We start from the raw sequence: 88,230 nt of genomic DNA on the forward strand, positions 1-88,230 counted from the left end.
CATCCCACAGACCCATGCGATGGTTCTGCGCCCCGCCCATCCGCGTCGCATATTTCTCTAGCACCCGCAGGCCCGGTATCGTCTTGCGGGTATCGAGCAATATACAGCCAGTCCCCTCGATCCGCCGGACATAATCATTGGTCATGGTCGATATGCCGGTCAGATGCTGCACCGTGTTAAGCGCGCTGCGCTCCGCGGTCAGCATCGCCCGGCCCTTGCCCCTGATCCGCATGATATCGGTGCCAGCCACGACCGCCTGGCCTTCGGCGACGAGAATTTCAATCTCAACATCCGGGTCGAGATAGCGGAAAAACGCTTCCGCAATCGGCAGTCCGGCAATCACCGCATCAACGCGGCTGTCCATCACGCCGGAGAACATAGCATCGGCGGGAATAACCGCCTCGGAGGTCACATCCTTCCCCCCATCACCAAGCGGCCCGCCGAGATCTTCGGCGAGGGTGGATTGCACAAAAGCAGTAAGGTCGAAGCGGTCTAGGGTAAAGGTCAAGTCACTCACCCCTCATGCGCCAGATCAGTCGGCCCCAGGTCCCCCTGCCCGACCGTCGCGCTGGCCATTTCCATCATCTTGTCGATCGACTTGCGGGCCTGCAAGCGCAACTCCTCGTCCATCTCGATGCGCGGCTCCAGATCACGCAGAGCGACGTAAAGCTTCTCCATCGTGTTGAGGGCCATATAGGGGCAGATATTGCAATTGCAGTTGCCGTCCGCGCCAGGGGCCCCGATGAAATTCTTTTCCGGCACCGCCTTTTCCATCTGGTGGATGATATGCGGTTCGGTGGCGATGATGATCGTGTCGCCTTCAAATGCCTTGGCATATTTCAGGATCGCGCTGGTCGAGCCGACCATGTCCGCGTGATCGAGAATATAGGCGGGGCATTCAGGATGGGCGGCGACCGGTGCACCGGGATGCTGCGTCTGCAGCTTGAGCAACTCGGTCTCGCTGAACGCTTCGTGGACGATGCAGACGCCGGGCCAGAGCAGCATGTCGCGACCGGTTTTCTTGGCGATATAGCCGCCAAGATGCTTGTCCGGGCCAAAGATGATCTTCTGGTCGAGCGGGATCTGCGAGAGAATATGTTCGGCTGACGAACTGGTGACGATGATGTCGCTCAGCGCCTTCACCTCGGCCGAGCAGTTGATGTAGGTCAGCGCGATATGATCGGGATGTTCGTCGCGGAACGCCTTGAACTTGTCAGGCGGACAACTGTCTTCGAGGCTGCAGCCGGCATCCATATCTGGCAGCACGACGATCTTCTCCGGCGACAGAATCTTAGCCGTTTCGGCCATGAATTTCACACCGCAGAAGGCGATGACATCGGCATCGGTTTCCGCCGCCATTTTCGAAAGTTCGAGACTGTCGCCGACAAAATCGGCAATATCCTGAATTTCCGGCTTCTGGTAATAATGGGCAAGGATGATCGCATTGCGTTCCTTGCGCAGCTTGTTGATTTCCTCAACAATATCCACTCCGGCCAAGCTGCCACCAATTCCATCACGTGCGTCCATTATTCATTCCTATTTCCTGTTCCGTTCATGTTGAGCTTGTCAAAATTTGCTCTTGCCGCCCTTGTCAGGCTAGGGCGAACGGAGTTTCTGATTCCCGGGTAGTTTAGGACAAGTCGTCGTCCAAAGGAAATCAATTGCTGATACGGAATTTGACAATTCGGTCGGTCACTTTCTGCTCCGCATCCATGCCGCCCAAAATATAATAGTCCTGACCCGCCTTCGCGAGGCCCCGATGATCCATGCCCGGTTCCGCCAGCCGCCCCAGCTCGATCCATTTGTCGGATCTCAGATCATAAGCGAAAAAACCACCCGACGGCTTGGCCGGAACCCCGTCATAGCCAATGCCGTCATAATTATAGGGATTGTCACCGCCGCCCGCAAAAATGATCCGCTGGCTGGTCTCATCGCCAATCGACGCCATCCGGTATTTCGCTGAACCGGCATGGGCATCGACCCCGCGCCAGGTAATCTGCGTCGGATTTTCGGGATCAATATCGCCGCGCCAGGTCAGCTTTGCCGCAACAAATTTGCGTTTTCCATCGGCGAATATCGACGCAACGCCATCGGTAAGGATGATACTATCGCCCGCAATTCCACCGCTATGACCGAAGACAGGCGTCCCGGGAAAGGCAGTTGCTTCGGTCCACGCGCCGGTCTGGGTGTCAAACATCTGCACAGTGCTGACATTGCCTTCGTCATGCCAGCCGGAGATCAGATAGATGAAGCGATCCTGATATGGCACCGCCAGCATATCATCGACCGGTGTCGGCATATCGGCCTTTTGCTCATAGCGTCCGGTTGCGGGATCGAAGGCGAATACTTCCGGCGTGGAAATCTCATCGCCATTTGCGGCGACGCTATAGCCACCGAAAATATATATCTTGCCCGCCACATTCACCGCCGCGCTGGCCAAACGGCCTTCCGAAACCGGAACCGGGCTGATGGCCTTGCATGATTGCGTGGCAATCACGCAGGCATAAGCTGCGTTACTGGTATCTTTCCAGCTCTTGCCCGCCTTCAGACCATTGAAACTGTACAGGGTCGGACCATCAGGACCATCGGCCACAGCCACCGCATTATTGGAGATCGGCTCAGGAAGGGCAAAAGCCGCAATCTGGGATACCGGTTCCTTTTGCGCGCGCTGTTCACAGCCTGCCAAAGCCATTCCGGTCATCAGCATGACCAATATACTAGTTTTATTCAGCTTCATTCTGTCTCTCCCCGCTTCTTCTGCTGCTCTGCCAACACCTCCCTGATCGGCCGAGAATAGTCCCAACGCTCCTTATAACGGCTGCGTTCATACGGGAAAAAAGCATCAATTTTCGCCTCCACACCAGCGGCCTGCAGCGGAACTGCAAAATTGTGGCGCACGGCCCGGCGCGCTGATTCCCGTGCCAGCCGTATCTGCACCGGATTTTGGGCCTGCTTCGCCAGTTCCTCGACACCCTTTTTACGATTGACCTGATCCAGAACATTTTCCGCATCGGTCAGGGCCATCAATATGCCGCCATCATCATAGGTCTGAATCTGCTCGATATGCACCTCCGGTCGGGCGATTTCGATCGCTGGCATCTCGACATAGAGCGTATCATCACGGGCATCCCAGCGGACATCCTCCGCATCGAGCTTGGCAAGATCGAGCTCATAGCGCACCGTGCCGGGCATGATCAGGGTCTTGCGCGCCGACAGACCGAGTTTGTTCAGCGTGGTGGTGACCGTGGCATTATAGCTCGCCGAGAAGACCGTCAGTCGGTTCTGTTCCTGCAAATTGGTCAAGCTGGCATTGGCAATCGATACCGGGTCCGGGCTGATGCTGTTTTCAACCCGCGCAAAAAGCAGCCACGCAAGTGCAACAAGCAGAAGCAATATTATGCCGCTGGCGGCAAATGGAACCCACAGACGCCGGGAAGACGGGCTGCTCATCCCGCCAAGGTCCAGACTTCACCGGATTGCTTGACAATCCCCCGATTCTGGAGATCGATCAGATGGGCGCGCACTGATTGTCCGGCGGCCCCTTTGAGCCGTGGATCCAGCCCCTTGTACATCTCTTGGACCAGATCGGGGATCGCCGCCTCACCCTGTTCGAGGTTTTTCAATATCTGCCGTTCACGTTGTTTGCGGTGCCCCATCATGCCCCGGACCAGCTGGCGCGGGTTGATCACTTTCTTGCCATGAGCGGGATAGTAGACCTTGTCCTCCGTGCGCTCGTAGAGTTTTTGAAGGCTTGCCATATAGTCCGCCATATCGCCGTCGGGCGGAACAATCACACTGGTCGACCAGGCCATGACATGATCGCCGGTAAACAGGGCCCCTGATTCCCGAACCGCCAGACATAGATGATTGGACGTGTGTCCGGGCGTCGCCACCGCTTCGATGGTCCAGCCATCACCGTATATGGTCTCGCCATCGCCGAGCACCTGGTCTGGCTGATATTCCTTGTCAAAGCTCTCGTCAGCGCGCGGTCCGTCATCTTCGAGGACCAGCGGCGCACAGCCAATGATCGGTGCGCCGGTGCGCGCGGACAGCGGTGCAGCGGCAGGGCTGTGATCACGATGGGTATGGGTGCACATGATCGCGCTGATTTTGGCATCGCCCACCGCTGCTATAATCGCATCGATATGGCCATCAATCGCAGGTCCCGGATCGATGATCGCCCGGTCCGACCTATTGCCAACAATATAGGTTTGCGTCCCGGTATAGGTATAAGGGCTGGGATTGCCCGCCAACACGCGGGCGACAAGTGGTTCCATCTGTTCGCACAGACCGGTGGGAAAATTCGAGGGGTCAAGGTCCATCAGACTGATGTGGCATATCCCACCCATAAAACAACCATGAAAAAAGGGCAGTCCGCCTAACGAACCGCCCTCATGCCCCGTTACAAACGGTTTCCCCGGCTTATGTCATGGAGAGCTGGGCCTGCACTTTGGCGATACTGTGATCGATCTCCTTGATTTTCCTGGCGCGATCCACCTTGCTATCCTTACATTTTACGGTGTTAGCCCGTTCTTTTTCCAGCCCTTTCAATGCTGCATCGAGTATCGCCACCTTGTCGACCTTGACCTCGAAACCGCCGCAGCCGGCGACCACAGCCCAGGCTTGTTCAGCAAGGCCGTTTGCACCGCTCATGGCGATTTGCTTGTTCATCGCGATGCAGTCCGGGCCCTTGGTCTTGCTACCTCGAGCGCTGGATATAGCGCGGCCAGAGTTGGATGTGGCGTTTAAAGTGGCACTGGATATGGATTTTTGAACGGTATAGAATATCGAGGATATACGCGCGACCGGGGCGACTGCTTCGCGTTGCGCCTGCCTCGCTTCGCGCTGAGCCTCTCTGGCCTCCATCAATGCCTCACGCTTGGCTTCATCCGCTTCCTGCTGTGCTTCGCGCTGGGCCTGCCTCGCCTCGCGCTGGGCCTCTCTTGCCTCCATTAGTGCCTCACGCTTGGCTTCACGGACTTCTTGCAGTGCTTCGCGAACCGCTTCATCCGCTTCCCGCTGCGCTTCCTGTTGGGCAAGGACAAATTCCCGTTCAATCTCGCGCATGGTCGATCCCAAATGTTCCTGCTCCAACGCGCTTTCACGCAGCGCCTTGTCCGCGGCGAGACGCGATTTTTCGGCTTCGGCAACCATTTGACGCACTTCTTTGTCGCTCAGTTTCTTGTTCGTCCGCAGGATTATCGTCCGGCCATTATGCTTGATCTTGTGCACATGATCTTTCGACAGATCAGTATCTTTGCGTCCGTTCAGCATGGTGATATTGATTATATTGTCATCGTCAGCAGTGGCGGCTGGAGCCAATGGTGCGATCGGCGCAACGGGTGACAGCGGCGCCGTAACTGCAGAAGGAGCCACCGGCACGAGCGGCTCTTGCGGTGTCGGGACGTCGGTGGCGTCAACCGCCTCTGCATAGGTCACGGTCGCAGTGAGCGGCAAGCTGGTTACCGTGCCGACAGCAACCAGAGCGGCGCCCAATCGACGACGGAGAGCCGATTTTTCCGATTGCCCCAACATTTTCAGACGGCCCTTGATCTTGTCTTTCTGATTCAACGGACTGGCAAGACCGAGCCGGTGACCCGATGCCGATTTTGCGATGGTCCGCCCATAAACCGCGCGAACGTCGCGACCGCTTTTGGCAAGGACCCGAGCATCACAGGCCGTTTCCTGGTCCTGTCGGAACGCGATCCAGGCAAACCAGGCGACCGGATTGAACCAGTGGAGAGACAGGATCATCAGCCCGACGAAATTGGCCGCCAAATCACCCGATTCGTGATGGGCAATTTCATGTTCGAGCGCCAATTCCCGCTCACGCGGCGCATAGTCACGGAAGAAATTGGTCGGCACGGCGATATATTTTTCAAGCAATCCGAAAGCCAACGGACCCCCGACCGCCGCTGTTTCGAGAATTTTGATATTGCCATGACGACCGATTAACTGGCCATCGGCAACAATATCTTCCCGGAACTGCAAATAGGAGGCAAGCTTGCTGATAAACAACAGACCGGCTCCACCAAGCCACAAAATGATTGAGATCATCGTCCAGTCGAGCGCGGCTAGTTCGCCCCATACGGTTGATTGGGCTGGCACTGCAGCGACGAAGTCCGAACCCGCGGTCAGCGGCATCACTGTCGTTGCGGGAGCAGTTTCAGCGGGTGCTTCGAGCGTCAACGTCGGCATGAACAGGCGCGCCAAAGGCAAAATCCACAGCAGATAGGCAATGTGCGCACCAAAAAAATGACTGACCGGTTTGCGGACCATCAATACCAGCAGCATCAACAGCGTCATCGATAGCATGGTATCCCAAACCCATTGATTCCATTCGCCGCTCATTTTTTCAACTCCCTCAAAAGTTCCTCAATTTCGCGGATGTCATCGGCACTCAGTTCATCGGCCTCGGCCAGATGGGCTACCAATGGCGTGACTTTCCCCCCGAAAAGCCGATCCACAAAATTCCGTGACACGCCGGTGAGATAATCATCCCGTTCCACCAGCGGAGAATATAGAAAACGACGACCATCGCGCTCGGTGCCGACGACCGCTTTCGCGGCCAGCCGGGATAACAGGGTCTTGACCGTCTGAAGCGACCAGTCTTTATGTTGAACGACCTGATCTGCCACTTCTGTAGCGGTCATTGGAGCGCGTTTCCAAAGGACTTCCATCACGGCATGTTCAGCATCGCTAATGCGTTCAGTCATGATGATTCGGCCTCCCTCAAACTTCATCAGTGACTACACATGTAGTTTCATTACTCGGAAATGTAAACAACCGAATGGACCAGCGATGTCGTTGGTGGATGGAGAGCAGCCGTTTGTCGAAAAGCCGTCCCTTGTCGGATTATCTTACAAATCTACAAATATTAACGGAGCAAGAACCATCTAACCCATTAATATATATAGTTTTTATAAAGCTGGCACGAGGGATGCAATATATCGGGTGTACATGACTTTTACCCCCAGACCTCCTTTCAGGAGGCACGAATGAGGGGGACGGCGTACTGGTCTCCGCTGTCCCCTCTCATTACAAAGTTTCTACAAACGTTACCCAAAATAAAAACGGCTCGGTCCTCCTAGACCGGCCGTTTTTTATTTCGATCCCTATGGATTTGACGAAAAGGCTGTCAGCTTTGGGCTGGTGCGACCTTTTTCTCGGCCATCAGTTCGCCGAGCTCGCCGGCCTCGTACATTTCCATCATGATATCACTGCCGCCGACAAATTCGCCTTTGACATATAGCTGTGGAATGGTCGGCCAGTCGGAATATTCCTTGATGCCCTGGCGGACTTCCATATCCTGCAACACGTCAAACGATTCAAAAGCGACGCCAAGATGTTCGAGAATCGCAATAGCGCGGCTTGAAAATCCGCATTGCGGGAACAGCGGTGTGCCCTTCATGAAAAGCACCACGTCATTGTTTTTGACCACGGATTCGATTTTCGCGTTTACATCGCTCATAAATATTCTCCTATTCGGGAACCATCGTGGTGAGTTGCAGCGCATGCAATTCACCGCCCATTTTTCCCTTCAGCGCAGCATAGACCGCCTGATGTTGCTTCACCCGGTTCATTCCGGCGAAGGAAGCAGAGGTCACCTTCGCGGCATAATGATCACCATCACCGGCGAGATCGGTAATTTCTACCGACGCATCCGGAAAGGCTTCCAAAATCATCGCCTCGATATCTGCGCTGGCCATGGGCATCGCGCTTAGCTGGCCTCTTCGATAAACTGGCGGCGTGCTTCCACCATTTTGTCCGACAGAGCCGTGCGAATGGCCGAATCGTCAATTTCGACGCCCGCCGAGGTCAAATCACCCAGAAGCTTGCGAATGACATCTTCATCGCCCGCTTCCTCAAAATCAGCCGCAACGACCTCTTTTGCATAGGCATCTGTTTCTTCCGAAGTCAGTCCCATTTTCTCGGCGGCCCATTGACCGAGCAGGCGATTGCGCCGCGCGGTAACCCTGAACTGCATTTCTTCATCGCGGGCAAATTTCGCTTCAAACGCATTTTCGCGATCTTTAAAATCTGTCATGATTTTCCCTTGGTCTGTGTTGATATAAAAATAGGCATCGCCGATGCGTCCTGCAAGTGCGACGAGGCAATCAGTCGTCGACTTTAACAACCAATTTCCCGATAGCGCCACGATCTGCCATTTTCTGAATGGCCTGACCGGCATCTTCAAAGGCAAAGACCCCTGAAACGCGAGGCTGGATAAGCCCCTGTTTCCACAGCTTGAACAGCCGGTCGATATGCGCCCGGTTGCCCTTCGGATCGCGGGCTGCATAGGCGCCCCAGAACACGCCGCAGACATCGCAGGATTTGAGCAGGGTCAGGTTGAGCGGCAATTTCGCAATGCCGGCCGGGAATCCGACCACCAGAAAGCGGCCTTCCCAGGCGATCGAGCGCACTGCCGGTTCGCTATAATCACCGCCAACGGCGTCATAGATGATGTCCGCACCGCTCGGGCCGACCGCTGCCTTGAATTGCGCGGCCAGTGCCTTGGACTGATCCTTGTCAAACGGAGCGCGTTCGTAAATCACGGTTTCGTCAGCACCCGCTTCTTTCGCAAAGGCGGCTTTTTCTTCGGAGGAAACCGCCGCAACCACACGCGCGCCAAAGGCCTTGCCCAGCTCGACGGCGGCGATACCGACGCCGCCAGAGGCACCAAGCACCAGCAAAGTGTCCCCTTCCTTGATATGGCCGCGATCAACCAACGCATGGATCGACGTGCCATAGGTCAGGATCAAGGCCGAGGCATCGTCGAAACTGACGCTGTCGGGAATCTTGAACACGCTATTCTGGTCCACAGCCACTTTCTCGACCAGACCGCCATGGCCGGTTGTAGAGGCGACACGATCGCCAGCTTTCAGCCCTTCGACGCCTTCGCCCACTGCCGAAATGACGCCGGACACTTCTCCGCCCGGCGCAAATGGCCGTGGCGGCTTGAATTGATACATATCCTGAATGATCAGCACATCGGGATAGTTGATCGAACAGGCTTTGACATCGATGACGACCTGCCCCTTGCCAGCAACCGGATCGGCGACGTCCAGCATCTCCAGCGTGTCGGGTCCGCCCACTTTGGTTGACATCAAAGCTTTCATTCTATTTTCTCCCTGGAATATCGATCGGATCCTATGCCACCGCCGGTATGAGCCAGGGCTGGGAAGAATCACTTCTTTTCTCGTGCCGCTCTATGGCATCGGACTTTGCCAATGTCAGGTCAATTTCGTCCAGCCCCTCGACCAGACACCGATGCCGGAAGGGATCCATCTCAAATGTGAAGCGGTCCTGGAACGGGGTGGTAATGCTCATGCTTTCCATATCGATGGTGATCGGGTCGGTCTTGGCGACCTCCATCAACCGGTCCACAGCAGCCTGCGGCACGGCAATGGCAAGCAATCCGTTTTTAAAAGCATTGCCCGAGAAAATATCGGAAAAGCTTGGTGCGATAACCGCAGTAATCCCCAAATCGGCTAGCGCCCAGGCCGCATGCTCGCGGCTCGATCCACAGCCGAAATTGTCACCGGCTATCAATATATTGGCACCGGCATATTCCGGATCGTCGAAAATATTGCCCTCCTGCGCGCGGATCGCTTCGAAAGCCCCCTCACCCAGCCCGTCGCGCGAGACAGTTTTCAACCATTTTGCCGGGATGATGACATCAGTATCGACATTTTTCTGACCGAAGGGAATAGCACGGCCTTCTACACGGTTAACGGGTTTCATCTCTATTCTTCTTCACTATTGTCGACATGATCATCGCTGTCATCGTCATCATAATCTGGTTCATTTTCATATTTCGGCAGCGGTTGACCCTTGGCCCGCTTGAAATCATCATGCTTTTTCATCTGATGGCGTCCGGCATATAATAATGCAGCTGCAACCGCAGCCGACCCTATGGCCGCACCGACTTTTGCGCCGGTCGACCATTTCCCGGAATCAGCAGCGCCGGACGCCTTTTTCTTGGCGAATGGTTCTGCAGACGGTTTGTCATTCTTGCTATCGTCGCTCATATCAACCTCTCATCTCGTCAGTTCGCGCACATCGGTGAGCTTACCTGTTACTGCCGCAGCCGCGGCCATGGCGGGGGACATCAGGTGCGTTCTAGCACCCGGGCCCTGCCGTCCCACAAAATTGCGATTGGAAGTGGATGCACAGCGTTCGCCTGCCGGCACCTTGTCCGGGTTCATACCGAGACAGGCTGAACAGCCCGGCTCACGCCATTCAAAACCGGCCTGGGTAAATATCCGATCCAGCCCTTCGGCTTCGGCTTGCGCCTTGACCAGCCCCGAACCCGGCACGACTATCGCCCATTTGACGTTATCGGCCTTTTTGCGACCTTCCAATATCGCGGCAGCGGCCCGCAGATCCTCGATCCTGCTGTTGGTGCAACTGCCGATGAAGATGTTTTCCACTGCCACATCATGCAATGCCTGACCGGCTTCCAGTCCCATATAATCCAGCGACTTGCGCGCAGCATCCTGTTTGGACGGGTCGGCAAAGCTTTCCGGTGCCGGCACCACGCCGTTGACCGGGACAACATCCTCCGGACTAGTACCCCAGGTCACGGTCGGCGACACATCGGCGGCATTTATCGTCACGCTCTTGTCAAATTTCGCACCTTCGTCGGTCGGCAGCGTCTTCCAATAAGCGACTGCCGCGTCCCAGTCCGCTCCCTTGGGAGCCATTGGCCGGCCTTTGAGATAGGCAAAGGTCTTGTCATCCGGCGCGATCAGGCCCGCACGTGCACCAGCCTCGATCGACATGTTGGAAACCGTCAGTCGTCCTTCAATAGACATCTCCTCGAACACCTTGCCGCGATATTCGATGACATGGCCGGTGCCGCCAGCCGTGCCTAGCACGCCGACGATATGGAGGATCAGATCTTTCGGGCTGATCCCCGGACCAAGATCGCCCTCGACCCGGATTTCCATCGATTTCGATTGCGTCAGCTGCAACGTCTGAGTCGCCAGCACATGCTCGACTTCGCTGGTGCCGATACCAAAGGCCAGAGCGCCCAAGGCACCGTGCGCCGCCGTATGGCTGTCACCACAGACCATGGTCGTGCCCGGCAAGGTGAAGCCCTGTTCCGGCCCGATCACATGGACAATGCCCTGATTGATGTCGCTGGCGCCAATATATTTGATTCCGAAGGCGGGCGCATTTGCTTCCAATGCTTCCAATTGCGCTGCACTTTGGGGATCGGCGATCGGAATCTTGTTCCCCGCAGCATCCAGTCGCGGCGTGGTCGGCAAATTATGATCGGGGACCGCCAGCGTCAGATCCGGTCGGCGTACCTTGCGTCCAGCCTTTCGAAGGCCTTCGAAAGCCTGCGGGCTGGTCACTTCGTGGACCAGATGCCGGTCGATATAGATGAGGGCCGTGCCGTCATCGCGCTGGTCGACAACATGGGCGTCCCAGATTTTTTTATACAGGGTCTTTGGCTGGTTCATGGTTACTTTCAATATTGTGTCTGACATGCGTCAGATGGGATTCAAAAGCGATGTAGCGACTAACCTCAAGAGATTCCAGCCTTCGCGGGACCCGCTTATGAGAATAATTGCTTCAAAAGCCGTCTGGAAAGGATTATCTTCGCACTATGAGCATTTTCGCGATCCTGGCCACTATCATTGCTTCTGTCGTCGCAATGGAATGTATCGCCTGGGGTGCGCATAAATATATCATGCACGGCTTTGGCTGGGGCTGGCACCGTGATCACCATGAACCGCATGACAAGCGCCTGGAGAAAAACGATTTATTTGGCATTTTCGGCGCGTTGATGAGCATTTCGATGTTCGCCGTCGGCAGCCCGATGATCATGGGCGCAAGCGCCTGGGAGCCGGGCACATGGATCGGTCTCGGCATATTATTCTATGGCATCATCTACACTTTGGTCCACGATGGGCTGGTTCATCAGCGTTACTTCAAATATGTGCCCAAGCGCGGTTATGCCAAAAGGCTGGTGCAGGCGCACAAGCTGCACCATGCGACCGTCGGCAAGCAAGGCGGGGTCAGCTTCGGCTTTGTCTTTGCCCGCGATCCGGCGAAGCTGAAGGCGGAGTTGAAGGTGCAGCGGGAGGCTGGCGTTGCGGTTGTGCGGGACGCGGCGGGTTAAATCCGGCCACCCCTCATCGATGCCCATATCGTCAGACCAATACCGGCAAAGATGATCATGCCGCCAATCAGCAGCCGGGTGGTCAATATTTCATCGAGCAATATCACACCTCCCATCGCGGCAATCGCCGGCACCGAAAGTTGCGAGACGGCAGCGCTGGTAATCGATATCCGCGCCAGTATCTTGTACCAAAGCACATAACCCAGCGCAGAGGTTATCCCGCCTGAAATCGCGGCAAGAGCAAAGCCTCGCCAAGTCAGCATGGACATATCCACCAACGGCAGCAGCAGCAACGCCAACAGACTGGCCCCCACGAAATAGCGAGCCGTGGCCAGCGACGGGTCGCTCCCAAGCTTGCCGGACCAGGTATAGAATCCCCAGGCCACGCCAGCACTGGCCATCAGGATGGCGCTTGCCAGCGGCGGAGCCGAAGCGCCCGGTGCCATCAGATAGATCAGGCCAGCCAGAGCAATTATGACCCCGACCAATTGTCCCCGGGTCGGAACGACACCCCTGAACAGTCCGATAAGCTGCATGGTAATCTGTCCCGCCGGGAACAGGATCAGCGCTCCGATACCTGCGTCGAGCCGGACATAGGCCCAGGAGAAAGCCACCGCATAGACAAAGAGCGAAAGAGCGCCTGCCACGTCGCGCCTGCCCGGAAAAATTTGCATGCGCTTCTGCGCCGCGAACAGGACGCACAACATCCCCGCGCCGGCGACAAGCCGGACGATGGTATAACCAGCCCAGTCGATTTGCGCTCCGGCCAATGCTGCGCGCACCAGAATAGAATTTCCGGCAAAAGCAAGCAATATGCTGACAAGCAGGAAAGCGGTCGTCAGCGACCCGTCAGATTTTCTCACAAATCAGCCGGGCCGCGGCAACAGCACCGGCCCGCCCAGCTCCACCGTCTTCTGATAGCCCGGCCGTATCACCAGCGCCTCGAAATAGCGGGTGCAATTCGGACGGCTGTCGAGCTGTCCCATCGCGGCCCGGCCTTCGAGCATATAATGCAGGTTGATATCGGCGCCGGTGAATTTGTTCGCGACGAGAAAATCCTTGCCCTCCAGTTCAATTTCCAGATGGTCGAGCAACTTGTCCACTTCAGATTGCAGAAAACCATTCCATATTTCCGGCAATCCTCCCAGCATTGGCGCGATGCCGGTGATGATGAAGCTCATCCCCATCGTGCCTTCGGCAAAATGCAGCCATTCGAGATATTTGGCGCGTTCGGGATGATCGGGGGCCACGCCGAGCGCGCCGTCGCTGTGCCGTTCGATCAGATATTCGATAATCGCCCCGGATTCGACCATCGTGTGGCCATCGACCTCCACCGTCGGCGCCTTGGCCAGCCGATGTGCCTTGGCCAGTTCGGGCGGCGACCGCCGCGTCCTCGGATCGCGGTGATAGGTCACCATCTCATAGTCAATCCCGCCCTCTTCACAGAGCCAGATGATGCGGGACGAACGGGAATAGTCGAGATGGTGCAAGGTGATCATTTGGCAACTCTCCTTTTCAATCACTTATACCGTTCGGCCCGCGCTTGTCGAAGGACATTTTTGGGAGAAGTTGTGTTTCAACAGACGCGGCAGGTTTGGAACGCCGAGTTGAGGATCATGAATTACGATGATGCTCGAACTGGGCCGCGGCCGCAGCATCGGAGCCGGGCGATCAACCAGCATTTCGGATTGTCCCCCGGCATTCGCCGGGGCAGTGGTTCCCGCTCAACCTGATCTCAATGCCCGACGACACCCAGACTTTCGAACGGCTTGTCATTCTCGCTATATTTTTCGACGAGCGTCGCGCTCGCCTGGTTGAGACCGATCAGTTCAACCGTCTTGCCTTCGCCCTTCAGCCGCTCGACAATCTTGTCGAGCATGCCGGTCGCGCTGATGTCCCAGAAATGCGCGTCGTGGACATCGATGATCACGCTGTCGATACCCTCTTCGTTAAACTCCATCGCCTCGTAAAGCATGTCGACCGAGCCGAAGAATATCTGGCCGCCGAAGACATAGCGATGGGTTGTGACCTCGATGAAATCCTGAATCGTGACCAGCTGGCGGACCTTCCAGGCGAAGAATATGCCGGAGAGCAGCACCCCGGTCAGCACGCCTATCGACAAATCGTGGGTCGCAACAACCATGATCACAGTCGCGATCATCACGACGTTGGAAGGCCATGGGTGGTGCGTAATCTCGGTAAAGCTTTTCCAGCGGAAAGTGCTGATCGAGACAAAGATCATCACCGCAACCAGCGCCGGCATCGGGATCTGCGCGACCCATTGCCCAAGCCCGACGATCAATACCAGCAACATCACACCCGCAACAAAGGTCGACACCCGCCGCCGGCCGCCGGATTTGATATTGATCACCGATTGCCCGATCATCGCGCAGCCGCCCATGCCGCCGATCCAGCCGGTGACAAAATTGGCAATACCCTGGCCATAGGTTTCGCGTTTCTTATCGCTCCGCGTCTCGGTCAGGTCATCGACAATCGAAGCGGTGAGCAGCGATTCGAGCAAACCGACAGCCGCCATCGCCAGCGAATAGGGAGCGATGATCTGCAAGGTTTCCCATGTGATCGGAATTTCGGGTATATGGAGCCACGGGAGACTATCGGGCAGTTCGCCCATATCGCCCACGGTGAACACGTCAGCCCGAAAATACATGCTGATACCGGCCAGTACGATGATCGCCGCCAGCGGCGAAGGGACCAATGTGGTAATGCGCGGCAGGCCGTAGATAATCGCCAGACCGCCTGCGATCATCGCATAGGTCTGCCAGGTAAAGGCTTCACCGGTCATCTGCGGCACCTGCGCCATGAAGATCAGGATCGCCAATGCGTTGACGAAGCCGGTGATCACCGAGCGCGATACGAAACGCATCAGCAGGTCGAGCCGCAATAGCGCCGCTATCGCCTGGAATATGCCCATGAGGATTGTAGCAGCAAACAGATATTCGACGCCATGGTCGTGCACCAGCGGTACCACGAGCACCGCCACCGCAGCGGTGGCCGCGCTGATCATGCCCGGACGCCCGCCGACCATCGAGATGATCACGGCAATCGAGAAGCTGGCATAGAGTCCCACCCGCGGATCGACACCTGCGATAATCGAGAAGCCGATGGCTTCCGGAATCAGGGCCAGTGCAACCACCAGTCCGGCCAGAAATTCGGTCTTGGGGTTCGACAGCCAGTCGCGCCGAAAATCACTGTGAATCGCCATGAGCAGCCTCCATCAAAGATACGAATGCTGCGCCGCAACATCGAAAAGACGTGCCTTTGGAGGAAGGCCGGGATTCAGTCAAGTTTAGCGGCTGTTGCTCCGCACTCGATGCGGGCCCTGGAGGCTGGCATCAAGTGCAGAGCTCGGACGCAGGACCGACCGCACCCGTTCCCTGCCGAAGGGCAGGGTCCAGAATGATCCTGGCCGATCGTCTGGACTCCGGCCTGCGCGGGAGCACATCAATGCGGCGCCGGGCCACTAGCTGACCCGGAAATCCGCGGTTACGGTTGCTACCGCTGCGACCTCCTGTTCGTGCGCGATTTCACGCTGCGGCTCGGCCAGCGCCTGGCGCTCCCAGTCCTGCATCGCCGGATGGGAGAGGATATGCTCTACCCAGGCGCTACCCGCTTCCCCAATATCAAGTTCAAAACTACGCACCCGAAAGGCGACCGGCGCATAAAAGGCGTCAACAATCGTGAACCGTTCTCCCGCTAGCCAAGGCCCGCCGAAATCATCCAGTCCCTGCGCGAACAGTTCACCGATCCGGTCCAAATTGCGTTGCAGGCCCGGTTCGGTCTCCCGCAATTTGGCGCGCACGCCGACATTCATCGGACAGATATTGCGCAGCGCCGCAAATCCGCCGTGCATTTCGGCAGATGCACAACGCGCCCATGTCCTCGCGCTTTCATCCTCCGGCCAGCAGCCCGCGTGGCGTTCGGCGAGATATTCCATGATTGCCAGTGAATCCCAGATGGTCCGGCCATCATCTTTCAAACAAGGCACCTGACCATTGGGAGCAAATTCCCGGAAGCGGTCAAAATTATCCTCCTCAAAATAGATGATCTGGTCGGTGAACGGGATGTCGAGCGTCTTCATCAACATCCACGGGCGCAGCGACCAGCTGGAATAGTTGCGATTGGCAGTGATCAGGGTGTAAGTCATATTTCTGTCTTCTTTAGCTGGCAACGCACGGCTTCATTCGAACTGGACCATGAAAACACCGAATAACAGGAAAATTGATCGATGACATTATCCCGCAGAGACTTTATCCGGTCCGCCCAGGCCGTCGGCTTATTCTATGCGTCCGTGTCGATTGCAGGATGCGCTCGCGCCCACAGCGCCAACATCGGCCTCACCCTGGTCCCCGATCCGGCAAAACGCCTCGATCTTCCCGAAGGCTTTTCCTACACACTGGTCAGCGAGGCCGGCGGGATGATGTCCGACGGATTCTTCCGTCCCGGCCGCCCCGACGGCATGGCCTGCTTCGCTCATCCCGATAGCGCCGACAAATGCATATTGATGCGCAATCACGAAAACTGGAACAGCGTTCCCACCGGCAGCCCGTTCGGCAAGGGCAATGAACTGCTCGACAAGGTATCGGACAGCCAGCTTTACGACCGCAAGAAAGACGGCTCGCCCTTTTTCGGTGGCGTGACCAAATTGGTCTATGATCTGAAGAACAAGCGGATGGAGAAGGATTTTCTGGTGCTGACCGGCACGGCAGCCAATTGCGCCGGGGGACCGACCCCGTGGGGCAGCTGGCTCAGCTGCGAGGAGGAAATGCTTACGCCTGAAGAAGGCCCGGGCAAATATCACGGCTTCGTCTTCGAAACCCCGTCCAGCGCGACCGGCCTGATTGACGCGATCCCGCTGAAGGCCATGGGCCGGTTCGCACATGAAGCCGCTTCGGTCGATCCGAAAACCGGCATTGTCTATATGACCGAAGATGCGCGCGACGGGCTGTTCTACCGCTTCATTCCCAATGTGCGCGGCGAGTTGCAGGAAGGCGGGCGCCTGCAGGCGCTGGCGCTGACCAACCGGAAATCCGCCGTCACATCCAACTGGCCCGAGGACTGGGGTGGCAACGCAGAAAAACCCTTTGCCGTCGGCCAGGATTATGTCGTCGAGTGGATCGATCTGGATGATGTCGAGGCGCCGGACGGCGACCTGGCGCAGCGTGGCCATGCTGCAGGAGCCGCCCAATTCATGCGCGGAGAAGGTCTGGACTATGCGCTGCGCACCGATGGCACGACCGGCGACTTCTATTTCACCTGCACCGAAGGCGGCGCGCAACGCGTCGGCCAGATCTGGCGCTACACGCCCGATCAGGACCCGGCTAGCGGACCAGAATCCGGCGGCACGTTGCAGCTATTCTTCGAATCCACCAGCGCCGATTCCCTCGACATGTGCGACAATCTGGTGGTCGCGCCGTGGAACGACATCATCCTCTGCGAAGACGGACGCGGCGACCAATATCTCCGCGGCCTGACACCCGACGGCAAAATCTACGACATCGCCCGCAACGCGCACAAGGACCAAAGCGAATTCTGCGGCGCCTGCTTCTCGCCCGACGGCACCACGATGTTCGTCAATGTGCAGGAGCCGGGCTATACTTATGCGATCAACGGCCCCTGGGAGACGTTGCGGGGCTAATGGTCGACAATGGCGGAAATCAGGCTTCTAGCGGATCAATTTGCGTTGCAACGTTTCGGTGCGCTTCTGGATCGTTTGATTGCCGTCGGCATCGGTCGTCGTCAAATGACTGACACGAACGCGTTTGGGATGACTGCCTTCTGCGGCGGGGAAATAGGTCTCGGTGATTGTTCCCGCTAGATCAGCTTGACACCGCATATTAGTTGCATCAGCCAATGTTACCTTTTCACCAGTAATCTGGCCAACCACAACGTCGCTCTCGGCTTGTTGCCGACAGATAAAATCTGGGTCAATAGGAAGACGCGCCGTCAAGACCGCCTCGCCTGCCTCCGACGTCGCAGTTTCCAAAATTGCTGAACCAGATGCGCCTTCAACCATGAACTCCGCACCCTCAAAATATTTTGAAGATTCGAGACTATGAGCTTCAAAACTCCTGATAGCGGAGTAGGGGTCGCAATCTATGAGAAATGCATTCCAAGTGAAAATCCATTGACCGCACACTTCTCGTGTCCAATCAGCCTTCTTCAGCCACGCTTCCAATCTCTCTTCTAGTTCTGGTTCGTTCAGCAGGCGAAGCGGGCCATTTATCGGCTTGAATATGCGAGCTGGAAATTTCCATTCCCGGGCTCGAGCCTCATCGGTCGGAAGATCAATTTCTAACTCAATCCCTTCCGGTGTAGAAGCGATGACGCGCTCAATCATGGTTTGATGACCTGATGAACTACTGGTTTGTTGCCCCTCGCTGTTCATACCGCTGGTTTTATATGATAGCCGGAGTTCATAAACATCACCGACCTGCCGTTCAGATGCGTTTAGCGGCAACAAAGGCGACAAACCAAGCAGCAAAAATGCACCAAGCCATCTGAACATTATCCAGCCCCGATCAATTCACGCCCAATAAGCATCCGGCGAATTTCATTGGTACCCGCGCCGATATCGAGCAGCTTGCTGTCCCGCCAGTAGCGCTCGACCGGCCAGTCCGTGGTGTAGCCCGCACCGCCAAGCGCCTGCACCGATTCCTCGGCAACCCGCACGCTATTCTCGCTCGCCAGCATCACCGCGCCGGCCGCATCGAAGCGCGTAGTCTGTCCGGCGTCGCAGGATTTGTTGACATTATAGACATAGCTGCGGGCGCTGTTCAGCCGGACATACATGTCGGCGATCTTGCCCTGCATCAATTGAAAGCTGCCGATCGGCTTGCCGAACTGCTTGCGTTCGCGGACATAGGGGATGACCGTGTCGAGACAGGCCTGCATCAGCCCGAGCGGAATGGCGGCCAGCACGGCGCGTTCATAATCGAGACCGGACATCAAAACACCGACGCCGCCGTTGAGCGGGCCCATGACATTTTCCTCCGGCACTTCGCAATCGTCGAACACCAGTTCGGCGGTCGGGCTGCCTTTCATGCCGACTTTCTCGATCTTCTGGCCGATGGAAAAACCTTTCATGCCCTTTTCGATCAGGAAAGCGGTGATCCCGCCCGAGCCCGCATCGGGGCGGGTCTTGGCATAGACAACCAAAGTATCGGCGCAGGTGCTGTTGGTGATCCAGAATTTCGTGCCGTTGAGGACATAGCCGCCCTGCACCGCTTCGGCCTTGAGTTTCATCGAAACCACGTCGCTGCCCGCTCCGGCCTCCGACATTGCCAGCGCCCCGACATGTTCGCCCGAGATCAGCTTCGGCAGATATTTGGCTTTCTGTTCAGGCGAAGCCCAGCGGCGGATCTGGTTGACGCACAGGTTGCTGTGCGCGCCATAGCTGAGGCCGAGAGCCGCGCTGCCACGACTGACTTCCTCGACCGCGATCGCATGTTCGAGATAGCCGAGCCCGAGCCCGCCATCTGCCTCGTCAACCGTAATCCCGTGCAGGCCGAGATCACCCATCTGCTCCCACAGCTCGCGCGGGAACCAGTCTTCGCGGTCCATTTTCTGGGCCAGAGGCATGATCTTCTCTTCGGCAAAGCGGCGCGTGGTATCGCGGATCTGGTCCGCCATTTCGCCAAGCTGGAAATCAAATTGTGGCGTCGCAATCATGTTGAGTCCTTTGCATATTTGATGTTCGTTTAGCAGATAATATCGGGGTTTCCAGCGCGGCGTGCCCCTGCGAAGGCAGGGGTCCATCTCCGACCAGTGCGTCTAGCCGAAAATCCACGAGATGGATTCCCGCCTTCGCGGGAAAGCAGCTTCTGAGTCATTGCGCAGCGGTTTTTCCAATGCCATAGCGCGGCCATGCTCTATAACCTTGCAAAGCCCTTCATATTCGCGCTCGAAGCCGAACGCGCCCACGGCCTGACCATCGCCGGCCTGAAGACGGTCCCGATGGGCCCCGCGCCCAAATGCGATCCCGTTCTGGCGACCCGTGTCGCCGGTCTCGACTTCGTCAATCCAATCGGCATGGCTCCCGGCTTTGACAAGAATGGCGAAGTGCCCGACGCGCTGATCCGCATGGGCTTCGGCTTTGCCGAGGTCGGCACGCTGACGCCGCTGCCACAGGCGGGCAATCCGAAGCCGCGTATCTTCCGGCTGGTCGAGGACAAGGCGGTGATCAACCGGCTCGGCTTCAACAATCGCGGCCAGCAGGAGGCCCTGCCCCGGCTCAAGAAGATGCGCGGGCGGATGGGCAATGGCGTGCTCGGGATCAATATCGGCGCCAACAAGGACAGCACGGACCGGATTGCCGACTATGTCATTGGCGCAAAGAATATGGCACCGCTGGCGGACTATCTGACGGTCAATATCAGCTCGCCCAACACGCCGGGCTTGCGCGCGTTACAGGACAAAGGCGCGCTGGCGGAATTGCTCGCCGCCGTCATGGACGCGATGGGCAAATCGAAAACGCCGGTATTCCTGAAGGTCGCGCCCGATCTCGAACCCGCCGATATCGACGACATCGTCGACGTCGCGATGAAGCAGAAGATCACGGCGCTGATCATTTCCAACACCACCATCACCCGGCCCGGCCTGAAGTCCGCCAATCAATCCGAAACCGGTGGCCTCTCCGGCGCGCCGCTGAAAGACCTCGCGCTGCAACGCCTCAAGGATTTTCGCAAGGCCAGCGGCGGGAAAATCCCGCTGATCGGGGTTGGCGGCATTGCCACCGCAGACGACGCCTATGAACGCATCCGCGCGGGCGCGTCGCTGGTCCAGCTCTACACCGCGATGATCTATGAAGGCCCGACCATTGCCGCGGCGATGAGTTGCCAGTTGGCCAAACTGGTTAAACGGGACGGTTTCACCAATATCGCAGAGGCTGTCGGCACGACATAACGCCGATCATTACGCTATTCGCCGGTCCCCACCAGCACAACGCCCTCGCGCCGCGGATCAAATCCACCATCGACTTCGCCGTTGCGGATCAGCACGGCATGCACGCCGCTATCTTCGCCCTGGCCCGGCTTGAGATCGATCCCCCGCGCCGCAAGTCCCTGCAGAACTACCGGGTCGAACTTGTCCAATTCGCCACCGATATTTGCCCCGCGCGCAACCAGATTGGGCAGAGCCAGCGCCTCCTGCATCGACAGGTCCCAGTCGATCGCGCCGACCAGCGACTTTGCCACATAGGCCAGAATGCTGTTCCCGCCGGCTGATCCGATAGCGCCGGCGAACTTGCCGTCACCATCGAGCAATATCGTTGGCGTCATCGACGATCGGGGCCGCTTGCCCGGCGCCACCGCATTCGCCGCAGGGCGTCCTTCGGCATCGACCGGACTGAACGAAAAATCGGTGAGCTGGTTATTGAGAAAGAAGCCGTCGACCATGCGGCCGCTGCCGAAGATCGATTCCACCGTCGTGGTGATGGACACGACATTCCCTTGCGCATCGCGAACGATGAAGTGCGATGTTCCCGCTGGCTCCAATGTCTGATCAGCCGCCGCCTGCACCGCTCCGCGCGGGACTCCCGCCTTGGGTGGGGAAGCCGCTGCGGTCTCGCCGATCAGCGCTACGCGAGAGGCGACATAGGCCGGTTCCAGCATGCCCTTGACCGGGACCGATGCAAAAGCCGGATCACCGACATATTGGTCGCGGTCCGCGTACATCAGCCGGCTGGCTTCGGCGAACAGGAACCAGGCCTGCGGATCATCCGGGCCTCGCGTGGCAATATCGGTATTTTCCAGCATCGACAGCAATTGCAGCAAGCCAACGCCGCTCGATGGCGGTGGCGGCACGCAAACAAGATAGACGCGATAGGGATTGCACAAAGCCACCCGCTTGACCGGCTTGTAGGCGGCCAGATCGGCAATCGTCATCCGTCCGCCCAGCGGCGCCGAACGGGTCTTGTCGACAATCTTCGCCGCCGTCGAACCGCTGTAGAGCGCTTCGGGTCCGTTCTTCGCCAGACGCCGGAGAAAATCGGCATATTCCGGGTTTTGCAGCCGGTCGCCCGTGGTCTTCCGCTTGCCGTCGGCCCCGCCGAAATAGGCAGCAGCATCCGGCGTATCGAGTTGCGGAAAGGAAATACCCAGAAAACGGCCGAGCCGCGGGCTGATGACAAAGCCCTCCTCCGCCGTACGTTCCGCGGCCGCAAACAGGCTGTTCCAGTCAAGCGCGCCATGTTCCCGATGCACCATCGCCAGCATCGCCACGGCCCCGGGCACGCCGGTCGCGCGACCGCTGGTGACCGCATCGCGATAGCCTAGCGGCTTGCCGTCCGGCCCCAGAAACATGGTCGGGCTGGCCTGTGCCGGCGCGGTCTCCCGACCGTCATAAATGGTCAGCTTGCCCGTCGCGCCGTCCAGATAGGTCAGGAACGCGCCGCCACCGAGCCCGGAGCTTTGCGGTTCCACCAGCGACAGCATCGCCTGCACGGCGATCGCCGCATCTATGGCGCTGCCGCCACGTTTCAGAACATCCTGACCCGCCCGGGCCGCCAGCGGATTGGCGGCAATGACGAAAGGCTCTTCTTGCGATGTCGCGGAAGCGGCCGGCGTCGAAACGGAAGCGGGTTCAGATTGCCCGGTCTGGGCACAGGAAGCGGTGAGCAACGCTGCCGCAGCAACGATAAGACGGGATATTTTCATATAGTGCAAAGCTATAGACCAGGTCCAACGGCCCTGTCCATTGGCAGTGATGACTGCTACCACCCACCGGTAGGCCGGCAACAGATTTCACCTAAAGAATTGCCCAGCGGTTTCAACCGCGCTAGTTCATGCAAAATGATCCAAGCCCGGAACCAAGCCGGAGCGTGAGAGAGGAATTGTTGCGTGGGCCAGAAAAAGCCGAAAAACCGTTATCTGGAAATCGACCAATATCAGAATCTGGTATCGATGTTCTTCGACCGCGCCAGTCAGGGCGGCGACAAGCCGTTTCTGAGCGCCAAGATCGATGGCGAATGGCAGGCCACCAGCTGGACCGAAGCCGCCCGGCAGGTTGCGGCGCTGGCGAAATCGCTGAAGCGGATCGGACTGAAAAAGGGCGACCGGGTGATGCTGGTCTCCGAGAACCGACCGGAATGGTGTATCGCCGATCTCGGCATCATGGCGGCTGGCTGCATCACCGTTCCGACCTACACCACCAACACCGCGGCCGATCACCAGCATATTCTCGACAACAGCGGCGCCCATGCGGTGATCGTCTCCGACATCAAGCTGGCGAAAAACCTGCTGCCCTCGGTAATCAGCTCCGCCGACGCCAATATCATCATCGGCATCAACGACCTGCGTATTGGCCAGTCCGGCGATTTCGACCTCTACAGCTGGGACAAGCTGACCCAGGGCAGCGACGCGGATGTCGCCGAAGTGACCGAGCAGGTCGCCAGCATCACCCGCGAGGAGACCGCCTGCATCATCTACACCAGCGGCACCGGCGGCAAGCCGCGCGGCGTGATGCAGCATCATGGTGCGATCCTGCACAACACCAAGGGACCGGCAGAGGTTATCGAAACCGACTTTGGTTGGGACGAGGAAGTCTTCCTCTCCTTCCTGCCGCTCAGCCACGCCTATGAACATAGCGCCGGCCAGTTTTTCCCGATCGGTCTCGGCGCGCAGATTTTCTATTCCGAGGGCCTCGAGAAGCTCGCCTCCAATATCGAGGAAGTGCGCCCGACGATCATGGTCGTCGTCCCGCGCCTGTTCGAAGTGCTGCGCGCGCGGCTGATCAAGACGGTCGAGAAACAGGGCAAGATGCCCAATTATCTGCTCGGCAAGGCGCTCGCCATCGGCAATCGCGAAGCCGAGGGCAAGGGCCGCAAGCGCGACAAGCTGATGGACCTGTTCCTCGACAAGACCCTGCGCCCGAAAGTGCAGCAACGCTTCGGCGGCCGGATCAAGGCGATGGTCTCCGGCGGCGCCCCGCTCAACCCGGAAATCGGCACCTTCTTCCAGTCGCTCGGACTCACTCTGCTGCAAGGCTATGGCCAGACCGAATCCGGCCCGATCATCGCCTGCAACCGCCCGCGCACCGGCCTGAAAATGGACACGGTCGGCCCTCCGATGATCGATACCGAGGTGAAAATTGCCGAGGATGGCGAAATTCTCGTCCGCGGCGATCTGGTCATGCACGGCTATTGGCGCAACCAGGAAGAGACCGACAAGGTGCTCAAGGACGGCTGGCTCCACACCGGCGATATCGGCCATATCGACGAAGCCGGACGGGTCGCGATCACCGACCGCAAGAAGGACCTGATCGTCAACGACAAGGGCGACAATATCGCCCCGCAAAAGGTCGAGGGCATGCTCACCATCCAGCCGGAAATCCTGCAGGCGATGATCAGCGGCGACAAGAAACCCTATATGGTCGGCCTGATCGTCCCGGACCCCGAATGGGCGCTCGAATGGTCACGCGAGCAGGGCATGGCCTATGATTTCATCAAGCTGCAGGCCAACCCGGCGTTCAAGTCTGCGGTGCGCGAAGCGGTAGACCGGGTGAACAAGGACCTCTCCGTCATCGAAAAAGTCCGCCGCTTCGAATTTGCCGACGAGCCGTTCGCGATCGAGAATGAGGAACTCACCCCGAGCATGAAGATCCGGCGGCATGTGATCCGGGAGCGCTATCAGGAGCGGATGGACGGGTTGTATAAGAAGTAGTGGGGTGTGTGGAAGAATGGCGCAAAGTTTTGGTGGATTGAATGAGTTCTCACCGCAACTCTTAAAACGCCCTATTTATGAATCCCAAAACATTCCCGCGTTGCAGAAAATAGCCTTGACTGCGACGCCCTCGTTGACGCAGTTAGGGGTGGGACAGCGAGAGCAACGTTCCTTAATTCCTTAGTCCTTGTGGAAGGGACCAAGGCGGTCCACCCGTTCGGCTCGTTGTCTCGCCCCCGCTAATCCCATGACAGGATATCACCACGGTTCCCACTCGAACTATGAGTCGTGATTCGATTCTGCGCAATAGCTTGAACACAAAAAACTTGAACTAACGACCGTTTGTCCACAGCTATTTACTCAGTTTGGTCGCCGATGCCGATTTAGACTCTGCTGACGCACGATTATTCGAGCGAATTACGGTGACAGGATTAACAACGCTCTTATCCCCTCTCCTTCAACGGAGAGGGTTGTGCAGACTTGGCAGCTTGCTGCCTAGTCGGAGCTGGGTGAGGGTTTACCGAACCCGAGTTGCACAGCAACCCACCAGCGGAACACCGTCATCCAACTGCGCCTAATCCTTCGGATAAGGCTTCGTATCCTTCTCCCTCACGGGAGAAGGGGCGCAAACGCTTTGCGGCTTTGCGGCTTCGTGTGATTCCAATGGGCGTATGATCCCGGCAAGCAGCGCAAGACGGGAACTTTTCCCGCTCGTGACGGTTAAACAGGACATCCCCAACACCCGCGCGCCCTGAACAGGATTTTCGACCATCTCCTTCCGGATCATCTTTCTTATCATCCTTCTGGCGCTGGCTCTGCGCGGCTACGAGTGGATCCGGCACGATTACCGGATGCCGTGGACGCCGCTGTCGCTGGCCGCGCCGATCGGGCCGTTTACCACCCGGAAAATCGACGCGCTTGCCGACGATACGCCCTTTTGCCATGCGCTGCTCGAGGAGGCAGCCATCAGCTATTCACCCCTACCGCCGGTCGAGGCCGGTCCGCAATGCGGTTATGACAATGGCGTCACGCTCACCCGGGACCAGCCGCAGGCCATCGCCTACAGCCCCGCCGCCAAGACCAGCTGTCCGATGGCGGTCAGCCTGGTGCTGTGGGAAAATCAGATCGTCAAAGCCGCCGCTTCCCGCCATCTCGGCAGCACGGTCGAGGAGATCATCACCTATGGCAGCTACAGCTGCCGGCGGATCGGCGGCGGGCAGACGGGCAATTATAGCGAACATGCCACGGCCAATGCGATCGACATCGCCGCCTTCCGCCTCGCCGACGGGCGCACGGTCTCGGTTGCCGGCCACTGGAACGCGGATGACGAGCGGTCGCGATTTCTCCAGGAGGTGCGCGATGGAGCCTGCAAAATTTTCGGGACGACCCTGTCGCCGGATTATAACAAGGCCCACGCTGACCATCTGCATTTCGACCAGGCCCGGCGCGGTGGCTATCAATATTGTCGTTAGCGCCTATCGACGGGAGGCGTGGTTCGACAGGCTCACCACTAACGGATGATCATCAGCCGCTGTCAAGTTTGCGGCGAAATGCAGCAATGACCGGACCCGCACAAAATAACAAAGGTCGAGGAAAAACCGCTTCGCGTCTTCGCGCGGGTCCGTTGCGCCCGCCCGAATTCATCCCGCCGGACGGCTAGTGAAAAATCACTCGGCATCTTTCGTATAGGGCACGAATTCGCCAAAAGCGCAGCTGCCCACGGTCATGCCGCTGGCATTGTCGACCAACTGGATAATATCACCCCGGCACAATGCCGCGGTCGAACGACGATAGACCAGAATATTGCGATCCGCGTTGCGGCAACCGCCATAGGGTTTGTTGACGTAAATCGTCTTTGCATTGCGGCTCGATGAGAAGAGCAATAAGTCGTCGCTGATCACCGTCATATTGCGCTGGTCATTGCTGCTGATGCAGCTTTTCGGCTCACCCGCAGTCCGTCCTTCAAGACGCTTGTCGAGCATCGCCTGCTGTTTTTCGGTCAGGGTGATTTTCTCTTCGCTCATCGCGGGTGCAGCGAGCAGTATCGCTGCCGGAATTGTCAAAAGCAGTTTTCTCATCGCCAGTCTCCTGTTTCCAGCCCCCGCCTGCCCGCCATATAGCATGAAACGGACTGAACCGGGGATGAAAGATTGCGGCCGGGGTCAGAAATTATCCTTTGCCGTCCGCCGTGCGGCCAGTTCTTCCACCGTCGCGGCTCGCATGAACGGGTTGGTGGCGCGCTCCAGCTTGATGGTTGTCGGGACCGTTGGCTCCCCGCGCGCGCGCAAGGTGAGAACCTCGGCCATCCGTTCCTTCAGGGCAAAATTGTCTGGCTCGGCAACCAGCGCATATTCGCCGTTGCTCTGGGTATATTCGTGGGCGCAATAGACTTTGGTATTGTCCGGCAATGATTCGAGCTTGCGCATATTATCGTACATTTGCTCGGCGGTGCCCTCAAACAGCCGCCCGCAACCCATGGCAAACAACGTATCACCGACGAAAGCCACGTTCTCGGACGGAATGTAAAAGGCGATATGACCCGCGGTATGCGCCGGGACATCGATGACTTCGGCGATGACTTCACCGAGCTTCACCGTGTCGCCTTCCTTGACCAGCCGGTCGAGCGTCGGGATCCGTTCCTGTTCCGCCGCCGGACCGGTGATCAGGCAGCCGGTCGCATCCTTGATTGCGGCATTGCCGCCGGTGTGATCCGGGTGCCAGTGGGTGTTCCATATCTGGGTGATCTTCCAGCCGCGTCTGTCGGCCTCGGCCAGTACCGGCTCCGCTACCGCCGGATCGACGACCATCGTCTCTCCGGATTCAGCTTCGTGAACCAGCCAGATATAATTGTCGGACAATACGGGAATTCGGATGATTTCAAGCATGGCGGTCAAATTACCCTGCAAATCCTATGCTGTCGATGGTTAACCTCAAAATAACGATTTCCCCTTATCTTTGCAGGCTTCTGCTGCAGAGCTTATTCAGGGGGGCGTTCATTGCGCTTGATCGTCGCATTTCTGTTCTACATTTGCCTCTGCGCGCCGGCGCTTGCAGACGTGCCGATGGCAGACAGGCTATGCACAATGTCGAGCGCGAAAAATGTCTCCTTGCCGGCGCTGTTAAAGACCAACCCCTCCTTCGATTGTTCCGAGAGCAAAGAAGTCACCAGAGGTCCCCGTGCGTGGGTGAGAATGCCGTTCCAGGCCGAAACCATCGCACCCGGTGCAGTGGAAGTTCGGGGTCAGAATAACGGCCTGACCACGATGCAGGTCCACGCCGTTCTCGACGACGGCACGATCTTGTCATCATCTTTTTCAGAGCAGCAGGTGATCGAAAGCTGGCAACCCAAGGGCCGATACGGGCTTACCGTCCCGGGGACGGAACATCCTGAAATCCGAAGCCGGATAGAGCAGGTCTATGTCACGATCGACAATCCGCCAGCGCTCAACTCGGTAATGTCCACAGAATTGGCATCCAAGAAAAAATGGGATGACCTGAAACTTCCGATCTCGGTCATGTTTGCGATTCTGTGCGGTATGGCGATCATGCCGCTCCTCTATAATTTATTCTTCTATGGCGCGCTGCGCTATAGTTTCATGCTGTGGCACAGCATGATGATTGCTGCGACGGTCGCCTATACTTTCAGTTCTTCGGGTCTGATCTTTATCGCCTTTCCCGAAACCAGCCTGATCACCAAAATGCTGCTCAATCACTGGACTCTGGCGATCGGTTTTGCCGCCAGCGGATTTTTCCTTGTCCGCTTTGTCGAACAGGGAAAGATTGCACCGTGGCTCCAGACAGTCATCCTGGCGTCCGCCATGCTGCCGGTTTTTGTCACGGCATTCGTTATGCAGTTTGACGGGGGCTACAATGACCACGCCCGTGCCTATTATCACGCGTCATTCCTGCCCGCCTTCTTTTTGGTATTATATGTCATGGTCCATGCGCTCCGTCGGGGCAGCAAGGCAATCTGGTTTCAGGTTGCAGGCTGGACACCAATCATTCTTTTCGGGCTGGACCGGGTCGCACGCGGCATGGATCTCTATGTCGGCTGGACGGTGCTCGACTATGGCCTCTATTTCGCGCTGGTGATGGAAACCATCATACTCGCCCTCGGTGTGGCCCACCGTATTCTCCGCTTGCGACAACAGAATGAAAGCATATTGCGGAAGCAGGTCGAACTGACCCTGCTCGCCGACACGGATGGGTTGACGATGATGAACAACCGTCGGTCGTTTGAACGAGAATTTGCCCGCAACCTGCACGATCATCGCTACAGCCACCTCGCGATCATCGATATTGATTTCTTCAAACAGGTCAATGACCGCTACGGCCACGAAATCGGTGACGAAGTGTTGCGGGTTGTCGGCAGAGAGCTGGAAGCGACCCGCCATTTCGCTGCACGCATTGGCGGTGAAGAATTCACCTTGCTGCTGAAAGTCGATAGCCGGGACAATCGAAAGAAATTTCCTGCGAACACGCTAACCGAAATTTGTGAAACCCTGATCCGCGCCGTTCATGATCGGGTCCCGGAAATTCAGGAACCGGTGACATTTTCCGTCGGCGTTGCTGCGATCGCCAGACGCGCGTCTTTGCGCAGCGTGATGGCAACCGCTGACCGGCGCCTCTACGATGCCAAAAATAATGGCCGCAATCAGGTCGTGTGGATCGATATATCCGAGGCGAGTCCGTCAAAGCCAACAGGGACGGCCTCAATCTAGCGACCGCCAGCTGCTTACCATTCGCCGATATTTTCCATGCTTGCCCAAGGTTCCTGAGCCGGCAGACTCTCCCCCTTTTGCAACAGCTCGACCGAGATATTATCCGGCGAGCGCACGAAAGCCATATGACCATCGCGCGGCGGACGGTTGATCGTCACCCCGGCATCCATCAGCGTCTGGCAAAGGGCGTAAATATCATCGACGGCATAGGCGAGATGGCCGAAATTGCGACCGCCGTCATATTGCTCGGGCGCGCTTCCATCTTCGGAGGGCCAGTTATAGGTCAGTTCAACCTCGGCAATGTCCTTCTGCCCCGGCGCGGCCAGAAAAATCAGCGTAAAACGACCTTGTTCGCTGTCATAGCGCCGAACTTCCTCAAGACCCAGTAGCTCGAAAAAGGCAACGGTGGCCTCGGGATCACTCACCCTGAGCATGGTGTGCAGATATTTTATAGTCACAGAAAACTCCATTGATCGCTATTCAGAAACGGTTCATCGCAGATATCGCAAGGCCGAACCGGGTCATCTGGCACAGCCTAAGCGGCTTTTGAAGTGAGGGAAAGAGTGATGAGCGAGAAATTTATCGAGAGCAAAAACAAGGTCTGGCTGGCGAGCGCCGGCCTGTTGACAGTCGGCCTGATTATCGGCGGCTATTTGCTGGGAGACGGCCTGTTGCGCGCCAAAATGGCGGATCGCAGCGTCACCGTACGCGGCTTGGCCGAGCGTGAAGTGACCGCCGATTTGGCAACATGGACAATCGCCTACAGCGCCCAGTCGACCGACCTGCAAAGCGCCCAGATTGATATTGATCGCGACACCGATGCAATCACCGCCTTCTTCAAGGAGCTCGGTTTCAAGGCGGACGCGCTCAAACCGACCGGCGCCAACGTCAACCAATATAGTAACAACGGTATCCCCCAATATACCATCCGCCAGCGTCTCAGCCTGCGCACCAACGATATAGAGAAGGCCCAGGCCGCCGTCGCCCGGCAATTTGATCTGGTCCGGCGCGGAGTCGTGCTCGAGGACGGTTCGGGGATGAGCTATACCTTTACCAAGCTCGACGAGATCAAGCCCGAGATGGTCGCGGAAGCCACCAAGGACGCCCGCAAGTCCGCCGAACAATTTGCCGAAGATAGCGGCACTGACGTCGGCGGGATCAAATCTGCCACCCAGGGCTATTTCAGCATTGACAGCCGCGACGGCGACGCAGGCGGCTACGGCGTGACCGACACACCCTATAAAAAGGTCCGGGTGGTCACGACGGTCAACTTTTATCTCGACTAGAAGCGCGAGGCGGCTCGATCCCTCGCTGGATCGGGTCTGCCTTTCGTCCAAGCCTTAGCCCAAACAGGGTCAATAATCGTGCGACGCTGTGAAGATTATTGCTCTGCGCCCGTCAGCAGCTGCGCAAGATAACGGGCCGCGGCCTTTGCGGAACTGCTGTCCGGATCAAATTTGACCGCCTGCTCCCAATTGCTTCTGGCGTTCGCCAAGTCACCCGCTTCATAGGCGATATTGCCCGCTTCGAGCGCGATTGCCGGGTCGGTCGTGACCAGTTTTGCGGCTACCGCGATATCAGACTTGGCTTGGACGAGATCGCCCATCCGCCGCGCCAGCGTCGCCGACAGCAGCCAGCCGAGCGGATCTTGCGGGACAAGCTGGTGCACCATGACAAATTGCTGCTTCGCCTGATCATATTGATCCAGTGCGACAAATGCGCGCCCCATATCCAGATGCACTTCGCCTTTCAGCAGCCCATCAAGATCTTCTTGCTCCAACGCTGTATCAAAATATTTCAAAGCCCGTTGATAATCGCCGCTGGCCAGTGCCGCGTTGCCAGCCTGTGACCAGAAATTGCCCGCGCGATCATCGCCTGCTGCTTGCGCTTTCTCTGCTGCCTGGACAAATTCGACAATCGCCTTCGGCCAATCTTCCTGTTCGGCATAAGCAAAACCAAGGCAATTGCGAGCCAGATAGCCGCCGCCTTCGATCTGCCATTTATTCGCAGCCAGCAAACCATTGGCAGGATCGCTCTCTGCCTGATCGAGGCATTGATCAAAGCGGATATCGCTGGGAGTTCTCGCTTTTTTCACCGGAGGCGAATTGACCGGCCCCTCGCGCTTGATCTCTGATGGACGGAGCACGGGGTCGATCGGCGAACCATATGGCGTGGCCGATTGCATCAAAAAGGGAAGGAGTAGCGACGAAATCATGGATGATATGTCCGTTATTGGCTTCGGTTAAGGAGACCGGCACTCACCCCAGTCGTGACAATATGTCGATCAGCAAGGCAATATCCTGATCCCGGGACAGTCGGTGGTCGCCGTCCTTTACCAGATGGACCTGCACATTATCTGAACGGATCTTCTTGGCGATCTCGAGACTATAGGCCCAGGGCACGTCATCGTCTTTTTGCCCGTGAAGCAGACGTACCGCACCGTCGAATGCGATCTCCTTGTGGAGCAGACGGGCGCTATCACCCGACTGCCAGAATGTCCGGGTCGTAACATAGGGCTCGTCGGAATATTCGCTTTCTTCCTCCAGCTTGCCCTCGCGCAGGATTGTCATTTTCTGCTCCTGCGTGAAGCCCCAGTCGGTAAAATCAGGCGCAGCCGCGATACCGACCAGATTCTTGACCCGCATCGGCCGCGACAATGCGACCAGCAACATCAGCCAGCCGCCCATCGACGAACCGATCAGGGTGATGGAACCCGAGGTCACCTTGTCGATCAAAAACAGCACATCGTCGCGCCAGTCAATCAGGCTCTGGTCCTCGAATTCCCCGCCGCTGGCTCCGCAACCTGAATAGTCGAGGCGCAACATCGCCCTGCCCTGCTGCTTTGCCCAGGCATCAACGGCCAGCGCCTTGCCGCCTTCCATGTCCGACATATAGCCCGGCAGGAAAACCAGGGTTGTCCCCTGCACACCCGGCTGGGCTGGGGTATAGCAATAAGCGAGCGTTGCCCCGCCGGGACGGTCGAGATTCAAGATGTCGTCTTCCATATAGTCACCCAATAAGTGCCCCCGCGAAGGCGGGGGTCCATCTCCTGTCCTATAGTTCAAAAACGATCGATGAGAAGGTACGTTGACGCACCTTCAGCAGCGCAACAACATCTGTCTTTGGAATATGCTTCAGAAGATGGACACCTGCCTGCGCAGGTGCACAGCAAATCGCGCCGACGATCAGCTGGCCGCAAAATAGACAATAGCCAGACAGAGAAAGGCAATGACCAGCATGCCGATATTGGATATCAACGGTCGCTTGACCCGGGGTAGGAGCGGCACGAGTTCTTCGGGGAGACCACCCTTGAACCCCAGTTTCCATTTCTTTCGGCTCTTGATGCCGTCCTCGAGGCCGAAAACATGGGAATCGCCTTCCTTGCCGCGATAGACCAGATCTCCGAAAAAATAGGCTTCGCTGCGCCAGAGCTGTTCGTAAAGCACGAATGTCTTGCCGACAGTCTCCATCCGCACCCGGCGTTTCAGGGCGCTGTCACCATCGACGAGCCAGATGTTTGCAAAATCAGACATTTACCGAGCTTAAAACAACATAAGCGCCAGCGCACCACAATTTTTCGATTGATCATTCGCGCTGGAATATCTCCTCGATGGCCATGTCGAAAAGCTCGGCAATGCGGAACGCGAGCGGTAGCGAAGGATCATATTTTCCAGTCTCGATGGCATTGACACTCTGCCGGGAAACCTTGAGCCGCTCGGCAAGATCCGCCTGCGACCAGTCGCGCTCGGCGCGAAGCACTTTGAGGCGGTTCTTCACGAATTGAGCCCGCGAAGACGATTGAAAAAATAGCCTAGACCCCACGCAGTTATTAATATCGCCACGAGATTGCCCGCGCTCATCGTGCCCAGTTGCCCTTCAAAAACAAGCCAGATCATATTGGCAAAGATGGCGGTGATGATCGCGACAATGGCTCCGTTTGCCATCATCTGGAAAAAATAGTCCTCGATTTTGCGACGATCCAGCGCGGCTGCATGTGTCGCGACATAAGAGAGCGCCAGAACGAGGAGCACCGCGCCGATGATCTTGGTCAGCGAAGTGACGGTCCCCAAGCGAGCTTCATGCGGGTCGAAGATGGAAACCGCCAAGAGACCCATGCCCACGAGCAGAATGAAACCAAACATCCAGTCGGGCTTGAGCAAGCGGCAAAAGCGTTGCCAGACGCCCGGAGAGGGGTTGCCGGTCATCATATCACGCCCAGGAACAGGATAGCGAGCGCCGCCCACATGGCGATATTTTCATTGGGTGTCATGGCTCTCCCCGAACAGCGTTTCAATTTCATGATCATTCTCCATCAAGTGACATAGACATTATGTCATGTTTGCTTGACCTAAATGCCCGATTCAATGCCAGACGTCAAGTAAACATGACATTTTGAGTATGAGACTTTCCACCTGATCCTGAGTCTTCCCTGATTTGGTTGACTTGAAACCCCAAAAGTCTAAGTCAAATCCTGTCCTTTGATGACTGGTTTTCCAGCCTTCCTTGGTCCCCAACTTTGACAAATTTTGAGATGATCCGAACCCATGACCAAGATGATTAAAATCACCCTTCCCGACGGCAGTGCGCGCGAAGTGGCCATGGGCACTACCCCCGCACAGATCGCCGCTGACATCGGGCCGGGTCTGGCCAAGGCCGCGCTTGCCGCAAAGATTGACGGCGAGTTGCGCGATATCATGCGGCCGCTGGAGGAAGACACCGAACTGGCTTTGGTCACTTCCCGCGATGAGGAAGACGCGCTGGAACTGGCGCGCCACGACTATGCCCATGTGCTGGCAGAGGCGGTGCAGAAACTGTTCCCCGGCACGCAGATCACCTTTGGCCCGTCGACCGACGACGGCTTCTATTACGACTTCGCGCCCGCTGGCGACCCGTTCACCGACGAGGATCTGCCGAAGATCGAAGAGGAAATGAAGCGGATCATCGCCGCCGACAAACCGCTGCGCCGGGAAGTCTGGGAACGCGACGACCTGATCGCGCGCTGGCAGAAAGACGGCGAGGCTTTCAAAGCGGAATGGGCGGCAGAGTTGCCTGAAGGCGACGAAATCACGGTATACTGGTCGGGTGACGACTGGATGGACATGTGCCGCGGGCCGCATCTGGCCTCGACCGGCAAGCTTGATCCCAAGGCGTTCAAGCTGATGCGCGTATCGGGCGCCTATTGGCGCGGCGACCAGCGCAATCCGCAGCTTTCGCGTATCTACGGCACCGGCTGGCTCAACAAGAAGCAGCTCAACGCCCATCTCGTGCGGCTCGAGGAAGCGGCCAAGCGCGATCATCGCAAGCTCGGGCAGGAAATGGACCTTTACCATATCCAGTCGGAAGCACAGGGCAGCATTTTCTGGCACCCCAAAGGCTATGTGATCTGGCAGGCGCTCGAACAATATATGCGCCGTCGCCAGATCGAGGCCGGCTATGAGGAGGTCAAGACACCGCAATTGATGGATGTGCGCCAGTGGGAGCAATCCGGCCATTGGGGCAAATATTCGGAAAATATGTTTGCGGTTCCCGATGAGGTTCCCGATGCCGAGGGCGACGGACCGGTGGTCACGGGCACCGCCGACATGATGGCGATCAAACCGATGAACTGTCCTGCCCATGTGCTGGTCTTTCGTCAGGGCATCAAGAGCTATCGCGACCTGCCGATTCGCATGGCCGAATTCGGCTGCTGCCATCGCAATGAACCGCATGGCGCGCTGCACGGATTGATGCGGGTACGTCAATTTACCCAGGATGATGCCCATATTTTCTGCACGCAGGAGCAACTGGTCGAGGAAGTCGGCCTGTTCTGCGACATGCTCGATCGGGTCTACACCGATCTCGGCTTCGACAATTATGCGATCAAGCTGGCGCTGCGGCCCGAAAAACGGATCGGCAGCGACGAAATGTGGGACTGGTCGGAACAGTCGTTGCGCGATGCGGTTGCGGCTACCGGACGGGATACCGAGAAATATGGATGGGAGGAATTGCCCGGCGAAGGCGCTTTCTACGCACCCAAGCTCGAATTCCACCTTACCGACGCGATCGGCCGGACCTGGCAGGTCGGCACGATCCAGACCGATACGGTGCTGCCCGAACGGCTCGATGCGACCTATGTCGGCGAGGATGGCGAGCGCCACCAGCCGATCATGCTCCACCGCGCGATTCTCGGGTCTTTCGAACGGTTTATCGGAATATTGATTGAACATTATGCCGGCAAGCTGCCGCTATGGCTCGCCCCCACCCAGGCGGTTGTTGCAACCATCGTGACCGATGCCAATCCCTATGCCGAGCAAGTGGTTGAAAAGCTGAAAGCCGCCGGCATCCGGGTAGAGGCCGATCTGCGCAACGAGAAGATCAACTATAAGGTGCGCGAGCATTCGGTCGGAAAAGTGCCCAATATTCTGGTAGTTGGCATGCGCGAGGCAGAAGAAGGCAAGGTTGCGCTGCGCCGACTCGGCCAGAAGGAACAGGAATTTCTGACCCTCGATGAGGTCGTGCCCATGTTGCAGAACGAAGCGCTGCCTCCGGACTTGAAATCTGCGGCAGAATGACCATATTGCGACCAAAGCTGTGGCATTCTCACCACTGTCGTGATGGCTAATATATTTTTCGTCATCAAGAAGGCTTTATTCATGTAAACTTTGCGGCTAATGAGCCAGCATAGACAACCACTCAGGAGTATTTAACATAGCTGCACCACCTCGCCGCCCAACGCCACCCGTCAAAGGTGGCCCGCGATTCAACGATCTTATCAAATCCGACACTGTAAGGGTCATCGACGACAAGGGCGAGAACCTTGGCGTGATGAACACCAGAGAAGCGATAGAACGTGCAGCAGAAGTTGGACTCGATCTGGTCGAGGTTTCTCCCAACGCACAGCCACCGGTTGCTAAATATCTTGATGTCGGCAAATTCAAATATGAGGCCCAGAAAAAGGCCAATGCCGCGCGCAAGACGCAGAAGGTACAGGACGTCAAGGAAATCAAGATGCGTCCGAATATCGACGATCATGATTATAACGTCAAAATGCGGAACGTGAACAAATTCATCGACAATGGAGACAAGGTCAAAGTGACCCTGCGCTTTCGTGGTCGCGAAATGTCACATCAGCAACTCGGCATGCAATTGCTCGTCCGGGTCCAGGAAGACATGAAGGAAACGGCCAAGGTAGAGGCCTATCCCAAGCTGGAAGGCCGTCAGATGCTGATGGTACTCAGCCCCAAATAAGCCATTCAGACCCTCGGCGACGAGGGTCTTTTTTTGATTATAGCCCTCAGGCAGCCTATCCGCGCGCCATTCAATCTGGCTGGCCGCGTACAATCCATAACATTCCAACACCTACGACCAAAGCCGCAAAGGCAATCACAATTTCAAAGTCGTGGTTTACCATTGTCTCCCTCCTGCTTTTTTGGTCCCCGGCGCATGAATAACAATTGAAAACTAACTAACTGTTAAACCGGATGCGTCCTTCAGGCGGAGGGTTTTGCGCGATATTGCTGCGGGAAATGGCGCTTCAGATTGGCGACCTTGGGCTTGTCCCAGCGCACGATATAGCCTTGCCGTGGATGTTTTTGCATGAAGTCCTGATGATAGGCCTCGGCCGGGTAAAAGGTCTTATAAGTCTCTATCCTGGTTACGATCGGTCGCTTCCAATAGCGTCCCTTCTTGAGCTGCGCGATATAGGCGCGGGCTGCTTTGGCTTGCCTGGCATTCGTCGGCACCAGCGCGCTGCGATATTGTTTGCCGCGGTCAGGCCCCTGCGCGTTGAGCATCGTCGGATCCGCAACCACCGAAAAATATATCTGCATCAGCTGTCCATAGCTGATCTGGCTGGGATCATAGACGACTCGCACCGCTTCGGCATGATCGGTCAGGCCCGCGCTCACCAGCTTGTAAGATGCGCTGGCTTTGGTGCCGCCGTGATAGCCGGACGAAGCGCTGATTACGCCTTTGGTATGTTCGAAAACGCCCTCGACGCCCCAGAAGCAACCGCCGGCAAAAATGGCGACGGACCGTGTTCCTGTCTCTCCAGCCGCGACGCGGGGCATCGGGATGATCGTGGCTTTCTCCGCCGCATGGACTTCGCCGACAAAGGACTGCGATGAAGCCTGATCAGCGGGCAACGCCGTTTGCACACCGATCCAGACGACGCCGAAACAGGCTATGCTGACGCCAAACATGATTGTTCTGGAGAGGAACGGTCCCATCGAACTTAGCTGAGCAACTGCGATGCAGCGCTGACGGTGGACGACAGATTCTGGCCAAAGTCGGAACGCTGCTCTGCGGGTTGCATGAAAAACAGCATCATCGCACCAGCAAGAAAACCGCCGCCGAGGCTGTAGGTCAAATCGGATTTGAATATTTTCATCATGGTCTTTTCCTTGGGGCCATCATCAGTTCGAAACGTCCCGCCTGTAGGTTACAGCTGTTAATATAGAATTCCTTTCGCTGCTGTGAACCCGGTCACAAGGTCATATTCAGTATATCGGCGGGAAGATTTTCTATTCGGAGGGGGTGTTTTTTGTTTTAACCTCAAACGCCGGGCGGGCGCATCCGCGCCCTTGGCTATCCTCGCTTATGCTGCGGGCGCGCTTGCCTCGGCTGCGCCTCGGTTTGGCGTCCCCACTGTTGGCTGGTTTCTAACCGAGGCGAAGCCGGGGCAAGACCGACCGGCCGCCGCGCCTGTGGCGCGAAAGCCAAGCGGACGGATGTGCCCGCCCGGCGCTTGAGTTTTAAATCAACGCCGCACAGGCCCGCTGGATTCGTTCGCACGCTTCGGTCAGCAGTTCTTCCGATGTCGCATAGCTGATCCGGAACGCCGGCGAGAGACCGAAGGCCGCACCGTGTACCGCCGCAACCTGTGCTTCTTCCAGAAAATAGGCGATCAGATCTTCATCCGTGTTGATGACTGCACCCTTGGGCGTGGTCTTGCCCATCAACTCGCTAGCATCGGGATAGACGTAAAAGGCACCTTCCGGAGTCGGACATTGCAGTCCGGGCGTATCGTTGATCATCGATACCACCAGATCGCGGCGTTTCTCGAAAGCGGCGTTACGCTCGACGAGGAAATCCTGCGGCCCGTTCAGCGCGGCTACCGCTGCCGCCTGTGAAATCGAACTGGGGTTGGAGGTCGACTGCGACTGCAATTTGGCCATGGCCTTGATCAACCATTCCGGACCACCGGCATAGCCGATCCGCCAGCCGGTCATCGCATAAGCCTTGGACACGCCGTTGACCGTCAACGTGCGATCATAGAGAGCGGGACAGACCTGCGCGATCGTGGCGAACGGGAAATCGGCATACCAGATATGCTCGTACATATCGTCGGTCATCACCATCACATTTTCATGCGGTTCTATCACGGCACCCAGTGCCTTCAGCTCTTCCCCGCTATAGGCGGCACCACTCGGGTTGGAAGGCGAGTTGAGGATCAACCATTTGGTTTTCGGCGTGATTGCCGCTTCGAGCTGTTCCGGCGTGATCTTGTAATTCTGATCGGCACCAGCCGCGATAAACACCGGCGTACCGCCGGCAAAGTTGACGATATCGGGATAGCTAACCCAATAAGGTGCGGGGATGATCACTTCATCGCCCTCGTCCAGCGTCGCCACCAGCGCATTGAACAGCGTGTGTTTACCGCCGCTGTTTACGGTGATCTGCCGGGGCGTATAGGTCAGGTCATTGTCACGCGCGAACTTGTCGACAATCGCCTGTTTCAGAGCCGCAGTACCGTCGACCACCGTATAATTGGTCTCGCCACCACGGATCGCCTGGATCGCCGCTTCCTTGACAAAGTCGGGCGTATCGAAATCGGGTTCACCGGCGGACAGGCCAATCACATCGACGCCCTGCGCCTTCAGTTCGGTGACCTTCGCGGACATTGCCAGCGTGGCAGAGGGTTGAATGCGTCCAAGTGCTTTTGAAATGCGGGTCATGGGAGGTCCTGTTGCAAGGAAATAAGACGACTGCCTAATATCATTGGTGTTGCACTGCAACAGGGAGAATGGGTCAGCTGCGCTTTTTCACAAACTCGGCTCGCAGTACGAGACCTTTTATACCCTCGTGTTTGCAATCAATCTCCTGATCGTCCCCTGTCAGGCGAATCGACTTGATCAATGTCCCGCGTTTCAGCGTCTGGCCCGCGCCCTTGACCTTGAGATCCTTGATCAGTGTCACCGCGTCGCCGTCGGCCAGAATATTGCCCACTGCATCAACAACTTCGGGGCCAGCCGCCTTCTCCGCGGCTTCTTCCGGGCTCAGCCATTCGCCGGTTTCTTCATCATAGACATAATCGCCTGAACCATCACTCATCACAAGGACTCCAATGCTTGCTGCATGTCAGCGATAATATCGTCGATATGTTCGATCCCGACCGATAACCGAACGACATCCGGCCCCGCGCCGGCGGCAATCAATTCGTCACCTGACAACTGGCTGTGGGTGGTCGAGGCGGGATGGATGATCAGTGAGCGGGTGTCACCGATATTGGCAAGATGGCTGAACATCTTGACTGCCGAAACCAGCTTGATGCCCGCTTCATAGCCACCCTTCAGGCCAAAGGTGAACACCGCGCCGCCCTTGCCGCCGAGATATTTCTGCGCCAGCGGATAATATTCGCTATCAGGCATACCGGCATAAGAGACCCAGCTGACTTCGTCGCGGCCTTGCAGCCACTCAGCCATTTTCAGAGCATTTTCACAATGGCGTTCCATCCGCAGCGCCAGCGTTTCCATCCCGGTCAGGATATAGAAGGCGTTCTGCGGAGCCAGAGCCGGTCCCAGATCGCGCAGCGACAGGGCGCGCGCCGCCAGAATGAAGGCCATCTCACCAAAGGCGTCGGTAAAGACCTTGCCATGATAGGACGGATTGGGCTGGTTGAGGAACGCGTATTTCGGGCTCTTGGTCCAGTCGAACTTGCCGCTGTCGACGATCAGGCCGGCGACGCTGTTGCCGTGGCCGCCAAGGAATTTGGTGCCGCTCTCGACCACGATATCCGCGCCATGTTCGATCGGGCGGCAGAGCATCGGCGAGGCCATCGTATTGTCGACCACCAGCGGGATGCCGGCTTCATGGGCGATATCGGCAATCGCGGCGATATCCTGCACCACGCCGCCCGGGTTGGCGAGACTCTCGATAAATACGCAGCGCGTGTCGTCGGTGATTGCGCCTTTGACCTCGTCCATATTGTCGGCGTCGACAAAGGTGACGTTCCAGCCGAATTTCTTGACCGAATGGGCGAGCTGGTTGAGCGAGCCGCCGTAGAGTTTCTTCGCCGCAACAATATGCGCGCCGGGGTCCATCAGCACATGGAAGACGATGATCTGCGCCGCATGGCCCGAAGCCACCGCCAGCGCACCGATACCGCCTTCCATCGCCGCGATCTTGCCCTCCAGCGCGCCGTTGGTCGGGTTCATGATACGGGTGTAGATATTACCGAAAGCATCGAGATTGAAAAGATCGGCCGCGTGATCGACATCGTCAAAAACATAAGAGGCGGTCTGGTAGATCGGGGTGATCCGCGCGTTCGTCGTCGGGTCCGGTTCGGTGCCGGCGTGGACAGCCAATGTTTCCAGGCGGGGGGTTGCGGGATGATCCGTCATGATGCGTCCTTGTTCAAAGAAATAAGCAATGTGCCTAATATCAATCCGCCCTCACCGCAACCAGGCTTGTGATGAGGTGACGCGCGCTGACCGGAGGATTTGCCACAACCGCGTTTTGATGGCCCCCGTCCCCCACCAACCATGCGTCATCCCGGCGAAGGCCGGGATCCCAACCAATTTTCGCTCTGCGAAAGCAAGCCGGGTTGGGCCCCAGCCTGCGCTGGGGCGACGGTGTCTTTCAGCTGAGGCGGGGGCAACCATGCTGATAGCGCATTTCACCGCCGCACCGAATCTCCCAGAATTTTCCTGAGGATTTTGCAACTTTCTTCGTCCCGCGCGTTGATTGGATGAAACCGAGAAAGGAACAGACCATGAGCAACAAGGATATGAACCATAGCATCGACCGCGACGAAATCCGGGGAGAATTCTGGGAATCGATTGCCGACAGCCCGTTCGTGATGATCGCCCTCGACAGCGATCACAAGCACAGCATCCCGATGCGCGCTCAGCTCGATGAGGACGCCAACAGCGCGATCTGGTTCTTCACTTCCCGCGACAACCGGCTGTCCAAGGGCGGCCCAGCGATGATGCAATTTGTCTCAAAAGGGCATGATCTCTTCGCCTGTGTCTCGGGTAACCTGACCGAGGAAACCGACGCCGCGATCATCGACAAGCACTGGAGCAAGCCGGTCGAAGCTTGGTACGATCAGGGCCGACAGGACCCGAGCCTGCTGATGCTGCGGCTTGACCTGGATGACGCCGAAATCTGGGAAGCCGACCCCGGTGTCGTCGGCATGTTCAAGATGATGACCGGGATGACGATGGACGGTGACGAAATGGGAGACCATGCCCGGCTGCCGCTATAGGCGCGAAGACCGCAATCTGAACCCATTCATAGGGGCCGCAAAATAATCGACTGTAGCGAGCGCCACCATGACAGGTCCGGCGCAATCCCGCTCCGCTCCAGCTTTCCGCGGCCCCGGTTTTTCTCATCATGCTGCTGCAACAAATTCAAAGCCAGAGCGTTTCCTTGGCATGACGGATATTCTCGCCGGACCAGACACAATTTCGTGGACCGAGGCGCTGTGGCGGCTCGGTACCGCGACCTTGCTCCCTTTCCTGATCGGGCTGGAGCGATTCATCCGCAGGAAGCCGATTGATTTCCGGCCCTTCGTGATCATCTCCGTCGCCGCCTGCGCGTTGGCAATCGGCGCAATGGAATTGCTCGAATCCACCCGCGATCCGCAAAGCGATATTGATCCCAGCCGTGTGTTCGAGGGGGTGATCACCGGTATCGGCTTTCTCGGTGCCGGCGCGATGTTCCGGGAGGGCAGCTTTGTCCAGGGCGCAGGCTCTGCCGCCGCGATCTGGGCGGCGGGCGCGATCGGCCTGATCTGCGGCTTCGGGGAAATCTGGCTGGCGGCAATCATCACCGCCGTCATCCTCACCGTACTGATCACCAGCGCGCCTTTCACCTCGCACTGGGACCCGGGAGAAGACGAAGACCATCCATCGTCCTGACACGAACCGTCAGGACATTAACCACCAGCAAAGGAGAATACCATGCCAGCGAAATCCAAAGCCCAGCAACGCGCCGCCGGAGCGGCCCTGTCCGCCAAGCGCGGCGAGACCAAGGTCGGCGACCTTCAGGGCGCATCCAAAGACATTTATGACAGTATGAGCGAAGAGGAGCTGGAAGATTATGCCGGCACCGATCACGATGGGCTGCCCGACAAAGTCGAAGGCGACGACTAGACGCGCCGCCAACGGCTCAGACCAAGGCAAACGCGAAAAAGCCGGGCGAAATCCCTTTCGCCCGGCTTTTTCTTGGTGCCGTTATGGCCGTCTGGTCCTTACCAGTAAGGGTTTACCGTCCAGTAGCTGTAGACGCTGGACTGATAGTCGCGATCATAGACCCGGTCCGGTTCGTCGCTGCCGAAACGCGGCGCGTCCATCAACTGCTCCTTGGTCACATCGATCCGATAACCACCGAGTTCGGTGTCATAATCGAGCTTCGACCACGGAATGCTGTGCTTCTCGTCGCCGATGCCGAGAAAGCCACCAGCGGAGATCACCACGTCGGTCACATTGCCGCCGCGCTTGTCGATCAACAATTTGTCAACCGATCCGATCTTTTCCTGGTCCACGCCATAGACCGCGGTGCCGTCCACGCGGTCGCTGCCAATCACACTGTGGTTCTTTTCATCCTGTAGCATCATCTCTATTCACTCCTCTAGGTTTCAGGGATAGCCGCGTGGCGGCCCCGTTCAGGGGGAGGGCCGGTGCCATGTGGCTACAGGGAATCAACGGGCGCGCGCGCAGATCGTTCCGGACTTTTTCGGATATTTTTGATGGTTGGGGCGAGGTGGTGGGAAGGGCGTCAAGGCACAGCGGCTGCTTGCCTAATTCGCTTGGCCTACCCAGACTGTCATCCCAGCGTAGGCTGGGATCTAATCCGATCTTGCTTTCGCACACCGCTAGTTGGTCTGGCCCCCAGCCTACGCTGGGGCGACAATATGGGTATCCGCGAAAGGCACCTCAACGCGCCCCGGCAATCAGCCCGACGAACCTGTTCTCGCCCACCCGTAGCCCGGTGATATCCGCGCTCCGGCTCTCGATCATCGCCAGCCGCTCTTCGGTCGCCATATCGATCAGCTCGAGCACCGCCGGATGGACATAGCTCTTGCGGCAGATCGCCGGCGTGTTGCGCAGGGTCGCGGCGGCGGCTTCGCAGGCCTGTTTGATCGTCGGACTCTCATCGGAAGCGATCGCGTCCAGCGCGGCAACACTGCCGTGCCAGGTGCGGAACATCTTGGCGCTGAGGCTGTCCATGCCGGATGCCTCCTTCAGCCAGTCGTTGACATCGCCGCTGTCGAGCGGATGGACCGCGCCGTCGCTGCCGACATATTGGAACAATCTTTTGCCGGGCAGATCATCGATCTGCTCCAGTATTTTCTGCAGCCGCGTATCGCGCAGGCTGCAGCTCACCTTCTTCCCGCCCTTGGCGCGATAGCGCAGGCGCACTATATCATCGTCATAGCGGACATTGCCGCCGTCCAGCGTCGTCGCCCCCTTGCTCACCCGCGAGCTGCCGCCGACCCGGATCGCGGTCCGGTCGATCAGCCGCACCAGCGCCGCAATCGCCACATCCTTGCTCGGCACATCACCGTCTTGCCCGGGCGTGAGCAGCGCGTTCACCTTGCGCCTTATACGCGGCAGCGTCGTGGCAAATTCCGCCAGCTGGTCGAATTTCTGCCGGTCGCGATAGACGCGCCACTGGTCATGATAGCGATATTGCTTGCGCGTCGCGGCATCATAGCCGGTCGCCTGAATATGGCCATTGGCCTTCGGGCAAATCCACACATCGGTATAGGCGGGCGGAATGCCCAGGCTCTTGATCCGCGCCAGTTGGGCGCGGCATGTCAGATGGCTCTTGTCCGGCAAAAAATATTGAAACCCCCGCCCCCGCCGCACCCGCGATATGCCCGGCTCTTCGTCGCTGCTGTAGACCAGGCTGGGAATGCGGGGGGAGGAATCGTGGATCATGAGCGAAAAACTCTGGCCGCGATATTCGGTTCCCGCAGCAGGAGCGAATGTTCAGCGCCCCGCCGTCCCGCTCAAAAAACCCAGTTCAGCACGATCAGATATACCGCCGACAGGACAATCCACGTCCCGTCCAGCGTCTTCAGCCTTTTCGCGCCCAGCCACAGGGCGATCGGGCGGGCGAGAAAGGCGCCGAGCACCGCTCCCGGTCCGGCCAGCAGCACGATCTCCCACGCCACCGTGTCCATCTCGATATGCCAGACGATGCTGACCAGCACGCTGATCGAGGAAATGACGCAGGCGGTGCCGGTGCACAGCAGCACCGGATAGTGGCGGATGAACAGATAAAGCGCGACCAGCTCCCCCACGCCGACCGAGAAGAGCGCGGTCAGCGCGCCGCCGGGGATCGCGATCAGCATCAGGATCAGCAGGTCGACCTTTTCCAGCCGCGCCCGCTCCGCCCTTTTGTGGTTGATCGTCCAGGTGGTGATGATCAGCGCGAGGCCGAGAAAGATCGAGAAAATCTTGTAGCCGAGCAGGATCATCTGCCCGTCGACCATGGTCAGCCGCTGCATCGCCAGCATGGCGGGCAGCGCAAAGGCGAGCACCGCCCCGATCACCAGGGCAAAATCGCGCGGCCGGACCCGGACATAGCCCGCGCCAGCCACGCCCGCCGTGTCCGCCGCCGCATCCGGCTGGTGCAGCAGACGGTCGGTCCAGCGCAGCCCGCCGATGGTCATGCCGAAACACTGGATCGCCATCGACGCGGCGGTGACCCGCAGCGGATCGAGCGCCATGACCCCGTGCTCGCGCAGCCCGTTGAACACCGGCACAAACACCACCCCGCCCCCGGTCCCCGACGTATTGGCAATCACCGCCGCCAGCCCCCCGATGCCGGGGAGGAACCAGAGCTGGCCCAGCAGAGCGGGATCATAAGAGGCAAACAGCAGGATGCCGGCATAAAGCGCGAGGAGGACGGCAGCGCCCCAGATTACGAGGCGGCCTTGCGGTGGTGCTGTGAAATTAGGGCGGGGAGTGTTCATGCGGCGGCGTTGGCGAAAGGCGGGGGGCGATGCAAGGGGTAATCGGGTGGGTGGGTGTTATTCTGATGACACTGCATGAATCAAATTGCATCACGCCTTGGATTAAAGTGCACTTTCACCAAAATGCTGCTTCATCCCGAAAGCGGACTTTAGCGCTAATGGTTCAAAATCTGCTCTGCTTGCGCTCTTCGACCTCGCAAAACGTTTGTCTTATGCTTTCTGTTGCCACCTGGCTTTGAAAATTCAGACTTCGACTGTGCGAGCTTTTTGTGCTGTCTGTTTGGTAATTTCAGCCCGTCTGGGCTCACTATGACCCCCGTCACGTCAGTCGACTTGTCGATAGTCCACCGGGTTTTTTTGGCTTTGATGGACAGACCATGCTTGTGAATTTGTTGCTGAATCCTCCAAATCGTCTTTCGTGACACGATTTTTCCTGAGACTGTTAGGTCATCAATGTAGAGCGTGAACACATTTCCCGCCTCATTTGCGACGTTATGGATTGAATCCCACATCTCTGAATAAGCCCAATATGAAAGGATCGGGCTAGATGATGATCCTTGTGGCAGCGAACCCTTATCGCAGCAAAGCCGGGCAAGTAGGACTGAGACATCTAATGAACACTGCATTTTGTGATAAAAAAACGCGAGAACTTTGTCCTCCCGGCAAGAGGGATAAAAACTCTCAATGTCCATCAAACAGAAGGCTCTAGAGCCTAGATGCGCAGCTGCATTCGTAACATAGGTTTTCTTAGGAACCGGAGCATGCACATAGTCAGGTGTTTTAATACAAGCCAAAAGATAAGCGATGCGGCTTTGTGCTTTATCAAGGCCTTCATGAGGACGACACAGCGGCCTCATCGATCCATCGGGCTTTTTTTCTTCCCAATACTCGTAGTGGGAGATGGACTTATCTGCCATTCCTCTGAGAGCCGCTACCGAAGTAAAAAGTAGTTTTGCAAGCGTCTTTTTGCTCTTCAACTTGTAAAGTGGGCTATCTTGAAGCCGATAGAACTTCTTCGCTTTCCTACGCCAAGGTTTTTTTGCTTTTGTCACGTTAAAGCTCTGCCTCACTATTAATATCTAAAACAGTCAGGAGAGCTATAATTTTCCTAGCAATAGTTCCCTTTGCCTTCTCCAATCTACTGGACATGTTCTCTTTGTCTTGAAGGGCTTCAGCAAAAAACATGAGGGAACTAACAGGAATATCGAAAATGTCAGCATAACGATTGAGAAGATCTAAGGAAGGTGTTCTATTTCCACTCTCAAGTTCCGAAATATACGAGCGAGAAACGCAAAGCTTTTTCGCAAGCGTTGACTGATTCAACCCTTGATATCGCCGCAGTAATTTCAGTGCTTGTCCGAACATTTTTTCCTCGTGTGTAGTTGAGAACGGCGTCTTACAGAAGCGGCCGGCCACACCATCCGAAGATGATTTCTATGACCTTCCACAACCGCGGCATCCATATCAGGATGCCCCGAAGCACCATTCCCAGAAATTTTGACCACTTAGGCTTTTTCTCTGGTGGTGGATGCTCCTTCAGACGCCGCTCCGGCAGGTTGGTAATTTGCTCCGAATTTTTCATCGAAACCTCCTTCTAAAAGACGCCATCGGCGGGATTGCCAAAGGCGCGTCTTCTCTTTCAAAAGGAAACGGATGCCGGTAATTTCACTCGCATACACAGGACCACAATGGTCTTCGTTGTGGTCCTGGCTCGCCCCGCTTTTCGTCATCATATCCGAAGATGAGCTTGAGCGGGTCAAAGGTTAGAAGCTTTCATGCTTCCTCGGGTGAGACGTTTTAACTCTCCTCCAAATTGTAAAGACTTATTCGCGTCACTCACCATGAGTGCCAACCGATAACGAATATAGAATCGATTCGTCAGAGAGTCAACATAATGTCACTTATAGTGAACATTATGGTAGCCTATCGAGATGCCTGAGCATCATTAACTGAGCATCATTAACAGTGTAAGCACCCTAATCCCCAGCTTCACCTCTCACCAACCCCCGCCCACTATTCCCCACCAGAAACCCGCCAGCCAAATCCTCCGCCCTCAAGCCCGCCTCGACCGCCTGCCCGCTCTCCGACAGCTCCTGTTAATTGTCCCTATGTCAAAATCAGGCAATGTTAACGCCCGGCTTGCTGCTGGATCTGGAGATTCCGGGACGTCAGAATACCATCAACTGCCGCGGAAACAGGAACGGAAATTACAGATGATGACAGAAAACTTTAACGACGCCGAACGACGGCAAGTCCCCGGCACCCGAAATCTGCACCGGCTGATTCTCGCGATGGTGGCTGGAGTGTCCCTGACGGGAAATGCGGGGGAAAATTCAACGCAAACAGACCGTGCGCATGTTGAACACAGGGCGTATGCCAGTGCCCAAATGCAACCGGGTCAAATTTCAGAGGCAGAACGTCGCGCTTTGTTGAGACTCAAAAGAGCGCTCCGGGAGCAAGATGACAGAACCCTGTCAGAGCGTTGCGTGGATCAGGAAGTTGCACGCATTGATCGGCCACCCAGCGATCTCGAATGGCGGACGATCGATCTCAAATGCCGCGAGGTCGGTGGACCTTCGGTTGTACCGGATTAACAGTGACAGCGCACTAATTCGCCGTTTCCGCTGACACCAACCCCCGAACACTATTCCCAACAAAAAACCCGCCCGCCAGATCCTCCGCGCGCAGGTCCGCCTCGACCGCCTGCCCGCTCTCGATCAATTCCGCCCGCAGCACGCCCGGCAACACGCCCCTCGCCAAAGGCGGCGTCAGCAACACCCGGTCGCGCTCGACAAAGATATTACAGATCGCGCCTTCGGTGACGAAACCATCGCCATCGACAAACACCGGATGCACGCCCTCGCCCAACCCCTCAACCTGATAGACCCGCCGGTCGCTGGTCTTGTGGTGGAGGCGGAAATCCGCCTTGTCGGCCTGCATCGGCACCAGCTGGCATTGTACGGGCCCGTCTTGCGGGGCGGGCATCGGCTTTAGCTCGATCGCCAGCGCGCCGGACTGGCCGAGGTGCAGCCGGACCATCGCCGGGGCTTCCTGATGAAAGGTGATCGCCTGGATCGCGTTGCGCGCGGCGTGGCGGTCGAATTCGAATTGCAGGGTGCTGGCGCTGGTCTTCATCCGCTCGAGATGCGCTTCCAGCCGGGCGATGCCGCTGGCGGGATCAAAGGCCATGGTCTCGATCAGATCGACCTTATGGCCGCCTTCCGCATTGGCATCCACTTTCGCAAATCTCCCCTTGGCGAGGCATTCCCGCCATTCGTCTTCCCCGTCCGAGTCCGCCACTATGCCAGAGCCGAGGCCGATGGAAAGCGTTTCTTTGCCCTCTTGCAGGAAGAAGGTGCGGATCGCGACATTGAAGGCGGCGTCGGAGCGGCCCTTTTCGTCGGGCGCGTCGATCCGGCCGATCGAGCCGCAATAGATGCCGCGCGGGGCGTGGTCGGCGGGGGAGCCTCCGGGCGCGCTTTCCAGCTCGTCGATAATCTCCATCGCGCGGATTTTCGGGGCGCCGGTGATCGAGCCGCAGGGGAAAATCTGCCGGATCACGTCGACCGCGTCGAGCCCGTCCTGCAGCTGCGCGGTGACGGTCGAGGTCATCTGGTGGATGGTCGGATAGCTTTCTATATGGAAGAGCTGTGGCACCTTGACGCTGCCGCGCTCTGCGACCCGCGACAGGTCGTTGCGCAGCAGGTCGACGATCATCAGATTTTCCGCGCGCTGCTTGGGATCGCTTTGCAGATGGTCCTGCACGGCCGCGTCGGCTTGCGGATCGGCAACCCGCGCGGCGGTGCCCTTCATCGGCTTGGCGGTGATCCGGCCGTCCTTCAGCGCGAAGAACAGTTCCGGCGAGAAGGAGAGCATCCAGTTGCTCCCGTCAAAGACCACGCCGCCATAGCCGGCCTGCGCGCGGCTGCGAATTGCGGCATAAAGCGCCAGCGGATGTCCGGAAAAGTCCATTTCCGCGCGAAAAGTGAGATTGGCCTGATAGATATCGCCACCATTGATATAATTTTGTACCTTTTCGAACGCGGTGTCATAAGCGGCGCGCGATATCGAAGGCTTCAGCCGTCCGAGCCACGCCCCGTTGCGGTCGGGCAAGGCTTTGGCGACGGCGTCCGGATTTAACTCCTTGTAATCCTTAAATATTCCAAACCATGCCAGCGGGGCGGGCAGATCCGCCCGCATTTTGCCCCGCAACCGCGCCTCCAGCCCCAGTCCCACCTCATAGGACAGATAGCCCGCAACATGCTGCCCCGCCAATCGCGCCCGCGACAGGGACTCAAAACATGCTTCCAATTCTTCCAATGTGGCAGCCCGGATGATCTCCACCGGATCGCGGTAAAGCCGCGCTGGCGCTGCATCACAGGCCCGCACATCGTCGAGCAAAACAAAGGGAGATTTTCCACCGAACATCGCCCACCTCTAATTGCTTTTGTACCTATTCGTCCATAAGATTGGCGAAAGAAAACAGGAGTGTTCTGGATGCGGTTGGCACGGGATTGGCAGATTATTGTAGCATCGTTGTTGATTGGCGGCCCCGCGCTGGCGGCGGCAGAGGATGTGGCACCGCAGCCGACCGCTCTGATGTCCGACCAGATCCCCGCCATTCCGCGGGCGATCGTCGACCAGACCGGCCCCTATATGGAATATCGCACCGCCAGCTTTGTCGACTGGGACCCGAAGAGCCGGGCGATGCTGATTTCCACCCGCTTCGCCGAAACCCGCCAGCTGCACCGCGTTGCCGCCCCGATGGCGCAGCGCGAGCAGCTGACCTTCGCCAGCGAACCCGTCAGCAGCGCCCGCTATGCGCCCGACGGCTCGGCGCTCTTGTTCCAGAAAGACAGCGGCGGCAACGAGATCCACCAGATTTACGCGCTGCAAAACGGCCAGCCGAAACTGCTCACCGACGGCGAGAGCCGCAACAGCCTTGGTCCCTGGTCGAGTAGCGGCAAGCTGGTTGCCTTTGGCTCGAACAAACGCACCGGCCTCTACAATGATATTTATCTGATGAATCCGGCCAATCCCGAAGGCGCCCGCATGCTGATCGCCTCCACGGGTGGTGGCTGGTTTCCTATCGATTTCTCTCCCGATGACAAGCAGTTGCTGGTGTTCAACTATGTCTCGGTCACCGACAATCAACTCTATCTGATCGACATCGCACAGGGCAGCCTGCGCAAATTGACCAACAGCAACGTGCCGGTTTCGTACGAAGGCCTGCAATTCGCCCCGGACGGCCGCCTCTGGGCCGCTTCGGATGACGGCAGCGATGTCAAACGGCTCGGTATCGTCAATCTCGAAACCTCGCTGTTTGAACCGTTGGTCGACGAAAAGATCTGGGATATTACCAGCTTTGATATCAGCCCTGATGGCCGCTGGATCGCCTTTGAAGTCAATCAGGCGGGGCGTTCGCTGCTCAAATTCTACGATACGCAAAACGGAGATATCCGGGTCGCCGATGCCTTGCCGGCCGGGGTGATCAGTGGTGTCAAATTCGCGCCCTGGGGCGAGCTCGGCCTGACCCTGAACAGCAACCGCACCGGCATCGATGCCTATAGCGTCAATCCGGAGACGCTGGCGGTCACCCGCTGGACCAGAAGCGAGACCGGCGGGCTGGATGCTGCCGATAATGTCGCACCGGAACTGGTCGAGATCGAAAGTTTTGACGGCGAGAAAATGTCCGGCTTTCTCTATCGCCCCGATCCCGCGCGGCACAAGGGCAAACGCCCTCTGATCATCAACATCCACGGCGGGCCGGAGGGTCAGGCCACAGCCCGCTTTCTCGGACGGGATAATTATCTGATCAACGAACTGGGTATCGCGATATTCTATCCCAATGTCCGCGGATCGACGGGCTTTGGCAAAAGATTTGTATCGCTCGACAATGGCCCTTGGCGGCGGGAGGATAGCGTGCTCGATATCGGCGCGTTCCTCGACCATTTGCGCAAGGACCGGCATATCGACCGCAAGCGCATCGCTGTGACCGGCGGCAGCTATGGCGGTTACATGACGCTGGCCGCAATGCTGCATTATGGCAAGAGACTGAAAGCCGGGCTGGAAATTGTTGGCATCTCCAATTTCGTCACCTTTCTGGAAAACACCCAGGCCTATCGCCGTGATCTGCGGCGGGTGGAATATGGCGACGAGCGCATTCCCGAACAGCGCGCGAAACTCGAGGAAATCAGCCCCCTGCTCCGCGCCAGCGAAATCGATATTCCGCTGATGGTGGTGACGGGCGCCAATGATCCGCGCGTCCCGGCCAGCGAAGCCGACCAGATCGTCGCCGCGGTGCGCGCCAATGGCGGTCCAGCTTGGCATTTGCTGGCCGAGAATGAAGGCCATGGTTTCCGCAAGAAGGCCAATGCCGATTATCAATTCTGGGCGAGCCTGATGTTCTGGCAGAAGTACTTGCTGGAGGAGAAATAGGGAGGTTGGTGCGCACCGATCGTCCCACCGATCATGATATCGAAACCGGTCTTGAAAATCCTGTTGCTCTACGCCGCTCTGCTGGCTGCCGCCGCCTTTGCGCTGGAGTGGTTGCAATATCAATATTTCAGCAAGGCCTATTCGGTCGAAATCTATGTCGTACTGATCGCTCTCGCCTTTGCCTCGCTCGGCGTCTGGGTGGGGCATAAGCTGACGGCGCGAAAGCCGGACGGGCCGTTTGAGCGGAACAGCGCCGCGCTAAAATCGCTGGGCATATCCGGGCGGGAACTGGAAGTTCTCGAAGCATTGGCGGATGGTCAATCCAACAAGGAGATCGCGCGGTCGCTCGATATTTCTCCCAATACTGTCAAAACCCATATCGCGAAACTCTACGCAAAACTGCAGGTCAACGGCCGTGTCCAGGCGATCGAGGAAGCGCGGCCCCTGCATCTGATCCCCTGATATATCGGGGTGATATCGCCCAAATCACCCATCAGGGTGATTTCCAATAGCGCGCGCAGGTGCCATAACCGCCCCATAAGCGGAGGAAAGATTATGCAGAAAATCGCCTTAACCTACGGAGTGCTGTCCGGGACTATCACCATTGTCACGTTGATCCTGGGTCTGGTTGTCAGCGATGGCGGTAGTTTCCTGTCGTCAGAACTATTCGGCTATCTGACGATGCTGGTCGCGCTGTCGATGATATTCATCGGCATCAAGCGCTATCGCGATCAGGAACTGGGCGGGGTGATCCGCTTTCTGCCCGCCTTTGCCATGGGACTCGCCATCGCGGTGATCGCCGGGCTCATATACACGGTCGTCTGGGAGCTATATTCGATGAGCAACGGTTACGCCTTTATCGACAGCTATGTGAACAGCGCGATCGAGGCCAAAAAGGGAGCGGGTCTGACCGGGGAAAAACTGGCGCAGGAAATTGCGACCCTGGAAGAAATGCGATCCGATTACGGGAAAATCTATATCCGTATGCCGATGACTTTCATGGAGATATTTCCGGTAGGCCTGATCATCGCCATCCTGTCCGCAGCGGTTCTGCAAAACCCGAAAATCCTGCCGATCCGGCAATAGCGTAGCAATTGGGAGAATGAAAATGAGACTCGGAGCCTTTTCGATCAGCCTGTCAGTCAAGGACATCGCCGCTTCCAGAGCCTTTTACGAGAAACTTGGTTTTGCCAAATTTGGTGGCGACGAAGACCAGAAATGGCTGATCCTGAAAAATCGAGAAACAATGATCGGCCTGTTCGAGGGGATGTTTCCCGAGAACATGCTGACCTTCAACCCGGGATGGGATCAGGATGGACAAAATCTCGACGATTTCGACGATATCCGCGATATTCAGAAGTCATTGCTGACAGCGGGTGTGCAGCTCGACAGCAAGGCTGATGACGGGGAAGGTCCCGCCAGCATCATGCTCACCGATCCCGACGGCAATCCGATCCTGATCGACCAGCACCGCTAAGCCTATTTCCGTAAGTTGGGGTGATTGCCGATGCTCGCCCGGATCGCATCCAGCGCCGGTTTCCGCATCGCCGATTTCTGATAGGCATAGGCATGGCCCGGCAGTTTGGCGAGTTGCCCCGCAATCGCGGTCGCCTGACCGATTACCTTGTCCGGTTCGACCAGCATATCAAGATACCCGGCCTCGATCGCGCCCTTGGGTTCATAGATGAAAGCCTGAATCATCGCGCGGGTCTGGTGCAGCGGGCTGAGTCTGTCCCGCGCCAGTTCGACCGCAAATACCGGCAGCGTCATACCGGTAATCGATTCATTCGCACCCAGTTTAAAATCGCCGGCCGCGCCAATCCGCGTGTCGCAAGCCATCAGCAGAAACACGCCCATGGCAATGGCGTGGCCGTTGCAAGCTCCGACAACAGGCATTGGCCCGCCGTAGAGTCGGAGCACCAGCTCGGATGCCCGGTCGAGCAGTCGGACGGAATCTTCACGGGTAAAGCCCCCCATCATGCCAAGATCGAATCCGCCGGAAAAACGGCCCTCCCTACCGGTAAGGACGATCGCCTTGGCGTCCGCCTCGGCCTTGTCCAGTGCTTCGTTGAGCGCGATCATCAGATCGAAATTGACGGCATTGGCCTTGCCATCGTCCATCGTGATCAAGGCAACGTCATTCTGGATATCGACGGAAATGCTCATGATCTGTCCTTTTCAACGCGTCTTTTAATTGTTCAGTTAAGCCTATTGGCAGAATCTTTCACGTCAACGGAAAAATCAGCAGTGAAAGCCGTGGAAACCGTTGAGAAACCCGTCTAGTCAGACAATCCGTAACGGCACAGCGCTTAGCTAAACTGCCCTATTATTTTTGTCAGACGCGCCACATCCTCCCGATCATGATAGAGCGCGAAACCAATCCGCAGAACATCGCCGCGGACATCGGTAACAACATTCTGCGCAGCCAGCCTGTCATGGAGAGCGGATGCCGTTTCCCCGCGAAAGGCAAGAAAGCGCGCATGCTGCTGATCGCCAAGCGGATTGAGCAATTCAAAATCTGCCAGAGGATCATCCTCCAGAAACTGACCCTGCAGAGCCGCAACGTGTTCCGAAATCACAGCCGTCGTCAGCCCTTCCCTATCCAGCATATTCTGCACAGCATTAAATCGGTAAAGCCCGGAAGGAGCGAACGTACTGCCCAGAAACCGCCGCCCGTCCGGCGCATAGCCGATATCTCCGGGCGCCAGGGCGAGATCGTCAAATGCAGCATACCAGCCGGTGACAACCGGTCGCTTTGCAAAACCCGGCGGCGCGTGGAGGAAGCATGCCCCTTCCCCCGCCATCGCATATTTATAACCACCCGCGAGGTAAAATACCCGATCGGCGATTTGCGACAGATCGGTCTCTATAGCCTTGAAGCCATGATAGCCGTCAATCACCACCCAGGGCCCTTCGGGCCGGGCCAGCGCAGCCAGCTCGTCCAGCCGGGAAATGATGGTGCCGGAATTGAACAGGACATGGCTGGCAAATATCAGATCGAATGCACCGGTCCGGGCAGTCTCTAGCAAGCTATCCGGCGATGCCGTTTGCAGAACGACCTCCCCCGCCTCCACCCAGCGGGTCATTTGCCGGCGAAAGCTGTGAAACTCGCCATTGGTCGCCAGAACCCTGACCGGTCGCGCCGAAATGGCGGATAACAGACGCACGATAAAATCATGGGTGTTCGGGGCAAAGCAAAGCGTCGCGGGATCGGACAGGTTGAGCTCATGCGCGACATGTTGCTGCGCTTCGGACCAGACCGCCCCCATTATTCTGTCCCATTTGTGGTCGGCCAGCACCGCCGCATCCTGCCAAGCCGCCATATGGCCTTCATAACTGGCATCAGGCCAGAGATGATGGCTGTGCGCTGCGAAATGCAGGCGCTCCGGGTTCGCTGCAAGAGAGCGGGAAAACAGATGTTTCCAGCTCATAACTGGGTACGCAGCGACCATAGTTCCGGAAAGGCCCGCTTGCCCACCGTGCTCTGCAGGTAGGAAACGCCAGCAGTTCCGCCGGTTCCCATTTTTCCGCCGATGATCCGCTCGACCGTCAGCACATGCTTGTGACGCCACGTCGCCATCGCATCATCCAGATCGACCAGTTTCTCCGCCAGTTGATAGAGTTCCCAATATTTCTCGGGATTGCGGTAGACTTGCAGAAAGGCCGCCTCGACCTGTTCCGATGGCTGATGGGAAACGGCAAAATCACGGTCAAGCAGGTCCGGTGCAATATCGAAACCGGCCCGAGCCAGCGCCGCTATCGCATCATCCCATATGCTCGGCTGATCCAGTGCGGTCTGCATCGCCGCCTGTGCTTCCGGACGATCTGCCTGATATTTCAGAAAGCCCTTATCCTTGAGCCCAAGCATATGTTCCACGGTCCGGAACTGGTCGGACTGGAAGCCGGAACTGGGCCCAAGCACGTGACGGAACCGCGTATAATCGCTCGGCGTCATCGTCGACAGCACATCCCAACTGAGTGTCATCACCGCCTGTATGCGGCTGATCCTCGCCAGCGCTTTATAAGCGGGCACCAGCGCGTCGTTTCTGATCTGCTGCTTGGCAAAGCGCATCTCGCGAATAATCTGCTTGAGCCAGAGTTCTTTGGTCTGGTGAATGATGATGAACAACATCTCATCATCCAGATCCGATCGGGGGTGCTGGGCATCAAGCAATGTGTCGAGCGCCAGATAGCGCGCATAAGTCATCGGGGGTTTATCGGTCATGCGCAATGGTAACGCCGCGGCGTCCGATTGGGAAGAGAGCCGATGTCAATGTCCGACGAAATCTAGGGCAATTGTCCCATGCCGCCCGAAGGCCAGGATATCTCCATATTCAGATAACCGCTGACGGGGATCCGATCTCTGGAGCCGAGCCAGAATTGAGCTAACTATTTAAGAAATTAAAAAAATTATAATTTTAGCCTTCATTCTGACGAATCCATCGAAGATATCATCAAATCAAAAAAGTAAGTCGGTTCGATTCCTAGAAGTCGAAATCCAAGCTGTAAATCGCGATTCGCGAATCGATCTCCAGGATCTTCGAAGCTAGGCTGCCTTGCCTATCATACAGCAGGCATAGTGATCGATCGATGGCTGCCGCTTGCCGACCTTTTCTCTTTTAATCAGTAGGTCGCTGGTTCGAACCCAGCAGGGCTCACCATTATTTCAATGTGTTACGGCCTTCCTCCGTTCTAAAAATCGAATTAGAACGGTTTTTAGAACGGTGAATTTCAATCCATTAATCAGCTTGGTAGAGAAATATTGATCAATATGACTCATGAGGCCGCAATCTGCTTGGGTTCCGTGCATGCATTTCGACCACGCCACCGCCTCCAACTCATCAGCTTTGACTTCTGACGCGACAAATAAGCCACCTGAAGGACAGCTTATGGGCCGTTTGCGGACAGTCTGCTATAAATATTTTAAGCAGAGAAAGCGGACTCTTTAATCGGGGCAATCGACATAACCTCTCACAGCCCAACAGCGGAGATTCCGGTGTCTGAAAAACAGAGCGCCATTTATTGGCCGGGCAAGTCGATAAGCAACTTATCCAGCGTCGCCGGATAATCGCGAATGCGGATGCCTGTTGCATTATATATCGCATTGGTGACCGCAGCGGCGGCACCGCATATACCCAGTTCGCCAATCCCCTTGGCCTGAATAGGGCTGGCCGATTCGTCTCGTTCTTCAAGCAGGACAACCTCGATTTGCGGGACGTCCAGATTGACCGGGATGTGATATTCCGCCAGATCGTGGTTGACGATATGTCCGTCTCGATCATCGAAAACCAGCTCTTCGGTCAGAGCGCTGCCGATCCCCCAGATCATGCCGCCATAGCATTGCGAAGTCGCGGTCTTCTCGTTCAAAATCCGCCCTGCACCGAACACCCCGAGCATCCGCTTCACTCGTGTTTCACCGGTCACGGCATTGACTGCGACTTCGGCAAAATAGGAACCATAAGTGGCCTGCTGCATCTCTTCCAGCGTCTGGCCCGGTTCGATATGGCCGATTGCAGAGATTTTTTGTCCGTCCAAAATGTCCGGATAGGATCGCAAAGCATCTCCGGTGCCGGCCGCGCCATTTTCAAGCGTCAGTTCAGCCTCGTCGCTGCCCAGCTTTTCAGCCAGTTTTTTGCGGATTTCTTCGCAAGCCAGAAACACAGCCGAACCCGCAGAAGACGCTCCCCACGATCCGCCCGAGCCCGGCCCGGCGGGAAAATCGGTATCACCCAGTTTTGTGTCGACCTTGTTTGCCGGCAAACCCAGCATGTCCCCGGCAATTTGCGTCAATATCGCATAGGTTCCGGTGCCGATGTCGGTCATGTCGGTTTCGACCACGGCGGTGCCGTCGGCACGCAATATCACCCTGGCTTTCGCTTCCGAGAGGATGTTGACCCTCGCTGCGCCGGCCATCCCGTGACCTATCAGCCAGTCGCCCTCGCGCAAAGCGCCCGGCTTCCTGTTCCGCTTATGCCATTCAAACAATTTCGCGCCTTCGTCGAGTGCCTCGATGAACCGACGGGACGAATAAGGAATGTCCTGCTCCGGATGGCGGTCAGGGACATTGCGCCGTCTCAGCTCAACCGGATCAATGCCCGCTGCTTCCGCAAGCTCATCCATCGCATTTTCCAATACCTGCATGCCGACCGCCTCGCCGGGCGCCCGTACCGAGCCACCACAGGTGCGGTTGATCCGGGCGACTTCGATGCCGAGCTTCCGGTTCGTGCCGCCATACATGAAATGGGTGGCCTGGGTCACCGGCTCGTAAAATTCCTCCTCCGGCAGGTTTGACACCAGACACTCGTGACCAAGACCTGTCAGAACTCCGTCTTCATTACAGGCCAGCCGGACATGCTGACGGGTTTCCGACCTGCGCATCGTGGTTTCGAAAACCTGCGGCCGCGACAAGGTGACGCAGACCGGTTGGCCGATTTCCGTTGCAGCGAGCGCGGCGGCAACGGCTTCTGGCGAAATCCCCAGTTTGGAACCAAAGCCGCCGCCAACGAAGGGCGACAACATACGGATATTCTCCGGCACGATGTGCAGCGCATCGGCCAGTTCGTTGATATTGAAATTGAGCATCTGATAGCTGCCGCGGAGGGTCAGCTTGTCGCCTTCCCAACTCGCGATGGCGCAATGCGGCTCCATCGCAGCACTGTTATGGCCCGGCGTGCGATAGACCTGATCCACGGTGAAGGCGGCATCCGCCATGGCCTTGTCGAGATTGCCCTGATCAAGCTGGTCATCTTCCGGTTTGTCTTTGGGGGTGTCGTCGGCCTCCGGGTCGAATGGAGCATTGCCCATCGCCTCATAGCTGATCTTCAAAATATGGGCGGCATGGCGAGCCTGCTCGAATGTATCGGCCACAACCAGCGCGATCGGTTGACCGAAATAGTCGACTTGTTTGGATCCTTGCGGCGGCGCTTCGTTGGCCCCCCCCTGCGCTGGTCGTCTCAGCAAACGGTCATCCGTAATGACTGCGCGCACACCATTTTTGCCGATTATTTCGGCGCTCGCGACCTCGGTCACCCGGCCCTTGGCAATCGTCGCGCGGACCAGCACACCGTGGATCATGTCCGCCAAGTCCCATTCGTGCGCATAGGTCGCTTGCCCGGAAACCTTGAGCGGCCCGTCCGGGCGATCCATCGGCGACCCGACCAGACCCTGAACCATATCGTCGAGCCGGTTCCGCGTGTCGGCCTTGTCCATTTTGTGATGTGCGGTCATGCGGCTGCTCCTGTTACGGTGGCTTCTTGCAAGACGGAGATCAGTAAGCGCCGGGTCAATGGAATTTTAAAATCGTTGCTGCCATGCCCCTCGGCCTCGGCGAGCAATTGATCGGCAGCCCTGCCGAATAATTCTACGGACGGCTTTTCACCGATCAAAAGTTCTTCCACGGCTTCATCACGCCATGGCTTGTGCGCCAGTCCGCCGAATGCCAACGCGACAGAATCAATGGCCTCGCCTTGCATCTTCACCACTGCAGCGACTGAGCAAAGCGCAAAGGCATAGGATGCCCGGTCGCGGACTTTCCGGTAAATCTGCTTTCCCTCAGGTGGGCCCGGCAGGACCACGGCGGTGATCAAATCGCCCGCCTCAAGGATATTATCTCTCTCAGGATTGTCGCCGGGCAAGCGGTGAAAATCCTGAACCGAGACCTGCCTGATCTCGCCGTCAACATTTTCGATCTCCACTTGCGCATCCAGCGCCGTCATCGCAACCGCCATATCTCCGGGATAGGTGGCGATACAGGCCTCGCTCGTGCCGAGGATCGCGTGAATGCGGTTAAAGCCTGCCAGTGCCTGACAGCCAGAACCCGGTTCGCGCTTGTTGCACGGCATGGCGGTATCGTAAAAATAATAGCAGCGGGTCCGCTGGCACAAATTACCACCGGTGGTCGCCTTATTGCGCAGCTGCCCGCTCGCCCCCGCCAGTATCGCACGCGTCAGAACTGGATAATCGCGCCGGACACGCTGATCGGCGGCGCAATCGCTGTTTGTTACCAGCGCGCCGATACGCAAACCGCCGTCGTCGGTCTCGGTGATTTCGGAAAGGTCGAGCCGGTTGATATCGACCAGCTTGGCGGGCGTCATCACCTCGAGCTTCATCAGATCGAGTAAATTGGTTCCGCCAGCTATGAAGGTCGCATCGTTCGCCACTTCCGCTGTAGCATTGGCACGGTCGGTAGCTCTTGAATATGCGAACGGCTTCATGACTTTTCTCCGGCAACCTGACGGATCGCATTAACGATATTGGGATAGGCAGCGCAGCGACATAAATTCCCGCTCATCCGCTCTGAAATTTCTTCATTGCTTAGCGCCTTTGGACCCTCGAGATCGCCGGAGACAAAACTCGGCCATCCCGCTTTGGCTTCCTCGAGCATAGCCGTGGCCGAACAAATCTGGCCGGGCGTACAATATCCGCATTGGAAGCCGTCGTGAGCAACAAAGGCCGATTGCAGTCCTGACAAATTGCCCGGTTCGCCAAGTCCTTCAATGGTCGTGATTTCGTCACCGTCATGCATACAGACTAACGTTAGGCAGCTGTTTATCCGGCGCCCCTCCACGATCACAGTACACGCACCGCACTGCCCATGATCACAGCCCTTCTTCGTTCCGGACAGTCCCAGATGATTGCGCAGTGCATCGAGCAAAGTGACTCTGCTGTCGGCCTTCAGCTTGCGGCTTTTTCCGTTTACGATCAATTCTGTGTTTTCCATTTTGACGGTCTCCTTCGGATATATGCGATATCAGAGCGCCCGATCAGGTGGCGGAGCCCATCGTGGATGCTTGGCGAGCTATCCAGAGTCGCAGTGTGCGTCATCATTTTACGCACTATCGCCGCGATGGTTCCGCAGGTTTGAAATTGCATCGCAACAAATGTTTTATGATGTCCGTCCCCCCCTGATCGGAGCGTAAAAGAGAAGGTCATATAGCTGAGAAAAAATTTTCGAAGGGCGGCACTCAAAATCGCGCGCGCTCATATCGGTTGGAAAAAATTCTATCCGACACCGTAATTTTTTTGGGAACGGAAATCCACAAGCGTGGTTGCTTCCTTGCACCGCGATGATCCGCGACCATTCTGAGGAGTGATTAAATGACGAAACGCAAATCCCCATCAAAATCGAAACGGCAATCTGGTTCAAGCAGCCCGGCGCTGGATAATATGCTCCATGAAATCCAGCCCGGCAGTGGTCGTGTCGACCACGCAGAAGAACAGAGGGATGCTGGCGGTGAAACCCATCAGCAGATCAAGCCGGATGCCGATCACAGTGATGGCACGGCCCATCTGACCGACAATTTCGGGCATCGCATTTCCGACAACCAGAATAGTTTCAAAGCCGGCGCGCGAGGCCCCAGCCTTCTTGAGGATTTCGTGCTTCGCGAGAAAATATTCCATTTTGACCATGAACGCATCCCCGAACGTATCGTGCATGCGCGCGGCTCCGGAGCGCATGGTGTATTTGAGGTGACAGAAGCAATCCCCGAGCTGACCAAGGCTGAACTATTCCAGAAGAAAGGCAATACTTGCCCGCTGTTCGTGCGCTTTTCGACCGTTGCTGGCTCCAAGGGGTCAAAAGACACGCCGCGAGACGTTCGGGGCTTTGCAGTGAAATTCTACACCGAAGCCGGAAATTGGGATCTGGTCGGCAACAACATGGCGCCATTCTTCATTCAGGATGCGATCAAGTTTCCCGATCTTATCCACTCGGTGAAACCTGAAGCCGACCGGGGATATCCGCAAGCCGCCTCTGCCCATGATACATTCTGGGATTTTATCAGCCTGATGCCGGAAAGCATGCACATGATAATGTGGGCCATGTCCGACCGTGCACTGCCAAGAAGCTTGCGGATGATGGAGGGCTTCGGCGTTCACACCTTCCGTTTTGTCAACGCAGAGGGAAAGGGAACATTCGTCAAGTTCCACTGGAAACCAAAGCTTGGCATGCAATCCACGACGTGGGACGAGGCCGTCAAGATTTCCGGCGCCGACCCCGATTATCACCGCCGTGATCTGCACGACGCAATCGATGCGGGCGATTTCCCGGAATGGGAACTGGGTATCCAGACGTTTGACGAGCAATGGGCGGCCAAGCAGCCCTATGATGTGCTCGACGCCACCAAGCTGATACCGGAAGAAGAAATTCCCGTTCGCGTCATCGGCAAGATGACCCTGAACCGGAATCCTGACAATTTCTTTGCCGAAACCGAACAGGCAGCCTTTCTGCCGACAAATGTCGTTCCGGGAATTGACTTCTCGAATGATCCGCTGCTGCAAGGCCGTTTGTTCAGCTATCTCGATACGCAAAAGTCGCGTCTTGGCACAACCAACTTCCACCAGATTCCGATCAATGCACCAAAATGCCCGATGCACAATTTCCAGCGTGACGGGCTGATGCAGACGATGGTCCCCACAGGCCGCGCCAATTACGAACCGAATAGTCTGTTCGAAGCAGGCGAGGACGGCGGGCCTCGTGAATGCCCGGAAACCGGCTTCAGCTCGTTCAGAGAGAATGCGGAACGGAATGACCCGACCGAGAAAGTACGTGCCCGCGGAGAGCTGTTCGCCGACCATTTCAGTCAGGCGCGCATGTTCTATCTCTCCCAGACCGAAAACGAACAGGCGCATATCGCTTCCGCCATCGTCTTTGAACTGTCGAAAGTGACTCTGCCCCATATTCGGGAGCGGGTGATCGCCCAACTGAGGAATATTGATGTGGACCTCGCCAAACGGATCGCCGACGGGTTGGCAATTGATCTGCCAAAAGCGGCCAAACCAGCACGCAAACCGGTAGACCTCGACCTGTCAGACGCCCTCTCCATCCAGAAGAACGCCAAGAATATCCTCCAAGGTCGCCAGGTTGGTATCCTGTTCGCCGAGGGTTCGGACAAGAAGACCATCGACGGGCTGAAAAAGAAGATCGAGGCCCAGGGCGGCACAGCAATGTTGATCGCGCCAAAGATCGGTGGGATCAAGGTTGACGGCGGCACGCTTGAAGCGGACGGCCAGCTGGCCGGAACGCCGTCGGTGCTGCTCGATGCCGTTGCTCTTGTTCTGAGCAAGGACGCGGCCGAAAATCTGACCACGGACAGCGCTGCGGTCGACTTTGTTTGCGACGCATGGGCGCATCTGAAGGCCATTGGACATGATGAAGGCGCCAAGCGGCTCCTCGACCATTGCCATGTCCCTGCAGATGCTGACGGCGTCACGGATACAGGCGCTTCCTTCGTCGACAATGCCGCATTGCGTTTCTTCGATCGTGAGCCGGATGTTCGCGACCTCGCGTAACCGGTGAGGGCAGACTGATCATGCTAGCCGGATGACCGGCTCGCGGCCGTCGCCAACTGCGGTTGACGTCCGCTAGCGTGTCACCGGCTGGTGTTTGACAGAATGCTTTTTCTAACGTCCGGCGCAGCACTGTCCGCGAGACAGTGTTGCGCCGGACGGTGCTTCATGTTGCTGAAAGGATGAAAGCCTTGCGGAGGATCGGAATTGTGGGCAGCGGCCCGATGGCGATTTATTTACTGAAGTATCTAGCGGCCAGTGATGAGGCGCTTGCCATTTCCATTTTCGAAGCCTCGTCCTGTGCGGGAATGGGCATGCCCTATGATCCTTCCCTGAATGCCGATTACATGCTTTGCAATGCGTTCAGCCGGGAAATTCCTGCCCCCGTGCGGCCATTGATAGACTGGCTCAAGGACCGGCCAAAGCGCGAACTTGGCGAATGGGAATTGTCGGCGCATGACTTGACTGCCCGCGCATTCTACCCGCGCGTGCTGATCGGCGAGTATCTCCATTCGCAATTTGAGGATTTGTGCGAAAATGCGCGCGATGCTGGTCACGTAATAGACGTGCTTACGGAATGCCTCGTGGTCGATATCGAGGCCGCAAATGGCGGGAAGGCTAATGTTCAATATCAATCCGGCCAGTCGGTCAAAAGTTTGCAGTTTGACGCAGTCGTAATCGCTTCGGGTCACAGCTGGTCTGACGTTCCCCAAATCGACGAAGTAAATCTGGTTTCACCCTGGCCCTACACAAATATCACTAGGCTGGAGCAGAATGACATAGGCGTGCTCGGTTCGTCGCTGTCGGCGATCGACATAGTAATCGCGCTTGGTCATGCGCGTGGCCAATTCGAAGAAAGCGGTAGCCGGATCAGCTGGGTACCGAATGATAGGGAAAACAGGGTGCGGATCACTATGGTGTCGAAAATGGGAATTATGCCGGAGGGCGATTTCTATTATCCCTTTCCCTATGAGCCGCTCGTCTGCCTGACAAAGGAGGCCATGGAGGCAGAGATTGCCCGAGGAGTTGACGGTGTGCTAAACCGCGTCTTCGCGCTTTTGTGCGACGAACTGGATGCGGCCGACCCCGACTATCTGGGCCGCTTGCCCGAGACAGCGAGGACGGTGGAAGGGTTCGCGCCTGCCTATTTCTCCCGTCGACGCGAAGTTGGTGGATTGCGATCGGTAAAACGCGATCTGGCTGGATCACGGGAGACCATGCGCCGAAAGGAGACAATTGCGCATCGCTATGCCCTGCTGCGCGGTCACGAGGCGTTTGACCATATATTGCGAGAGCTGACAGAAACAGATTATCAGCGCTTTCTCGATCACCTTATGCCGATGTTTGCCGATTGCTACGCTGCCGTGCCACATCTGTCTCTTGCTCGCATCACCGCGCTTTATGATGCCGGGGTGCTTGAGCTCGTGGCAACAGTAGAGGGAGCGGAGTTTTCTCAAATGGGCAATGGCAGCATCGCGGTGGAGACTGAAGACGGGACTGCAACCTTTGATGTCATCGTGGACGCACGAGGGCAAGCGCCAGCAAATTTGGCGGATCTGCCATTTCCGTCACTGGTCAAAGACTTACGAGACCCCCAAGAACCGGTGCTGCTGCCATTTGCGCTGGACTTAATAGTGAACTGTGCAAGCCGGATTTACTGTTTGGCACTGCCGCAACTTTTGGAGCGCTACCCATTCTCGCAGGGATTGGTCGAATGCTCGCGCCTCGCACACCATGTAGCGGATGATATACTGAGTCGATCGCACGGTCGTTGATTCAAAAATAAAGTAATATCTTATCGGGATCACCTCAGCAGTATGCGCGAGCATCTGCATAAGAAATCCCAACAAGTTACTGCTCCATCGGGCTCGAGATCTGCGGCAATTCTGATCATGTTAATGACAGCGAGAGGGCGCATTTCAGACCGGCGGCAATTGGGCCGGTAGCTGACCGTCCGCTTCTAGCTTCGCATGGGGCGAAGCCGACGTTTTTTGCTACGGAAGTCCAACTGAACAGCGGTGACAACCTCGTTTTGCGGGGCAACCAGATAAATATTGCCTGCCTCCGACGGACCATCAATTGGCTACGCTACGATTCTGCACGACGACCCAGTCTAAGGAAGACTCGTACTTTTTGATTAGGCAATATTGGCTCGAGTGTTGTAGAACAAACGTGTGTGGGGTGACACGAAGAAGGGGGAAAAACAATGCGGGGCTTGATCATAATATGCGGGGCAGTCGGTTTGGGCGGTTGCGCGACCGTACCTGCCGTCCAGTACAACACGATCGCGTCGCCTGCCGATATGAGAGGCATGGCCGATTCCTTTTACCTGCGCCGCACCACGCTGGAAATTTCAGCCACCGAGACGGCCAAGAAGGACGCCGCGGGCGAGAACGTCGTGGTCACCAATGTCGCGGTCAAGGCGGTTCCCGCCGAATACCGCAATACCCGCTATGCGATCGGCGGCAAGCGGACCCTGCGTTCCGACACGCGGATCAACCTCACCAAGATCGACAATACCGATCTGATAAGTGCGATCGGGACGGAAACGACGGACACGACGGTAAACACCATCAACCAAGCTGGTGGCGTGATCGCCAAGCTGATTTCGCTGGCAACCCTGTTCGCAGCAGCACCAGAGACACCTTGTCTATCCGAGAAATCCGGAAAGCTGCGCTTTGATCTTGATCCTTCGCAAGGCTCACAAAACTTCGACGGTCAGACCCAGGGGTGCATCCGGGTCGATTACGGGCCTCTTCCGCAAGACGCCATTCCGGTCTCGCAGCTGCCTCTGCGAACCGACACGCGATTCTACTATTTCGCGGCGTGTCGCGAGGCCGCGGTCCGGATCGCGCAGACCGGCACGCGAATGATCGAAGAAAAGGTCAAGGTAAGCGATCCCACGCATCTGCAGTACGCGCGATTGCCGAACAAGGGAACGATCACCCATCATTCGAGCTGCGGTATCTCCGTGGTGACCGAAAAATCGCCGACCACCAATCCGGCCGATATTGTCGGTGCTCTTGAAGCTCAGGGCAAAGCGATCAGCGATGCCATCGAGGCTGCGAAAAAGGATGACGACGATTGAGCTTGCGGGGTCGGTGCGCGCGTGGCTCGCAGAAGGCTCGCTATTTGCTGGGTGCGGTACTGGCCCTCGGATCAGTCTCTTGTACCACCGGCCCCGCCGGGGATTCGATGGAAACGGTGTTCGGGATGGCTCCCGCCGGGCCCGATGGGACGGCCAGCGCTCCGGCCATCCTCGGTCAGCAAACAAGATCGCTGACGATCCGGGATATCGTGCGCGCTTCGTTCGAGATCGCCAAGGATGACCTCCAGCCCTGCCTCAATGCGGATCGCAGGGCCCGGCTCGCGTCGTTGCAGCCAATCAAGATCATCGACGCCAAAAAACTTCATGTGTTAAGCGTCTATGAGCCGCAAAGCCGCACGATCACCATCAGCGAGCTGACCTGGCGGAATTTCGCGTTCGCAGCGATGAGCGAGAAGCTGGCGGAAATCGACAACCGTTTCGACGTCGAATGGCGAACCAGATACCGTCTCTTCCTCCGGAACAAGGATGCATTCGATGATGTCCAATCCCCCGTCCAAATGGCAGGGCTGCCGAAAGGCTGGATAGGAGCGGAGGTTTCATCCGAACTGGTTAGGCACCTGATGGAGGAGGCCCAGTATAATGCCACTTTCGTCCTCGCTCACGAATACCACCACCATCTCGAACCTGTAGCTCGGCAGACAGGAGAAAGCGTCTCGGCGTTTCGACAGAGGCTCCGCGAGCACGAACTTGCGGCGGACAGGTTCGCGATGGACATGATGCTTTGTCGCTCGGTGATTGAGAGATCGCTGGACCCGATGGTCGAGGTTCCCCAGCTCTTCTTCGACTGGATACTCATGCTGGAGGGGAAACAGCATGCCCTTTCCGCCGAAACGCATCCGCTCGACCATCATCGCGCGCGAAATGCGGCGAATTACCTCATCCAGAAGCTGCAACTCCTCTCACCGTCTCCGGATCGGCTGGAAATGATCGGGGTGACGCGCGAGCTCGTCAAGGTAGCGGACGATATCGATCGGGAAGGGCCCTCGGTGTTCTTTGGCGGGATCAACGAGGAAGCGAAGACGGTGACGAGGGATTCGCTTCGATTTCGCTGAAGATATCGCGCGAAACTGGTCCTTAGTAGGTTCCTTGTGATCTCCGCCTGGGCGGAATGTTTCCCGCGCAATTCGCGCAGACATGACTGCTTTCAGGCAAACGGCTGGCGACTGGAAACAACGGAACCTCGGGCGCATTCCGGGGCGGTCGGCTCACCGCTGAGAGTGACCAAAAGCGGGTCGTTCGCGTTCGGCCAGAGTCCTGACGAAACAGACACACCGTCGCTCAGGCTCTGTCTCTTCAACCCACCTACATAATGGAACAATGCAGCTTGACTAAAGTCGGTCACTCTCAGCGAATTTGGCCGCAAACACTGCACTTTAATAGTGCGCCCTCGAGCCACTCTTCGTAAGGTGGGCGTATGACAACCCTGACAAGCACTCTTCCAGCTCACCGCCTGCTCGACATCTTTGATTCGCCAACGCCACCGTCGGACGCAGATGCCAACCGGGCTATGACCGATTTCCTCAGCCATATCGAAGCCATCCATCGCGCGCAGAAGCCCAAGCAGTGGTCTGAGCGGTACCTAATCGAAGGTGTGTTCGGTCGTTCAAGGAAGTTCAACAACAATGCAGAGCGTCAAGCCTATTGCCGCGTACAACTGAAAATCGCCATTGATGAATTCAAGGATCTCGTAAAGGAACTGCGCGATCCACAGACTGGCGCCCTAACCTTCTCCGCTTTAGAGCCTTGGAAGGAAACGATCCGCGATTACGTCTTTGATCTGAGCGAAATCGCTCCTTTTCTCCAGCGCAGGGTTGCGGGCTATATCTATCTGCGCGGATTCAAGAATTCCACTGTGCACAGCTGGGAGGTATATCTCTTGGCCAAAGAGCTTGCCTATCAATCCGCTTTTTGGGGTAAGGGCAGGTGTCTCGATCACAAGGCCGCGCAAATCGCAGCAATCGGCGTCCTGCGTCAGGCACTCGAGTTGCGTTTCACGCGGCTGATCGCCGTGTATCCGACCAACAAAAAGGGCAAGCCTCCCAAGTTGAGGCATGGCTTTCATCAAGATTTCGTGGTCGCCAACCCGACCCTGTTCCGGGCGCGGGGCTTCAGCATCGCGGACCTGAGGCCGATGTACGATTGGTGTAGTGAGATCGTGCATCAAGCCTATCAGCCCTATGCGTGGCAGATCAGCTGGGCCCATAAGTTGTCTGGCCGCTTACTCGCGTCAAGAGCCGCACCGTCAAACGCGGCGTGGTCGATCGCGAATGCGGTCGAGATATCAGACATCCCCGGAATGCAAGCTGCTTTTGAGCGCTATTTTCTCGCGAACTACCATCATGGCGCATGGCAGATGACGCGACATCGGCCCGAAGCCCTTACGCCCAGTTGGAAGGCAGCCATGGGCGGTACTAGCCAGTACTTCAACGTCCCGGATCGACGGAAGCCCGCTTGGAAATTGTGGCTGATCCGTAGGCTGAACCTGTAACGTGGCTGAGGCCCCCACGCAGTCAGCGGCGACGGCGAAAGGGTTTGGAGCCGGTTAAATGAGCACTGCAGCGGCAGGCGGATACGTAGCGGCGAGGGCGACCAATTATTGATCAGACTGCCGCCCCCGCCCGCGCCTTCAGGGGCGGCATGACACCCTCGAGGCTACAGATCAGACATGAGCATCCTGGCAAGAGCAGAACCAACCATCTGACGGGCCTTCTGCTTATGGCCTTCGCCGTGCTCGCTGGGAATGTCGTGAACTGGGCGCATTTCAGACCGTCCGCAAATGGGCCGTTGGCGGACTGTCTGCTCAAGCGAAATCACTGGGCATATGCTGACATCGATCAGTTATGCATCGCGATGGACGCTCCCGATCCAAATTCAGAAACTTGGCCGATTAACCGGGGGGCAGTGAAGAAGCGGCAGTCTGCAGGGGCTGCCGATAGGCCGAAACATTATTTCCGATCAGAAGAGTGGTGCTAAGTCAAATTGCGTTTCTGCGCCTCAATCGCGACTTCTGCGCGCGAAGACACATCCAGTTTGCGGTAGATTGATTTCAGATGATCGCGCACCGTGTGTGAGCTGATCATTAATTGTTCGGCCACTTCCTTGGCCCGTAGCCCGCGTCCCACGAGAGAAAGCACCTCGCGTTCCCGGTCTGTCAACGGGTCGGTTTGGTGATCCTGCTCCGGTCGGAACCGCGCCAACATCATACGCGCAATGGCTGGCGATAGAGAAGGTTCGCCAGCCATCAGCCTAGCGATACGGTAATGCAGTAACTCAGGCTCAACATCTTTGATTAAATATCCGTCCGCACCCGCCGCCAATGTCGCCTCCACACTCTCGCGGTCGTCCATCACGGTTACGGCGGCAATGATGATTTCAGGATTGGCTTTCAGGCTGCGAATAATATCCCAGCCTCGACCATCCGGCAGATGCAGGTCGACAAATGCAAAATCAAATTTTTGATCCAGCATGACCATTGTCTCTTTGAAGGACGCGGCTTCGCAAAGCACATAGTTCACAATATTTTGCTCGGCGAGCACGTCCTTAATCGCTGCGCGAAGCAATTGCCGCGCGGATGACAAATCGTCCACGATCAATATTCGTGTTTGCTGCGCCGTCATTGCGTTTCGACCGGCAGCGCAACGCTGGTACGAAAACCCTTCGGATCCATATCGCCGAAATCAAAATTGCCACCAAGCGCTGCAAGCCGGGTCCTGATATTGCCCAGGCCATTGCCGTGGCCCTTACCTGCGCTGAATCCTCTGCCATTGTCACTCGCAACAATATAGATGACGCCATTTTCCAACCGTGTCTGCACCTGCATTTCCGTCGCCCCCGAATGTTTAATGACGTTCGTTACCATTTCGCGGATGATAGAGGTGAGCGCCTTTTGCGGTTGCGGCGTCAGCATGCCCGATATCTCGGAGATCGGCCAGTTCAGGGCGATACCCGAAGCCTCCAGGCGATCTGCCGTCTCGGCCCTGCTATCGGCAAGAATGTCTGCGAGCAGGCGCGTGTCACCGACCTCAGCCGAGACAATCATCCGGACTTCCGCCAAAGAAGAGCGGAGCACCGATTTCAGATCATCCGGATTATCCGAGTTAAGCCCCGACATAAGCAGCGCCGAAAGGTCATCATGCAGATCGCGCGATATCCTGCCGCGTTCGCTGGTGACGCCGTCGGCAAATGCCTGTTGTTGGCGTTTCAGGCTGGAAAGAAAATCGATCATACGGGCAGCGACCTGCCGGTCGCGTTTTTGAAACAGCCTCGTGCCCTTGTTTTTGTAGCGGAGTGCAAGCGGCGCACAACCAGCCGCCGCAGGAATATGAAGCATGATGCCTTGCTCTTCAATCGCTACAGACTCAGCATCACGACTACCAACCGGCGCCGGCTCAATCGCCAAAGGCATGAATGCCTGTTGCAAAATTTCCTGCCATTTTGCGCAGCGATCATGCACGTTGCTGATCAATGCAACATGGGCGACTTCTTCCAGCAGGTCTTCGATTGGCGTCGCCTGAAAAAGCCAGCGCTGCACCATGCTCCGCCAGGGAAGATAGAAAAACGGCAAGATGAGCAGCATGGTCAGCACTGCCGCTCCGCTCAATGACCCAAGCAGAGCCACCAGTGCGACATCAACCGCAATTAGCAACAGGCCGACGGACACGGCCTTGAACATGGTGATCGCCCAAAGCTCGCTTTCGAACAGGTTCTGCCGTTTCAGACCGAATGCGACCCCTAAATGGACGATCAGGAAAAACGCAAAGGCATAGCTTTGGTTGATCAGCGGCTCGGCGCCCAAAAGAACGGGGATGATCGCCATGCAGATAAACAGGCCGGACCCGATCAAGCTAGACACGCCGACCCACCGGATCGCGGCCATATCGAGCGGACGACCACGCGATTTTATGAACTGGATGACAACCAGAACCAATATGGCGAGCATTTCCATCGCGGTCAGCAAGGGGGTTTCATTGGCCGGCTTGCCCAGCAGATCGAATTGCCCCAGCAAATATAAGCCCATGATCGGAATCGCGACCCACATCAGAAATCGGTTCTGCACCAGACGGACCGGATAGATGAGAAACAAACAGATCAGCGCAATGCCAAAGCCAATCGATCCCAGAGCGTTCAGCGCACTCAGGGGCCGGAATAAATCCGTCGGCAGCGCCAGCCAACGGGTGCTATATATTGCAGCACAGGTAGCGGAGAGCCATAGGCAAAGTCCGACAAGTCCGAACAGCTGGTTGGGAAGCCGCTTTGGTTGCAAAGTCCAGATCCAGGCGGACACGATGAACCCTGCGATGCCAACCAGTATCTGTAACCAAAACTCGAATGGCATGACATCATTCGGCCTGAGCTTGATCTCGCGCTCTGCGTCATTCGCGACAACCGACACGCTATCGGAATTGCGGAGGATAGCGGCCAATCTGTCCTGGCGTTCGGCAAACCGGTATTGCTGCTCATAGCGTTCCATAACATCCGGTTCGGGAGTAAGATCAGCAGGTTCAATTTCTATTTCACCCGGACCTATGCGCGGGGTACTGCCAATTTTTTCACCATCCGCATTTTGCAAAATTACGCCTTGTTCGGAAACGACCAATTGTTGGCTAAAGCGGGGCTGGGAAAAGGCGACTATAAACGCGCTCAACGTCGCCAAAAATCCTAAGGAAATGACAATGGAGAGCAATATACCCGGCATTGCAAAATAGCTTTTCTGGCTTTTCCGCATCATTTCGGTCTCGATATTTGTGAAGGCTGACGGTGAAGCGCAAACGCTTTTCCGTCAAGACTTAGCTGCCTGAATACGGGTCGCAAATATTCAGGCAGCTATCTCGGAAATAAATCTGCATTCATGCCCCAAGGAAACCCTGTCTGCGGCGAAATCATCAAACTGGCTATCCCCCAAATGGGGGATAGCGAAATCCCCCGATTTGCCGGCAAAAGCCGCATGCAAGTACAGAATCTAAAATGCAGTGGGGGCGGTGTGCATAGTTGTCAAAATCAGAATGAATCTATCCATAAACGGTTGCGAAAATTGTCGGCATATATTTTGCCCGTGCTCTCGGCACTTGCAATTGCGCCGCCTGTTCATGCGCAGCAACCCACGGAAAACCAGGTACAAGCGGTTGCCAGTCTCTTCGCCCTCTCTAGCTACGCGCTTGGCGCAAACGAAAGTTGCGATATCTTGATGCTAGGCGAATATCGCGCCCTGATGCTTCTTCGCGACAAATTTGGCCCGGATTTGAAGAAAATTCTCAAGGTTGAACAATATCGTTCCCTTGATAATTTTGAAAAAGGTAAAAAGGAATGGGTCGGTTGCGCCGGCAAGACGGCGCGGCCGGATGCGGCCCAATTGATTGAATCCGCCAATTTGATTGCTGATTCGCTGATCTCGGCACCGCATGCAATGACCGGCGATCCGAAATCATGCTCCGTCGACGGAGAATATATGGCGTTGAGCAAGACGGAATGGCGCATCGTCGCAAATAACAGACAAACCAAATATGAGCAGTCACCGAAAAAGGCAGAGTTCGAGAATATGGTGCGAATCTTTGCCGGGATGATCGACGCCGAATGCAAGTCCAAATATTCTTTGTTGATGCAGGCTGGTTTTGAGCAACTGGTTTTGACGGAAGATCTGAACCAATATTTGCAAGGGAATATCGAAAAGAAAACCATATTCACATCCGTTGGCAAGCTGGTCAGCTTTGGCTCGGCATCAGACGACTTCGGAATCTGGCGCTCCCGCATGGGGCGTTTCACTGGCACGCGCAAGAAAGCGGGCCTGTCGGTATATCGTGTCCTGAAACGCGATGACGAAAATACAATCCGGTTTGAACTTTCACGCCCGGGAACATTCGATCCGCACGGACGGATGTTGATCACGCAAAAAGGCCGCTGGAAGGCAAATATGCGCAGCAATATCGATGCTATGGAAATCCGTCTGTCTGATGGCACCAAACTCGCCATGGAAAAAGAAAGCGGGAATGGCAGCGCCACTATGGGCAGCTCAAAGTTCATTTTACCCACGCAATCGCAGCGTATCATCGAGCGCAAGCCAGATCTTACCCGCGTGACAGTGGCATTTCGAAACGCGGGCGCCTGGACCGAATTTCTCGACATTGGAAAAGGCGCTTCTGTCCAGAGTCAAAGCCTCGGCGATCTGCGGACGGCCCTGCAATGGGCTAATGTCCCTGTTCTGAATGTCAAAAAATGAGGCTTGGGAACCACCATTCCAATTCTGTGGTGAAGGCCCTGATCCGGACGATAGCCCTGATCCTGTTCACGGCCACGCCGTCCGTGTCTTTGGCCCAAAACGATTCTGGTCAACCGGACTCAGCCCTACGTGAAGCCGCCGGCCTCTATGCCGATGGGCAAGCAGCTTTGGCGTCGGAAAATTTTGAGCAGGCGGCTTTGAATTTCTCGCAAAGCTGTAATCTTGGTTATTCCGCGGCGTGCGTGGATGCCGGCGGCATTTTTTTGGATCATCTGCCCTCGACCGCAAATGACGCAAAAGCACGCGGACAATTTGTCCGAGGCTGCATTTTACGCAACGCCGATGCTTGTCGCGGATTGGCACCGTTGATGCAACAGGGTGTCGGCGGTCCCGTCGACAAAGACGGTGCGCTCGATATCTACAACATGCTGTGCGAAGCCAATGCCGTGGATGGTTGTGCTTTACATGCCATCTTGATTGCCAACAAGCTCAGCGCTGCGAGAGATGATAGCAGCAGGAACGCAATATATCGCTTGGCTCGCACCAGCTATTTCAAAGCCTGCGACCTTGGCGCCGCCGATGCTTGTGTCGACGCTGGTGCTTATGCCGCTGAAGGACGGGGCGGACCCAAGGATGGCGCACTTGCCGTCAAATATAGCCAGCGGGCCTGCGAAGGCGGAGAAATAAAAGGCTGCGCCAATATGGGCGTTTTTGCACGCGAAGGTTTCGGCATGGCTGCCGACAATGGCATCGCTAATAGCCATTTTTCCAAAGCTTGTGACGGGGGGGTGGCGATCGCCTGTAGCAATCTCGGAACGTTATGGATGGACGAGGCAGCAACGGCCAAGACGAAAACTGCGGCACTTGTTCTTGCGTTTATCGCTTTTGAAAAGGCTTGCAAGGGCAACGATCCAATGGGCTGCAGCAATTTGGCGACCGCCTATTACAAAGGCGACGGCATTGCGAAAAGCTACCCGAGTGCGATGCAATTCGCGCAAAAAGCATGCGAGCTGGACTATGCGAACGGATGCTACACACAGGCGGTGATGTATTATACCGGCGAAGGTGTCTCACAGGACATATTCAAATTTCGCATATGGGCGACAAGAGCGTGTGACAAAGGCCATGCGCAGGCCTGCACAAATATCGGCATGTTATACTTGCAGGGGAAAGGCGGATTTGCCCGTGACATGCAAAAGGCCCGGCAACTGCTGAAGCAAGGATGCGATGGCGGCTATCAACGTGCCTGCAGTGAATTAGCCAACCTAGAGCCAGCGCGGGAATAGACCTGATGGGGATATCACATATCAACCTTTGCCTGTCCTCCGCTTTATGGATTTTTACATCCGCAGCACAAGCACAAGAAACAGGGGCAGAGAGCGCCGCGAGGGCTGTTGAAACGTCGGCAATGGCAGAGCGTACCAAAGACGAAAAGCGACGCCATTTTGGAGATGCAATGCGGCTTGATCAACTTGGCGGAAAGACAGAGGCACGCGTGATGCTGCGGTCATCCTGCTTTGATGATGGCCTGGATGAAGCCTGTCATAATTTTGGCACTATGGCAGAGGCAGGCGAAGGCGGCGATGCTGACCTCGAGGGCGCGCGCGCCGCCTATAAAAAAGGCTGCGAACTGCAATTTCGTCAGAGCTGTTTCAACTATGCCAACATGCTCCGCGAAGGGCGCGGCGGCGAGCAGCTCTATCCCGGAGCGCTGGACCTTTACGCCCAAATTTGCCGCGCATCAGACGGTCGGGGATGTCTAAATGCGGGAATCATGGTCGAACAGGGAATGGGTGTTACCCATAAAGATGTAAACGTTGCGATGGATGCTTATCGGGCAGGATGTGACCTGCATAACAAGGCCTCGTGCGATCGGCTCGCAAAGCTGGTGGCAGCAAGCAGTCCTGCCAGCGAAGTGGAGTAACCGGTTTTGAACAAGGGTAAATTTTCGGCACTGGCGATCAATCGATCTGTGTCATTCTCAACAATGCGCATGATGACGGGGTTGGTCCTGGCCTTGATTTTCGCCAATCCGGTATCCGCCAAAGACAGACAAGGTGCAGCCCCTGCACCCACCGCAGCCGTCACCGTGTGCCCCGACGGCGGCTATGAAAGCCCCTGCACATTGACGCAGATGGAAAAAGCTATCAGCCTGACATCCAATGCGCTGCTCCTGCTATCAAAACAATGTCTTTATCAAACCGAAGCGCGATGTTGGGTCAAGGCGAGCGGCACCATCAGCAATATGGAACGTGGCGGCCCCGTAATCTGGCAGCATATGTTGCTGGCACCCAATGATGGTCCCGCGACCGAGATGATCATATTGTTCGAACTGGATGGAAAACCAGTGCCCAGGTTGGTTTTGGCAGCGCAAACCGAAGGCTGGTTTCTGGCGCCGGATGTTGTGGCCAATAGTGATGACGGCGTTTTGATCCACGTCCTCGGGCGTACTGGTGGTAACGGGGCAGGCAATGCCGACCTTCTGGTTCGACGCACGAAAACCGGGTGGAGCCACATCTCGCTGAGATCTTGGTTCGATGAAGTAAATGCCATGCTCCCTGCAGGATTTGAATTGCAGAACGGGATCAATTTTAACTTTCGGGACATGCATGCCAGTTCGCCGGTATGGCGGTCCGGCGACGGCCATTGCTGCCCGACAGGCGGAACCGTACAAATTGATTTTGCCATAAATACAGCTGACCAGCTTGTTGTTGCAGGCCTTGCTTTCGACGAAACAAAACCGGTCGCCCCCACAATTTACTTACCTGAAAAGCAGCAAGTTTCGGAGCAGATTGCACCGAAACCCGAAACTATGCCACAAGGAGACGTAGAATGAAGAATATATTTGCCATCGTGGCGATCAGCGCCCTGTCACTGTTATCGCACCCCGTATTGGCAGCATCCAAGCAAGAAACAAAGATGCTCAAAAGCGCAGCGGAATGCACCTATGTGGTCCAGATTGCCGAAGAAAACGGCGTCAAGTTGAACAATAGCAGCGACACTTGGGCAAATCTCCTGATGCAGGCCAGCGATAAATTGGGCCTGGATGCAGGGGCCTATTATAATGAAGCCAAAGCAAAATATGAGTCCCGCGCCCGAACGATGGGTGATGACAATACTCTCACAAAGATGATCGACAATGCTCGAAAATGCGACAGCGGTCTTTGACAATTACGGCGAGGAAGAACGGATGCAACGGAGAATATACTTGACCAATATCGTCCCGCTATCGTGTTTGGCCGGCCTTGCCGTCTTGTCAATTCCGGCGGCCGCATCGGCCCAGACGGTGCATGCGCAAGACAGGGTCGACAGCATTTACGAATGTGCGCAGGCCATCCAGGTTGGTGAGGAACAAGGCAATAGCTACGATGTCTCCAGCACATTTGCGCGCGGATATCTTGACCGTATATTGGGTGAAGGTGGGGCAAGCAAAAGCACTGCCAAAACCAATGTGACAAGACAATGGCTCGACTATAAAGCGAAAAACGGCGAGCGCGCCTTGTTGGACCATGTGTTGGAAGCTGCTGACGAGTGTGAGGCGGTTCTGTACGAAATTGCCGCCGATGATAGTTATAATAGTCGCGGTTCTGTTGTCGCTGTTGCCGCTGCCGCAGCGGCTCCAGCCGCTGAAGCGCCGGGTTCCTATAGCGTGGCGGACTTGCGTTATCATGTTCAGGAAACGGGCGATTATGCCGCCGTTGCCGATTATATCGTCGAGCGCTATCCCTATGGCAAAAAGTTGATGGAAGAAATTCCAGAAGGCAATCTTCTGGGTGAATTGGTGGTAGAGACCGGCGCGAAAGGCGTCACTCGTTTCAGTGATGCTGCTGTGGTCGCGCTCGCCAACCAATATTATTGGCAATATAATCCGCCAGCAACGCGCATCATTTTTGCCGAATATCAACGGCGGCTGCGGGTTCGGAAATATACGGAAAATGAGGGCAAGCAATGGGCGGCTCGTGCGGCCAAGGAACGGGCGGCACAAGCCGCCTCGGCAGCTTCCGGCTCATCTTCGGGACAAAGAACTCCGCGCCAGAAATTCAAGACCTGTACGACGACGACCTATAGCGGCGTTGGCGGTGGCACGGCGATATCATGTAAGGATTACTAGATTCAACGGTCTTCAGAAAGCCTAGTGCGCATTGGTAAGAGACAAAGGATTTCAGGGAAATTGAAATGCATGTAAAATGGATCGTGAAGAGCCCCCTGCCCTTGGCTCTGGCTACTCTTCTATTCTCAGCCCCTGTCGCGGCCAGTTCATCTCAGAATGAAAATGCGGCCCGTGCAAATGCGGCTTTCGCCGAGGGAGCAGCCATCGGTGTTAGTCCGGTCACCCCTTCGGAGATGGCGCAATGTTCTGCTTACTGGAATCGTTGGCAGTATGTGGTGGACAGTTCAAATATGCCGCAATTTAACGCGTCATTGCGAACCGAATTATCTTCCCATAATGCCAAAAAATCCGCGGCGCAATGGCTGAAACTAAGCAAAAAACTGCTTCGCCGCGAAGAAGGAAATCTGGACGGATTGGTCGAAATTCTTCATGAATCCAATGAACGCGCCGATACAGTCTATGCCACTTGGGCAAATGATGAAATCGGCAGAGTTGACGAACTGCCCCGAGCTTTGGGCAGTTGTTAAGTGAACTTGGGGAGCCGCGAGTGCAAAATTTTCTCGGATGCAAGGTTCCCAACGTCGCCCGGACAGCGAAGTAAGAATAACCACAGCCAACCGTCATCAAGTTCGGCGCGGCTATATTTGAAAAGGAACAGCAATGATTAGTACGATAGCCCTTAACTTGCTCTTGTTGCAGGGTATCACCTTGCACGAAGGCCCAAAGCCAGATGCGGCTGGCATGGCCGCTGAATATAGTGATGGCGTGTGCCGGATCAGTCTATTCAGCAAAGACAGTGATGGCGAGCAGATCCGGGCTGAGTTTTCGCGCCGTTTGCGCGACGGCAATCTCGGGATTTCGCTCTATGGACCATTTATCCAGAAATTTCAGGACGAAGACCGTGATGCAGCTCATGCCGTCACGATAAACTTTGATAATGCGTCAAGTGCAGCTTCCAGATCAGGCGGTTATGATATTGGCGGATTTCGGCAGAATATATGGGGGGGCTGGGGGCCAGGAGAGGCATCGGATGCGACATACGAGCAATTGTCGGATGCAACGTCCTTTACGGTCGTTATGGATGGGAACCGTTTCGGTCCCTTTTCCGTCCATCGTGAAGGCGCCATCTATGACGCGCTGGATGAATGTGAGTACAAGAATAGCTAGTCATCTCGCATAGCGGGGAAATATTGATGAAGGTACCGATGATTATAAGCCGTTATGTGCTGGCTTCTGCCTTGGGGACGGTTAGTGCCACCATATTGAGCGGTGGCGCAGCAGCGGCACCCGATGCCAAAGTCGAATGGTGGTCTCAAACACAGTCTTGCAGCGCCAGTAATCGTCCAGCTTGCGATCGGGCGTTGGTGTTGGCTTCGGAATTGTTTGAACGGACCGATCGAAATATCGCGGTAACTTGGATGCAGGTATGCATGGCAGGAGATACTGATCGTTGCGAGATTGGCTATCGCCGATTTAAAAGCACCAGCTTTGCAGACGATCCACAGCCTATTTCATATATGTTTGCCCGAGCATCTTGTTTCGGTGGGATAGCTGATCTGTGTCGACCTTGGGATGATTTTGATACGGTCGATGAAGGCAAAAGAGCCCTAGTGATGGCGGATGTTTGTATGCAGGGTGCGCTACCTGGCACTTGCAATCGTGCATTGGCCTATTTCCGCAACGAAAAGGGGCTATACAATCTAATAACCTATGATCTCTCCAATATTTTGTGTGAACGATATAAGTCCGGTTCGGCGTGCCGCGTCTGGGCAGAAGCATTGGAGGCCAATTGGGATCACCGCCGCGCCTTCCGTTACCATAATTTCTCTTGCAAGCAGGGACTGCGGGAAAGTTGTCCAGATGCGGCCCGCCTAAAAAAAAGAGTGGAATACGAGGATAATCAGCGTCAAGCTGCGCTAGAGGCCGAGCAAAGACGGCAGTTCGCAGCCCAGCAGGCGACTAGCGCGCGTAGTCAGTTACGCAACAATGGCTACACATCAAGCGGAATTGTGCGCCCGCCGACAACTCCATTCGGAAGCAGTTCGCGCGACATCGATAATTGGAGACGCTACGAAAAGAATCTATGCCTCGGAAATCCAACTTCGACGCGCTGCTAGGCTCTTCTGAAAGCCGTTGGTCAGCCTGTCGTGCAGCGCTTTAGCTGCCCTTGGCCACACCCACCGTCAGTTGCGCGGTTGTGCCACTTTCGTCAGCAAGAGCACTTAATGAAAACACAGTATCGTCCGGGCCCTTGCCCATAAGTGTCTGTGCACCTTCGCTTGTGTTCTCCATACTGAATTCAACTCCGGCGGCTTCGGCTTGCTTGCGATAGAAGGATGTCAGCTTTTCAGGTGAATCCTTGCTGCTCATGACGAGCACCAACGCTGTACTGTCACCCTGATCGACGTTAGATTTGGTAATGACCATTGCGCCGGGATAGAGCGTATATCCTTTGGGCATTTCCACAGCCAGATCGGCGCCGATGCTGACATTCAACGCCTCCTTTCCGTCGCCGCCGTTCATCCGGACCTGAGCGTCATCCCCGCCGTTCGGCGAAGCGCCGGTATCTGAAGAATTGCAACCAGCCAGCAAGAGCGAGGTCACGGAAACCATCACCATTTTACGCATCATTAATCTCCATCCGATAATTTTTACAATGGGCCCGACCAATGACTATCGTCAAGAATCTCCATCGGCCGGTATGCTGTTGTCGACCTTACGGCCGTTTTCTCGACCCCTGCGTGAAACCAAGCAAAATATGCATTATGCGCCAAGAAGAACCGTCGCGGCGTCGGGACATGCCGCTCGCACTTTGTTCCCTATCTGGTCATTAAGGCGGCGATCATAGGCAGCCTTATTTTCCCCAACATCCTCCAGAAAACCGCCCAGAGAACGACGATGAACCGGCAATGCCTTCAGCAAATCAATGCATAGCGCCGATCCTTGGCTATCGGCAGAAAGTCTCGTATCGACATAGCGCGCCATGGCCAGAACATAACAGGCGTTCAGCGCCGTGAGCGCATCGGCCTTTGGCTGACCATCTGTGGCGCTAGTTTTAAGCATTCCGACAGCCCTGCCAACAACACCGGCACAAGCCGATGTCGGGCTTTTACCATCTCCGGCCCTCTTCCATGCGCGATCAAAAGATTTGCGGTAATCCGCAGCAACGATCGAAGCACTTCCTGTCTCTCCATCGGCGCTTGTCTTCTGCAACGTTTGAGAGGAATTTTCGTGCTCATCCCCGCCGGAGCAGGCGGAGAGGGTGAAGAGGAGAACAACAAATCCAAAGATAATACGCATGTTAAAACCTCAGCATTTCAGTTCCAAAATTCAGAATTCCAATCCCGCAGACACCCCCAAAAAGCAAGGCGGTCAACATGCATAAACTGGACTCTGCAAACTCAGTCCCCACATCGATGGCGTGGAAAACCCTGATACCCGGCTTGAGAATGTCCGATTACCAGCGTTCACCTATAAAAACGCGATCTGATCCAAAACCCCGCCAAACCAAATAAGTTTCGCTGCATCCGAGGCTCTATAAGCCTCTCGAGTGGCGCGAACTGGGCAAGAAATTATAGATCAACAATCGTGTCAATGTCCGAAAGATCCCATATGCTTTCCAAAATCTGCCATTCCGGAATCGACCCAAATTGTTGCCATTCTGGCAAGAGTAAATTGTGCAAACGGAATGGCTGCTATCAAGCTAGATCTTTCGACCCTGATAATGTCGGAAGTTGGGCGCAAAGCTGCCGTTCAAGTAGCACTCCGGCTTCGACGACAGACTGTCAGCAACTCCCAACAAGCTGCCGCGATATTCGGCTCGCAAAGTAAGCGACGGCGCTGAAAGTGCCAGAATTGCGCCATTTTCTATCAATGATGCCAGCCTGGCCGGCAATTGGCTGGCGCATATTTCCCAGTAATTCCAACATCCTGCACCCCAACCGACGGCGCGTCTTTTATCTTGCCATCCAAATCCCGCCATCTTCCGAAATCGCCCAACCTACGCGTCAACACTCTATCCCACGCTAACACCCGAAATGGTGCGCTGACTACAAATCCATGCAAATGGCGAAAGATTACGGCAAATAAACGTCGGGATTTTTGAAGCGAACGTGTTTGGATCTGGCGCTCTGCAGTTATCGCACTGCAATGGTTCGGCTGACTTAATGCAAATTGCACGCAGCTGATCTGCAAGTCGCAAGCAGCGTGTTTCGACAACAAATTGCCACCCAGCGGTATGAGGAAGGAGGGGGAAGCCTTGTTCGTAATGCACTTGCCCGCGACGTAACTCTGTCCGTTGTCCATCGTCACGAAGTCGAACGATGCGGTCGCCGCGAACAGGACCGGAGCGCTTTTTGCGTCATAGTTTGGCGGATCAATCGCCGCTTGGCGCGGCGCTAAACACTTGCTTCGAGCTTGTTGATGCGCTCAGTACAGATTGAGTGAACGACGCGCCCAAGTTCCTCAACACAGGCTCCAAGCCAAGCCAGCTCTTCCTCGCTGATTCGATAATGCTTAGAATAACGCGCCTTAACATATGCCTCTTTTAGTTTTTCGAACCGCGCGCGATCGGCACGAATTTCGCGCGGCCAGCAGTCAACCAAGCGCATATCAAGACGCTCGGCCTGTGTTCTTAGAAAGCCGAGATTGTGAACATGCGGTGTGTAGAAAGTGCAGACGAGTAAAGCGCAATGGTACAGACGTTCAGTGGCTTGATGCAAAATGAATGCCGCGTCCTTGTTCCAACCACGCTTTAGATCATCACCAAAATTCACGTGCGCACGCATTGCACTCGGGTACCAATCTTCAAAATATTCCTTCGCCATGGCCAGCGCCTGCTCCGGTGTTTTGGGCTTGGGAACGTGAAGTTGGCGGCCATCGGCTTCATATAGCGCGATGCCGTCCTTAGCCACGTCCATGAAAAAGTAGCGGCCATGCGCCAGTCCGTCATTCACTTCGCCAAGCGTATGCACGATGAAGTTGACCGGCGTGCGCAGCGTCTTGTCGATGGCCAGCTCGCGCATCAATCGGTTGTCGAGCTTCAGCCAGTAATCGACCTTGTCGGTCAATCGCTTGTCGTTGACAATGATCAGGATATCAAAGTCGGAGCGGTAGCCTTTGGCCGTGTGCGGTTCATCGACCCAGCCGCCCCTTGCGTAGCTGCCATAGAGGATGATCTTTTCGATCTTCCCTTTCTTCTTCCACTCGTGCTGCGCAAGCGCCAGCGCGTCTTCGAACTCCTCGAAGATGATCGCCTTCACGCGTTCTATCTCGCGTTGCTTGGCTGCCGGAAGGTGATCGAGGTCGGTGCGCATGATGCTGTTCACTCTTAAAGTTTGATGCCGTGTTGGCAAGCATCAACGCGCAGTGATGACGCGCCGGCGACAAGCGCGTCATCACTGCGCTTGTCAAACGGGCGATTCTGATCATGTCTATACCAATATATCGGGATGGCGTGGTTTCGGGCAAGCGGAACGGTGGAATGACGTGGCGACACCCTGCTCATCCCGCGCACTCCGAGCGCTGCGGCACCTGATCGGCGAATGCCAATAGATAGTCCGCCGCCTTGCTGGCCTGACTGGCGGCTTTGAAAATGGCGCGATTGTCTTGCCGCAATACCGCCAGCCAAGAGCCGAGATAATCGGCATGGCGCACGGTCGGCACGATACCGAGTGCAGCGCAAAGAAAAGCAGACGCCAATTCAGCGCATAATTCTTCCCGGGCATACAGCGCGGTCCCGAAATTGCCTGACTGGTCGCGACCAAGGCGGGTCTTGTGACCTGTCCAGTGGCCAAGTTCATGCAAGGCTGTGCGGTAGTAGTCGATCTGATGGGTGAAGGCGGGTTGCGGGGGAACCCGCACAAAATCCTCAGCGGGGCTGTAAAAGGCCTTGGTCCCGCCCGTGCGGAAATCGGCTTCGGTTGCTCCGATCAAACCCTCGGCCTGATCGTGCAATTCACGTTCGGGCAAGGGTGTGGGTTCATCGGTCAGCCGCTGAGGCAAACCATCGCACTGCGCGGCGTTGAAAACAGTGAAGCGCTTTAGAAACGGAATCGAGCGCGGTGCATCGCCGTCGCCTTCCTGTCTCTTCTCAACATCGGGCGTGAAGCGGTCAGCATAGAAAATCGTCCGGCCCTTCTCTCCCTTGCGGACGCATCCACCAGCGGCTAAGGCTTGCCTGAATGTCAGCCAGTCCTGCGAAGGATAACCGCCATCAATTACCGCACCCCAGAGAATTAGTATATTGATACCCGAATAATGCCGCCCCGAAATCGCGTTGCGGGGCAAACCGGTCTTGGCGTTGCCAGCATGCCAAGGCTTCACCCAAGGAAAGACCCCTTCCTCAAGCTGTGCGATTATCTGCGCGGTCACTTCATCATAAAGCGATGCTCTCGGCGCAGCATTACCGCCCCGGCGGGTCTTGCGCGCTGCGCGCGAGGTGCGCTTTGTCCTCGCTGCCCTGCCCTTGCCGATATCCGAAACCTTAGAATTTTCGTGCAACATAACCGCCTCCATCACCCCAAAACTGCCACACCCGGCCCCGGAGAGGCGGGGTGGGCGGCAAGAGCGAGCAGAAAGGCCCGCATCAAGCGGTCAGGCGCACCCGAAGGGATTAAACAAAGAGGAATACCCGGCTTGCCGGGTTGCGCCTGAGCGCGGCGGGCCTAGCCGAGAGCGCCGCCCACCCCAACTCTCGGGAGCCGGAAAACAACGCCGGCGCACCCGCGCCGTCCATTTCAATCGCTCACCATAGCGATTATCCCATCCGCCAAGCGGCCCAAAATGGACCACGCCCTTGCACGACTCGACGCCGGCCGGTGGTCTGCGCCAGCGCCCACCGGGCAAGGAGAGAGGCAAGAGTGCCTGCGGGTCAGAACAAAAATGCCGCACCCACAAGGAGCGCAGCGGGAAAGAGTGCGTCCCTAAACAATCCCGCTCATTATCACGCGCTCCCGATCGTCACCCGTATGGGCCAAGACTACAGGCTTGGTTCGCGCAGCGAATAGAGCGGGCCGCCGCCAGGCAGCGCCCATAGCCGCTGCACCCATAGATGCCCAAATCTAACGAAATCTTATATCCGCGGGTGTTCAATAACTGTTGAAATTTACACGAGATAGGCCGTCAGAAACTTCATCAAATATGCTGCAATGCAGGAGTTGATATTGCGCATCACGGGTCATGACTACTTGCCCTACTGATGATAGCCTGCGCGTCGAAATTTTCTGGGTTTAAGCCACAAAATGCATCCACCCTATTGATACAAAGCCTCACAGTTCAGGCCCTGAGATTGGAGGTTTTGCATCAATGCCAATAACCGGTACACAATGTGATCTCGAATAATGCCCCGCTCAATTGTGACATACCATCACTCAAGGCGTGAAGGGCAAAATTCGTATTTTTGAAGTTGGGATCGATCAACCAAAAGTCGACTTTTCCGGAAAAATAGCTACAATGGCTCGTATGACGTGTGAGACACGCGTGCTCAGGCCTCCCCTCACCGCACATAGATTCTCAAAATCTACAGAAATGGACTTTCTAGTCACATCTGACTGCCTCTATTTGCTGCGAAATTATCTGGCCTAATCACGATATGATCTGATAGAAAAACACCATGAGCAATAGTTTTCTTGAAAAGGTTGCGCGCACTCTTCGTAAACGCACCAAAGCAAATGGCGGAATATGCCGCGGAAATGACGAAACGGGTTGGCAGGATTATGTCGAAGACGCCCGGGCTGTCCTCGAGGCAATGAGTGTGCCTAGCATGAGCATGGTCGATGCTGTGCATGACAGCGAAGATCAGGGATTGCATCCTAGGGGTTCTGTTGAACCGCGTCGTGTCTGGAACGATATGATCGAAGCGGCCTTGAAGGAGTCCATATGACCTTTGATTATCACCGCGCCATGACCGATGCTGTTGTAGAAGCACCCGAGGTCCCGCACGAACGCCTGGTCTGGGTCATGAATGACGCGCACCGCGCCAAATACCGCAATTTTCTCGAAAATGTGATGGGCGTTGAACCCGACGACAGTGAATCGTTCGGAATCCCGATCGAAACTGGCGAACCGAAAGACGGACAGCCGTTCGAACTTATCACCAGACCGGCGAACTAACCGGCTAAACAGCCCCTACCCAGTAGTCGGTGCGTTTTTTGTACTTGTTGCTCAGCGGTTGAAGCAGCCACCCGCGCAAGATGGGCATGGGTCATGGCAGCCGATGCCATGATTTGTACAAACAAGCGTTCCAGCTCGAACTGATCGTCTTCCGGAACTGGGACATGAACCGCACCACGAATGCGGTGCGCCATGATGAGACTGGCGGCGACTGCGCCTGCTTCACCGGCATCGGCTAACGCCGCGATTTGCGCTTTGAGTGCAGGCCAGTCCTTCATCAGAGCCGCGTTGCGCGCCAGCGGGCTATTTGATTTGAGTAACGGTTCAACGCTTGTCCCGGCCCATAGATGTTTGAACATCATATAGAGCTGATTGCCGGTTCCGCCCATTGCTCGTACAGCATGTTCGGTGGCCACCGCAATACTTTGCAGGTCGCTAGTCATACCGCTCAGCGGTGACGGGTCATCAGCATCAAAGGCATGGCTCTCGAAGGACGAGAGCCGGAGGAAAAATCCATCTTGCCGTTCGTCTTCAAGAAATTGTGCAAATGCGTCCAGTTCACTATTGCTCACTGCGCCGGGACCGGAGCGAGGGAGTGACGATTGCAGCGTCATGACTACTTTCTGGCGCTGTTTAGCAGCCCAGTCCGGCCAGACCTGCCGCAACAGTGGTCCGGCCCGGCTCCCCGCCGGTCCAACGCGGTCGGCAATGTCTTCAAACCTAATATCTTCTGCGAGCTGTATCATACGCACCGCTGCTGCCAGATGAATTTTATATGCTTCGGCTATCAGCGGGCGACCTTCCCGATCCCATTCCATCCATTGCCGTCCGAGAAAGCCGCACATCGCCAAGACATCTTCCACGCTGCAGTCGTAACGCGCCATCGCCGCGCGGGCAGCAGCGATACGTCCCATGTGATACTCTGCCGTCTCGGCCTCGCTAAGCTGTATGCGTCCCCCGCCATGCCCTCTTGCAGCCCGTAAGAATGCAATTCCACCTTCCTCGGAAGCCCAGATCGCGGCATCGAGCGGTGCGCGATGTTCACGTAGTGCGCGCAGCGCCCGGCTCGGCGCAAATAGCTCAAATGCAGGGCCGTCGGGCGTGTCGCCTTCCCGGATAGACTTATGGGCAGCATCGGCAATCGCGTCATCGGTCATATTGACGCGGAAGAAAATCCCCATATCTGCGATTTCGGCTGCGGCCAGCACTTGCCAAGCGGTATAGAAATCGCGGACATGGTTGCTGTCATAGCAGATGTCATCGCGTGCATTTCCCACCGAAAAGCGGCGCTCACTCCGGGGCGTGAAACTTTGGCTTTCCTGCGTTTGCAGAAACGGTGCCCAGCTTGGATCAGGGTCATCGAGTGGGTGGGGCGTATCATCATACGCACCGCGCACTCCGCAACGCGACAAAGCCCTGTCGAGACTTTCGGCGGCATCCAGTGAATCGCCATCGGGGGCTACTGGATCGCGCATCTCGCCTGCCCATTCATGATTTTCACGCCACCAGCGACGGGCAATCTCTTCGGGCCACGCCAGGCGTAAAATGGGAGTAATTAGTCCAGTGCTCTCAAACCAGTCGAACAGATCGTCGCCGTGAAAGCTGCCTCGATAAGCGCGAAGCTGTTTCAACTCATCACGAAAATCCTTCGCAGACAAGTAACGCCGAAGTCTAAGATTAACACGGTCTTTCATCATAGCCATATAGGAATTAGCGCGTCGGGATTCGAGGTTTTATGCAGCGAAATGTACCTCTGAATCAGAAGTGATTGTAGAAGACTCGTCCATCCTTCATTGTTGGCGGCATGACCACTAAGGATTCTCATAAACAGCCTGGCGAACGCAAACGTCACCATTTTGTCTCCGTTACCTATCTGAATAGCTGGGCTGGCGAATCTGGTAAGCTTCATGCCTATCGCAGCGATAATCAAGCCGATCCTCTGTATATCCGACCAAAGGAGATTGGTTTCGAGAATTACTATTATAGTCAGGTCCGCGAAGACGGATCGCGGGACAATGACAGTTTCGAAGATTTATTCGGAACAGTGGAAACGCACTGGCCACGAGTTTTGGATTCTTTGAATGCTGAGAAGTTTGATCGCGATTGTCTCCATTATCTCTATGCGATGATGACAATGATGCGAACCCGTGTTCCAGCAGCACGCGATTGTCCGTCGTCAGAACATTTGGCACAGATGGCTGCGTAAATTAGCGGAGCATCGGCCTCGTCTTATTGGTTGATATT

At 56.5% G+C, this 88,230-nt stretch carries 88 protein-coding genes (1 of these 88 cut by a window edge); 34 read left to right on the forward strand and 54 right to left on the reverse strand.

Annotation, left to right across the window (positions count from 1 at the left end):
- The 14 genes from nadC to leuC all read right to left on the reverse strand — a co-directional run.
- A protein-coding gene (gene nadC / locus ACN0VD_RS05825) for a carboxylating nicotinate-nucleotide diphosphorylase (protein ID WP_417592746.1) crosses the window boundary here: on the reverse strand, positions 1 to 508 show its 5' portion. Its footprint begins 353 nt before the window's first position; the window shows 508 of its 861 coding nt (coding positions 1-508); the start codon lies at positions 506 to 508; the stop codon falls past the left edge of the window.
- 5 nt (positions 509 to 513) lie between these two features.
- Positions 514 to 1,527: a quinolinate synthase NadA gene (nadA, locus tag ACN0VD_RS05830; protein ID WP_417592570.1), complete on the reverse strand. Its 1,014-nt coding sequence runs from the start codon at positions 1,525 to 1,527 to the stop codon at positions 514 to 516.
- Between the two features lie 130 nt (positions 1,528 to 1,657).
- Positions 1,658 to 2,737, reverse strand: coding sequence for a Kelch repeat-containing protein (locus ACN0VD_RS05835; RefSeq protein ID WP_417592572.1), 1,080 nt, complete (start codon positions 2,735 to 2,737; stop codon positions 1,658 to 1,660).
- Positions 2,734 to 3,450, reverse strand: a complete 717-nt coding sequence (locus ACN0VD_RS05840) for a DUF4230 domain-containing protein (protein WP_417592573.1) — start codon at positions 3,448 to 3,450, stop codon at positions 2,734 to 2,736. Before ACN0VD_RS05840 ends, ACN0VD_RS05835 begins: the two co-directional genes overlap by 4 nt.
- The gene (locus ACN0VD_RS05845; RefSeq protein ID WP_417592575.1) at positions 3,447 to 4,322 is read right to left on the reverse strand and encodes an MBL fold metallo-hydrolase; all 876 of its coding nucleotides are present in this window, start codon (positions 4,320 to 4,322) and stop codon (positions 3,447 to 3,449) included. The genes ACN0VD_RS05840 and ACN0VD_RS05845 overlap by 4 nt, the downstream gene beginning before the upstream one ends.
- A 100-nt stretch (positions 4,323 to 4,422) precedes the next feature.
- Positions 4,423 to 6,351, reverse strand: a complete 1,929-nt coding sequence (locus ACN0VD_RS05850) for a M56 family metallopeptidase (protein WP_417592577.1) — start codon at positions 6,349 to 6,351, stop codon at positions 4,423 to 4,425.
- The gene (locus ACN0VD_RS05855; protein ID WP_417592579.1) at positions 6,348 to 6,716 is read right to left on the reverse strand and encodes a BlaI/MecI/CopY family transcriptional regulator; all 369 of its coding nucleotides are present in this window, start codon (positions 6,714 to 6,716) and stop codon (positions 6,348 to 6,350) included. Before ACN0VD_RS05855 ends, ACN0VD_RS05850 begins: the two co-directional genes overlap by 4 nt.
- 422 nt (positions 6,717 to 7,138) lie before the next feature.
- Complete coding sequence (gene grxD / locus ACN0VD_RS05860) at positions 7,139 to 7,471, reverse strand: Grx4 family monothiol glutaredoxin (RefSeq protein ID WP_417592581.1); 333 nt, start codon at positions 7,469 to 7,471, stop codon at positions 7,139 to 7,141.
- A 10-nt stretch (positions 7,472 to 7,481) separates the two neighbouring features.
- Positions 7,482 to 7,715, reverse strand: a complete 234-nt coding sequence (locus ACN0VD_RS05865; protein ID WP_417592583.1) for a BolA/IbaG family iron-sulfur metabolism protein — start codon at positions 7,713 to 7,715, stop codon at positions 7,482 to 7,484.
- A gap of 5 nt (positions 7,716 to 7,720) precedes the next feature.
- Positions 7,721 to 8,047 (reverse strand): DUF1476 domain-containing protein, encoded by a 327-nt coding sequence (locus ACN0VD_RS05870; protein ID WP_417592585.1) that lies wholly within the window; start codon positions 8,045 to 8,047, stop codon positions 7,721 to 7,723.
- 70 nt (positions 8,048 to 8,117) lie between these two features.
- Positions 8,118 to 9,119, reverse strand: a complete 1,002-nt coding sequence (locus ACN0VD_RS05875; RefSeq protein ID WP_417592587.1) for an NADPH:quinone oxidoreductase family protein — start codon at positions 9,117 to 9,119, stop codon at positions 8,118 to 8,120.
- A gap of 31 nt (positions 9,120 to 9,150) precedes the next feature.
- Positions 9,151 to 9,744, reverse strand: a complete 594-nt coding sequence (gene leuD, locus ACN0VD_RS05880; protein ID WP_417592589.1) for a 3-isopropylmalate dehydratase small subunit — start codon at positions 9,742 to 9,744, stop codon at positions 9,151 to 9,153.
- Between the two features lie 2 nt (positions 9,745 to 9,746).
- The gene (locus ACN0VD_RS05885; RefSeq protein WP_417592591.1) at positions 9,747 to 10,031 is read right to left on the reverse strand and encodes a hypothetical protein; all 285 of its coding nucleotides are present in this window, start codon (positions 10,029 to 10,031) and stop codon (positions 9,747 to 9,749) included.
- 9 nt (positions 10,032 to 10,040) lie between these two features.
- On the reverse strand, positions 10,041 to 11,471 hold the full coding sequence (leuC, locus tag ACN0VD_RS05890) for a 3-isopropylmalate dehydratase large subunit (protein WP_417592593.1): 1,431 nt from the start codon (positions 11,469 to 11,471) through the stop codon (positions 10,041 to 10,043).
- Between the two features lie 146 nt (positions 11,472 to 11,617).
- Between leuC and ACN0VD_RS05895 the strand changes: the two genes are divergently transcribed.
- On the forward strand, positions 11,618 to 12,133 hold the full coding sequence (locus ACN0VD_RS05895) for a sterol desaturase family protein (RefSeq protein ID WP_417592595.1): 516 nt from the start codon (positions 11,618 to 11,620) through the stop codon (positions 12,131 to 12,133).
- Here the strand turns inward: ACN0VD_RS05895 and ACN0VD_RS05900 are convergent.
- The 4 genes from ACN0VD_RS05900 to ACN0VD_RS05915 form a co-directional block, all read right to left on the reverse strand.
- Complete coding sequence (locus ACN0VD_RS05900) at positions 12,130 to 12,996, reverse strand: DMT family transporter (RefSeq protein WP_417592597.1); 867 nt, start codon at positions 12,994 to 12,996, stop codon at positions 12,130 to 12,132. The two genes, ACN0VD_RS05895 and ACN0VD_RS05900, sit on opposite strands and share 4 nt — an antisense overlap.
- A gap of 3 nt (positions 12,997 to 12,999) precedes the next feature.
- Complete coding sequence (locus ACN0VD_RS05905; protein ID WP_417592599.1) at positions 13,000 to 13,632, reverse strand: glutathione S-transferase family protein; 633 nt, start codon at positions 13,630 to 13,632, stop codon at positions 13,000 to 13,002.
- A gap of 236 nt (positions 13,633 to 13,868) precedes the next feature.
- Positions 13,869 to 15,356: a SulP family inorganic anion transporter gene (locus ACN0VD_RS05910; protein WP_417592601.1), complete on the reverse strand. Its 1,488-nt coding sequence runs from the start codon at positions 15,354 to 15,356 to the stop codon at positions 13,869 to 13,871.
- Between the two features lie 258 nt (positions 15,357 to 15,614).
- Positions 15,615 to 16,298 (reverse strand): glutathione S-transferase family protein, encoded by a 684-nt coding sequence (locus ACN0VD_RS05915; protein WP_417592603.1) that lies wholly within the window; start codon positions 16,296 to 16,298, stop codon positions 15,615 to 15,617.
- An 81-nt stretch (positions 16,299 to 16,379) separates the two neighbouring features.
- Between ACN0VD_RS05915 and ACN0VD_RS05920 the strand changes: the two genes are divergently transcribed.
- Entirely contained in the window at positions 16,380 to 17,789 is a 1,410-nt protein-coding gene (locus ACN0VD_RS05920) for an alkaline phosphatase PhoX (protein WP_417592605.1), read from the forward strand.
- 27 nt (positions 17,790 to 17,816) lie between these two features.
- On the opposite strand, the gene ACN0VD_RS05925 is transcribed toward ACN0VD_RS05920, so the two are convergent.
- Both ACN0VD_RS05925 and ACN0VD_RS05930 read right to left on the reverse strand, forming a co-directional pair.
- Positions 17,817 to 18,659, reverse strand: coding sequence for a hypothetical protein (locus ACN0VD_RS05925; RefSeq protein ID WP_417592607.1), 843 nt, complete (start codon positions 18,657 to 18,659; stop codon positions 17,817 to 17,819).
- Complete coding sequence (locus ACN0VD_RS05930; RefSeq protein WP_417592609.1) at positions 18,659 to 19,822, reverse strand: isovaleryl-CoA dehydrogenase; 1,164 nt, start codon at positions 19,820 to 19,822, stop codon at positions 18,659 to 18,661. Before ACN0VD_RS05930 ends, ACN0VD_RS05925 begins: the two co-directional genes overlap by 1 nt.
- 195 nt (positions 19,823 to 20,017) lie before the next feature.
- Between ACN0VD_RS05930 and ACN0VD_RS05935 the strand changes: the two genes are divergently transcribed.
- On the forward strand, positions 20,018 to 21,055 hold the full coding sequence (locus ACN0VD_RS05935) for a quinone-dependent dihydroorotate dehydrogenase (protein ID WP_417592611.1): 1,038 nt from the start codon (positions 20,018 to 20,020) through the stop codon (positions 21,053 to 21,055).
- 14 nt (positions 21,056 to 21,069) lie between these two features.
- Here ACN0VD_RS05935 and ggt read toward each other — a convergent pair whose 3' ends face one another.
- Positions 21,070 to 22,806, reverse strand: a complete 1,737-nt coding sequence (ggt, locus tag ACN0VD_RS05940; protein ID WP_417592613.1) for a gamma-glutamyltransferase — start codon at positions 22,804 to 22,806, stop codon at positions 21,070 to 21,072.
- Positions 22,807 to 23,052: 246 nt separating this feature from the next.
- Between ggt and ACN0VD_RS05945 the strand changes: the two genes are divergently transcribed.
- Both ACN0VD_RS05945 and ACN0VD_RS05950 read left to right on the forward strand, forming a co-directional pair.
- Complete coding sequence (locus ACN0VD_RS05945) at positions 23,053 to 24,810, forward strand: AMP-dependent synthetase/ligase (protein ID WP_417592748.1); 1,758 nt, start codon at positions 23,053 to 23,055, stop codon at positions 24,808 to 24,810.
- A gap of 851 nt (positions 24,811 to 25,661) precedes the next feature.
- Positions 25,662 to 26,282: an extensin family protein gene (locus tag ACN0VD_RS05950; RefSeq protein WP_417592615.1), complete on the forward strand. Its 621-nt coding sequence runs from the start codon at positions 25,662 to 25,664 to the stop codon at positions 26,280 to 26,282.
- 195 nt (positions 26,283 to 26,477) lie between these two features.
- Here the strand turns inward: ACN0VD_RS05950 and ACN0VD_RS05955 are convergent, their stop codons facing one another.
- Complete coding sequence (locus ACN0VD_RS05955) at positions 26,478 to 26,888, reverse strand: hypothetical protein (RefSeq protein WP_417592616.1); 411 nt, start codon at positions 26,886 to 26,888, stop codon at positions 26,478 to 26,480.
- A gap of 84 nt (positions 26,889 to 26,972) precedes the next feature.
- The gene (gene gloB, locus ACN0VD_RS05960) at positions 26,973 to 27,695 is read right to left on the reverse strand and encodes a hydroxyacylglutathione hydrolase (protein ID WP_417592750.1); all 723 of its coding nucleotides are present in this window, start codon (positions 27,693 to 27,695) and stop codon (positions 26,973 to 26,975) included.
- A gap of 198 nt (positions 27,696 to 27,893) precedes the next feature.
- Here gloB and ACN0VD_RS05965 point away from each other — a divergent pair, with 198 nt between their 5' ends.
- Positions 27,894 to 29,531, forward strand: coding sequence for a diguanylate cyclase domain-containing protein (locus tag ACN0VD_RS05965; RefSeq protein WP_417592618.1), 1,638 nt, complete (start codon positions 27,894 to 27,896; stop codon positions 29,529 to 29,531).
- 14 nt (positions 29,532 to 29,545) lie between these two features.
- Here ACN0VD_RS05965 and ACN0VD_RS05970 read toward each other — a convergent pair whose 3' ends face one another.
- Positions 29,546 to 29,965 carry a VOC family protein gene (locus ACN0VD_RS05970; RefSeq protein WP_417592752.1) on the reverse strand — a complete coding sequence of 140 codons (420 nt, stop codon included), beginning with the start codon at positions 29,963 to 29,965 and terminating at the stop codon, positions 29,546 to 29,548.
- Between the two features lie 132 nt (positions 29,966 to 30,097).
- Between ACN0VD_RS05970 and ACN0VD_RS05975 the strand changes: the two genes are divergently transcribed.
- On the forward strand, positions 30,098 to 30,817 hold the full coding sequence (locus ACN0VD_RS05975) for an SIMPL domain-containing protein (RefSeq protein WP_417592620.1): 720 nt from the start codon (positions 30,098 to 30,100) through the stop codon (positions 30,815 to 30,817).
- A gap of 95 nt (positions 30,818 to 30,912) precedes the next feature.
- Here ACN0VD_RS05975 and ACN0VD_RS05980 read toward each other — a convergent pair whose 3' ends face one another.
- The 5 genes from ACN0VD_RS05980 to ACN0VD_RS06000 form a co-directional block, all read right to left on the reverse strand.
- A complete protein-coding gene (locus ACN0VD_RS05980) occupies positions 30,913 to 31,746 on the reverse strand; it encodes a tetratricopeptide repeat protein (RefSeq protein WP_417592622.1) in 834 nt (277 codons plus the stop codon).
- 43 nt (positions 31,747 to 31,789) lie between these two features.
- Positions 31,790 to 32,536, reverse strand: a complete 747-nt coding sequence (locus tag ACN0VD_RS05985; protein WP_417592624.1) for an alpha/beta hydrolase — start codon at positions 32,534 to 32,536, stop codon at positions 31,790 to 31,792.
- Between the two features lie 180 nt (positions 32,537 to 32,716).
- A complete protein-coding gene (locus ACN0VD_RS05990; protein WP_417592626.1) occupies positions 32,717 to 33,064 on the reverse strand; it encodes a hypothetical protein in 348 nt (115 codons plus the stop codon).
- 52 nt (positions 33,065 to 33,116) lie between these two features.
- Positions 33,117 to 33,308, reverse strand: coding sequence for a helix-turn-helix transcriptional regulator (locus ACN0VD_RS05995; RefSeq protein WP_417592628.1), 192 nt, complete (start codon positions 33,306 to 33,308; stop codon positions 33,117 to 33,119).
- Positions 33,305 to 33,739 (reverse strand): hypothetical protein, encoded by a 435-nt coding sequence (locus ACN0VD_RS06000; RefSeq protein WP_417592630.1) that lies wholly within the window; start codon positions 33,737 to 33,739, stop codon positions 33,305 to 33,307. The genes ACN0VD_RS05995 and ACN0VD_RS06000 overlap by 4 nt, the downstream gene beginning before the upstream one ends.
- Positions 33,740 to 34,075: 336 nt before the next feature.
- On the opposite strand from ACN0VD_RS06000, the gene thrS reads away from it, so the two are divergent.
- Together thrS and infC are read left to right on the forward strand one after the other, a co-directional pair.
- Positions 34,076 to 36,082 carry a threonine--tRNA ligase gene (gene thrS / locus ACN0VD_RS06005; protein ID WP_417592632.1) on the forward strand — a complete coding sequence of 669 codons (2,007 nt, stop codon included), beginning with the start codon at positions 34,076 to 34,078 and terminating at the stop codon, positions 36,080 to 36,082.
- Between the two features lie 136 nt (positions 36,083 to 36,218).
- Positions 36,219 to 36,758, forward strand: coding sequence for a translation initiation factor IF-3 (gene infC, locus ACN0VD_RS06010; RefSeq protein ID WP_417592754.1), 540 nt, complete (start codon positions 36,219 to 36,221; stop codon positions 36,756 to 36,758).
- Positions 36,759 to 37,000: 242 nt separating this feature from the next.
- On the opposite strand, the gene msrA is transcribed toward infC, so the two are convergent.
- The 5 genes from msrA to ACN0VD_RS06035 form a co-directional block, all read right to left on the reverse strand.
- Positions 37,001 to 37,711: a peptide-methionine (S)-S-oxide reductase MsrA gene (gene msrA, locus ACN0VD_RS06015; protein ID WP_417592634.1), complete on the reverse strand. Its 711-nt coding sequence runs from the start codon at positions 37,709 to 37,711 to the stop codon at positions 37,001 to 37,003.
- Between the two features lie 32 nt (positions 37,712 to 37,743).
- Complete coding sequence (locus ACN0VD_RS06020) at positions 37,744 to 37,902, reverse strand: hypothetical protein (RefSeq protein ID WP_417592636.1); 159 nt, start codon at positions 37,900 to 37,902, stop codon at positions 37,744 to 37,746.
- 361 nt (positions 37,903 to 38,263) lie between these two features.
- On the reverse strand, positions 38,264 to 39,466 hold the full coding sequence (locus ACN0VD_RS06025) for a pyridoxal phosphate-dependent aminotransferase (RefSeq protein ID WP_417592638.1): 1,203 nt from the start codon (positions 39,464 to 39,466) through the stop codon (positions 38,264 to 38,266).
- A 73-nt stretch (positions 39,467 to 39,539) separates the two neighbouring features.
- Positions 39,540 to 39,842 (reverse strand): alkylphosphonate utilization protein, encoded by a 303-nt coding sequence (locus ACN0VD_RS06030; protein WP_417592640.1) that lies wholly within the window; start codon positions 39,840 to 39,842, stop codon positions 39,540 to 39,542.
- Positions 39,842 to 41,131 (reverse strand): O-acetylhomoserine aminocarboxypropyltransferase, encoded by a 1,290-nt coding sequence (locus ACN0VD_RS06035; protein ID WP_417592642.1) that lies wholly within the window; start codon positions 41,129 to 41,131, stop codon positions 39,842 to 39,844. The genes ACN0VD_RS06030 and ACN0VD_RS06035 overlap by 1 nt, the downstream gene beginning before the upstream one ends.
- Before the next feature lie 371 nt (positions 41,132 to 41,502).
- Here ACN0VD_RS06035 and ACN0VD_RS06040 point away from each other — a divergent pair, with 371 nt between their 5' ends.
- The 3 genes from ACN0VD_RS06040 to ACN0VD_RS06050 all read left to right on the forward strand — a co-directional run bounded on the left by ACN0VD_RS06040 (position 41,503) and on the right by ACN0VD_RS06050 (position 42,886).
- The gene (locus ACN0VD_RS06040) at positions 41,503 to 41,997 is read left to right on the forward strand and encodes a pyridoxamine 5'-phosphate oxidase family protein (protein WP_417592644.1); all 495 of its coding nucleotides are present in this window, start codon (positions 41,503 to 41,505) and stop codon (positions 41,995 to 41,997) included.
- 169 nt (positions 41,998 to 42,166) lie between these two features.
- A complete protein-coding gene (locus ACN0VD_RS06045) occupies positions 42,167 to 42,652 on the forward strand; it encodes an MgtC/SapB family protein (RefSeq protein ID WP_417592646.1) in 486 nt (161 codons plus the stop codon).
- Positions 42,653 to 42,694: 42 nt separating this feature from the next.
- A complete protein-coding gene (locus ACN0VD_RS06050) occupies positions 42,695 to 42,886 on the forward strand; it encodes a DUF3008 family protein (RefSeq protein WP_417592648.1) in 192 nt (63 codons plus the stop codon).
- 98 nt (positions 42,887 to 42,984) lie between these two features.
- Here ACN0VD_RS06050 and ACN0VD_RS06055 read toward each other — a convergent pair whose 3' ends face one another.
- The 6 genes from ACN0VD_RS06055 to ACN0VD_RS06080 all read right to left on the reverse strand — a co-directional run bounded on the left by ACN0VD_RS06055 (position 42,985) and on the right by ACN0VD_RS06080 (position 47,299).
- Entirely contained in the window at positions 42,985 to 43,350 is a 366-nt protein-coding gene (locus tag ACN0VD_RS06055) for a PRC-barrel domain-containing protein (RefSeq protein ID WP_417592650.1), read from the reverse strand.
- Between the two features lie 319 nt (positions 43,351 to 43,669).
- The gene (locus tag ACN0VD_RS06060) at positions 43,670 to 44,677 is read right to left on the reverse strand and encodes a DNA topoisomerase IB (protein ID WP_417592652.1); all 1,008 of its coding nucleotides are present in this window, start codon (positions 44,675 to 44,677) and stop codon (positions 43,670 to 43,672) included.
- A gap of 71 nt (positions 44,678 to 44,748) precedes the next feature.
- Positions 44,749 to 45,717 carry a sulfite exporter TauE/SafE family protein gene (locus tag ACN0VD_RS06065; RefSeq protein ID WP_417592654.1) on the reverse strand — a complete coding sequence of 323 codons (969 nt, stop codon included), beginning with the start codon at positions 45,715 to 45,717 and terminating at the stop codon, positions 44,749 to 44,751.
- 155 nt (positions 45,718 to 45,872) lie between these two features.
- Positions 45,873 to 46,769 carry a reverse transcriptase family protein gene (locus ACN0VD_RS06070; RefSeq protein WP_417592656.1) on the reverse strand — a complete coding sequence of 299 codons (897 nt, stop codon included), beginning with the start codon at positions 46,767 to 46,769 and terminating at the stop codon, positions 45,873 to 45,875.
- 1 nt (position 46,770) lies between these two features.
- Positions 46,771 to 47,082 carry a helix-turn-helix domain-containing protein gene (locus ACN0VD_RS06075; protein ID WP_417592658.1) on the reverse strand — a complete coding sequence of 104 codons (312 nt, stop codon included), beginning with the start codon at positions 47,080 to 47,082 and terminating at the stop codon, positions 46,771 to 46,773.
- A gap of 31 nt (positions 47,083 to 47,113) precedes the next feature.
- Positions 47,114 to 47,299 (reverse strand): hypothetical protein, encoded by a 186-nt coding sequence (locus ACN0VD_RS06080; protein WP_417592660.1) that lies wholly within the window; start codon positions 47,297 to 47,299, stop codon positions 47,114 to 47,116.
- A gap of 631 nt (positions 47,300 to 47,930) precedes the next feature.
- Here ACN0VD_RS06080 and ACN0VD_RS06085 point away from each other — a divergent pair.
- The gene (locus ACN0VD_RS06085) at positions 47,931 to 48,311 is read left to right on the forward strand and encodes a hypothetical protein (protein WP_417592662.1); all 381 of its coding nucleotides are present in this window, start codon (positions 47,931 to 47,933) and stop codon (positions 48,309 to 48,311) included.
- Positions 48,312 to 48,324: 13 nt separating this feature from the next.
- Here ACN0VD_RS06085 and pabB read toward each other — a convergent pair whose 3' ends face one another.
- On the reverse strand, positions 48,325 to 50,145 hold the full coding sequence (pabB, locus tag ACN0VD_RS06090) for an aminodeoxychorismate synthase component I (RefSeq protein WP_417592664.1): 1,821 nt from the start codon (positions 50,143 to 50,145) through the stop codon (positions 48,325 to 48,327).
- Positions 50,146 to 50,214: 69 nt separating this feature from the next.
- Here pabB and ACN0VD_RS06095 point away from each other — a divergent pair, with 69 nt between their 5' ends.
- The 4 genes from ACN0VD_RS06095 (at position 50,215) to ACN0VD_RS06110 (ending at position 53,632) form a co-directional block, all read left to right on the forward strand.
- On the forward strand, positions 50,215 to 52,155 hold the full coding sequence (locus ACN0VD_RS06095) for a S9 family peptidase (protein ID WP_417592666.1): 1,941 nt from the start codon (positions 50,215 to 50,217) through the stop codon (positions 52,153 to 52,155).
- A gap of 51 nt (positions 52,156 to 52,206) precedes the next feature.
- Positions 52,207 to 52,617 carry a helix-turn-helix domain-containing protein gene (locus ACN0VD_RS06100; RefSeq protein ID WP_417592668.1) on the forward strand — a complete coding sequence of 137 codons (411 nt, stop codon included), beginning with the start codon at positions 52,207 to 52,209 and terminating at the stop codon, positions 52,615 to 52,617.
- 93 nt (positions 52,618 to 52,710) lie between these two features.
- Positions 52,711 to 53,241: a DUF4199 domain-containing protein gene (locus ACN0VD_RS06105; RefSeq protein ID WP_417592670.1), complete on the forward strand. Its 531-nt coding sequence runs from the start codon at positions 52,711 to 52,713 to the stop codon at positions 53,239 to 53,241.
- A 22-nt stretch (positions 53,242 to 53,263) separates the two neighbouring features.
- Positions 53,264 to 53,632, forward strand: coding sequence for a VOC family protein (locus tag ACN0VD_RS06110; protein WP_417592672.1), 369 nt, complete (start codon positions 53,264 to 53,266; stop codon positions 53,630 to 53,632).
- Positions 53,633 to 53,634: 2 nt separating this feature from the next.
- On the opposite strand, the gene ACN0VD_RS06115 is transcribed toward ACN0VD_RS06110, so the two are convergent.
- From ACN0VD_RS06115 to ACN0VD_RS06140, 6 genes are all read right to left on the reverse strand, one after another.
- Positions 53,635 to 54,321, reverse strand: a complete 687-nt coding sequence (locus tag ACN0VD_RS06115) for a crotonase/enoyl-CoA hydratase family protein (protein ID WP_417592674.1) — start codon at positions 54,319 to 54,321, stop codon at positions 53,635 to 53,637.
- 143 nt (positions 54,322 to 54,464) lie between these two features.
- Positions 54,465 to 55,586 carry a class V aminotransferase gene (locus ACN0VD_RS06120; RefSeq protein ID WP_417592676.1) on the reverse strand — a complete coding sequence of 374 codons (1,122 nt, stop codon included), beginning with the start codon at positions 55,584 to 55,586 and terminating at the stop codon, positions 54,465 to 54,467.
- Entirely contained in the window at positions 55,583 to 56,380 is a 798-nt protein-coding gene (locus tag ACN0VD_RS06125; RefSeq protein WP_417592678.1) for a tryptophan 2,3-dioxygenase, read from the reverse strand. The genes ACN0VD_RS06120 and ACN0VD_RS06125 overlap by 4 nt, the downstream gene beginning before the upstream one ends.
- Positions 56,381 to 57,174: 794 nt before the next feature.
- Positions 57,175 to 59,382: a xanthine dehydrogenase family protein molybdopterin-binding subunit gene (locus ACN0VD_RS06130; RefSeq protein ID WP_417592680.1), complete on the reverse strand. Its 2,208-nt coding sequence runs from the start codon at positions 59,380 to 59,382 to the stop codon at positions 57,175 to 57,177.
- Positions 59,379 to 60,368 carry an FAD binding domain-containing protein gene (locus ACN0VD_RS06135; protein ID WP_417592682.1) on the reverse strand — a complete coding sequence of 330 codons (990 nt, stop codon included), beginning with the start codon at positions 60,366 to 60,368 and terminating at the stop codon, positions 59,379 to 59,381. Before ACN0VD_RS06135 ends, ACN0VD_RS06130 begins: the two co-directional genes overlap by 4 nt.
- Positions 60,365 to 60,874: a 2Fe-2S iron-sulfur cluster-binding protein gene (locus ACN0VD_RS06140; protein ID WP_417592684.1), complete on the reverse strand. Its 510-nt coding sequence runs from the start codon at positions 60,872 to 60,874 to the stop codon at positions 60,365 to 60,367. Before ACN0VD_RS06140 ends, ACN0VD_RS06135 begins: the two co-directional genes overlap by 4 nt.
- A 377-nt stretch (positions 60,875 to 61,251) precedes the next feature.
- On the opposite strand from ACN0VD_RS06140, the gene ACN0VD_RS06145 reads away from it, so the two are divergent.
- From ACN0VD_RS06145 to ACN0VD_RS06165, 5 genes are all read left to right on the forward strand, one after another.
- Positions 61,252 to 63,444, forward strand: coding sequence for a catalase (locus ACN0VD_RS06145; RefSeq protein WP_417592686.1), 2,193 nt, complete (start codon positions 61,252 to 61,254; stop codon positions 63,442 to 63,444).
- Positions 63,445 to 63,623: 179 nt separating this feature from the next.
- Positions 63,624 to 65,216: an FAD/NAD(P)-binding protein gene (locus ACN0VD_RS06150; protein WP_417592688.1), complete on the forward strand. Its 1,593-nt coding sequence runs from the start codon at positions 63,624 to 63,626 to the stop codon at positions 65,214 to 65,216.
- 431 nt (positions 65,217 to 65,647) lie between these two features.
- Positions 65,648 to 66,529, forward strand: a complete 882-nt coding sequence (locus tag ACN0VD_RS06155) for a hypothetical protein (RefSeq protein ID WP_417592690.1) — start codon at positions 65,648 to 65,650, stop codon at positions 66,527 to 66,529.
- A gap of 44 nt (positions 66,530 to 66,573) precedes the next feature.
- Complete coding sequence (locus ACN0VD_RS06160) at positions 66,574 to 67,602, forward strand: hypothetical protein (protein WP_417592692.1); 1,029 nt, start codon at positions 66,574 to 66,576, stop codon at positions 67,600 to 67,602.
- Positions 67,603 to 67,964: 362 nt separating this feature from the next.
- The gene (locus ACN0VD_RS06165) at positions 67,965 to 69,038 is read left to right on the forward strand and encodes a hypothetical protein (protein WP_417592694.1); all 1,074 of its coding nucleotides are present in this window, start codon (positions 67,965 to 67,967) and stop codon (positions 69,036 to 69,038) included.
- Positions 69,039 to 69,519: 481 nt separating this feature from the next.
- On the opposite strand, the gene ACN0VD_RS06170 is transcribed toward ACN0VD_RS06165, so the two are convergent.
- Together ACN0VD_RS06170 and ACN0VD_RS06175 are read right to left on the reverse strand one after the other, a co-directional pair.
- Positions 69,520 to 70,167, reverse strand: a complete 648-nt coding sequence (locus tag ACN0VD_RS06170) for a LuxR C-terminal-related transcriptional regulator (protein WP_417592696.1) — start codon at positions 70,165 to 70,167, stop codon at positions 69,520 to 69,522.
- Positions 70,164 to 72,278 (reverse strand): ATP-binding protein, encoded by a 2,115-nt coding sequence (locus ACN0VD_RS06175; protein WP_417592698.1) that lies wholly within the window; start codon positions 72,276 to 72,278, stop codon positions 70,164 to 70,166. Before ACN0VD_RS06175 ends, ACN0VD_RS06170 begins: the two co-directional genes overlap by 4 nt.
- Before the next feature lie 456 nt (positions 72,279 to 72,734).
- On the opposite strand from ACN0VD_RS06175, the gene ACN0VD_RS06180 reads away from it, so the two are divergent.
- From ACN0VD_RS06180 to ACN0VD_RS06220, 9 genes are all read left to right on the forward strand, one after another.
- Entirely contained in the window at positions 72,735 to 73,763 is a 1,029-nt protein-coding gene (locus tag ACN0VD_RS06180) for a hypothetical protein (RefSeq protein ID WP_417592700.1), read from the forward strand.
- Complete coding sequence (locus tag ACN0VD_RS06185; protein ID WP_417592702.1) at positions 73,760 to 75,049, forward strand: tetratricopeptide repeat protein; 1,290 nt, start codon at positions 73,760 to 73,762, stop codon at positions 75,047 to 75,049. Before ACN0VD_RS06180 ends, ACN0VD_RS06185 begins: the two co-directional genes overlap by 4 nt.
- 5 nt (positions 75,050 to 75,054) lie before the next feature.
- Positions 75,055 to 75,687, forward strand: coding sequence for a tetratricopeptide repeat protein (locus tag ACN0VD_RS06190; RefSeq protein WP_417592704.1), 633 nt, complete (start codon positions 75,055 to 75,057; stop codon positions 75,685 to 75,687).
- A 69-nt stretch (positions 75,688 to 75,756) separates the two neighbouring features.
- Complete coding sequence (locus ACN0VD_RS06195; protein WP_417592706.1) at positions 75,757 to 76,599, forward strand: hypothetical protein; 843 nt, start codon at positions 75,757 to 75,759, stop codon at positions 76,597 to 76,599.
- On the forward strand, positions 76,596 to 76,931 hold the full coding sequence (locus tag ACN0VD_RS06200) for a hypothetical protein (protein WP_417592708.1): 336 nt from the start codon (positions 76,596 to 76,598) through the stop codon (positions 76,929 to 76,931). The genes ACN0VD_RS06195 and ACN0VD_RS06200 overlap by 4 nt, the downstream gene beginning before the upstream one ends.
- Positions 76,903 to 77,874 carry a hypothetical protein gene (locus ACN0VD_RS06205; protein WP_417592710.1) on the forward strand — a complete coding sequence of 324 codons (972 nt, stop codon included), beginning with the start codon at positions 76,903 to 76,905 and terminating at the stop codon, positions 77,872 to 77,874. Before ACN0VD_RS06200 ends, ACN0VD_RS06205 begins: the two co-directional genes overlap by 29 nt.
- A 65-nt stretch (positions 77,875 to 77,939) precedes the next feature.
- Positions 77,940 to 78,401 carry a hypothetical protein gene (locus ACN0VD_RS06210; protein WP_417592712.1) on the forward strand — a complete coding sequence of 154 codons (462 nt, stop codon included), beginning with the start codon at positions 77,940 to 77,942 and terminating at the stop codon, positions 78,399 to 78,401.
- A gap of 133 nt (positions 78,402 to 78,534) precedes the next feature.
- Entirely contained in the window at positions 78,535 to 79,041 is a 507-nt protein-coding gene (locus ACN0VD_RS06215) for a hypothetical protein (protein WP_417592714.1), read from the forward strand.
- A gap of 26 nt (positions 79,042 to 79,067) precedes the next feature.
- Positions 79,068 to 79,991, forward strand: a complete 924-nt coding sequence (locus tag ACN0VD_RS06220; RefSeq protein WP_417592716.1) for a hypothetical protein — start codon at positions 79,068 to 79,070, stop codon at positions 79,989 to 79,991.
- Positions 79,992 to 80,031: 40 nt separating this feature from the next.
- Here the strand turns inward: ACN0VD_RS06220 and ACN0VD_RS06225 are convergent, their stop codons facing one another.
- The 4 genes from ACN0VD_RS06225 to ACN0VD_RS06240 all read right to left on the reverse strand — a co-directional run bounded on the left by ACN0VD_RS06225 (position 80,032) and on the right by ACN0VD_RS06240 (position 84,378).
- A complete protein-coding gene (locus ACN0VD_RS06225) occupies positions 80,032 to 80,505 on the reverse strand; it encodes a hypothetical protein (protein WP_417592718.1) in 474 nt (157 codons plus the stop codon).
- A gap of 132 nt (positions 80,506 to 80,637) precedes the next feature.
- A complete protein-coding gene (locus ACN0VD_RS06230) occupies positions 80,638 to 81,174 on the reverse strand; it encodes a hypothetical protein (RefSeq protein WP_417592720.1) in 537 nt (178 codons plus the stop codon).
- Positions 81,175 to 82,271: 1,097 nt separating this feature from the next.
- On the reverse strand, positions 82,272 to 83,189 hold the full coding sequence (locus ACN0VD_RS06235) for a nucleotidyltransferase domain-containing protein (protein ID WP_417592722.1): 918 nt from the start codon (positions 83,187 to 83,189) through the stop codon (positions 82,272 to 82,274).
- Between the two features lie 187 nt (positions 83,190 to 83,376).
- Positions 83,377 to 84,378: an ArdC family protein gene (locus ACN0VD_RS06240; RefSeq protein ID WP_417592724.1), complete on the reverse strand. Its 1,002-nt coding sequence runs from the start codon at positions 84,376 to 84,378 to the stop codon at positions 83,377 to 83,379.
- Between the two features lie 1,108 nt (positions 84,379 to 85,486).
- Between ACN0VD_RS06240 and ACN0VD_RS06245 the strand changes: the two genes are divergently transcribed.
- Both ACN0VD_RS06245 and ACN0VD_RS06250 read left to right on the forward strand, forming a co-directional pair.
- Complete coding sequence (locus tag ACN0VD_RS06245; RefSeq protein WP_417592726.1) at positions 85,487 to 85,756, forward strand: hypothetical protein; 270 nt, start codon at positions 85,487 to 85,489, stop codon at positions 85,754 to 85,756.
- Positions 85,753 to 85,986, forward strand: coding sequence for a hypothetical protein (locus ACN0VD_RS06250; RefSeq protein ID WP_417592728.1), 234 nt, complete (start codon positions 85,753 to 85,755; stop codon positions 85,984 to 85,986). Before ACN0VD_RS06245 ends, ACN0VD_RS06250 begins: the two co-directional genes overlap by 4 nt.
- Here the strand turns inward: ACN0VD_RS06250 and ACN0VD_RS06255 are convergent.
- Complete coding sequence (locus ACN0VD_RS06255) at positions 85,983 to 87,617, reverse strand: hypothetical protein (RefSeq protein WP_417592730.1); 1,635 nt, start codon at positions 87,615 to 87,617, stop codon at positions 85,983 to 85,985. The genes ACN0VD_RS06250 and ACN0VD_RS06255 overlap by 4 nt on opposite strands.
- Before the next feature lie 173 nt (positions 87,618 to 87,790).
- Between ACN0VD_RS06255 and ACN0VD_RS06260 the strand changes: the two genes are divergently transcribed.
- A complete protein-coding gene (locus ACN0VD_RS06260; protein WP_417592732.1) occupies positions 87,791 to 88,192 on the forward strand; it encodes a DUF4238 domain-containing protein in 402 nt (133 codons plus the stop codon).
- Positions 88,193 to 88,230 lie beyond the last annotated feature (38 nt).

It is taken from the genome of Parasphingorhabdus sp. (assembly GCF_048267785.1).
Lineage (GTDB): Bacteria > Pseudomonadota > Alphaproteobacteria > Sphingomonadales > Sphingomonadaceae > Parasphingorhabdus.

Coding starts and splice junctions, on each gene's coding strand:
- nadA (WP_417592570.1), bottom strand. CDS start 1,527: ATGGACGCACGTGATGGAATTGGTGGCAGCTTGGCCGGAGTGGATATT.
- ACN0VD_RS05835 (WP_417592572.1), bottom strand. CDS start 2,737: ATGAAGCTGAATAAAACTAGTATATTGGTCATGCTGATGACCGGAATG.
- ACN0VD_RS05840 (WP_417592573.1), bottom strand. CDS start 3,450: ATGAGCAGCCCGTCTTCCCGGCGTCTGTGGGTTCCATTTGCCGCCAGC.
- ACN0VD_RS05845 (WP_417592575.1), bottom strand. CDS start 4,322: ATGGACCTTGACCCCTCGAATTTTCCCACCGGTCTGTGCGAACAGATG.
- ACN0VD_RS05850 (WP_417592577.1), bottom strand. CDS start 6,351: ATGAGCGGCGAATGGAATCAATGGGTTTGGGATACCATGCTATCGATG.
- ACN0VD_RS05855 (WP_417592579.1), bottom strand. CDS start 6,716: ATGACTGAACGCATTAGCGATGCTGAACATGCCGTGATGGAAGTCCTT.
- grxD (WP_417592581.1), bottom strand. CDS start 7,471: ATGAGCGATGTAAACGCGAAAATCGAATCCGTGGTCAAAAACAATGAC.
- ACN0VD_RS05865 (WP_417592583.1), bottom strand. CDS start 7,715: ATGCCCATGGCCAGCGCAGATATCGAGGCGATGATTTTGGAAGCCTTT.
- ACN0VD_RS05870 (WP_417592585.1), bottom strand. CDS start 8,047: ATGACAGATTTTAAAGATCGCGAAAATGCGTTTGAAGCGAAATTTGCC.
- ACN0VD_RS05875 (WP_417592587.1), bottom strand. CDS start 9,119: ATGAAAGCTTTGATGTCAACCAAAGTGGGCGGACCCGACACGCTGGAG.
- leuD (WP_417592589.1), bottom strand. CDS start 9,744: ATGAAACCCGTTAACCGTGTAGAAGGCCGTGCTATTCCCTTCGGTCAG.
- ACN0VD_RS05885 (WP_417592591.1), bottom strand. CDS start 10,031: ATGAGCGACGATAGCAAGAATGACAAACCGTCTGCAGAACCATTCGCC.
- leuC (WP_417592593.1), bottom strand. CDS start 11,471: ATGAACCAGCCAAAGACCCTGTATAAAAAAATCTGGGACGCCCATGTT.
- ACN0VD_RS05895 (WP_417592595.1), top strand. CDS start 11,618: ATGAGCATTTTCGCGATCCTGGCCACTATCATTGCTTCTGTCGTCGCA.
- ACN0VD_RS05905 (WP_417592599.1), bottom strand. CDS start 13,632: ATGATCACCTTGCACCATCTCGACTATTCCCGTTCGTCCCGCATCATC.
- ACN0VD_RS05910 (WP_417592601.1), bottom strand. CDS start 15,356: ATGGCGATTCACAGTGATTTTCGGCGCGACTGGCTGTCGAACCCCAAG.
- ACN0VD_RS05915 (WP_417592603.1), bottom strand. CDS start 16,298: ATGACTTACACCCTGATCACTGCCAATCGCAACTATTCCAGCTGGTCG.
- ACN0VD_RS05920 (WP_417592605.1), top strand. CDS start 16,380: ATGACATTATCCCGCAGAGACTTTATCCGGTCCGCCCAGGCCGTCGGC.
- ACN0VD_RS05925 (WP_417592607.1), bottom strand. CDS start 18,659: ATGTTCAGATGGCTTGGTGCATTTTTGCTGCTTGGTTTGTCGCCTTTG.
- ACN0VD_RS05930 (WP_417592609.1), bottom strand. CDS start 19,822: ATGATTGCGACGCCACAATTTGATTTCCAGCTTGGCGAAATGGCGGAC.
- ACN0VD_RS05935 (WP_417592611.1), top strand. CDS start 20,018: ATGCTCTATAACCTTGCAAAGCCCTTCATATTCGCGCTCGAAGCCGAA.
- ggt (WP_417592613.1), bottom strand. CDS start 22,806: ATGAAAATATCCCGTCTTATCGTTGCTGCGGCAGCGTTGCTCACCGCT.
- ACN0VD_RS05945 (WP_417592748.1), top strand. CDS start 23,053: ATGTTCTTCGACCGCGCCAGTCAGGGCGGCGACAAGCCGTTTCTGAGC.
- ACN0VD_RS05950 (WP_417592615.1), top strand. CDS start 25,662: ATGCCGTGGACGCCGCTGTCGCTGGCCGCGCCGATCGGGCCGTTTACC.
- ACN0VD_RS05955 (WP_417592616.1), bottom strand. CDS start 26,888: ATGAGAAAACTGCTTTTGACAATTCCGGCAGCGATACTGCTCGCTGCA.
- gloB (WP_417592750.1), bottom strand. CDS start 27,695: ATGCTTGAAATCATCCGAATTCCCGTATTGTCCGACAATTATATCTGG.
- ACN0VD_RS05965 (WP_417592618.1), top strand. CDS start 27,894: ATGTCGAGCGCGAAAAATGTCTCCTTGCCGGCGCTGTTAAAGACCAAC.
- ACN0VD_RS05970 (WP_417592752.1), bottom strand. CDS start 29,965: ATGCTCAGGGTGAGTGATCCCGAGGCCACCGTTGCCTTTTTCGAGCTA.
- ACN0VD_RS05975 (WP_417592620.1), top strand. CDS start 30,098: ATGAGCGAGAAATTTATCGAGAGCAAAAACAAGGTCTGGCTGGCGAGC.
- ACN0VD_RS05980 (WP_417592622.1), bottom strand. CDS start 31,746: ATGATTTCGTCGCTACTCCTTCCCTTTTTGATGCAATCGGCCACGCCA.
- ACN0VD_RS05985 (WP_417592624.1), bottom strand. CDS start 32,536: ATGGAAGACGACATCTTGAATCTCGACCGTCCCGGCGGGGCAACGCTC.
- ACN0VD_RS05990 (WP_417592626.1), bottom strand. CDS start 33,064: ATGTCTGATTTTGCAAACATCTGGCTCGTCGATGGTGACAGCGCCCTG.
- ACN0VD_RS06000 (WP_417592630.1), bottom strand. CDS start 33,739: ATGATGACCGGCAACCCCTCTCCGGGCGTCTGGCAACGCTTTTGCCGC.
- thrS (WP_417592632.1), top strand. CDS start 34,076: ATGACCAAGATGATTAAAATCACCCTTCCCGACGGCAGTGCGCGCGAA.
- msrA (WP_417592634.1), bottom strand. CDS start 37,711: ATGTTTGGCGTCAGCATAGCCTGTTTCGGCGTCGTCTGGATCGGTGTG.
- ACN0VD_RS06020 (WP_417592636.1), bottom strand. CDS start 37,902: ATGATGAAAATATTCAAATCCGATTTGACCTACAGCCTCGGCGGCGGT.
- ACN0VD_RS06025 (WP_417592638.1), bottom strand. CDS start 39,466: ATGACCCGCATTTCAAAAGCACTTGGACGCATTCAACCCTCTGCCACG.
- ACN0VD_RS06030 (WP_417592640.1), bottom strand. CDS start 39,842: ATGAGTGATGGTTCAGGCGATTATGTCTATGATGAAGAAACCGGCGAA.
- ACN0VD_RS06035 (WP_417592642.1), bottom strand. CDS start 41,131: ATGACGGATCATCCCGCAACCCCCCGCCTGGAAACATTGGCTGTCCAC.
- ACN0VD_RS06040 (WP_417592644.1), top strand. CDS start 41,503: ATGAGCAACAAGGATATGAACCATAGCATCGACCGCGACGAAATCCGG.
- ACN0VD_RS06045 (WP_417592646.1), top strand. CDS start 42,167: ATGACGGATATTCTCGCCGGACCAGACACAATTTCGTGGACCGAGGCG.
- ACN0VD_RS06050 (WP_417592648.1), top strand. CDS start 42,695: ATGCCAGCGAAATCCAAAGCCCAGCAACGCGCCGCCGGAGCGGCCCTG.
- ACN0VD_RS06055 (WP_417592650.1), bottom strand. CDS start 43,350: ATGATGCTACAGGATGAAAAGAACCACAGTGTGATTGGCAGCGACCGC.
- ACN0VD_RS06060 (WP_417592652.1), bottom strand. CDS start 44,677: ATGATCCACGATTCCTCCCCCCGCATTCCCAGCCTGGTCTACAGCAGC.
- ACN0VD_RS06065 (WP_417592654.1), bottom strand. CDS start 45,717: ATGAACACTCCCCGCCCTAATTTCACAGCACCACCGCAAGGCCGCCTC.
- ACN0VD_RS06075 (WP_417592658.1), bottom strand. CDS start 47,082: ATGTTCGGACAAGCACTGAAATTACTGCGGCGATATCAAGGGTTGAAT.
- ACN0VD_RS06080 (WP_417592660.1), bottom strand. CDS start 47,299: ATGAAAAATTCGGAGCAAATTACCAACCTGCCGGAGCGGCGTCTGAAG.
- ACN0VD_RS06085 (WP_417592662.1), top strand. CDS start 47,931: ATGATGACAGAAAACTTTAACGACGCCGAACGACGGCAAGTCCCCGGC.
- pabB (WP_417592664.1), bottom strand. CDS start 50,145: ATGTTCGGTGGAAAATCTCCCTTTGTTTTGCTCGACGATGTGCGGGCC.
- ACN0VD_RS06095 (WP_417592666.1), top strand. CDS start 50,215: ATGCGGTTGGCACGGGATTGGCAGATTATTGTAGCATCGTTGTTGATT.
- ACN0VD_RS06105 (WP_417592670.1), top strand. CDS start 52,711: ATGCAGAAAATCGCCTTAACCTACGGAGTGCTGTCCGGGACTATCACC.
- ACN0VD_RS06110 (WP_417592672.1), top strand. CDS start 53,264: ATGAGACTCGGAGCCTTTTCGATCAGCCTGTCAGTCAAGGACATCGCC.
- ACN0VD_RS06115 (WP_417592674.1), bottom strand. CDS start 54,321: ATGAGCATTTCCGTCGATATCCAGAATGACGTTGCCTTGATCACGATG.
- ACN0VD_RS06120 (WP_417592676.1), bottom strand. CDS start 55,586: ATGAGCTGGAAACATCTGTTTTCCCGCTCTCTTGCAGCGAACCCGGAG.
- ACN0VD_RS06125 (WP_417592678.1), bottom strand. CDS start 56,380: ATGACCGATAAACCCCCGATGACTTATGCGCGCTATCTGGCGCTCGAC.
- ACN0VD_RS06130 (WP_417592680.1), bottom strand. CDS start 59,382: ATGACCGCACATCACAAAATGGACAAGGCCGACACGCGGAACCGGCTC.
- ACN0VD_RS06135 (WP_417592682.1), bottom strand. CDS start 60,368: ATGAAGCCGTTCGCATATTCAAGAGCTACCGACCGTGCCAATGCTACA.
- ACN0VD_RS06140 (WP_417592684.1), bottom strand. CDS start 60,874: ATGGAAAACACAGAATTGATCGTAAACGGAAAAAGCCGCAAGCTGAAG.
- ACN0VD_RS06145 (WP_417592686.1), top strand. CDS start 61,252: ATGACGAAACGCAAATCCCCATCAAAATCGAAACGGCAATCTGGTTCA.
- ACN0VD_RS06150 (WP_417592688.1), top strand. CDS start 63,624: ATGAAAGCCTTGCGGAGGATCGGAATTGTGGGCAGCGGCCCGATGGCG.
- ACN0VD_RS06155 (WP_417592690.1), top strand. CDS start 65,648: ATGCGGGGCTTGATCATAATATGCGGGGCAGTCGGTTTGGGCGGTTGC.
- ACN0VD_RS06165 (WP_417592694.1), top strand. CDS start 67,965: ATGACAACCCTGACAAGCACTCTTCCAGCTCACCGCCTGCTCGACATC.
- ACN0VD_RS06170 (WP_417592696.1), bottom strand. CDS start 70,167: ATGACGGCGCAGCAAACACGAATATTGATCGTGGACGATTTGTCATCC.
- ACN0VD_RS06175 (WP_417592698.1), bottom strand. CDS start 72,278: ATGATGCGGAAAAGCCAGAAAAGCTATTTTGCAATGCCGGGTATATTG.
- ACN0VD_RS06180 (WP_417592700.1), top strand. CDS start 72,735: ATGCTAGGCGAATATCGCGCCCTGATGCTTCTTCGCGACAAATTTGGC.
- ACN0VD_RS06185 (WP_417592702.1), top strand. CDS start 73,760: ATGAGGCTTGGGAACCACCATTCCAATTCTGTGGTGAAGGCCCTGATC.
- ACN0VD_RS06190 (WP_417592704.1), top strand. CDS start 75,055: ATGGGGATATCACATATCAACCTTTGCCTGTCCTCCGCTTTATGGATT.
- ACN0VD_RS06195 (WP_417592706.1), top strand. CDS start 75,757: ATGATGACGGGGTTGGTCCTGGCCTTGATTTTCGCCAATCCGGTATCC.
- ACN0VD_RS06200 (WP_417592708.1), top strand. CDS start 76,596: ATGAAGAATATATTTGCCATCGTGGCGATCAGCGCCCTGTCACTGTTA.
- ACN0VD_RS06205 (WP_417592710.1), top strand. CDS start 76,903: ATGCTCGAAAATGCGACAGCGGTCTTTGACAATTACGGCGAGGAAGAA.
- ACN0VD_RS06210 (WP_417592712.1), top strand. CDS start 77,940: ATGCATGTAAAATGGATCGTGAAGAGCCCCCTGCCCTTGGCTCTGGCT.
- ACN0VD_RS06215 (WP_417592714.1), top strand. CDS start 78,535: ATGATTAGTACGATAGCCCTTAACTTGCTCTTGTTGCAGGGTATCACC.
- ACN0VD_RS06220 (WP_417592716.1), top strand. CDS start 79,068: ATGAAGGTACCGATGATTATAAGCCGTTATGTGCTGGCTTCTGCCTTG.
- ACN0VD_RS06225 (WP_417592718.1), bottom strand. CDS start 80,505: ATGATGCGTAAAATGGTGATGGTTTCCGTGACCTCGCTCTTGCTGGCT.
- ACN0VD_RS06230 (WP_417592720.1), bottom strand. CDS start 81,174: ATGCGTATTATCTTTGGATTTGTTGTTCTCCTCTTCACCCTCTCCGCC.
- ACN0VD_RS06235 (WP_417592722.1), bottom strand. CDS start 83,189: ATGCGCACCGACCTCGATCACCTTCCGGCAGCCAAGCAACGCGAGATA.
- ACN0VD_RS06240 (WP_417592724.1), bottom strand. CDS start 84,378: ATGTTGCACGAAAATTCTAAGGTTTCGGATATCGGCAAGGGCAGGGCA.
- ACN0VD_RS06245 (WP_417592726.1), top strand. CDS start 85,487: ATGAGCAATAGTTTTCTTGAAAAGGTTGCGCGCACTCTTCGTAAACGC.
- ACN0VD_RS06250 (WP_417592728.1), top strand. CDS start 85,753: ATGACCTTTGATTATCACCGCGCCATGACCGATGCTGTTGTAGAAGCA.
- ACN0VD_RS06260 (WP_417592732.1), top strand. CDS start 87,791: ATGACCACTAAGGATTCTCATAAACAGCCTGGCGAACGCAAACGTCAC.